Source organism: Kineobactrum sediminis (genome assembly GCF_002868715.1).
In the GTDB taxonomy this organism is placed as follows: domain Bacteria; phylum Pseudomonadota; class Gammaproteobacteria; order Pseudomonadales; family Halieaceae; genus Kineobactrum; species Kineobactrum sediminis.
Genome location: NZ_PKLZ01000008.1, coordinates 345,281 through 459,632, shown reverse-complemented (window position 1 = coordinate 459,632; position 114,352 = coordinate 345,281). Strand labels below are relative to the sequence as shown.

Below are 114,352 nucleotides of genomic sequence, written 5' to 3'. Positions count from 1 at the left end.
CGTGGAGATGCCTGTGGCCATCGACAAAACACTGGCCGAGCAATTCGAGCAGGGCGACGCGTATATTTACTGGCCCAACTAGTTATTGGAAAGTGGGGTTAGGAGGGCAGCGCCCTATTGCGCCCTGTTGAATGCCGGCTTTCTTTTTTCCAGGAAGGCTGTCATGCCCTCCTGGTGGTCGGGGGTGTTCAGGGTTTTCTGTACCGCTGCACGCTCTGCCTGCAGTAATTCCTCCAGCGTCCTGTCTTCCGAGCCAACAATGACCTCCAGCATGCCGGATGCTTATTCGTATATCGATAGTGAGTATGGCTATACTCCGCAACATCATACATAATGGCATAAATACTGTCGATACATGGTCTAACTAAGGCGGGGCACAATAAAATGAGGTCAACGATGAAAAAGCTCTTGTATGTTCTGCTAGCCCTGGTTGTCATTGCAGGGGTTTTGCTGACTGCGTTGCCTACCGTCTTGCACAAGGCGGGTTGGCATCCGAAATACGAGGGGCCTACCTGGGATTTGCCAGGCAAGCGCGCCCTGATAATAACCACCAGCCATTCGGTACTGGCTGCCCCGGGTGAAACCAAAGGGAAAGCGACCGGGGTTTTTGGGTCCGAATTTACCCACCCCTATTACACGTTTCAGGACGGGGGAATGGAGGTTGAAATCGCAAGCGTGCAGGGTGGCGAGATTCCCATCGATCCGGGTAGTTTCTTTTATGCCCTTAAATCCCCCGAGGATGAGCGTTACCTGAACGACCCGATAGCACAGGCCAAGGTGAAGAACTCCATTCCCATTGCCGATGTCGATATGAGCCAGTACGACATCGTCTTCATAGCAGGCGGCTGGGGCGCTGCCTATGATCTGGCCCAGTCGCCCGAACTGGCGGAAAAAGTATCCCAGGCCTACTATGCGGACCGAACACCTGTGCTCGGTGGCGTCTGCCATGGTTTATTGGGCCTGGTGAGCGCTCGTGATCGCGATGGCAAGCTGTTGGTGGCCGGCCGCAGGATGACTGGGGTTACTGATAAGCAGATCAGGGAATTTGGTATCGACCTGACACCCAGGCATCCCGAAACTGAACTACGCAAGGCTGGTGCGGTGTTCGAGAGCAGCACGGCTTTCCGCGATATGTTTGCGACTCACGTGGTGGTGGATGATCAGAAGCGTTTTGTCACTGGCCAGAACCAGAACTCCGGCCTTGAAACCTCGCATCGTATGATGCAGGTCATAGCAGAACGGGAGTGATGGCGATGCCTTTGGCGAACAGGATTCTGCAAATACTGGTGCTGTTGCCGGCGCTGTTGTTCCTGGTGACCGGCATGCGCTGGCTGGTAGCGCCCGCCGGTGTGGCGCCCGAATTTGGCCTTACTCTGGGCGAGGGGGTGGGACTCAGTTCCCAGGTGGGGGATATGGCGGGGTTCTTCCTGACCCTGGGCAGCTGCATGCTGATTGCGCTGATCAGTGCCCATCGCACCTGGTATTACCCGGCCATCATGCTGCTTGCGATTACCGCTGTCGGCCGTGTGGTGGCCTGGCTGGTTCACGATGCGACATTGGCACTGGATCTGATTGCGCCTGAAGTGATTGTTGCACTAATTTTACTGGCCGCCTCCCGGCGCCTGCCTGAAACGAGTTGAGTCTGTGAGTTTCGCTGTTGCCCGGAGTATGCTGCTGATGTGTTCCCTGCTCGTGGCAGGGTCTGGAGTTGCACAGGATGTAGAACCGATCGTGGAGATTCCGCCCGAGCCTGTAACACGTCCGAATATTGTCTTTATTCTCGCCGATGACCTGGGCTATACCGATATCGCCCCCTATGGCAGTGAGGTCAATACCCCGACGCTTTCGGCGCTGGCGGAGCAGGGGGTACGCTTCAGCAACTATCATACGGCCGCCAACTGTGCGCCCGCCCGGGCCATGCTGTTGACCGGCGTGGGTAATCACCTGGCCGGGGTGCCCAATATTCCAGAGATGCTTGCACCGGAGCAGCGCACTCATGCCCACTACCAGGGAGTGCTGGGCGATAATGTGGTTACGGTGGCCAACTTGTTGGAGGGCGCCGGTTATCACACCTACATGGCGGGCAAGTGGCACCTGGGTTCGACCCCGAACAAACTGCCCAGCAGGCGAGGTTTCCAGCGCACTGTGGCGATGATGGATTCCGGCGCCGACAACTGGGAGCAGCGTCCCTACCTGCCAATCTATGACCAGGCGAACTGGTTCGCCGATGGCGAACGCTTTACTCTGCCGGAGGACTTTTACTCTTCGCGGTTCCTGATCGACAAAACCATTGAGTTTATCGACAGCAATATCGGCAATGGCCAGCCCTTCTTTGCCTATGTGTCGTTTATGGCAGTGCATATACCGGTACAGGCCCCTCAGTCATTTATCGACCGCTATATGGGAGTTTATGACGCCGGCTGGGATGTGCTGCGGGAACAGCGCCTGCAGCGGGCGGTTGAGTCGGGACTGGTGCCGGCGGACACCGCCATGACCCGCGTGTCGACGACTGGCGACTGGGATGCCCTCGATGACGACCGCAAGCGCTACGAGGCCAAGCGTATGGCGGTTTATGGCGCCATGATAGAGGCGATGGATTTTCATATCGGCCGCCTGGTGGAGTATCTCAAGTCCAGCGGGCAGTATGACAACACGATTTTTGTGTTTACCTCGGACAATGGCAGCGAGGCCAGTGGCCCCGCCGACCCGGAGGCATTTCCCGCTCGCCTCGGCCCTGCCGGACAGGGGTATCACACTGACTACGAGCGGCTGGGCCTGCAGGGCAGTTACAATTCTATCAGCCCCGGTTTCGCCAGCGCCTCGGCGAGCCCACTGTCTTTTTACAAATTCTACACCGGGGAGGGCGGTATGCGAGTGCCGCTGATCATTGCCGGTGAAGGCCTGCCACGCAAGCAGGTGTCGACCCCGGCGTTTGCCTGGGCCACAGATATCACGCCGACGATTCTCGCGTTGGCTGGCGTCGAGGCACCTGGCGCCCGCTACGCCGGCAGGCCGGTGCTGCCGATGAGCGGACGCGACCTCAGTCCTTTGCTCAGTGGCAACGCCGATCGCGTGTATGGCGAGGAGGACGCAGTGGGCTACGAACTGACCGGCCACGCTGTCCTGTTCCAGGGGGATTACAAACTGGTAGTGAATCAACCGCCGCTCGGTGACGGGCAGTGGCGCCTCTACAATATCGCCAGGGATCCGGGGGAGGTGGTTGATCTGGCCTCTGGGCAGCCGGTAATTTTCCAGCGTATGCTCGCCCGCTACCAGCTGTATGCGCGTGACAATGGTGTGTTGCCGCTACCTGCAGGCTATACGCAGATGCGCCAGCTGGTGACCAATGCCCTGCACCAGCAGTACCGGGAGGTGATCCTGTTATTCCTGTTGACCCTGCTGGTACTCATGCCTTTCTATGTGGCCTACCGAATGAAAAGGAAGCGCTGACGATGACTGAGCTGCATAGACTCTATGCCATCACCCACTCACTGTATTCCGGCCGTGCCCGGTCCTACCTGATCAAGCACGGTATCCCCTTTCGAGAGCTTTCCAGCGGTCATGAGAGTTTCAAGGCCGAAGTATTGCCGAAGGGCAAGTTGCCTACTATTCCTACGCTGGTTACCCCGGATGGAGAGGTGATCCGCGATGGCGCGGCGATCATCGAACATTTCGAGGCTGCCAATGGCCGCCCCTGTCAGCCGCCCGGGCCCAGGCAGCAGATTGTCAGCGCCCTGTTCGATGTGATTGGCTCTGATGGCCTGCTGCGGCCGGCGATGCACTATCGCTGGAACTTCCCGCAGTGTAACCATGAATTCGTGCGCTACCACTTCTTGCACTCCCAGCGGGATGTACCCCAGCGCGAGGACAAAACCGAAGCGATGATGGATCGTATGCTTCACGCTGCGATGTTTTTCGGTGTTACTGACCAGACCCGCGATCTGGTGGAGCGCCTGTATCTGGAATATCTGGACGCCCTGGACGCACACTTTGAGCAGAACCCCTATTTGCTGGGCTGGCGACCCTGCATCGGTGACTTCGGCCTGTTGGCGCCAATGTATGCGCACCTGGGCCGCGATCCCTATCCTGCCCGATTGATGCAACAGCGCGCCACGCGCGTCTATCGCTGGGTGGAGCGGATGAATCGCGCCGACCAGGACGCCCCCGAGTATTTTAATGCGGGGACCGATTTCCTGGCGGATGATGAGGTACCGGAAACCCTGTTGGCGGTGTTGCGTTTGCTGGCAGAGGACTTCGTGCCGGAAACCCGTGCAGCGGCAGATGCGATCAACAGGTGGCTGGCTGGGAACCAGCCTGAAGTGGGAGCGCCAGCGGTGGGCCGCTCTGCTCATGCTATCGGGACCGCCGAATTCACAGTGCGTGGCGAGACGATCACGGCGCTGGCCCAGCCCTACAGGTTTTATCTGCTACAGCGGGTGCAGTCTGTGTACGCAGGCCTGGACAGCGCCGGTCGCGCCGCGGTGGATGAAATGCTCGAAGCCTGCGGCATGTCAGCTATCACGGGCATTGTCCTGGACAGGCGAATCAGCCGCTCGGGCAACCTCGAGATTTGGGCATAACAGAATACAGAGCCGGAGGCAGGCCACCCTTTCCATCTGTATGGAAACGGGGGTCTGTTCCCGGTTTAAATTTTGCAAAGGAGAGGCCGCATGGGATTTGAAGTAAGCGAAAAAGTCAGGCAGTTAAATGCCCGGCTCGAAGCGTTCATGGAGGAGCACATCTATCCTCGTGAGCACGACTGGAGTGCGTTCACCCTGAATCAGGACAATCTGTGGCAGGTTCCTGACTGGTTTGATGAGCTGCGTGAAAAGGCGAGGGCCGAAGGGCTATGGAACCTGTTCCTGCCCCACGAGTACCAGCCCTGGAGCCCGGGGCTGACCAATGCCGAAATTGCCCCGCTGTTTGAAACCATGAGCAAGGTTATGTGGGCCCAGGCGGTGTTCAACTGCAATGCGCCTGATCGCGGCAATATGGAGGTGCTGGCAAAGTACGGTACGGCTGAGCAGCAGGCGCAGTGGCTGGAGCCATTGCTTGCGGGTGAAATCCGCTCTGCCTACGCGATGACCGAACCTCAGGTGGCCTCTTCCGATGCCACTAATATGGAGCTTGAAATCAAGCGCGATGGTGATGAATACGTGCTCAATGGCCGCAAGTGGTGGACCACCAACGCGGTGCAGGAGCGCTGCAAGATTATGCTGGTGATGGGGCTATCGAACCCCGACGCCCCCCGTCATCGTCGGCACTCCACTATTCTGGTGCCTCGCGATACCCCGGGGATAACGTTGGTACGGCCGTTGCGTGTATTTGATAATTTCCATTCGCCCGGCGGTGAAGCGGAATTCCTGTTTGAAGACGTACGCGTCCCCGTGACCAATATGATCAAAGGCGAGGGCTGTGGTTTTGAAATTGCCCAGGGTCGCCTCGGCCCGGGCCGGTTCCAGTATGCGATGACCCTGGTGGGTGCGGCGCAGCGCTGCCTGGAACTGATGTGCGCACGCGCGGAGGAGCGTGTGGCCTTTGGCGAAAAACTCAGCAAAAAAACCAGTGTGCAGCATGAAATTGCACGCTGTCGCTGCGACATTGAACAAGCGCGCCTGTTGGTACTGCAAGCCGCAGAAGTAATGGATAGGGAGGGTATGCAAGCCGCCTTGCCCTATATCTCCATGGTGAAAATCGTCGCGCCACAGATGGCGCAGAACGTAGCCGATCGCGCCATGCAGGTATTTGGCGGCATGGGCGTCTGCCAGGACACCATGATTCCGGACGTGTTCACCCACGCGCGTTTCTGCCGAATCGCCGATGGCCCGGACGAGGTGCATATGTCACAGTTGGCCAAGCTGACTATTCGCGACCTCCTAAAATAAAGGCAGAAATTTTCCCCGGTGGGCTGGTCTTGCTGAATGCCGGATCGTTGGCATAGGGCATTTTCTGAATATGCCAAAGCTCTCCGGATTAAGCCCTATTTCTGTAGGATATTCTGGGCCTTATCGGTAAATTTTTCCTGTTCTTCTTTGTCGTCAAGTAAGTTACCCAGGCTAAAGGGCACTTCGGTGCCTTTTAGCAGGCCGGGCTGTGTTTGCATTACCCCCATCCAGCGGTCGAGGTTGTCCAGCCCCTCTATAGAAATACCTGACCAGCGGTGGGTACGCACCCAGCACCAGTTGGCAATGTCCGCTATGGAGTAATTATCAGCCAACCATTCGTTGTCACCCAGATGGGTATCCAGCACTTCGAACAGGCGGCGGCCTTCGCTCTGGTAACGGTCGATTGCCGGTTTAATTTTCTCCGGAAAGTAGCGGAAGAATACATTGGCCTGTCCCATCATGGGGCCAATCCCGCCCATCTGGAACATCAACCATTGAATCACTTTGGAGCGACCCCTGACATCGGTGGGCAATAAGCGGCCAGCCTTTTCCGCCAGGTAAATCATGATTGCACCCGATTCAAAAATGGCAAAGTTTTCTAACTCCCGATCAATAATGGCGGGGATTCGCCCATTGGGGCATATCGTCAGATACTCGGGAGTTTTTTGTTCGCCTTCAGATATGTTGACGAAATGGGTTTCGTATTCCAGGTTCAGCGCTTCCAGTGTGCATGAGGCCTTGTGCCCGTTGGGGGTGGGTGCTGTATAGAGATCAATCATCGGGCTCTCCTCTTAGCCGCGCGGGGGCAGGCCGCGCACCATGGTAATGAACTCGAGATTGGTGCCGGCGCGACGGTGCTCCGACAGTGCCTGGTAATCCGGATCGTTGTACCACTCGGTCGCCAACTGCTCTGAGGGGAAGCCGAAAATAACAACCCTGCCGGAAGGCGGTGCCTGGCCCTCGAAGGTAGTGGTGTTGTCATCGTAGGTATAAAAGACACCATTGTGGCGCTTGAGTATAGAGAAGAATCCTTTCTCGTATTCGCGGTACTTGTCCTTGTCATGAACCTGAAAATTTGCGAGTACGTAAACCGGTACATCTGACATTGTTTTCTCCTGGTTGATAAAATAGTGCATGGGTTGGGTCGCTCATGCAGCCCAGGGTTGCCCCCGCCCTGGATACTAGAAGTCGTAACGCAAGGTGGCGCCGTAAGTCCTGGGCGGCACCAGAAAATAGGCATCCATGCCGGTAAGGGGGAAGGTGACGAGGGTCTGCGCTGCGTATTCCTCATCGGTCAGGTTCTTGCCCCAGACGCTGATATTCCAGTTATCGTTGCGCCACCCCAGGGTCATGTTGAGGTTGCTGCGGTCCTGCTCATCCTTGTCTGCCAACTGTGCCGCACTGGCAACGTTGGTAGTGTGATTACCCATAAAGCTGTAATCGGCGCGCAGGTAGGCGCCGCCATCGGCGAGTGGAAGCACAAGAGTCGCGGCCAGGTTGCCACTCAGTTCCGCGGCAAACGCCAGGTCCAATCCCTTGTCCGGCCCAGCGGTGAACTCATACTTGTCCAGATACTGCAGACCCAGGGTCACGGTCAGGTTGGGTAAAGGCAGGGCGTCCAGTTGAAAGTCGAGTCCCGCGACTTCTGCCTCACCCTGATTGGAGGTGAACTGCCCCAGCCCACTGTCTGCCTGCTGGGTGGTCTGCATATTCTCAATTTTGGTAAAAAAGAGTGTGGAGTTGATTCTCAGTCGTGCGTCGAGCACAGTAGATTTAATGCCTAGCTCATAGCTCGCGGTGTCCTCATCGTCGAATTCCCGCTGTTCGGGTTCGCCGGCCACACCGTTGAAACCGCCGGACTTGGTGCCTGTGGAGACGCTGGCGAACACCATAGTATCTGTGTTGAGATCGTAACTTGCGCTTGCCAGCCAGTCGACGTTGTCGCTGCTGCGGTTAAAGCTTTGATCTATTTCCGGCCGACTCGCCGCCAGTAGCGAGAAGGGCGGGAAGATACCCTGTTGTGCCAGCACTGCGAGAAGGGGCGCGGGAATGTTCTCCGGCTCCCGGGCTGTAAACGCGGTGGACTCCACATCCACGAACAGGTCGGCGTCTTTATCCTCTTGACTCCAGCGTATGCCCCCGGTGAGATGCCAGTTATCGCCAACATGCCAGGTGGCGCGACCGAACACGGCCATGGTTTCTGTCTCAAACATATTGTCCTGGAAGGACTTGTCACCCGGTGCAGAAATCAGTGCCAGCTGTGGCCCCCAAATCTGTATTGCTATGGGACTGTCGGCGCCCGCGAGGGCGCTTAGTTCGCCCTCAAACTCGCGGGTTTCCTGCTCGAAGTAGTACAGGCCGGCCATGTAGTCCACATTGTCGGTACTGTTGCTGAAGCGTAATTCCTGGGAAAAACTGTTACCAGACTGGGGCTGGTTGAGGTAAATGATATCGAGCACCGAGCGGCTGGATTCCTGCTCGGACTCAAGTTCATAATCATCCCAGGCGGTAATCGACTCAATCGTGCCCCACCCGGCGTCATAACCAATGTGCAGTGAAGCCGCCGTTGACTCCTGTTCATAAGGGCTGGGGAAATCCTGCGAGGTCTTATGGTCGAAGGGGTCATCCCCAAGAGGCGGCTGCCCACGGTCGATGATCGCCTGTTCTGCGATAGGGTCGTGAACGGAATCCGGGGAACAGCAGTTCATGTCGCGTTCGACCCGGCTTGCCTTGAGTAATATGGACAGTTCGTCCGTCGGTTCCCACAGCAGCTTGCCTACGACGTTCCAGTCATCGGCATCGTTGAGATCAGGGCCGGCGAGATTCTCAAGATAGCCATCGCGTTTGTGGGAATTGCCTGCCACGCGGTAGGCGAGGGTGTCTGTAATGGGCCCGGATAGCGAGCCGGTGACGCGCTGCATGGAATAGTTACCCGTCGTGGCCTCGAGGTGACCCTCGGTCTCCAGCAAATTGGGCGACTTTGTGGTGATACTGATCGCACCGGCATTGGTGTTTTTGCCATACAGGGTACCCTGTGGGCCCTGCAGAACTTCTATACGCTCGATATCCACCAGGTCTGATACCGCAAGGCCTGTGCGGTTAAGGTAAACCCCGTCGACAAAGCTACCTACGGAGGGTTCGAGAAAAGTAGAGCCGGCGGTACCTATGCCGCGAATGGTGATTCGGGTGCTGAACGGGCTGATATTGCTGTTGATATTGAGGGAGGGTGTGAGTACTGCCACGTCGGCGGCATCGCGAATGTTGGCTTCCCTGATCGTGTTCTCACCGAAGGCCGTAACCGTCACGGCAATATCCTGCAGGCTTTCTGCCTGCCTGGTTGCGGTAACGATCACTTCCTCCAGTGCCGGGGCCTGGGCGAGAGCGACTGAGCCGTATAGAGCAAGTGCCAGAGTGGATGCTTGTTGTTTTATTTTTTTCATTACGATGATCCTCTCAAAGAAACGCCTTGTAGTGGCAGTTATTATGTCATAATCTTTCGACACATCGTATGCTCTAATGTTCAACGAATCAACCGATATCTATAACCATCTCGCTACTGAGACAAGGCCATAAACAAGGCAGGGCGGTAGATGATAAAGGCAAGACAAGGAGAGCCTGTGAATATCCAGTTCAAACGTACGCCTGACGACCGGTTCGACAGACTGCCCGATTATCCCTTCCAGCCCAACTACCTGCAGGTAGATGACACCGAGAGGGGAGAGCTTCGCATCCACTACCTGGACGAGGGGCCAGCCGATGCCGAGGTGGTGCTGTTACTGCACGGCCAGCCCGCCTGGAGCTATCTGTACCGCCATATGATCCAACCGTTGGTGGAGGCGGGCTTTCGGGTTATTGTCCCAGACCTGGTTGGCTTTGGCCGCTCCGATAAGCCCACACGGACCGAGGACTACACCTACGCCCGACACGTGGCCTGGATGAGTGACTGGTTCACGCAGCTGGATCTCAGCGGGGTTACGGTGTTTCTGCAGGACTGGGGGAGCCTGATCGGGCTGCGCCTGGTGGCGGCTTTTCCGGAGCGTTTTGCCGGGGTCGTGCTGGCCAATGGTGGGCTGCCTGCGGGCCCTATCCCTGAGGAACTCACGGGCCCCACCCGAGAGGTGTATAAGACCCTGCCGGTTGTGAAGGCGGCGGAATTGGAAGCGTGCTTTCGCGGTACTTATCAGGGTGGGGCCCCCGGCGTTCCGGGAATCCTCTATTGGCGCAAGTTCTGTGCCGAAAGCCGGGAAATATGCAGCCCAGGTGATGTAATCGGCCTCATCAGTAATGTAGTTCCCCTGACAGAGGGTGAAATAGCCGCCTTCAACGCACCTTACCCCGATGAGTCCTATGTGGCGGGTGCGCGGCGTTTCCCCTCGCTGATACCCCTGTTCCCGGACGAGCCGGAAGTCGCGGAAAACAGGGCCGCCTGGGAAGTGCTCAAGCAGTTCGACAAGCCCTTCATGTGCGCTTTTGCCGACCAGGACCCGGTGACCACCGGCGGAGACCGCGCCTTCCTGGATCGGGTGCCCGGCTGCAACGGCGTTGGTCACCGAACTATAAGCCCCGCCGGCCATTTCCTGCAGCAAGACCAGCCTGACCAGTGCGTACAGGCCATCCTGGATATCACCGGCCATTAATTAATTTGTCCCCTAAAAAGGAGATAGTTATGGACACACGATTTACCGATGAAGAACTCGCCTTCCAGACGGAGGTTCGCCAGTTTTTTGCCGATACGCTCGATGAGGAATTACGCGGCAGGCTAGAGGGCGTGGAGGCCTCTCCCAACCTCAAGGAAGCCATGCTTGACTATCAGCGCCGCCTCAATGCCAAAGGCTGGATGGCTCCCGGCTGGCCGGTCGAGTACGGCGGCCAGGACTGGAGCATGAGCCAGCACTTCATTTTTAATGCAGAGCGCGGCAAGGCGGGAGCGCCCGCGCCAATTCCCTTTGGTGTAACCATGGTGGCACCGGTTATTTACACCTACGGCACCAAAGAGCAAAAGGAACGCTTTTTGCCTCGAATCCTCAACAGTGATGACTGGTGGTGTCAGGGCTACTCTGAGTCCGGCGCTGGGTCTGATCTGGCGTCACTGCAGTGTAAGGCCCAAAGAGAGGGTGATGAATACGTAGTCAACGGCAGCAAGATCTGGACCTCATTCGCACAGGCTGCAGACTGGATTTTCTGCCTGGTGCGCACTGACAACAGTGGCCGCAAGCAAGATGGCATCAGTTTCCTGCTGATTGACATGACCACACCGGGCGTGACCGTAAGTCCCATCGAAACCATTGACGGTATCTACCACCTGAATGAGGTGCACTTCGACAACGCCCGCGTACCCGTGGATAACCGTATCGGTGAAGAGGGCAAGGGCTGGACGTATGCCAAGTCCCTGTTGGTCTATGAGCGCCTGTCAATTGCCGAAGTGGCGGAATCAAAACGCAACCTGGCGCAGCTGCGTGAGTTGGCTCGCGCTGAAGTGAACGGCGGGCACTCACTGCTGGATGACGCAGTGTTTGCACGGCGCCTCGCTGAGGTGGAAATCGACCTTATGGCACTGGAATTTACCGAGCTGCGTGTGCTTGCCTCCGCCGCTGAGGGTGGTGTGCCGGGGCCTGAGTCATCACTGTTGAAATTACAGGGCACAACTATCCAGCAGACGATACAGGAACTGCGCATGGACGTGGCTGGCTACTATAGCCAGACCCTGCAGGGGAACTTGAGTGCGTCGCAGCTGGGGCATGATTTTGCCGATATTGCGCAGAAGCTGTATTTCCGCGGACGTGCTTCATCAATCTACGGTGGTTCTGATGAAGTGCAGAAGAACGTAACCGCCAAGCACGTGTTGGGCCTGTAAGCATAACGTAGGGAGAGCAATGATGAATTTTAATCTTACAGAAGAACAGACCATGATCCAGGATAGCGTGGCACGCTTCGTCCAGGATAATTACGCTTTTGACCAACGCAATGCGACTGTGGCACTCGAGCACGGTTTCAGCCTTGACCACTGGCAGCAGTTTGCGGAACTGGGCTGGTTGTCTATCCCCTTCGCGGAAGCGCATGGCGGTTTTGATGGTGGCCCGGTGGATACCATGGTGATTATGCAGGAGTTCGGCCGCGGACTTGTATCGGAACCCTTCCTGCCGACCGTACTTCTATTCGGCGGCCTGCTCAAGGCCGGTGCCAGCGAAGATGTAAAGAATGCACTGATCCCGCAAATTGTCGCCGGTGAGTTGCAGGGCGCTTTCGCCTTCCTTGAGCGCCAGAGCCGTTACATCATCAGTGATGTTAGGACCCGCGCCCGCCGGGATGGTGTGAACTGGGTGATCAACGGCGAAAAGGTCGTGGTGCTAAACGGTGGGGCGGCGCAGAAACTGTTGGTTCTCGCGCGCAGTTCCGGTGAGCAGTCGGATGAAAATGGGCTCAGCCTGTTTCTGGTGGATGCCTTCGCAGAAGGTGTGGCCAGCACTGGCTACCGCTTGACCGATGGACGTGAGGCAGCAAATATTACCTTTAACAACGTCACCGCTGAAGCCGTGATAGGTGGTCTGGGAGAGGGCTATGGCCTGACCAGCACTGTTGTAGACCACGCACTGCTCGCCGTTGCGGCCGATGCCCTGGGGGCCATGGAATCGCTCAATGCCCGGACCCTGGAATACCTGAAAACCCGCAAGCAGTTTGGCACCCATATCGGTTCTTTCCAGGCACTGCAGCACCGTATGGTGGATATGTTCGCCGCCTGCGAAAACACCAAATCCCTGCTTTATCGTGCGGTATGCGCAATGGATGCCGGTGACGAGGACGCCCGGCGCAGCCTGCTGGCACTGAAATTCATGGTGGGCAAGGCGGGCCGCAAGATTGGCGGCGAGGGTATCCAGATGCACGGAGGCATGGGTATGACCGAAGAACTCCCGGTCGGCTCTTACGTTAAGCGCCTGATGATCGCCAACACTCTGTTTGGCGATGCTGACCACCAACAGCAGCGCTTCTCTGCCCTGGTTAGCGAGGCCGGGTGAGAGTGATGTTGAAGAAGGTATTGCTAGCGCTGGTACTGGTCCCCCTGGGCCTGTTTCTGTTCCTGTTCTGGCTGGCCTTTCTATCACCCCGGCCACCATTGGCCACCGACCCCGCCACCCTGGCGGGGGACGGTAGCGTGCTCAATTACTGCGATTTACCGGAGCTTGATGGGAGCGGCAAGATGGCCACGGATATTCCCAAGGGCAATACGCCCGGTTGCAGTTACTCGCACTTTCCCCTGCCGATCCTGGCTCAGTGCACCGAGCCATTGCCCGAGAGCGCCGATGATATCCGCGGACTGTGGATTGGTGTGGACGGCGGCCATGTGGGCCATGTGGAACGGGTAGAGCAGTGCGGCAACCGTACCGTAGTGACCACATCGGGGATCATTCATGACTACGGCCCCAACAGCACGGCGGGCTTCAATACTGACGACACCGAGGGATCGGTGCTGTTCACCGTTGGCGACAAAGAGTTCTGCGCGCGCACCTCCGCCGCCATGATCTGGGAGCAGGGCGTACTCAACTTCCATGCCTTTGGCTGGGGGCCGGTCGTTGTGAAGCGCTATCGGGACGGCGAACAACTGGTGTGGGAGTACGCAGATGGCAGTACAACCCATATGGACAGGATGTGTACCCTGCCCGAGGAGCATAAAGTGCCTGCCCCCCGTGGCGCGCGATTCTAGAGAGGTAGATCTTGGTAGCGCCGGAGAACAGGGCGACAGGCATCAACTGCGGCTTGGACAAGACGTGTCTCCTCGCACCTGTGTGGATGGCAGGTGAGGCCCCGCGTTCATGCTTTCCTGGATACGCGCCAGAGGTCTGCCAGTGCTGTTAGCGTCAGCAGGATAAGCCCGAGCAGCAATCTGGGGTCGCCGAGATACAGGTTGGTTTCTATCGGGTAGGCGATCGTTTTATCGAGCGCTGCGGTCTTGAAGTGGTGCTTTTCCCTGAACGCGGGATTGGTGACGATTTCAAGGAAGGCGCGACGACTGCGGTAGCGGAAAAGTGCGCCCTGATCCCAGTTCTCGGCCCCCTCAATGCCGACCAGATCCATCGCGGGGTAAACAGCAGTGCCTATGAGGACCGGGTGGCAGGCGCGCGTCAGGAGCGCGGGTATCATGTGCCTGGCGTAGCGGGCCATGAGGTCCGCAGCGCTTTCGCCGGGTAAGGCGCCTTCTACATCGGGCGGGTTCTCGTTCATGTCGATATTGTTCACCATCAGGAACTGGCGACCACTGTCCTGGCGGGCGAACGTTTCAATAAAAGCGACAACGTCGGGGTCGCTGCCGTTGGATTCCATGGTGGCGATGAATTGATCGACTTCGGTGTCGCTCAAGGGGCCACCAAAGTCGGTGTACCAGTAAACAAAAACAGCGTAGAGCAGGGCCGGTACGAGCCAGAGTCTGGTGCGTGTGGACATGGGTAATTACCCTCTTTAAATTCGGAGACCGCCGTTCATGCTGCACGTGCAACCTGGCCAGGTTCAGGCGTTTCTGGGTACGCGCCCGGGCAATGCCGAAACCATAGTCGACTTGCAAGGTATCCGGCACCTGGTCATTCGCGGGCCAGGGGACGGGTTCGCCCAGACTATGCTACTCGGCGAGCGCCCCTATTCCTGCCAAGGTTTACATAATGGCATTATATGTGTCAATATCTGGAGTTCAGGTACCGATGGCAGTCATAACCGCGATAAGGAGAATTACTGTGGCGTCACAAGAACCGATTCGCCTGGTTGGTGGTACGGGATCGCCGTATACCCAGAAGATGGTATCCCTGTTGCGCTACCGGCGGGTGCCCTATGCAATCAGTTGGGGGCAGCCGGACCAGGCATGCGACGCGCTGGGGGTAGAGAAGCCCAGGCCGATATTTATGCCCACGTTCTTTTTTGCAGAGGGAGATGAAATCCGGGCCGAATGTGACTCCACGCCCATCATTCGCAAGCTCGAGACACTGTACCCGGGCCGCTCTGTGTTGCCGTCGAATCCGGCACTGGCATTTATCGACTACCTGATCGAGGATTTCGCCGATGAGTGGTGTACCAAGTACATGTTTCACTATCGCTGGTATCCGAAGGAGGATGCTGACAATGCCGGCACCCTGTTGCCCCTTGGGATGGACGTGAGCCTGCCCAAAGATGCCCACGAGCAATTCAGGAATTTTATCGCAGAGCGCCAGATAAACCGTCTTTATGTGGTGGGCTCCAATGACACCACCGCCCCGGTTATCGATGCCAGCTATCGCCGTTTCCTGGCGGCGATGGAAAATCACCTGGCCAACCAGAAATTCATGCTCGGCGGACGCCCGGGTGCCGGCGACTTTGGCCTTTATGGCCAGCTCACCCAACTGGTCGGTTTCGATCCCACCCCCCGGGCGATTGCCCATGAAGTGTCGCCGCGAACGGTGGCCTGGGTGGATCATATGGACGACCAGAGCGGCCTGGAACCACAGGGATCCGACTGGCTCAGTCTCGAAAACCAGCCTCACAGTCTGCGCGGCCTGATGGACGAAATCGGGCGCGTCTACGCACCCGCCCAACTGGCCAATGCCCGGGCAGTACAGGCCGGCGAAAAAACCTGGGAGACCGAAATCGACGGTGCTCCCTGGGCCCAGCAGACGTTCCCCTACCAGGCCAAGTGCCTGAAGTGGACCAACGAGCGCTACCATGCGCTCAGCGAAGATGACCGCGCGCTCGTCGACGGCCTGTTGCAGGGAACCGGGGTAGAGATGATGCTGTCATCGTCCGCCACATGATCGATACCGGGCGGCTGCAGCCGATTGTTCTCCATGGGTCCAATATTTCCTACTTCACGGGAAAGATGGAGAACTATTTTCGGGTGCGGGACATACCCTATGAGCTGCGCAGCATGCAGTTTCCCGGGGACCGGAAAAAGCTGGAGAAGGCTCTCGGCCTGATGCAGATGCCGGCGCTGCAGTTGGGGGACGGGCGATGGATGACCGACACCACTAAAATCATCCAGTGGTTCGAAGCCAGCTACCCGCAGAACGGCCTGGTGCCGGATGATCCGGTGCAGCGCTTCGTCTGCCTGTTACTGGAAGACTGGGCCGACGAGTGGTGGTGGCGACCGGCCATGCATTACCGCTGGCACTACCCGGAAGGTGCCCATTTTGCTTCGCGTCATCTCGCCGCTGAACTGATGCCGCACGTACCCGTGCCCGGTGCGATCAAGCGCCTGATGCTGCGCATCCGGCAGCGCGGAGGCTATACCACCGGCGACGGCATCACGACGAAAAGTGTCGCAGGGGTGGAGGACCTGTTCCTGCGATTGCTCGGGCAACTGCAGGCGATATTCAGCGACAGGCCGTTTGTTTTTGGCGACCGCCCCTCACTCGCGGATATCGCCCTGTCCGGACCCTTTTTTCGGCACTTCGCGCTGGATCCAGTGCCCCTGGAGATCATCCGGCAACGGGCACCCGCGGTACTGGAGTGGGTGGCTAGACTGTGGAATAGCCGCATGGATCAATGCACCGGTGAATGGCTGCAGGGCATTCCCGATGACCTTGGCCCCTTACTCGATGATATCGGAAACGGCTACCTGCCTTACGTCTGTGCCAATGTGGATGCTGTGGCTGCAGGGAATTCCCGCTTTGATGTGGAGGTGGGCGGCGTAGCCTACCGGCATGCCCGCTACTCACGCTATCGTGTTTGGTGCCTGCAGGAGCTTCGTTCACACTATCTGGCGCTGCCCGCGCAGGCGCAGGCCGGTGTGAGAGAGTTGCTCGAAAAACATGCCTGCTGGGAACCACTGTGGCGGCATCAAAGCCTGCCGCTCCTGCCCGGGCAGGAACAAGGCCTGCCGTTTCGGGGTGACACCAAGATGATCGGCGTTAACGAATAAGTCTATGAACCAACACAAGGAGAGCTCCCATTGAATATTCACATTACTCGCTCTAATAATGGCACCTGTTGTCATAGCTACGACAAGCAGGAGAGTCTTTGGCGCGGCCAGGTCTATGGCGAGAAGCTGGGCGAGCACAAGGAATCCGGGATCAGCGTCCGGGTAAATGGCAATGCTTAAACCTAAAGAGGGTGAATACAGCATCATCGGACGTCCGGAGTCGGGCTATTCCATGAAGGTGTTGTCCGCCATGCACTACAAGGGCGTTGCCCACCAGTGGATGGATCGATTCAGTCATCACAAACTGTATAAACAGCACGCGAAGGTCCAGCTTATTCCCCTGGTGTTTTTGCCGGACGGTACCGCTGTGCAGGATTCGACGCCCGTGCTGGAATTGCTGGAGGCGAGGCATCCCCAGCCATCGATTTACCCGGATGATATCGCTCTGCGTTTCTTGTCTGACGTGCTTGAAGAGTACGGTGACGAATGGGTCAACAAGCTGATGTTTCACTATCGCTGGGGTTATCCGGCGGACCAGAAGCACCGCGCGAAAACCCTGGCCGAGGGCACCGTCGCGGGCCTGACGACTCCTTTGATCGGCAAAATTGGTGGCCCGCTCCTCGCGCCCTTGCTGATAAAGAGAATGGTGCCCCGAATGGCTTTTGCCGGCGCCAATGACAACAACAAACCGCTGCTTGTGGAGTCGTTCGAGAACCTGGTGGATATGCTGCAAAACCATCTCCTGTCGCGTTCTTACCTGTTCGGTGAACGTCCCTCGTTTGGCGACTTCGGTCTGTGGGGGCAGATGTACCAGGCGTATATCGACCCCAGTTGTGGCGCCATTCTGCGGCAGCGGGGGCCTGCGGTGGTGGCCTGGATTGAGCGGATGCTGGAACCGGAAAAATACGGCGAATACGAGACACTGGAATCACTTGAGCCCACCCTCGCGCCCCTGTTTTCACGCGAGGTGGGGCCGCGTTTCCTGGCCTGGGATGTGGCCAATGCCCGGGCCTGGGATGCAGGTGAGGCGCAAACAGAGCTGGAGATGGATGGCAGGCACTATTACCAGAAGACCTTCAAGTATCCCGCCCAGGCGCTGGGCATCTTGAAAGGGAAGTTTAACCAGGCCAGTTCGGACGGCGAACTGGTTCGCTTCCTGGAGAGCACTGGCTGCCTTCAATACCTGACGGGTACGGACCCCACCGGGGTGAGTGCAGGGTCGTTAAAAGAATAAACAAAGAGTACGCATTGATGTCGATAGCAGCGAAATCTCGCGAAGTATTCAGGGTACTGGGGGAGGCGATGAGTGTGGTTCCCGCGCTGGGCTACAAGTTGGCGCAGGATGATGATACCGCGTCTCTGGGCTCACTGTTCGAGGATACAGTCTCGAAGTACCCTCATAATACGATGCTGATTTGCGAGAACCGGCAATGGACCTACAGTGAATTTAATGCCGAGGTGAACCAGCTGGCCCGGGTCCTTGTCAGCAGGGGCGTATCGCGTGGCGATACGGTGGCGCTGTTTATGGAGAATCGGGCCGACTATGTGTTGTCCATGCTGGCCCTGGTAAAACTGGGCGCGAGCGCCAGCCTGGTGAACAACAGCCTGTCCGGCGACGCGCTGGTGCATTGCCTTAAGGCCACCCACGCCAGGGGCTGTGTCGTCGGCGCGGAGTGTTCAGATGTGTTCGCCGAGGTGATGGGCCAACTGGGCTGGGGCGAAGGCCAGCCGCTCTTGTGGTTCGCCGATGAGGAAGACGATCGGGTACCGGACTGGGCAATCGATGCCGGTGCGGAAATGTTTTCCACGGGGCAGCACAACCTGGATATTACCAGGCGCATTACCGCTGGTGAGACCGCGCTGTATATTTTTACGTCGGGCACCACCGGGCTGCCCAAGGCCGCGCTGGTCTCGCACCGCAAGATTCTCGCGGCCGGCCATGGTATTGGGCGCCTGGGCTTCAGGATCAAGCCCGGAGACAGGCTCTACCTGTGCCTGCCTATCTACCATATCACCGGCATGGGGCCGGGATTGTGTGGGTTCCTTTCCGCCGGCGGCTCGATTGTATTGCGCCGCAGCTTCTCGGCCTCGAACTTCTGGCCCGAGATTCGCAAGTACCAGGCCAACTGTTTTATCTATGTAGGGGAGTTGTGTCGCTACCTGACAATGCAGCCGCCCTGTGCGGAGGAAAAAGACAACCCGCTGGAAAAAATGCTGGGCAATGGCCTTCGGCCGGATGTCTGGGATGAATTCAAGACGCGTTTCGGTGTTTCCAGGATTTGCGAAATATACGGTTCCAGTGAAGGCAATGTGAGCTTTCTCAATATACTGAACAAGGACAAAACCATCGGTGCCGCGTTCTCGAAGGTGGCGCTGGTCAAGTATGACAACGAGAACGACGAGGTACTGCGCGACCAGAATGGGCGTTGTATCGAAGTGCCGATGGGAGAGCCGGGCCTGTTGCTGGGCGAGATTAACGACAAGACGAGATTCGAAGGCTACACGGATAATACAGCGACCGAGAAAAAGATTGTTCCCGATGTGCTGCAGGAAGGTGACCGGTGGTTTAACACCGGCGATCTCATCAAGCAGATTGATGTGGGCTTCGCCCTCGGTCTCAAGCACTTCCAGTTTGTCGATCGCACGGGTGATACCTTTCGTTGGCGGGCGGAGAACGTGTCCACCAACGAGGTAGCCGAGGTGCTGAACAAACACCCGCAAATCAACATGGCCAACGTATACGGCGTGGAGGTTCCCGGTGCGGAGGGCCGCGCAGGCATGGTGGCATTTGCACTCGCACCGGCTGCCCGGTTGGACCTGCAGGCTCTCGAACAGCTGGTGGATGCGGAATTACCTGGCTATGCCCGGCCGGTATTCCTGCGAATCCAGAGAGACATGGCCACTACCGTGACATTCAAGTTGCTCAAGGGCACACTGCGCGAACAGGCGTACCATCTTGAGCGGATGGGTGACGATGAAGTCTATGTGCGAAAACCGCGAAGTAGTCACTACGAACGACTGGATGTGGCGTATTACCCAACCATTCTGGATGGCAGCGCCGGCTACTAGAAAATAGCGATGGAATAGGGGGCAGGGAAATGGTGATCTGTCCCCAATAACATTGGAGTGTGTTTAATGAATGCCGTTGTCATCTGGGTTACTGCACTACTCATTTATGCCCTGTTCTGGAGCTGGTATGTGGGCTTTCGGCGCAAGGTTACTGCCGAGGAGGTTGAGGCACTCATGGCGCTAATCGCCACGCATGGCCGGTTGACCGAACAGCAGCGCGAGAATGTGCGCGGCTTCCTGCTCAATGACGATGGTAAGGACTTCGTGATGGTTAATCTGCTGCTGCTCAAGAATCCCCGGCGTGAATCCGCGAAGAAACTGGCGAGGTACCAGAAAATTTTCCTGGGCGCATTGCTGCGTAAGGCGGGGCATCCGGTAATGGTCGCCATGGCCGCCAGTGGCAGCGTAGAAAACGTCGCCTGCGACCAGGATGAGGGTTGGGGTGCGGCTGGTATGATCCGGTACCGCAGTCGCCGGGACCTGATGGAAATACTGCCGGCGACCATCGGCAGCGAGCACCATGACCTGAAGCTTGAGTCCCTTGAGCGCACGTTTGCTTTCCCCGCATCGCCCTGGTTCCTGTTTGGCGGGCCCAAGGTCATAGCACCGTTATGTATCGCCCTCCTGGCCGCCCTGGCCCATTTGGCCATGGTGACCATGGGGTCAGGTCTCGCATTGTAGTGACCATGGGGTCAGGTCTCGCATTGTAGTGACCATGGGGTCAGGTCTCGCATTGTAGCATCGGGGGAGATGGGGCCAGGCCTCGCTTGCTTACCCGGGTCGTCCTGACATTGTAGCTCCGTAAGCTGTTGGTGCTACAATACCGGCACATTCATCGACACGCCGAGGGTTGCATGAAACTGCGTCTATTACTGGATGACCTCAAGCAGATGGAGCATATTCCTACTGTGATTATTGAGTCATATGACCAGAGTCTCTACCAGTGCTTTGTCGTTATCGGTGAGCAGGAGGTACTGGTCTGGGCATCGCAGGAGCAGGCCCTTAAGTCGCGCAGCCTTATGGCGATGCGTGAGCAACTGGCCCCACTTTTGATTGGTGAATTGTTTTTAAGGCAATCGAGCGCCTATGACGAAATGGTGAACCAGCCGGTACGGGCAGGGCCAAATACGATGCTGATACCTCTTGGTCACCCTTAACACTGCGGGGCAATCTGCTGACATGAAACGGTATAAAACCGGATTTTGAGTTAACGCTCAATGCTACAATGCGAGACCTGACCCCCCGGAAGTTCGAGTCACTATGCAATTCCCAAATGTTACAATGCGAGACCTGACCCCAGGGGTATTGAAGGCGTCATGGTTGCACTTTCTGCTGCTTGGGGTTGTGTTGTTTACGTTACAGGGTTTTTTGTTCCCTGCGCCAAAGCCGGTGGTGGGGCCGCTGGATGATGCGCGTGTGGCGACGCTGGTGCAGACCTGGCAGGGGTTTAATACCCGGGCGCCCGATGCCAGTGAGCGCCAGAGGTTGCTGCGCTCGGAGCTGGAGCGGGATATGCTGTTCCAGCATGCCATTTCGCTTGAGCTGTATCTGCATGATCCGGTAGTACAGCAACGCCTGGTGCGTAACATGCGCTTCCTCGGCCTCGCCGCGGAGGCCGATACGGAGGCGCTGTTTGAGCGCGCACTGGAGCTGCGCCTGCACCTGGGTGACGAGGTGATCAAGCGTCGCATGCTGCAGGTGATGGAGCAGCTATTGCTGGCTTCATCGCCGCCGGCGGTAATCACCGAGGCGGAAATTGTTGCGGCCTTCCAGCAACGGTCAGGGGAATTGCGGCGTTCAGCCCGTTATTCAATAGTCCAGTTGTTTTTCGACCGCAACCGCGAGGCGGAGGTCCCAGGCCTGATTGCCCGCATTGAGCAGGAGGCGCTACCCCCCCAGGACGCCGTGATGCTCAGCTCTCCCTTCATGCAGGGTTATACCTTCACTGCTCAGACACCGGACCAATTGGCTCGCCGTTTCGGGGCGGTATTCGTTAGCAACTTTCTGGCGACGGTGTCCGAACCCCGTCGCTGGTATGGCCCTGTGCGGTCCACGTATGGCCTGCACTATGTGTGGGTTGATGACATCGAGCCAGCGCGTGATGCCACGCTGGCTGAAGTGCGTCCAATCCTGCAGCGAGACCTGGAGTCAGAGGCGCGCAGCATAGCTCTCGCGCAGGCTATTACGCGACTTTCAGAACGTTACGAGTTGCGCTTATGAAAAAATTATCATGCCTGTTGACCTTGCTGGCCTGTGTTCTGGCGTCGACCGCACATGCTCACCGCTTTGCACCCTCGCTACTGCAATTGGAGGAACTTGAGCAGGGTCTTTATAACGTGGTCTGGAAGACGCCTGCCCAGGCGAGCAGCGAGACCCCACTGGAACCGGTTTGGCCTGAGGCCTGTCAAGTCATGAGCGCCAGCCCGGGCCAGCCCGAGGGTACCGGTGTGGTATTCAACCTTCAGCTACGGTGTGAGGCAAACGGTGCGCAGGGGTTGGTGGGGCAAACGCTTGGTGTCAGGGGACTGGCGGCCAATCAGGGCACGGCCATGTTGTCGCTTTCAATGCGCGACGGACGCCAGTACCAGCAAATACTGAATTCCGGACAAACAGCATTTACAGTGCCGGCGGAGCCTCGTGCCGGGCGTATAATGTCCGATTATACCGTATTGGGTGTGGAGCATATCTGGGCGGGCATTGATCACCTCCTGTTTGTCTTTGGCCTGCTCCTGCTCGTGGGCGGTGGCCGTCGCCTACTATGGACCATCACCGCCTTCACACTGGGTCATAGCGTGACCCTGTCGCTGGTCACCCTGGGCTACTTTGACTACCCGGTGGCGCTCGTTGAATTCACCATTGCCGTCAGTATTTTCTGGCTTGCCGTCGCCCTGGCGAGTCGGGACCGCCACAATCTGTTTCGTCGCCATCCCTGGTGGTTAGCTGGAAGTTTTGGGTTGCTCCACGGGATGGGCTTTGCCGGTGCCCTGGCGGAAACCGGGCTACCCGCCGGCAATGTGCCCCTGGCTCTGCTGTTTTTCAACATCGGCATTGAGTTGGGCCAAATCACGTTTATCCTGCTGATTCTGCTGCTGTGGTTCAGTGTACGCCGGTTCCTCACTGGCTGGGAGTCGCGGTTGCAACCACTCCCAATCTACGTTTTGGGTGCACTGTCGGCGATGTGGTGTATTGAGCGAGGACTCGAGGTGGTGGCCTGAACAGGTCCGGCTTGTAAATTTTTGTGGCTTAACCTCGCTGGAACAGCTTGCGTAACTTTTTCAGGGGCAAGGTATTGATCACATCTTTGGCTTCCATCCAGCCGCGCCTGGCCTGATTAAGCCCAAAGCGCATGAAATCAAGGTCGGAAACACTGTGGGCGTCTGTTGAAATAGCCACCTTGAGGCCGTTGTCTTTTGCCAGCTTGCAGGCGTCATCGTTAAGGTCCAGTCGGCTAGCGTTGGCATTGACCTCGAGAAAACAGCCTCGCTCAACTGCTCCCTTTATAATTTTTTCAATATCGACCTGATAGGGCTCGCGCTCATTTATCTGACGCCCGGTAGGGTGGCCAAAAATAGTAAAACAAGGATTGTCCATGGCACGAAGGATGCGCTCAGTCTGTTTTTTAGATGACAGATGGAATTTGTAGTGCACCGAACAAACCGTAAAATCCAGTTTTTTCAGTACGCTGTCCGGCAAGTCCAGGCTTCCGTCTTCAAGAATATCCAGTTCAATTGATTTGAGCACCACAATGTCGTCAAGTTTGTCATTGAGCCTGTCGATGGCGTCAATCTGTTTCAGCAAGCGTTTTTTATCCAGACCCCTGGCGACCGTCACATGCTTGGAGTGATCGGTAAAGGCGATATATTCATAGCCGCGCTCCCTGGCCGCTTCGGTCATTTTCTTTAACGAGTTATGGCCATCGGTAGCGGTGGTATGACAGTGCAAGTCTCCGCGAATATCATTCAGGGTAACAAGGTCCGGAAGGGCATTATTCTTTGCGGCCTCAATCTCACCCCGGCCCTCGCGCAACTCGGGAGGCACATAACACAGGCCGACCTTTTCGTAGACCTCCTTTTCGGTCTTGCCGGCGATCCGTTTATCGTTCTTGAATACGCCATATTCGTTAATCTTGTAGCCTTTTTTCATTCCCAACTTGCGTACACCGATATTATGCGCCTTGGAGCCGGTGAAGTAATGAAGCGCCGAACCGTAGCTAACCTCGGGGACTACCCGGAGATCGACATGCATGCCCGACCGTAAACGGACGGTGGACCGTGTTTTCCCGTGCAGGATCACCTCGATTACTTCATCGTAATCGACAAATCGTTTCATGACGGAGGAATCTTTCTTTGCGGTAACCAGGATATCCAGGTCCCCCACTGTCTCCTTGCAGCGTCGGTAACTACCGGCGATGACAATATCCTTGAGACCCTTGCTCTGCTTAAGGTATTCGACTAACGATTCGGCAATATCCTCGGCAACGAGCAGGGTTGTACGTTTCTCCGCACCGGCAAAACGCTCCACTCGTTCTTTTATTATGTGCTCTGTTTTACGACCGAATCCTTCTAGCTCCTGTATTTTTTCATTCTCCGCGGCGTCCTTGAGGTCGTCGATAGTCTCGATGTCGAGATTATGATAAAGCGCTTTAACCCGTTTTGGGCCGAGGCCTTCAATGCGCATCAGGTCACTCAGGGCGTCTGGCACCCGTAATCTTACCTCTTCGAGCAAGGGTAGTTCGCCTGTCTCCACAATGGTCTTGATCTTCTCCGCGAGGTCTTCACCAATGCCCGCGATTTCAGACAGGTCCTCTCCATCCTCGATTCGGTCCGCCATGTTGCGGGTGTCGTTACGCACGGTGCGAGCGGCGTCACGATAAGCGCGAACGCGGAACTGGTTGGCGCCCTCAATCTCCAGAAGATCTGCAAGCCGGTCAAAATCATCAGCGATTTCATTGTTATGAATGGGCATGATCGGGCCCCCCCCTAAATTGCCGGCCAGCTGGAAAAATTCAATTACTCGAGCATCTGTCGCAGGCTTTTTGCATTCTTTGCTGCATATCCCGCTTCGTCGTTATCAAAGTAGCAATACACAGCTTTTCCTTGCTCAGACCAGGTGCGTATTTTCTCCGCCCATTCTGACAAGCTCTGCTGGTTATAATCACCCTGGTATGCCGCACCGGGACCGTGTAGCCGGATATACACAAAATCGGCGGTAATTTCAGCAGGCGTTACAAACCCCTCGAGGTCATAAAGACAGAAAGCGGCATTATGCTGCGATAACAGGTCACAGGATTCCTCGTTAATCCAGCTGTGGTCACGAAATTCAAATGCGTAACGAAAATCTCTGCTGAGTGCATTGAGAAATTCCTTCAGTCGGTCTGCATTGAATTTCCAGCGCGGAGGTAGCTGAAATAGAATCGCCCCGAGTTTTTCTTCCAATGCGACGATGTGATCAAAGAATTTGGCGATACTTTCTTCAGGATCCTTGAGCTTCTTCATGTGGGTGATATACCGGCTGGCTTTTGCAGTAAATATGAAATTCTCAGGTACTGTAGCGTGCCATTGTTGTAATGTTTTCTTTGCGGGTAAACGGTAGAAAGCGTTATTTATTTCAAGGCTGGAAAACTGGCTTGCATAATATTCCAGCCAATCTCCAGTGGCCAAATCCTTCGGATAGAAAGGACCCTGCCAGTGCTCGTAGTGCCAGCCTGATGTGCCTACATGAACAGGGGCGGCCTTCATTTTTTTTGTTCCTTGGCGCTGGTTATTGCCTCGAAACCGGCGACTACATCCAGCAGTTCGGAGGTGATAACATTTTGTCTGGCGCGGCGGTAGGTCATGGTGACCTCGTCGAGACGTTCATCCAGATTTTTCTCTGCGGACTGCATCGCTGCCAGACGGCTGGCATGTTCGCTGGCCTGGGATTCGGCGCACGCTCGAAAGACCGATACAAACAGGTACTGATATAACAGGCGACTGAGTAATGCTTCACCTTTCATACTGAAAACAGGCAGGCTACGCGAAGGCCATTTCTCTTCCTCAAGACGTTTGAAGTGACGGAGGTTAATGGGGAATAGTTCAATGCCTGTGGGATGGTAACCTTTTCCCCGGCTGTGTCGATTGTAGAATAAATACACATAATATACGCCCTGTTGCTCACGCCACTCGTCAATCTTGACCAGGACTTGCTGAACAGTCTCGGTAATTTGCCTGGCTGAACCGGGTACCGGGAACTCGTCATTGACAGTCTGGCCTGCATATTCAAGGCTGCCGGCTGCCCGCGCGCCGACTGCCAGCAATAGCCTGTTGTCCGGATCCGCCGTGCTTGAATCCATCCTTTCCAATGCATGCTGGCTTATTTCCTCATTGAAACGCCCGCACAATCCGTGATCTGATCCAAATACCACGGCCGCCAGCCGCGCACGTCCCTGCGGGCTTGGCTTTGAAACAGGCGCATGCATATCTTTCAGCACTACATGCAGGCCTCGCTCTACGGTTTGGTAGTAGTCAGTAAGTGCGCGAACCGAGAGTTCATACTGTTGAATGCTGGCAGCAGAAAGCGCCTTCATGGTGCGGACGATGGTCTGCAATTCTTCAAGGCTACCCAGTTGCCGATGCAGGTTTTCAAGCGACTCCATCGTGTTTAATCCTCTGTCGACTCGACCAGTTTCGAGAGTACATCCTGTACGCTATCCAGGATTTTCTCCCATTCGGAATCATCGAGGGATTCTCCTGCCTGAAGCTGCTCGCAGCATTGCGGAAAGTCAGCCTGAATCCGTTCCTGTAGTTTGGCCTCGGCAGAGCCGACAAGCTCCAGCGGCAATTTATCCAGCAGGCCGGCGTTCACTGCCTTTAATATTATTATTTGAGAACTGGCGGGCAACGGCTGTTGTTCGCTTTGTTTCAGTACTTCCCGCACGCGCCTGCCATGCTCGATAGTTGCCCGGGTATCTTCGTCCAGCCGCGTAGCGAAGCGTGCGAACGTTTCAAGCTCCTCGAATTGCGAATAAGCAAGGCGCAGATCCCCACTGACATCACGAAACGCCGGGTACTGGGTTTTTCCACCCACCCTCGATACCGATTTTCCGACGTCGATCGCCGGTAACAAACCTTTATGAAAGAGGGTAGGGGAGAGATAAATCTGCCCATCCGTAATGGAAATAAGATTGGTCGGGATATAGGCTGAGATGTCCTGGGCATGTGTTTCGATAATCGGCAGCGCGGTGAGTGAGCCGCCACCGCAATCCTCGTTCAGGTGTGTTGCTCGTTCCAGAAGGCGGGAATGGATATAGAAGATGTCACCGGGATACGCCTCCCGGCCCGGTGGTCGTCTCAGAAGGAGGGAGAGTTCGCGATAGGCCCTGGCGTGTCGCGTCAGGTCGTCATAAATGATCAGGGTGTCCCGGCCTTTTTCCCTGAAGTATTCCGCCATGGTGGTGGCGGCGTAAGGGGTGACGAAACGCAGGCCGGGGGGGTCTTCGTCCGAAGCCACAACAACAATCGAATATTCCAGTGCATCGTGCTCGCGCAAGGTTTCGATGACCCTTGCGACCGCCGTGCCGCGTTGGCCGATGGCACAGTAAATACATATCACGTCCGTAGTGCGCTGATTGATAATGGTGTCGACCACAACCGAGGTCTTACCAGTCTGGCGGTCGCCCACTACCAGTTCACGCTGACCCCGTCCTATCGGGATTAGTGCGTCAATAGCTTTTATCCCGGTCATTAGTGGCTCTGTTACTGGCGATCGGTCGATAATGGCGGGGGCCGCCTGTTCAATTGGGCGGCGCTCAACTGATTGCAATACTTTGCCGCCATCAAGAACGCGTCCGGTTGCATCGATGACGCGACCCAGCAGGGCTTCACCAACGGGCGTGTCTGCCTCGCGCCCTGTTGCGGTTACCCTGGTTCCGGCAGAGAGCTCATCGCTGTCGCCCAGCAACATCACGCCAATTTCATCCGGTTCAAGGTTAATGGCAACGCCGAGCACGCCACCGGGAAACTCTACCAGTTCATCAGAGGTGATGTTCGGGAGGCCAGCGATACGAGCGATACCGCCACCTACGTAGAGCACAGTGCCTGTTTCAACAGGATGCATTTCCAGGTGGCTACTGTCGATTGCAGCGCGCAGCGTCGTCATGGTGTCGTCGAGCAATTCCTGCAACACCGCTTTACGCCTCCTCTTTTTCAATTTCGACCGGGCTGAACGCATCGGCCATTGTGTTGTCAACGGCTTCCAGGTAGTTCGCAAGGTTCCAACCCAGGCTGGTCCCGCCACTGGATAATTCAACGCCACACAGCAGTTCAGGGGACTGTCGGTAGTCCACCTCCAGATGTTCCTCCAGGTGTTTATGTACCGCACGGGTCAATTTTCCGCGTACCGAGGAATCGAGTTCGAAAGCGCTGCTGATGGTGACCTTTTCGCCTTCTTTTACGATGGACTTGCGCGATTTCTCGTCCAGCGACTGCAAGCGTGCAATAAAACTCTGCACAATCTGCTCCTCAAGGGCGCTATCCGCAAGGTCGCCCAGTGCCTTGCGCGCGACGATGGCAACAGTATCCGTCGTCTGGTGCCGCAAATTGTTTAAGAAATCCTCTTTTTCGTCCCTGACCTGGGTTTGCCAGTTACTACGGGTTTTACTGACTTCTTCTCGGGCCTCATTGAGGAGTTCCTTTTTTTTGCGATCAGCCTCACGCTCGGCGCGCTGCTGAATCTGCTCGGTGTCCTGTTCCAGTCGCTCGCTTTTCTCCCGGTAGTCCTGAGCCCGCTGGTCAGCTTCCTGTTCTCGTTTTTCAGCCTCTTCCAGCCGCTCGGCAATATGCTCCTCCCGGCGTTGCATGGCATTAGTGATCGGTTGATAGAGAAAATGTTGCAGCAACCACACCAGGATCAGGAAATTGATGATCTGGGCGGTAACCGTTATCCAGTCTATCGTCATTGGTCAGCCCTCTACCGTACTCAGCACGTAATCCCAGAACGGATTGGCGAACAAAAGAATCATCGAGACAACGAAGCAGTAAATTGCCGTAGATTCAATCATTGCAAGACCGACGAAAAGGGTACGGGTAATCGTATCGGATTCATCGGGTTGCTGGGCAATAGCGGTCAGGGCCTGGGCTACGGCCCGGCCCTCGCCAAGAGCGGGGCCAATTGCGCCGATGCCGATGGTCAGGCCTGCAGTAATAACGGATGCCATCGCGATAAGTGAAATGCTGTCCATGCGCGTCTCCTGAAAGGTTTTATGAGGATTGGGTCGAGGTGCGTTTTTCCTGCTGTTGATGTGCAGAAGTCGCAGAGGCGATATACACCATGGCTAGCACGGCGAAAATATAGGCTTGTATCTGGCCGGTGAGCAGCCCCAGCAGCTGCATGACAACTGGGAAGAAATACGGCGTAAGGCTCAGCAAAATTCCGGCGATAACAGTACCGCTCATGATATTCCCATACAGACGTACCGCGAGAGCAATGGTGCGCGATATTTCGCCGAGTACATTAAAAGGCAGCATGAACCAGGTCGGCTGCAGGTACTGTCGAAAATAGGCTATCGGCCCTTCACTGGCGATGCCGTAAAGTGGGACCGCGATAAATACGCACAGTGCCAGCGCTGTGGTAGTGGACAGCGAGCCGGTGGGGGCCATGTAGCCGGGTACGACGTTGAGAAGATTAGCGACTGATATGTAAAGAAACAGGGTGCCCACAAAGGGCAAGAATTGGCCAGGCTGCTGGCGACTGACCTGCTCTATCTGGTCCCTGATTCCGGTAACCACGACTTCCAGCAGATTCTGCCAACGCGATATTTCGGTGGCAGTAGAAAGGCGCCGGGTTACCAGCCACGAGCTGACAGTCAGCAGACCGATAACCAGCCAGGTATAGGCTATTGTGGCATTGAGCGAGAATTTGCCATACTGCCAAAGAATAATTGAGTCCGGGGTTATGTCCATCAGTGGCGCTCCTGGTGTAATCCGCGGGTCTGGAACTCATGGATCACCAAAGCCCGCGCCAGGGTAAAGCCCACCATGGTGAACACCAGTGCCTGCCAGCCACTGTAGTAAGCAATAGCGGAAAACCCGGCCAGGCAGCAGCCAAATCGCAAGAGCAGGCTGGCCAATAAGTAAAACCCGGGGTTGGCAATAGACCGTAGCCGGGTCACCGTCAGCCATAATCCGCCAAAGTAGAGAAGTCCCATTAACATGCCTGCCGCTGCTGCCAAACCGAGAAATACCAGTTCATTCATGTCAGCTTAACTCCCCTTTGTCCGGTTCGCGCCTGTTCGGAATATCCCCGACACGAGTCAATGCCCAGCGGGTTGCCAGTGGGCCGATGAGCTCGAATATGACCGTCGAGCCGAGTACGATCGGTAGCAGAATGTCCTTGAGGTGCGGGAAACGTTGACTGGCAAGCAGCGCCATACCAATAGCCACTCCTGCCTGGGGCAACAACGCCACGCCTATCCAGTTGCGGATGACAGGAGCAGTGCCGCTTGCTCTTCCGCCCAGTCGCGTACCCATGATCCGACCCAGTACTCGTAATATAATATAGCCGCCAGTGAGCAGTCCTGCCTGTGACAATGCTTCTACTTCCAGGGTGGCGCCTGCAATAAGGAAAAACAGGATCAGGAAAGGCCACTCGATACCTTCAATGACCTGAAAGGATTTCTCATGGTGAGTGGCAATGTTGGCGACGACGGCTCCCAGAACGATCGCCGCAAGGATGTAGGAAACCCCCATCCATTCGGCGAACCCGGCGCATAGCAAAACCACGCCCAGTGCCTCCGCCTGCGATGGCTGGCCGGGTCGTATGCGACCGGTCAGGCAGGCCATGGGCAAGCCCAGCACTAGCCCCACCAGGACTGCACCACCGATTTCCCAGCTGGCTTTAGCGATGCTGCCGATAGCGTCGCCTTGTCCGGTTAATGCTTGTGCAATCGCCAATAGCAGGCTGAATACCAGCAACCCCCAGACATCGTCAATTGCAACGATTCCCAAAAGGGTATCCGTAAATTTTCCTTTTGCTTCATATTCCTGAATCACATCAACAGTTGCGGCCGGTGCCGTTGCCGGTGCGATACCCGCGAGAAGCAGTGCGATTTCAAAGGGTACGCCGAAAGAAAGAAGCACCAGGAATACCAGCAATGCGGTTGCGACAACTTCACCAATGGACATGGTGATGACCGCTCGTCCAAGTTCTTTGAATCGTGCGTGGGTCATATTATGACCCAGCAAAAAACCGATCATGGTCAGCGCGATGTCAGTCAGTATCGGGAACCAGCCGATTGCGAACTCCGGAAGCCAGTTGAGTAACGAGGGGCCTATTAAAAACCCTGATATCAGCAATAGCGTAACCCGGGGTAATGGTGTTTGACGACCCGCCAGGTCTGCCAGCAAACCAATAAGGAATAGCCCGCCGAAGGTAATCAGAACGACAGCATTTGTCGGCGTTTCACTCACGCCGACTTTCCTGCCTGATCCAGTACCAGGCGTTCAGGCAACCCAGTGCCACACCGATTATCAGGAAGGTCAATGTCCAGGAAACTTCACCCGGCCAGCGGCGGTCGAGCCATAGCCCGAGTGCGATTCCCATCAGGGTTGGAATGGCGACCGACCAGCCCACCAGTCCAAACATGCCCAATCCGAACCAGGCAGCATTTTTTCTGCGCGTGCGACCGCGCAATTTCTGCGCAGCACGCTTGCCTATTTTGTTACTGAGTTCCTGTTTTTTTTTACCGGAGTCTTGCGGTCGCTTTGGCTCAACCATTAAGTCTCTCCTGTAATTCGCGAAAACCGCGCAGCGTGCCTGCCTCAAGTCGCGCCAGCGCAGTTCGCGCCTTGCGTTCATGTTCATCAAGTTCAAGAAAATGTTTTTCTACCAGCGCCTGTAATTCACTGATGTTTTCGCCGCGTACGGCATTCAGGGTCGAGACGTACACATTCTGTTCACATTTGACCAGAACACCTTCGTCGATTGCTGCATAGGATTCTTTCCCGCTCGGGTCGCGGAAAGATAAAACACCTGGAGTCAACGCGGAGACGAAATCGATATGCCGTGGCAGCAGGCAGAAATCGCCGTCTTCTGCCTGGGCGATTATTTTGTTGACCGACGCGTCAACAAGGACCTGGGTGGGTAATAATATGCGCAGGCGCATTGCTGAACGGTCGTTTTTACGCTGCTCATTCATTGTCGTCTGCGGATTTACCTGATTCGTCAATGGCGCCGATCATGTAAAGCGCATTTTCACCAACCTCTGAGAACTCCCCAGCCAGAATTCGCTCGCAGCCTTCGATGGTCTGTTCCAGGGGTACGAGTTTCCCCTGCTTCCCCGTGAACTGCTCAGTTGTGAAAAACGGCTGGGTCAGGAACCGTTCGATACGGCGGGCCTTACTGACGGTTGCCCTGTCATCTTTGGAGAGCTCTTCCATTCCGAGCATGGAGATAATGTCTTTCAGATCTTCGTATTCGGCCAGTGCGCCACGCACCTGTTGCGCCACCCGGTAATGGCGTTGGCCGACTATCCTCGGGGTAAGCATTTTGGAGTCAGTCTGCAGTGGGTCGACCGCCGGATACAAACCCTGGCTGGCGCGTTTGCGCGACAACACAATAGAGGCCGAGAGGTGCGCGAATATGTGAGTTGCCGATGGATCCGTCAGGTCATCCGCGGGAACATACACAGCTTGTACCGAGGTGATGCTGCCACTCCGGGAACTGCAAATCCGTTCCTCCAGGGCCGCGAGCTCGGTCGCCAGGGTAGGCTGGTAGCCTACCCTCGATGGGATGCGGCCCATCAAGCCCGATACTTCTGTACCGGACTGAACGAAGCGAAAAATATTGTCGATGAGCAACAGAACATCACGCTTGACCACGTCCCGAAAATATTCGGCGACGGTGAGGGCAGCGTGGCCAACCCGAAAGCGGGCACCGGGTGGTTCATTCATCTGTCCGTAGATAAGTACCGCTTTTTCCAGGACACCTGAATCCTGCATTGCGCGATACATTTCTTCGGCTTCGCGCATGCGTTCACCGATACCACAAAACAGGCTGACCCCGGCGTACTGCTCCGCCATGTTATTGATCAGCTCATTGATTACTACGGTTTTGCCGACACCGGCACCACCGAACATGCCCGACTTGCCGCCACGTTCAAGTGGCGCCAGTAGGTCGATAGCCTTGATTCCGGTTTCAAAGACTTTGGTGCTGGTGGTGCGCTCCGCCAGGGGCAGGAGAGGCCTGTGGATGGGCCAGTGAACCTTCGCCTCTATGGCATCGCCACCATCAACCGGATCGCCGAATACATTGAGCATTCGTCCAAGCAGGCAGTCACCGACGGGCATTTTTAATGGCTCGCCGGTATTGTCGACAGTAACGCCCCGAGCCAGGCGGCGGGTGGAATTAAGTGCGATACAGCGAACGGTGCTGGCGTCTACATGAGTCTGCACTTCAAGGACGACGTTGCCCTCGGGGCCAGTTCGCAGCTGATGATTACGAGAGGGCAGAGGCGGGGTGAAGTGGACATCGACCACGTTACCGCGCACCGCAGTTATCTCACCCTGATGTGGACCTTCACTCATACCTTCTCATTCCTGCTTCGACGATATCAGTTCAAGGAAGGCATCATCATGCGAGAGGGATTACAGCGTCATTGATATTCTTCAATAGATGAAAACAAACAAAAAGCACTTGGGGTCAGGTCTCGCATTGTTGCATTTGCCCGTACTGGGTAGGTGGCTGGGGTCAGGTCTCGCATTGTTGCATGCGCACATTGGGGCGCATGCAACAATGCGAGACCTGACCCCAGCCGTTTAAGCCTCACGCCCAAATGCAACAATGCGAGACCTGACCCCGGGGGTTTGGTTAGTCCCCGCTTCCCGCCAGGCGGCGTAATACGTAATGGAGAATGCCGCCGTTCTGGTAGTAGGAATACTCGTTGGGGGTATCAATGCGGACCCGTACGTCGAAGGTCACCGGTTCGCCGCCGGGTGGGGTGGCGGTGACCTGTACGCTGCTCTGGTCTGGTTCAACGGCAGGGATAGTGAATGTCTCTTCGCCAGTCAGGCCAAGAGTTTCCGCGGTTGTCCCGGCTTCGAACTGCAGGGGCAAAATACCCATGCCGATCAGGTTGGAGCGGTGAATACGCTCAAAGCTTTCCGCAATGACAACGCTGACGCCGAGCAGTGAAGGTCCCTTGGCCGCCCAGTCTCGCGATGAGCCGGTGCCGTATTCCTTGCCGGCGAGTACTACCAAAGGAACACCGGCGGCATGGTAGCGCTCCGCGGCCTCGTAAATCGAGGTCACTTCACCATCCAGGAAGCAGGTCGTCCAGCTACCCTCCGTGGCGGGGGCGAGCTGGTTGCGCATGCGAACGTTGGCAAAGGTGCCCCTGACCATGACCTCATGGTTGCCGCGGCGCGAGCCATAGGAATTGAAATCTGCAATATCGACACCCTGTTCCTGCAGATAACGTCCGGCCGGGCTGTCTGGCGCAATGGCGCCGGCGGGAGATATGTGGTCCGTGGTAACACTGTCGCCTGCCTTGACCAGGCAGCGGCCACCCTCCAGCGCTTTGACGGTGGGCACTGTGGCGGATATGTCCTTGAAAAAAGTCGGCTTGCGCACATAGGTGGAGTCCGGCCACGGGTAAAGCTCACTATCGGCCACCGGCAATGTATTCCAGGTGTCGTTGCCGGTATAAACATCAGCATACTTACTGCGGAACATGTCTGCATTGACGGCGGAATCGACAATCGTGCGGATTTCCTGATTGGTCGGCCACAGGTCGCGCAGAGTGATGGGTGCTCCATCCTCCGTATGGCCCAGTGGATCCTTATAGAGGTCGACACCCATATTGCCGGCCAGCGCGTAGGCGACCACCAATGGGGGCGAGGCCAGGTAATTGCCTCGCACATCCTGGTGGATGCGGCCTTCGAAGTTGCGGTTACCGGACAGTACCGAAGTGGCAAACAGGTTGGCGGTGCGGATTGCGGCGTCGATATCATCCGGAAGCGGCCCCGAATTGCCAATGCAGGTGGTACAACCGTAACCCACAATATAGAAGCCGAGTGCTTCCAAATCGTCAAGCAGGCCGGTCTTTTCAAGATATTCGGTGACTACTTTGGAGCCGGGCGCGAGGCTGGTCTTTACCCAGGGCTTGGTTTTCAGTCCCAGCTGCCGGGCCTTGCGCGCGACCAGGCCCGCGGCTACCAGTACCGCGGGATTGGAGGTATTGGTGCAGCTGGTAATCGCCGCAATAACCACAGCGCCGTGCTCCAGCTGAAAACTGCCGTCTTTACGTTTGACGGTAATGCCGTTCAGCGCAATGGCTTCGTTGCTGGCAGGCTGGCCACCTTCCTCTGCCCAGTCGCCCTCTTCGGTCGAGACCACGGCGAGCTGTTGAAACTCCTGGAGCACTTTAACGAAAGCCGTTTTGCTGTCGGTGAGCGCGATCCTGTCCTGGGGCCGCTTGGGGCCCGCCAGGGACGGCACCACATCTTCCAGCTCCAGGGTCAGGGTCGCGCTGTAACGGGCCTCGGGGCTGTTTTCGTCATGCCACATGCCCATGGCCTTCATGTAGCCCTCAATGAGGGCCAGCTGCTCTTCGGTACGCCCGGTGAGGCGCAAATAGTTGATGGTTTCCGCATCCACCGGGAAAATGCCGCAGGTGGCGCCGTACTCGGGTGCCATATTGGCGATGGTCGCCCGATCAGCCAGGCTCAGGTGTTGCAGGCCGGGGCCGAAGAACTCGACAAATTTGCCGACGACACCGTGGCTGCGCAGTTGTTGGGTAACGGTAAGCACCAGGTCCGTGGCGGTAGTGCCCTCGGGCAATTGCCCGTTGAGCCTGAAACCAACCACTTCGGGAATGAGCATGGTCACCGGTTGCCCCAGCATGGCGGCCTCCGCCTCAATGCCGCCCACACCCCAGCCCAATACTCCCAGGGCGTTGATCATCGTCGTATGGGAATCAGTGCCTACCAGCGTGTCGGGATAGGCGACAGTTCGGTCACCTTGCGTCGCAGTGAAGACGCCACGCGCGAGAAATTCAAGGTTTACCTGGTGAACAATGCCTGTTCCAGGGGGTACGACACGAAAGTTGTCAAAGGCCTCCTGGCCCCAGCGCAGAAACTGGTAGCGCTCCAGATTGCGTTGAATCTCGATGTCGGTGTTGCGGGTCAGCGAATCATCGGCCCCGAAAAAGTCGACCATGACCGAATGGTCAATCACCAGTTCCACCGGGGACAAGGGGTTGATCCTGCCGGGTTCGCCACCGAGTTCAACCATGGCATCGCGCATTGCCGCGAGGTCTACAATCGCCGGTACACCGGTAAAATCCTGCAACAATACCCTTGCCGGTACAAAGGCAATCTCCTGCGCGGGTGTCGCCGTGGGGTCCCAGTTTGCCAGGGCTTCAATATCGCCGTCACTTACGAAGTCTTCATTGCCGTGGCGCAACAGGTTCTCCAGCAGCAGCTTGAGCGAATAGGGCAGTGTGCTTGTGTCCCCGCCGGCACTTGCCTGATCCAGAGGATAGATCGTGTAGCGACCATCATTGATTGAGAGTATCTGCTCCCGGCTGTATTGAGTGGCCATAAATGTCTCCTCGGTTGGTGCCGTCGTTATTTGCCTTGCGTGACTATAGCAGCAATGCAGGCCTGCTGTGCAGGTACACGTTGGCTCTGACAGGGGATGGCGCCGCGCCACTTTGTATGCGCAAATACTTCAGGCCTGAAATTATTGACAGGGCACAGCACGCTTTTGGTATAGTCAGCGGGGCAGCTTTACCTCCAGACAGAACCTGCGGAAAGGGAATGCTTTGAACCACGACCAGAAACTGGCGGTAATCAAGAGCCGGACTCGCCGCCGAATGCTGTTCTCCATGACAACCCTGGTGCTCTATTTCGCCTTTATCCTTAACTGGACCGAGTTCGGCAGCATTCTGGCCCAGCGGCTGGGCAAATCCCACATCACCGGGTCCCTGCTGATGTTCTGCGGCCTTATCGTCACATTTATCCTGTTGGAACTCCTCTTTCTGCTGCTGAACCAGGCGACGACACGCTCTGGAGAGGACGTTTAGGGTGGCCCTGTCTGGAAACGCGCCCCTGCAACCACTGGATCCCCTGGCCATTGGCATGTTCCTGGCGTTTGTGGTGGCCACCTTGCTGGTCAGTTACTGGGCATCGCGTCGCACCAGGAGTAGCGCCGACTTCTATACGGCAGGCGGGCAAATGTCAGGGTTGCAGAATGGAACCGCCATTGCAGGCGATTTCATGTCGGCAGCCTCGTTCCTGGGTATTACCGGACTGGTGTTCCTCGGCGGTTTTGATGGCCTGGTCCTGGCTCTCGGCGCTTTTGCCGCCTGGCCGTTACTGCTGTTTCTGCTTGCACGTCGGGTGCGCAACCTGGGTAGCTTCACTTTTGTTGATGTGGTGTCGCAGCGCCTCGACCGTACCAGGATACGTATAGTTGCCGCGAGCGCGACCATCGTGGTGGTTATCCTTTACCTTATTGCCCAGATGGTCGGTGCAGGTAAGCTCATTGAACTGCTTTTTGGCCTGCCCTATGAGGTGGCGGTTATTGTGATCAGTATTCTGGTACTGGCCTATGTCACGTTTGGCGGGATGCTGGCAACTACCTGGGTGCAGATTATAAAGGCTATACTGCTAATGACGGGTGTCACCATTACGGCGTTCCTCGTTATGGCCATGAGTGGTTTCAGTTTTGAATCGCTATTTGCGACGGCGGTGAGCAATCATCCACGGGGTGAGGAAATCCTGGCGCCGGGCGTGTTGTTCGACGACCCCGTACAGGTCACCACGATTCTCGTGTCCATGCTGTTCGGCACCCTGGGGTTACCCCACATCCTGATGCGCCTGTTTACCGTACCGGACATGCATGAAGCCAAGAAGTCAGCATTTTATGCCTCGTTATTCATGGGCTATTTTTATCTTGCACTGGTGATCATAGGCTTTGGCGCCGTAGCATTTCTGTACGGGGATCCTCAATTTTTTACAGAAGAGGGCGGGTTGATCGGCGGCAGTAATATGGCGGCTATTCACCTTTCGACCGCTGTGGGTGGTAATCTTTTAACCGGCTTCATGTCGGCGGTAACATTTGCCACCATCCTTGCTGTTGTGGCCGGCCTGACGGTTTCAGGGGCCGCGGCGATTTCCCATGATCTTTACGCACAGGTAATATGCAAGGGCGCACCCGAGCCGCGCAGGGAATTGATGCTCACCCGGCTAACGACCATTGTGATAGGGGTCATAGCAATTGTACTGGGAATCCTTTTCCAGAACGAAAATGTCGCATTCATTGCCACCATGCCCATGGTTGTTGCCGCCTCGGTCAACTTCCCAATCCTGTTCCTGTCGCTTTACTGGTCGCAGCTTACAACACGGGGCGCGATTGCGGGTGCGCTGGTCGGGTTGGTTTCTTCAATATCGCTGATCGTGGTGGGTCCGCAGGTGTGGGTATCGGTCCTGGGGTTCGAGCAGGCCCTGTTTCCCTATGATTACCCGGCATTGTTTACGCTACCACTGGCGGTCATCACAATGGCGGCCGTGTCGTATCTGGACGCTTCCCCTCGAGGGGTGGTGGATCGGCAGAATTTTCACGATCTGCTGATACGTTCAGAGTTTGGCGAGCGGAACCAGGACATACAAGGGGTACCACACTGATGACCACTCCTGACTATCACCCTGGCCAGGCGGGGCTTGCGCTACCAGCGTCTCTTGAGCAGTTTGACTGCCAGGTTACCGACACCTTTTTCCCGATGGATTGTGAAACTGCACGTGATTATGCAGGAGAATTCCGGGGGATACTGGATTCAAGACAACTCGGGCAGCTCGGGTTTGCTGCCGTCAAGAGCACTCCCCTGGATGTTTACCGGCGTCGGCGACATATTGGCCAGGTTTCGGACTCAACCTACCTGGTGAAGGTGCAGGTGGAAGGGCAGAGTCTTGTCATGCAGCGGGGCCGGGAGGCATTGCTGCAGCCGGGGGACTTTACCGTCTGTTTGAGTTCCGAGCCCTATGAACTGCACTTCGCCTGCGACTATTCCCAGGTTGTGCTGGCGGTGCCGTCGAGCCTGATGGAGGACTGCGTGCACCAGCCAGAGCGACACCTGGGCATGCGTATGGAGTCAAGCGAGGGCGCCAATGGCCTGTTTTCCCAGTTTGTCATATCAATCGCGCGGAAGCTGGATACTATAGACGGGGTGCTTGCCCAGCGCCTGGAAGCGAATGTTATTGATTTGCTGGCAACTACTCTGGGCTATACTCAGGAGACCCAGCGCAGGGATTTGCATAGCAATGGTGTCAAGATTGAGTATTTGCATCGAATCAAGCAGTTTATTCGCAAACATCTCGAAGATGAGCGTCTGGCGCCCGAGTGGATCGCTGCCGCGCACAATATTTCAACGCGTTATCTCCATATGTTATTTGAGAATGAGAGCGTTTCCGTTTCCCGTTATATCCAGAACATGCGCCTGCATGTCAGTCGTCTGGCGCTATCGGACCCTTCATTCGCTCATTTCACCGTCTGCGAAATCGCTTACCGTTCCGGATTCAAGGATTCATCGCACTTCAGTCGGGTATTCAAATCCGAATTTGGCGAAGCGCCTGCACGTTTTCGCAAATTATCCCTCGATGGCCGTGCGGCCGATACCTGAGCCGGTTTTCATCACTCTCCACCGAGTACGCTTCGCTCTCAGTCAAGTTACGAGTTCCCTGCCATCCAATATATGATTGGCGGGGTCTGGTTTAATGGGTTCTTAAAATAGCTGAAATAATCATCTGAAGGGGACATCTATGAAAACTGTCAAATTACCGCTCGCAAGCGCGGTCGCACGTGTGGCAAGTGGGGCGGCTATCTGTTTCATGGCAACAGGAATCCAGGCGCAGATCCTGGAGGAAGTGACGGTTACCGCTCAAAAGCGTGAGCAGAACCTTCAGGATGTGGGTATTTCCGTTACCGCGTTCGACGGTAACCAGCTTAATTCACTGGGGATGACCAATTCTGTGGACATCACACAGCAAGTCCCCGCCATGCAGCTGCAGACCTTTACACCGGCCTTCACGATCATAAACCTGCGCGGCATTTCCCAGAATAACTTCCAGGACAACCTTGAGGCACCGGTCGCCGTTTACGTGGATGGTGCGTATGTCCCCAGCATGAACGCCATCAACGGCCAGCTGTTCGACGTTGGTCGGGTGGAAGTATTGCGCGGCCCGCAGGGCACGCTGTTTGGTCGCAACACAACCGGTGGCCTGGTGCATTACCTGACCAACGGTGCGGTTGACACCGATTTGAACGGCTACCTGAAAGCCACCGTCGGTGAGTTTGACCAGCGCGCCTTTGAAGGTGCAATCGGTGGTGGTACGGAGACCGTGCGCGGTCGCCTGGCCGGGCGCTGGGAAGAGTACGATGGCTATACCGAATCGGTGGTCCCCGGCATCCGCGATGCCCATGGCGCCGATGGTTATACCATTCGTGGTTCCATGCAGGTTGATGTCACTGACGATTTCCTGGTCGATTTACGGGTAACGAAATCAAAAGATGATGACGTGCCGTCCGGCACCTACTCGATCAATTTTGCGGGTTTTGATCCTGAAACCGGCCTCGGAACCAATGTTCCGGGGCGGCTGACCGATGAACTGGAACACGCGTCATCAGTTGAAGGCAGCTATAGCCGCGATACCACCAACGTGACGGCGACACTGACCTGGAATGTCTCCCCTGACATGGAGCTGGTGTCTATCACCAACTACATGGACCTGGATAAGGACTACCTGGAGGACGCCGGTGGCGGCCTGTTCTTTTTCCCCTATGAAAACAATTCGGACTTTGAAACGTTTTCCCAGGAAATTCGCCTGTCCGGCGGCAGTGACCGCATGCGCTGGCAGACCGGGCTCTACTATCTCGACATGACGACGGACAATAGCCAGAATGTGCGGGGTGCAACGATCCTTGAAGGCTCTGGTGCCACCACTGATTCCGCGGTCCAGTTCACCAATACCAGCCTGGATTCCCGTAATGTTTCCGTGTTTGGCCAGGTCGAATATGACTTCGCCAGTTCATGGACGCTGATCGCCGGTCTGCGCTGGTCGGATGACCAGAAGGATTTGTCATTCCTGCAAAGCTATGCCGAACCCGAGGCGGGCATCCCCCTGATGCAGGTATTCGATATCGCCGCGGTGCCGATTGACGGCCTTGATGAAATCGAATACGACGATGTCGCAGCCCGCTTGCAGCTGAACTACGTGACTGAGAACGACACCCTGGTGTACGGCTCCATCAGCCGGGGTATCAAGGGCGGCAACTGGTCGATAGATCCTTTGGGCACCGTCGCTGCCATTGATCCGGGCAACCTGAAACACGGCGAGGAGACGCTGTTGTCCTATGAATTCGGGGTCAAGGCGGAGTTTGGCACCGTGGCACGAATCAATGCTGCGGTGTACTACTACGATTACGAGGACTATCAGGCGTTCTCGATCCTGGGCCTGACCCCCCAGGTCACCAACTCTGATGCGAGCTCCCAGGGCGGCGAGCTGGAGCTGACCCTTTACCCGATGGATGGCCTGGATATCCTCCTCGGTGCGGCCTACATAGATTCTACCGTTGACGCGGTACCGGACGTATTTGGTGGCACGGTAGAAACCGAATTTCCGAACGCCCCCGCACTCAGCCTGAATGCCCTGATACGTTACGAGTGGGACGTGATGGGCGGCAGGATGGCGGCCCAGGTAGACGGCGTCTGGAATGACGACCAGTATATCGAGGCAACCAACTCGCAGATTTCCTTCGAAGATGAATACATGGTCTGGAATGCGCGGCTGTCCTATACCAGCGCCAATGATAACTGGGAAGTTGCCGGTTGGGTGAAGAATGCCGGCGACGAAGTCTATCGCCTTTACAACCTTGACCTTGGCTTGCTGGGCATCAGCGAAGAAGTGTATGCGCCGCCACGCTGGTACGGGGCAACGGTTACCTATAGTTTCTAGGGCATTCACGTAGTTTAATGGAGTTCCAATGACTGAATATCACATGATTATTAATGGGCAGAAGGTAGTGTCCGATTCAACGTTTCCGGTCATCAATCCGGCGAACGAAAAGGTGCTGGCCGAATGTCCCCGGGCAACGACAGCGCATCTTGACCAGGCCGTTGCCGCCGCCAGGGCAGCGTTCCCGGCCTGGAGCGCACGCCCCGAAAATGAACGCGCCGAACTGGTGCACGCAATTGGTGCGGCTATCGAAGCGCACAGCGCCGAGTTGTCCAACCTGTTGACGCTTGAACAGGGAAAGCCGCCGAATGGTTTTGCCGGTTTTGGGGCGGGTTTTGAGATTGGTGGCGCTCTGGCCTGGTGTCATGCTTCTGCGGATCTCGACCTGCCTGTAGACGTCATTCAGGACAACGACGAAGCGAGGATTGAAGTCCATCGCAAGCCCCTGGGCGTGGTGGGGTCCATTACGCCCTGGAACTATCCCCTGATGATCGCGATCTGGCACGTGATGCCCGCTTTACGCAGTGGCAATACGGTAGTGTTGAAACCGTCGGAATATACGCCGCTGACAACCTTGCGCTTTGCCGAGATTGTGAATGACCTGTTGCCTCCCGGTGTTTTCAATGTTGTTACCGGAGATGGCAGTCTGGGAGCCGCAATGACGACGCATCCGGATATCAACAAGATCGTTTTTACCGGTTCGACGGCGACCGGCAAGAAGATCATGCAGAATGCATCGGTGAACCTGAAGCGACTCACCCTGGAGCTGGGCGGCAACGACGCCGCCATCGTGCTGCCGGACGTGGACGTTGCCGCAATTGCGCCCAAGATATTCGCTACTGCGATGTTTAATAATGGCCAGACTTGTGCTGCACTTAAGCGCCTGTATGTTCACGAGGATATTTACGACGAAATGTGTGAAGCGCTTGCCAATATTGCCAGAAGTGTAAAAACCGGAGATGGCAGCGAAGATCCCGATTTCGGCCCGGTGCAGAACAAGCAGCAGTTTGACAAAGTCTGTGCCATCGCCGAAGACGCCAGGGCCAGTGGCGCCCGATTCCTGACCGGAGGCGAGCCCATGCCCGGCCCGGGATACTTCTTTCCGGTGACCATCGTTGCTGATATTGACGACAGCACGCGCCTGGTCGCCGAGGAGCCTTTCGGCCCGATTTTGCCGGTTCTCAAGTTCACTGACGTAGAGGATGCACTGCGCCGTGCCAACGATAGTGCCAGTGGCCTGGGTGGTTCGGTGTGGTCCTCGGACCTCAAGCGCGCGGCCGAGATTGCCAGCCGCCTTGAGTGCGGCACGGCCTGGATTAACAGCCATGCCGTGATTCAGCCCGATACGCCCTTTGGCGGGGTCAAGGAGTCCGGGGTCGGGGTTGAGTTCGGTCGTTATGGCCTCGAGGAGTACACCAGTATTCAGACGCTTTACATGAGTAAAGGCTGATCCTGCAGTACTTTCAAGCCCAGGCAGTGGGTAATACAAACAGGACGAGACGTATGTGTAATTCATTTAACCTGCGGCTACTGGCAGGTGTGCTGGGCGCCATTGTGGCCGTCGGTCATGCTTTTGCAGAGGACCGGGAAGTTCCTCCCCCCTTGCCGGTGGAGCCGATTGGTATTATCGAGACCCTGCCGTCTGTGTATCCCGCTTCCTGGTTTCTGGTGCATGACGTTGCATTCTTCCACATGTCCGATGGCAAGGTGTGGGTGATTGATACGGCGAAGGATACGGTTGCACAACAGGTTCAGGGTACCTTCAACGTATCGATGATAGGTAATATTCGCCAATCCGCGAAGCGCAGTGAAATTTATGCCACCGAAACCTTCCATACCCGGGGCACCCGGGGGGATCGTTTCGATGTGCTGACCATATGGGACCAGGAAAACCTGAGCCCGGTTGCCGAAGTGTTGTTGCCCGGGGCAAAGCGCTTCATGGGCCTGCCCGAGCGCTACGCACTATTGCTGATAAACGATGATCGCTGGCTGGCGGTCGCAAATTTCAGCCCGGCGGCCTCGGTGACCCTGATCGACCTGGACGAGCGCCAGATAATCGATGAAATCCCCACACCGGGTTGTGCTTTGGTTTATCCGACGGGCACACGGGGTTTCAGCTCCCTGTGCGCGGACGGGCGCTTTCTCAGCACGGAGTTAGCCGAAGACGGTAGTATCCTCAGGCAGGTGCGCACCGAATCCTTTTTCAGTTCAGACGATAACCCCATTTTCGAGCGCCCTGCCGTGATGGATGGCACCGCTTATTTTCCGTCCTTTGATGCGATGGTCTATCCGGTGGACGTGAGCGGCACTGTGGCGAAAGTGGGTGAACCGTGGCCCATGGTCCCCGAGGAAGATGCGGCAGAACAGTGGGCGCCGGGCGGTATCGCTATTATCGACAAGGACGACCTCGGCCGTTTTTATGTACTGATGCACCCGAATGCCACGGATGGTTCCCATAATGGCGGGGGTCCTGAGATATGGGTCTACGACCCCGAGGCCCAGGCCCGGGTTATGCGGATCCCGCTCAGGGAGTGGGGCCTGTCCCTCGCTGTGAGCCGGGGCGATAGCCCGCAGATTCTGGTAACCAATCCAGTGGACATGAGCCTGGAACTGTACGATGCAATGAGCGGCGAATTTATCAGGACAATTGATGGCCTGGGCCAGAATACACCGCTGATGTTGCACGGGGCCCAGTAACATGGCGGTTCCGGAACTGATAGGCGCGGGTATTGCCGGCTTCCTGGCGTGGCTGTTTGCGGTAGCCGGCTGGTATAAACTGCGTAACCCCGGCCAGTATCGCGATCTGATGTCCCGTTACCTGCGCGGCGTATCCCTGAGTGAGTGGCTGGTGTATCCGCTTGGAGCCATGGAGCTGGCAGTGGCGTTTGCCCTGTTGCTTCCGGCTACGCGCCCGCCGGGTGCCTTGATGGCGGCAGTGCTGCTGGGTTTTTATGCCTGCCTGATGGCCTGGCAATTGGCGCAGGGTCACCGTGATCTGCGCTGCGGTTGTGCCGGACCGGCCTCCGAAGTGCTGGTCAGCCCTGCCCTGGTGGCGCGCAACCTGTTATGTATGGCTGCCGCGGGTGTCGTGTTGCTGCCATCGGCGTCCGCTAGTGCAGGTTCGGCCGGCATGGGGCTGGTGCTGTTTATCGCGGTTTTTCTCACTGTGCTGTATCTCTGCAGCGAACAACTGATTGCCAACAGGCAGAAAATGGCCGGGAGTAAGTAACTATGGAGCTACTGATAGTATCGAATATCGTGCTCTGGATTGGTTTTGTCGCGATGGTACTGGTCAATCTGGCACTGGCGCGGCAGATAGGCGTGCTTTACGAGCGGGTCGCACCTGCGGGTGCCCTGATGCTGAACCAGAAACTGCGGGTGGGTGCCCCGGCACCTGAACTCGCCGTGGCTACCATTGACGGTAAAGTGGCCACCCTGGGTGGTAAGGGTGATAAAAAGTCCAGGCTGTTGTTTTTCCTGTCACCGGATTGCCCAATCTGTAACGAATTGACGCCGGCCCTGAAATCCGCGGCCCGCGCGGAGGCAAACTGGGTTGATGTGACACTGGTCAGCGATGGCGATGAGCAGGATCATGTCGGTTATATAAAGCGCAAGGAGCTGGACGGGTTTCCCTATGTGGTCTCCGAACTGGTCGGCAAGACCTACGGCGTGTCCAAGTTACCCTATGGCGTACTGATCGACGAGCACGGCGTGATTGCCTCCATGGGAATCATTAATTCCCGCGAACATCTTGATAGCCTGTTTGAAGCAAAAGAACACAAGGTGGCGTCGATCCAGGAGTACATGAGTAAGCGCGAAGCAGTGCAATATGTCGAGGCGAACCAGGTAGAGGCAGACAAGGCATGAAATTTCTTGATCAATTATTTGAACAGCGCAGCCGGCAACTCGCCCAGCACAGTTCCCGACGCGGGATGCTCAAGGGACTGGGCGCCCTGTTAGTTGGTGGAGCCAGTATCCCCCTGTTACCGGTCGCGCGCGCGGCTGCCCAGAGCCCTGGCCGGCCTGTTGAAGAAGGCGACCCCAGCAGTTGTGACTACTGGCGTTACTGCGCTATCGACGGCTTTCTGTGTGATTGCTGCGGTGGTACTGCCAATACCTGCCCGCCGGGGACCGAAATGTCACCGGTCACCTGGATAGGTACCTGTCACAATCCCGCAGATGGCCGTAATTATGTCATCTCCTATAACGATTGTTGCGGCAAATCTTCCTGTGGCGCCTGCCTTTGTATGCGCGACGAGGGTGACCGGCCCATCTATCGTCCCGATAAAACCAATGATATCAACTGGTGCCTTGGCACCAGCAGTGCGGCCTATCATTGCTCCACTGCAATCGTCGTTGGTTTGGCATTCGAAGAATGAAACCGGGTTTACTACTGGCACTGCTTCTCTGCTGGTCGCTGCCTTCCCTGGCGACGACCGGCAATAGCGGCCGGGTGGTTTTTGATTACCAGATGAATTGCCAGGGTTGCCACACACCCGATGGCTCGGGTGCGGGCAGCGTACCGCGCATGAAGGGCCACGTTGGCATTTTTCTGCAAAGCCAGGAAGGGCGCGAGTATCTGGTACGAGTGCCCGGGTCGGCGACGTCAGCGCTGAACGATGAGCGTCTGGCGGCGGTACTGAACTGGATTCTTACCGAGTTTTCCGGCGACAGCATGAACTCTCCTTTCAAAGCCTTTAGTGCAGAGGAAGTGGGTCGTCTCCGGCAGAGTCCCCTTAAGGAAGTGGAGCAATACCGGCTAAAAGTCTTGCGGGACCTGTCCAGTATGTCCATGAATGAGTGATTTGATATGAAAAAGCGCATAGTTGTTCTGGGTATAGCGTTGGTCGCTGCTCTCGCAAGTGGTATTTCGGTTGCGGAGACTCCGGACCAGGCGCAGGTGTGTGTGGCGTGTCATGGTGAGGGGGGGAAGTCGACCAACCCCCTGTGGCCCAATCTGGCGGGACAGAACGCGGGCTATCTGGCCCGGCAGATTACTGCTTTCCGTGAAGGTGAGCGCAAGAATCCGGCAATGGCGCCATTTGTTGCACCACTGACTGATGCCGACATAGCCATACTGGCGAGCTATTTTTCATCCCAGCCCCTGGCGATTTCGGCAACCGGTGATGCCAGCGAGATCGAGACCGGCAAGTATCTCGCGGGATATTGCTCAGCGTGTCATGGTTATGCCGGCAAGCCCGCTACCAACGAGTGGCCGATTCTGGCAGGCCAACACGCGGCCTATCTGCGGCAGCAACTGCTGGCCTACAAGAGCGGGGAGCGCATCCACCCCCTGATGCAGGCCGCTATCAGCAAACTGGGTGAAAAGGAGTTTTCCGCCCTCGCAGCCTATTACAGCCAGTTGCAGCCCTGAATGCACGCAGCGGGCCGCGATGAGTCGGATGGGCGCTGAAAACGCCGCTGCTGAAGCGCTGCACCGGGTGGTTCAGCGTGAGCTGGAACCATCGCTTTCCCCTCGCTTTGTTGCCTATGTCCGCGATTACCTGCTGGATCACGGCATCACTCCCGAACCGGTGTTCCGCCAGTGCGGCATTGTCTCCAGCCGCTGTGAAGAACTGGATGTCGGGGTGCCCGCACGGCAGATCGCCAGCCTGCTTGAACTGGCAGCGCAGGAAAGTGGCAACCCCTGCATGGGCCTGCACATGGCCCAGCGTTACCATTATGAATCAGCCAGCCTGCTGATCCTGGCAATGCTTGCGGCGCCTTCGGTGGCCGATGGGATTCGCTGCCTCTGTCACTATGACCGCTACGTCGATACCGCGATCGAAATCAATTTCGATTTCAGCAAGTCGCTGGCTGAGTTCAGTTACCGGGTGATAATTCCCGAGGGTGTGCAGGTCAACCAGTTGAATGAGTATCTGCAGGGATTTCTGGTCCAGGCTCTCAACACTGCCACGCGGATACCGGTACCCATCAAGCAGGTCTGTTTCAGCCACGACGACGACCAGAATGCGATTGCACTGGAAGCGTTCTTCAAGGCCCCGGTGAAGTTTTCCTGCACGGAAAACAGGCTGTTCTTTGATCGCAGCTATCTGCAGGAGCGCTTTCATACCAGCCACAGCCTGCTGCACGAAATTCTCGTCAACGCGATGAAGACCTATTTTGTCTCCGCGCAATCCGGTAATGGTTTTGTCGACATCCTCTGTCGCGAGATTATCCGCTGTGGCGCTGATGAATCCGCTACCCTGGAAAAGATTGCGGAACGGCTTGCCATTTCCCCGCGCACCCTGCGCCGCAGGCTCTCAAGCGAGGGCCGCAGTTTTCAGGAGGTCAAGAACCTGGCTCGTGCCAAGCGCGCCAAGTACTACTTGCGGCGTACCACCATGCCACTCGCCGAAATCGCCTACGAACTTGGGTTTTCCGAGCTCAGCGCCTTCAGTCGTGCCTTTCGCTCCTGGGTCGGACAGGCGCCCCAGGCCTACCGCGCACAGGGCGCGTCACCGGCCGGCGAATAAAACACGGCTGCGCGCATGGGGATGGCCTTTGGTCAACCCTTTGTCCTGTTCTGTCAACGGGTGCCGGAGCTCGCGGCACTAAGATCAGTGGTTCCGACACCGTTCCCGGAGCCCGAAATGAAACGACTGATAAAAAACCGGGCGAGCGCGATTGCAGGAAGCCTTCTGGCCATGACTGCACAGCTCTCCGCCGCCGATGCTACGATCACCGCCGCTGATACAATCTATCTTAATGCGCACATCTACACCGTAAATCCGGACCGGGTCTGGGCCGATGCCGTTGCCATCCGCGACGGGCGCTTTGTTCACGTGGGCGATAGTGCAGGCGCGGATGCCTACCGCGGCCCCACCACGACGGTGATTGACTTACAGGGCGCCATGGTCATGCCCGGTATCAATGATGCCCATGTGCATGCACAGCGCGGTGGGGTGAAAAGCCTCTATGAATGCAATTTTCCGTTTTCCTCTACACCGGAACAGATCGCCCGGCGAGTGGCTGACTGTGTGGCCAGCAATCCCGATGCTGTGTGGATACGTGGTGGACAATGGGACAGCGGCTTCTTCGATACTCACCAGATCGATTCACCGCGGGAGCTTCTGGATGCGGTCTCGGGTGACAAGGCCGTACTGCTCAACGACGACAGTAACCACAACGGCTGGGTCAACAGTCGCGCACTGGTATTGGCCGGTGTCGACCGGGATACGCCGAATCCTGCCGATGGAACCATCGTCCGCGACCCCGTGACAGGAGAGCCCAATGGTTTGTTGCTGGAAGGCGCGGAGCAGCGTGTCTCCGATCTGTTACCGGAATGGCGAGACGAGGAGATGCTGGCCGGCGCTCGGGAAGCCTTGCGTATCGCCAACGGCTTTGGCATCACTGGCCTTAAGGAGGCCTATTCAGAGCCTCGCGCGATGGCCGCCTTTCAGGCGCTGGAAAGTGCAGGGGATCTCAGCGTGCATCTGGCGCTGGGAATCCAGACACCCTACGGTCACCGTAGCGAGCCTCTGGACTACGCGGCAATCGACGAGCAGCGCGATCATTATGCCAGTGCGGGTTTGCACACCGCTTTTGTGAAAGTGTTTATGGATGGTGTACCCACTGCGTCGCGAACCGCCGCCATGCTGCAACCCTACACGCCGGAACATGCACATGCCACGCCTCACAGGGGACTCCTGCATCTCGACCCGGCACTGTTGACCCGGGACCTGGTTGAACTGGACAAACGTGGCTATACGGTCAAGATCCATACCGCCGGTGACCGGGCCGTGCGCGTGGCTCTCGATGCCATCGCCGCTGCGCGGACCGCCAATGGTGACTCCGGTTTGCGCCACGAGCTGGCGCACGCGGGTTATATCGACCCGGAGGATCTGCCGCGTTTTGCCGAACTGGGCGCCGTTGCCGACCTTTCTCCCTACCTCTGGCATCCCTCGCCGATTATCGACTCCGTAGTGGGGGCCGTAGGTTCGCCAAGAGGTGGCGAATATTTCCCGGTCAGGAGCCTGCTCGAGGCCGGCGCCCCGGTATTGGCCGGTTCCGACTGGCCGGCTGCGGTTGAGACCATTGACCCCTGGCTCGGTATTGAGGCCCTGGTCACCCGGCAGGACCCGCGCGGGCTGTTTCCGGGCAGCTTCTGGCCCGAGCAGGCCATCAGCCTCGCAGATGCGCTGCGGATCATGACTCTCGACGGGGCCAAAGCCATGCGCCTGGATCACATGACCGGCTCGATTGAAGTCGGCAAGTCGGCAGACATGGTTGTGCTCGACCGAAATCTGTTTGCCATGGAGTCGCAGAACATCAGTGATATCCGGGTACTGAGCACCCTGTTTGCGGGCAAGATCGTCTACACCACAACCGGCACGGAGCAGTAGTTCCGCGCTGCAATTGACACATTCAATAATCATTTTTTCAGGGGAACCATTATGAAAGATACACATCGGCTTATGCGATTCCAGCGTCGCCAGCTTAGTGCTGCGGTGATGCTGGCAACACTGACGATTGTCGCTCCAGTTGCCAATGCCCAACTTGAAGAAGTGATTGTTACTGCGCAAAAGCGCTCCCAGAGCGCGAATGATGTGGGCATTACCATCAATGCCTTTACCGGTGAGCAACTCCGGGACTTCGGTGTGCTGACGACGGAGGATATAGCCTTGCTCACACCCGGTCTGACGGTGAATGAAACCGCAGCCACCGGCGTGCCTTTGTATACCATTCGCGGCGTCGGCTTTCAGGATTACTCCACGGCGGCGTCCTCCACAGTTGGCATCTATTTTGATGAAGTTGCCATGCCCTATACGGTAATGACCCGGGGTCTCGTCTTCGACACCGAGCGAGTTGAAGTTCTGAAGGGCCCACAGGGCGACCTCTACGGTCGCAATACAACCGCCGGGCAGATAAATTTCATTAGTAACAAGCCCACCGAGGAGTTTGGCGCGGGTGTCACCGCAAGTTACGGCAGCTACTCCACCTGGGACCTGGAGGGCTTCGTTACCGGCGGCAACGACCGCGTCCAGGGCCGGCTGGCCTTCAAAACCCTCCAGTCCAGTGAAGGTTGGCAGAAGAGCGCAACCCGCGACGATGAGCTCGGGGAAAAAGATGCGACTGCGCTGCGTGGTATCGTCAATTTCGATCTCAGCGACACCGTGCGCCTGATGTTGAGTGCGCACTACGTCAAGGACGAATCCGACAATAAGGCGAACACGGCCTACAGCGGTGCTCCATTTGGACTTGGCGAGTTCAGTAGCCCCTATGCACCACTGAATGAGTACCTCCTGCCCACCGGTAGCAATTTCGGAGAGACTCCACCCTGGTATTCCAGCGGTGACAGTGAAGTTGCCGACTGGACCAACAGTTACACCAGTCCCATTACTGGCAAGACCTTTGATATTCGGCCTCAACGGGACAACGAACTGACCGGGTTTGCAGCTCACCTGGAGTGGGATATTGGTGCTGTGACCCTGACCTCGGTCACTGGCTACAATGAATTCGAACGCGAGGAAGCCAACGACTGGGACGGTGGCTTTTACAATGATTCCAGCAACATCAACACCACCGACCTGGAAGTGTTTTCACAGGAACTGCGTATTTCGGGTGACACTGGAAAACTGAGCTGGATTGCGGGGCTGTATTATTCCAGGGATGAAATGGACGAGTACTATCATTACTTCATGTCCGACTCGGTATTCGGGCTTGGTTCCATTCCCTGGGGCGTGGATCTCTTCGCCGCAACCCCGATTCTGGAGCTGGATACCAAATATTCCCAGGAAACAGAGTCCGTCGCCGCGTTTGGTCACGTCGAGTGGCAGTTCACCGAAGCCTGGCGGCTGACACTTGGGGCGCGCTACACCGAAGAGGACAGGGATTGGGCCGGTTGTACCTTCGTCGCCGAAGACGGCAGCCTGGGGAACTTTCTCAACGCCAGCTTCGGCTCCAGCCTTAGCCCGGGTGACTGCGGCACCATCAATGATGACCCGGCTTCGCCAGACTATATCTTCGCGGTCATCGGCACGCCGCGGGTTAACGATGCTTTCCAGGTGTATGAGGATACGATCAGCACGGATCGCTGGATGGGTAAGTTGGGACTCGATTACGCGCTTACTGAGGACGTTCTGCTGTATGGCATGATGTCGGTGGGTTTCAAGTCTGGCGGCTTCAACGGGGCCAACTCCAATACCACCCAACAGCTCACGCCCTACGACGAGGAAAAGCTGACCTCCTATGAAGTGGGTGTAAAGGCGACACTGCTGGAGGGCCGGATGCAACTCAACGCCGCGACCTTCTTCTACGACTACGAGGACAAGCAGGAACAGGATATTGCAGTAACTTTTGTTGGCAACATCGCCGGCCTGACGAATGTGCCCGAGTCCGAGATTACCGGTGCCGAGATCGACCTCAAGTGGCAACCACTGACCGGTCTCAACGTTAATCTGGGCGTGGCCTGGCTGGATACGGAAGTGACCAGATGGAATGCAGTTGACCCCCAGCAGAGTAGCTGGCCGGTGACAGTGCGGCGCGATGTTTCGGGTATCGAGCTGGCCCAGGCGCCACAGTGGTCCTACGTGGGCCTTGTCAGCTATGAATGGCCATTGGCCAACGGCCTGGTAATGGAAGTGGGGGCTGATGTCAGTTTCACCGATGAAACCACGGGCGGTGTTGCCCCCGAAGATGCGACCGAGGATTACACCCTGTTCAATGCCCGTCTGGGAGTCGGTTCCTCCGATGGGCAGTGGCGGACCCTGTTGTGGGCGCGCAACCTCACGGATGAGGACTACTACCCGGCAGCTTACACGGGTGGTAATGGTCCGTATGTGCGCAGCTACGGCATGCCCCGAACCTACGGAGTCACGCTTAACTATAACTTCGGGCAATAGGGCGCGGGAAAATGGATGTAGCGGAATACCTGCAGTATGACGGGTTGGGGCTGGCGGAACTGGTGCGTAAGCGCGAGGTCAGCGCGGCGGAACTTGCCGAGTGCGCGCTGATCCTGGCTGCAGACTGGAATCCCAGGATCAATGCCCTGGTAGAGGTTTTCGATGACGTCGATGCCATTGTGGCGGAAGTGCCGCCGGCTGCGCCCTTGGCCGGGGTGCCGTTCCTGATCAAGGACCTGGTGCTGCAGGCTGCAGGCCGGCGCTCTGAAATGGGCTCCCGACTCGGCGAAGGCCTGGAGGCACCAGCTGACTCTGATCTCATGGCCCGCTTCCGGCAGGCGGGGTTGATGACTCTGGGGCGGACTGCGGTACCAGAGATGGGATACAACTGCGCCACCGAAACCGTGGCCTGTGGTGCGACCCGCAATCCCTGGAATGTATCGCGCAGTCCCGGTGGTTCCAGTGGCGGCAGTGCCGCCGCGGTGGCCGCGGGGATTGTGCCGGTTGCCCATGCCAATGACGGTGGCGGCTCGATTCGGATACCAGCATCCTGTTGCGGGCTGGTGGGCCTGAAGCCCGGTCGCGGCCGGGTTCCCATAGGTCCGGGTGCCGCCGATGGCCTCGGCGGTCTGGGTATCGAATTCGTGCTCACCCGCACGGTGCGCGACTGCGCGGCCATGCTGGACACGGTGCAGGGTCCAGGCATCGGTGATCCCTATGTTATCGCGCCACCGGATCGGCCCTATGCGGAATCGCTGCTGCTGCCTGCCGGTTTGCGTATTGCATTTACCGCAAACTCTTGGTCGGGAGTCCCGGTTGATCCCGCGATTCGCGCTGCCCTGGAGGCTACCGCAAGTTTGCTGGCAGGCATGGGGCACCAGGTGGAGGAAGGCGCGCCGGCACTGGATGGGGACCGTTTTGCCCAGGCCAACACGGATCTCTGGTCCGCCCACATCGCCCACTGGGTGGTGGATATCTGCGCCGCCACTGGGCGCAAGGCCGACGCTGATAGCCTGGAGCAGGCAACGCTGGCAATTTACGAGCACGGCTTGCGCCTGTCGGCAGTGGACTTGTTACACGCGGAGGACTATTTCAACCTGGTCAGTCGCGACTTTGGTGATTTTTTTACCCATCAGGATATTCTGGTGACACCAACGGTGGCACAGTTGCCCTGGCGTATCGGTGAGCACGCATCTGCCGGAGGCAATTACACGGCGCGCAGCTGGACCGATCACGTCTTCCGCGACGCCCCTTTTACCGCAGTATTCAATGTCACCGGGCAGCCGGCTATTTCCCTGCCCCTGGGGCGCAGCGACAGCGGCCTCCCATTCGGTATTCAGTTCGCCGCCCGTCAGGGTCGCGAAGACCTTTTGCTGGCGCTGGCCGCAAGCCTGGAACAGTCCCACCCCTGGCCGCAGTTCGCGGACCAGCCCCAATCCCACTTCCAAACACGGAGGTAACGGCATGCAAGCCGCTACTCGCAAGACGGGCTTCGTCGCCCACGAGCTCTACATGTGGCACAACACTGGCAACTACGCCGGGCCGATGCCCTATGGCAATCCGGTACAGCCGGACACACACGCGGAAAATCCGGAAACCAAACGCCGCTTCCGCAATCTGCTGGAGGTGGCGGGATTGACCCAGCAGCTCCACACTATTGCACCGAGAAAGGCTACTGAGGAGGAGATACTGCGCTTTCACACCCGTGAGCACCTGGAAAAGGTCAGGGCGCTGAGTGCAGATGTGGGTGGCGACGCCGGCCCTTTTACGCCCCTGGGCCGAGGCAGCTATGAAATTGCCATTCTGTCGGCGGGTGGTGTGCTGGCAGCGCTGGAGGCCCTCATGGCGGAGGAAATCGACAATGCCTACGCCCTGGTGCGACCCCCGGGCCACCATGCTCTAGCGGATATGGGCATGGGCTTCTGCCTGTTCGGTAATGCGGCGATTGCCGGCTTTCACGCCTTCGAGCGCTTTGGGCTGGAACGCGTAGCCTTTGTCGATTGGGATGTACACCACGGCAACGGTACCCAGAGTGCCTTTTACGAGGACCCGCGGGCGCTAACCATTTCCGTGCATCAGGACAATTGCTTTCCGCCGGACTCCGGTTACCGACACGAGAATGGCTCCGGCGCCGGAACCGGCTTCAACATCAATGTACCGCTGCCTCCTGGTAGCGGTGTCGGTGCCTATGAGGAAGCCTGGGACCGGGTGGTCATTCCCGCGCTTGACCGTTTCAAGCCGCAGCTGATCATCGTGCCCTCGGGTTTCGATGCCGGCGCCTACGATCCCCTGGGACGAATGCAAATGCACAGTGACGGCTACCGCAGCCTGACCCGCAAGTTGCGTCATGCCGCTGAGCGTCATTGCGACGGTCGCTTGTTGATGTGTCACGAGGGCGGTTACAACACCTGGACCGTGCCCTTTTTCGGACTTGCGGTGATGGAAGAGCTCAGTGGCGCCGTGACGGGTACAGTCGATCCCTTCATGGAAATGCATGCGGCTCTGGGTGGCCAGGACTTGCAGCCCCACCAGGCAGAGGCTATTGCGTTGGCGGAAGCGCTGCTGGAGAAGCTGCCGTGCCAATCCTGACGTCTGGTCTGACTTCGCCGGAGGAACCAGGCCGATGCCACGGGTAGAGTCCTTGTCTGCAGTGCAAGCCGTCATTCAGTCCTATATCGATGCCTGTGCCCGCGGCGATGTGCTCGCACTGCGGGCCTTGTTCCACCACTCGGCGATACTGAGCGGGTATCTGGCGGGTGAACTCGTGACCGGCAGCCCGGAGCCTTTTTTCACTGCGGTAGGCGCCAATCCCGCACCGCTTGACTCGGGTTTGCGTTACATTGCCCGCATTGATACTGTTCACATCGATGGTCGCATCGCCACCGCTGTATTACGGGAAACCGGGTATATGGGTATGGATTTCGTGAACCATTTTCAGTTGCTGGAAGTCGATGGCCAATGGCATATTGTGGCCAAGCTGTTCGAGTCACTATAACGGGAAGCATCCAAAGTTATGAGACCTGCCGGCCGGCGTGAGCTGGACTCCCTGTATTTCGATTATCCCACCTATCCCTTCAGGACGCCGCCAGAGCTTGCGGGCGAGTCACCCTTGCATCCGGTTCTGATTGTCGGTGCCGGCCCTATAGGGCTCGTGGCAGCCCTGACCCTGGCGCGCCTGGGTATTGCCTCGGTCGTGCTCGAGCAAAAAGATACGCTCAACGACGGCAGTCGGGCGATCTGCGTTTCCCGATACAGTTTTGAAACACTGCAGCAGCTGGGTGTTGTCGATCGCTTTCTCGCCAAGGGCCTGGGCTGGACAAGCGGCCGCTGCTATTTCAGGGACCAGCTGATCTACCGGTTCGCGATGCCGAATCCGGAGGATGAGCGTTTTTACCCGATGTACAATATTCAGCAACAGTATATCGAGCAGTTTCTCGTTGACGAGGCGGCAAAATATCCGGAGCTGATCGATATTCGCTGGCAGTCGGAAGTCAGTGGTGTTGTACAAACAGAGCATGCCGTAGAACTGCAGGTAGAAACACCAGAGGGTAGTTACAGCGCAAAAGGTCGCTACCTGTTGGCCGCGGACGGTGCCCGCAGCGCGGTCCGCAACCTGATGGACTTGCGCCTCAATGGCAAAAACCTGCCGGGGAACTACGTGATTGCGGACCTGCGCATGGAGCATGATTTCCCCACCGAGCGCAGGTCATTTTTTGAATCTTCCGCTAACCCGCAGGCTACCATCCTGATTCACAAGCAACCGGACAATATCTGGCGGGTCGACTGGCAGGTGCCTGCAGGCGCGGATCTGGAAGAGGCTGTTAGCGAGGCTACTGTGCGTGCACGGGTCGCTGATATTCTCACCATGATCGATCATACCGGCAGCTGGGAACTGGAGTGGTGGAGCATCTACACCGCCAATACGTTATGTCTCGACGACTATCGCCACAGGCGGGTTCTTTTTATCGGGGATGCTGCGCACATTGTTCCCATTTTTGGTGTGCGGGGGCTGAATAACGGTATTGCCGATGCGGTCAACGCGGGCTGGAAACTGGCGTACCAGTTGCGCGACGGCGCCGGTCACCAGTTACTCGATAGCTATACGCCGGAGCGGCGGGGCGCAACGCTGGATGTATTCCGCAACGCGGGCAAGAGTTCACGCTTCATGACACCGCCCACCCGCGGCTATGTCCTGATGCGCAAGGCGGTGCTGGAGCTGTCATTAACACAGGATTTTGTGCGCCCGTTCGCCGACCCGCGGCAGGTCCAGCCGTGGATTTATGACCAGAGCCCATTGACCTCACCGGATCAGGATTCCAGCGACTTTAGCGCCGGTCCGCCGCCGGGCGCGCCGTTACAGAATATTCGGCTGGGTAATGATGACTTTTTACTGGACTATCCTGGCCGTGGATTTAATGTGCTCTACTTTGCAGGAAAAGAGCCTGTGGATGCCGCCATTCCATCACTGGCTGAACATTTGCGAAAACTGGACCCATTACTGCGCACACTGGTGATTGGGACAGGCACCGCAGTTGATTTTGCGGGGGAATGGACTTTGCCGGATCCGGCTGGTCACCTTGCACGGACCTACGGTGCAATCCCCGGCTCGCTGTATCTGGTGCGTCCGGACCGCCACGTGGCAGGACGTTGGCGAGAAGCGAATGCCGTTGCCACTATAGCCGCCATGAACCGGGCATTGGGAGTGCCATGCGATGAATGAAACCCTCGAGTTTGCCGATCTTGAGCAGGTCTACGACCTGCTCGCAGAGGCTATTGACCAGGTTGGCCCGGAGCGGGAAACGTTATTGCTGGCCAAGCTTTCGCTGCTGCTGGCACACCACATCCCGGACATCAGCCTCGTCAGTGAAGCCATTGCCACGGCCCTGGCCAACTGCGACACCGCTGAGTCTATCGGGCGCCCTGGTCCCGACCTGTAAATTTTTTCTCCAGACCGTTCCAGCAGTTAATATAATCCTTTTGACGCAGCTCCGTAGCCAGTGCCCACGGTGTCGGCTGCATCACATAGCGTGATTCCAGCATGAAGGCGAGAGTATTCTGGTAGCGGTCCGGTACCAGCTCCGCGTTGCTTGCCTTATCGAATACGGCGGCCTCGGGACCATGGGGCGACATACTGTTATGCAGGCTGCTGCCCCCCGGGAGAAAGCCTTCTTCCTTGGCATCGTAGATGCCCTCGATCAAGCCCATATATTCACTCATGACATTGCGGTGATACCAGGGCGGGCGGAAGGTATTTTCAGCGACCATCCAGCGCGGTGGAAAGATCACGAAATCCACATTGGCAACGCCGGCGGTGTCAGAAGGGGAGGTGAGTACCGTATAAATACTCGGGTCCGGATGGTCGTAGCTCACCGAGCCCATGACATTGAAGCGCGCCAGTTCATATTTGTAGGGTGCAGAGTTTCCGGTCCAGGCGACTACATCGAGCGGGGAGTGCCCGATCGGCGCGCGATACAGGTTGCCGGCAAACTTACACAACAACTCAAAGTCACCCTCAACATCTTCATAGGCGGCCACGGGATACTGGAAGTCGCGATCATTGGCAAAGCCGTTGGCGCCGACCGGGCCGCGTTCCGGCAGAATCAGCGGCGCGCCATAATTCTCGCAGACATAGCCCCGTACCGGTCCGGCGGGTAGGTCTATGGCAAATTTCATCCCTCGGGGGATGACGCCGATATCGCCCGGCTGCAGCAGCAGGCGACCGCATTCGGTCCGCAACAGCAAAGCGCCCTGCTGGGGTATGAGCAACCACTCGCCATCAGCGCAATAGAAAAACCGGTTGCCCATGGATTGGTTGGCGGCGTAAAGATGGATTCCCATCCCGCCCTGGGCCATGGCGTCGCCGCAGGTCACGATAGTGGTCAGGCCGTCTACAAAGTCAACATCAGTCGCCGGTATCGGGAGTGGATCCCAGCGCAGCATGTTGGGTGCAACAGGTCCGGCCAAGGGCCCTGTGCATAGCTGGCCGTGATTGCCGACGTAGGGTTCATAATCCCCTTGCATGACCGAGGGGCGTATCCGGTATAACCAGCTTCGCCGGTTGCTCGCACGGGGTGCGGTAAAAGCAGTGCTGCTGAATTGTTCAGCGTATAAACCGTAGTTGACCCGCTGCGGGCTGAACCGGCCTATGGGCAGCGCACCGGCAAGGGCCTCGGTTTCGTGTTCGTTGCCAAAACCGTTGAGATACATCAGATCCGGAAGTGAGGCGTTAGCTGACATGGTGTTGGGTATCCTGAGTAGTGGCCTGGCCGGCAATGGAGAGTGCTTCCTGCAGTATCCGCTGGTCGCCAACCTGGTTTGCCAGCAGCAGAATCAGGCGGGCATTAACAACCTCGTTTTCGGTTTCACTGCGGTCACGATACAGGTTGGCCAGTGCCGCGTAAAAAGCGTCCGGGTCGGTGAAATTATTGTCAGTAATGAGTCTGCTCATGCGGGCTGCTCCTGAGTCATTGATGCGCCCAGCGCTTTATGTACTGCCTTTATGACGAGTTCGGCATCCATTTTACGCCAGCGTGCCGCGACGTGCTGGTCCGGGCGAATCAGGTACACGGTGCCGGGCTGCATATCGTAACGTTGCGCCAGTATGCCGTCCGGGTCGCCGATCTCGCCCGGTTCCGCGGCAGGGCTGGTATTCCGCGTGACACGCAATACGTCCGCCCGAATGCCGCTTGTATGCAGTTCTCTAACGGCGGTCGCCAGCGCCTGTTGCTGTTCGGTATCCCCGTCACCATAGACCAGGAGCACAAAGCGGTCGCCGAGTTTGTTCAGCAGCCACGCAGGACCTTCCGCAGTGGTAACCGGGGCATCTATACAGGCACTACCCGGGCGCATTGCGGTACTGAATACGTCAGAGTCAGCTGTATTGAGTTGGCTATCCTCATAGGTGCAGGGCGTAGACAGGCGGCCACTGTTTACCAGGCTACGGGCAAATGGGAACTCCCGCGCCAGATCGAGCACAGTATCGCGCAGAATGCGCGTGGTCCGATTTTTGGGCGTCATGAAGTCCGTTGCGCGAGTCGAGTGCAGAATGTTTTCACTTGCGCCATGCTGGCGCTCAGTGTCATAGGTAGTCAGCAGGGAGGGCGCTGCGTGTCCCTTCAATACCGCTGCCAGTTTCCAGCACAGGTTTTCCACACCCTGGAGCGCACCATTGGCGCCGCGGGCACCGAAGGGAGATACCTGGTGCGCGGCATCGCCCATGAATAATACGCGCTGGTGGATAAACGAGTCCATCTTGCGACAGCGAAACGTGTAGACGCTGGCCCATTCAAGATCCCACTCGGTCTCTTTGCCCAGCATCGCTTCAATTCGGGGCCTTATCTTTTCTATTTTCTTTTCCTCTTCCGGGTCCGCATCCCAGCCCAGCTGGAAGTCGATTCTCCAGACGTTGTCCGCCTGCTTGTGCAGCAGGGTAGACTGGCCCGGATGGAAGGGGGCATCGAACCAGAAGCGGCGTTCCGCCGGGAAATCGGCTTTCATGACGATGTCTGCAATCAGGAAACGATCTTCAAAGACCTGACCCTTGCTCTCCAGGCCAAGGGAGTCGCGGATGGGACTGTTGGCGCCATCCGCCACCAGAAGGTAATCACACGTCATGGTATAAGGGCCATCCTCTGTATCCACGACGACAGTGGCCTGTTCTGTGGAGCTGTCTACCGCGGCTACCTTGTGCAGCCAGCGCAGGTCGATAAGTGGCATCTCCATGCAGCGTTCCACCATGTACTCTTCAAAATAATACTGCTGCAAATTAATGAACGCGGGTACTTTGTGGTGCGATTCCGGTAGCAGGTTGAATTCGTAAATCTGGTCTTCATGAAAATAGACCCGGCCGAGATTCCAGGTGACACCCTTGTTTATCATGGGCTCTGCACACCCGTACCGGTCACAGATTTCCAGAGTGCGTTTTGCGATGCAAATGGCCCTGGAGCCCACGCTGACAGTGTTGTTGTCATCGAGCACGACACTGGCAACGCCGTGCAGTGCCAGGTCCATGGCTGCCGCCAGCCCCGCGGGACCACCGCCGATAATAATGACCGGATGGTGCACCGGTGATGCGGCGCTTTGATCCGGGCTTTTACGGTATGGATATTCCGGGTTGGTGTAGGTGCTCACCATTGGGCCTTTCTCCAGCATACGGGTCCGGGCGCAATGCCCAACATGACAATAGTTGCAAACGAAACAAAATATAACGCACGGTTTTCCCTCTTACAATGAATTTCCGCGTTTTAAAACGTAGTTTGGTGACCCATTCGGCCTGGATATCAGCCAGAGATAGTTCATTATGCAACTAATTTGTGCTATGTTGGTCTCTGAAACCCATTAGCTAAGGCAAATTTCTCCCATGGCCAAAAAACCATTTGCATCCTCCGCCGACCTCGGCGACAAAGTTGAAACGCTGGAAGTTCTCGCCGATGGCGTCTATGCCCTGACCGCAGAGGGCGACCCGAATATCGGTGCGATTGAAGCCGAGGATTTCCTGATTGCGTTTGAGGCGCGCGCCACACCCAAGGCGGCCAGGGACTGGCTGGTAAAATTGCGGGAGCATACCGACAAGCCGATCCGCTACCTGGTGTTATCCCATTATCACGCCGTGCGTGTGCTGGGTGCCTCCGAGTTTGGAGCGGACTCCATTATCGCCCACGAACAAACCCGGTTCCTCATCAACGAACGGGGTAAGCAGGACTGGGATAGCGAGTTTGGGCGTATGCCGCGGCTGTTCCGTGAACCGGAAGGTATTCCGGGCCTGACCCATCCGGACATCACCTTTAATGATCGTCTGGAGATTCCTCTCGGCGGTGATCGCGGGGATCTGGTGCTGGAGTATTGCGGGCGTGGCCATACCGCCGGCGATATCTGTGCCTGGTTGCCCAAACACAAGATCCTGTTTGCGGGCGACCTCGTTGAAGCCGAAGCGGCGCTGTATACCGGCGACGCGTTCCATTTTGACTGGGCCACCAGCACGCTGGACAAGGTCAAGCAATACGGTGCCGAGACCCTGATTGGCGGTCGCGGTGCTACCGCGCGCGGCAATGAGGCAGTGAATGCCGCGATAGAACAGACCCGCGGTTTCCTGCAGGGCATGATCACCAAGGTTGGCGAAGTGCATAAAGCGGGCGGCACCCTGAAACAGGCTTTTGAAGCGACGCATGCTCACCTCGAACCCAAATTCGGCCGCTGGCCGATCTTTGAGCACTGCCTGCCATTTGATGTGCAGCGCCTGTGGGATGAGTTCGAGGGTATTGACTGGCCTCGTATCTGGACCGCGGAGCGGGACCAGCAGGTCTGGGATCAACTGCAGGACTGACAGATGCCGGACACCGCGAACAGCACGGATCAATTCGTCCGTCGGGAATTGCAACTGGAAAGGTTTCTTCCCTACCTGGTTAATAATCTCGCCGATCGGATCAGCACCGGGCTGTCGCGGATTTACGCGGACGAATATGGCCTGTCGATTCCCGAGTGGCGGGTGATAGCCAATCTCGCAGAACACGGCGTACTCAATGCCAAGCGTATTGTTATCACCACCGGAATGGAAAAAAGCAAGGTTTCGCGGGCGGTGAAAAGCCTGACGGACCGTAGCCTGATATTCCAGCGGCGCACGGAAAACGACAACAGGGCCCGGGATCTCGCTCTTACCGGCACTGGTGAAGCGTTGTATGGTGAGCTGGTGCCGCGAGCGCTGGCCTGGGAATTGCAGCTGCTGGAGTGTCTCTCCACCGGCGAATACCGTGATTTGATGCACCTGCTCGGCAAGCTGCGCGAGCAGGCCGGCCGTATTTAAAGGGGTAGGGCAGCTATGGCACATAACGGCACAGATCTACGTTTTGTTTACGATCCCCTGCAATACGAGCAGGAGGTACCCTTCGCTAAAATTGCGCAATTGCGCGCGCAATCCCCAGTGGTCTGGGTGGATGAGCAGGTACTGCCGCAGTGGCCCGGTGGCAAGGGTTTCTGGTTTGTTACCCGGCATAAGGAATGTCTTGAGGCCCTGAAAAATGCCCGCGTGTTTTCCTCGCATTTGGGCGGTACCCAGCTCCGCGATCCCGCGACACCCGAAGACCTCGCCTATGTACAGCAGATGATGCTGAATATGGATCCGCCCGATCACACGCGTTTGCGGCGGATGCTGATCAATGCGTTTACCTCCAAAGCCATAAAACAACTCGAGAGCCGGATCTGCGATCATGCTCGCGGTATCGTTGATCGGGTAATGGATGGCCGGCAATCCGGTGAATGTGATTTCGTCAAGGATATTGCAGCGGATATGCCGCTGTTGTGTCTCGCTGATATTTTTGGCCTGCCCTCGGAAGATCGCTACCTCATGTTCGACTGGGCCAACCGGGTAATTGGTTACCAGGACCCCGAGTATTCGGTATCGTCGCGGCACGACGAGGCCGGCGGAACCGCCATGGCACGAGAGGCCCTGAAGTTGCGGCCGGTGCCGGATGCCGACGGTAATATACCGGATCCCCGGTCCCGTCGTGGCATGGATGATCTGTACCGCTATGCTCACCTGCTGGCTGAACACAAGCGCGCCCATCCCGGAAGCGATGTCATGTCGATTCTGCTGGCGCAGATTGATGAAGAGGGCGGCGCCCTGACAGTCGCCGAATTTGAAAACATGTTCTGGCTGTTTGCCGTGGCCGGCAATGAAACACTGCGCAATGCAATACCGGGGGGCATGGTCGCGCTGTTGCAGCACCCTCAGAGCTGGCGTGCGCTGCAGAACAATCCCGACGCCATGCCCGGGGCGGTGGACGAAATGCTGCGCTGGTGGACGCCGGTGATGAATTTCCGGCGCACGGCATCCGAGGATACCGTGCTGGGCGGTGTTACCATTCCCGCGGGGGACAAGGTGTTGTTGTCATTCCTGTCGGCAAATCATGATGAAAGGACATTCGCCGAACCGTCTTCATTTGATATTGAACGCAACCCCAATCCGCATGTCAGTTTCGGGCGCGGTCCTCACTTCTGCATTGGCGGCCAGCTTGCCATGGCCCAGATGCGGGCATTGTTTACCGAGCTGACCTCACGGTTCGAGTCGTTCGAACTGGTGGGTGAGCCAAAATTCCTGCGGTCGAATTTCCAGCGCGGGGTGAAGTCATTGCCGGTGCGGTGGCAGGCCCGAAAATAAGGTAATGCCGTGGGGTTTTTCCGGCACTGTGATAGTGCCTCGCCGGCGGCAGGAGTACCCTATCCGGCCTGCCGGCAACTGACCACACCAAGCTGTCTACAGATAAATAATCAGCGATTTGTGCGCGGCATCGGGATTGATCAGGTTAACCCGCTTGTGACGGATCAGGAATCCTGATGGTGCCGTTACCAGATGATGTTCACAGGTGCCCGCATAGCAGCGCTGTTCTTCCCGATACCACAGGATTACATGGAAGTTTGACGTCACTATCAGGTCGCCGTCCGCCGTGTTCCCCTGGGCCTGGATATTCCCGAGCAGGTGAGAGCAGCGTATGGCCGGTTCTTTTGAGGCCGCGCGCGGATGCACAAAATTGCGGCGGCGGATTTCCATCATTACACGATCATCGTAAATATGTGAGATATGATTCAGCGGGTCGGGCTGGTTTTCCATGGCCGGCATCCAGTAGGTGCCGTCCTCGGTAAACAGCTGCATCCACGCGTCCAGGTCCGGCTGATCCAGCAGCGAGGCTTCCCGGTACAAAAACTGTTCGATGGCCTTGATATCCAGGTCAGTCATTGCGCTATCTCCCCGGTCATGTATTCGCGCCACGCCTTGTACTGGGTGCGCATATCGAGATCGCTGGTACCGCCGCCGATCACCCGGTCCGGCAGTTGCTGGTCGCGGCCGTACTGGCGATGGAATTCCACCCAATCGCTGGCGCTGGACTGCAGCCCCTCCTGTGCTCGTCGATAGACCTCGAGGTCATCGGGGCCAACCATGCCCGCAGAGGAGTTGATCAAGCGGGAGTAGAGCAGGGTACGCTGCAGCATTTCCTCGGGTGCGCCCTTGAGCCGGAAGGACCAGGTTTCCACCACAAAGCGATCGACCGCGATGGGCCGGACGACGCGGATGTTCTGCACCGCGGTCTTGATCGTCAGTGACGGGTAATACAGCGTGTTGTGGGTGTTGAACGAATAAATTTCCCGCGTGCGCTCTTCGCCATAGGCCTTCACCATGGCCTCGTGATAGGCGGGCAGTACCGTGTAGTCGGCGTGAATGCTGGTCTTGCCGCCGTCGTAGTGATGGCCATAGGGAAATCCGGTAATACCCGAATCCTCGAACTTCTCGTAGGAGGACCCAAACGGCGGAATGATTTCCGCTTCGCTGCGCTGCTTTGCGGCTGATGCCGGCAGTGAGGCGATATAGTCTTCCGCCGCCTGCACCACGGACTGGTGCACCACCATCGGGTGCATGGTGTCGTTGAGGTTTTCCAGGATGAACTTCCAGTTACACTCGTGCTCGTAACGCAATACGCCGCCTGCGACTTCCACCTCGCCCTCGGGCGCGCGATCACATAGATTATCGAGGCAATCGACGGCACCACCAAGCCAGGTCTTCAGGTCCGGGGCAGTACTGGACAGGGTGGCAAAGACAAAGCCGCGATAGCTCTCTACCTGGGCCACTGGTTGCATGTTATTGCAGCTGTCCGAGGGATCAAAGCCGGTGCCTTCGTAGCCCTTCTCATTCGGTATTTTGAGCAAAGTGCCATCGTGACGGAAAGACCAGCCGTGATACGGGCAGCGAAACGCGCCGCGCACATTCCCGTCGCGGCTTTCTACCAGCTTGGCGCCCTTATGGCCGCAGCGATTATGCAGGACATGCACCTGGCCCTCTTTATCGCGGATCATCACCACCGGAATCTTGTGGGTAATATTGGTGCTGAAAAAATCACCGGTAGCGGGCACCTGGGATTCATGACCGATAAAGATCCACGCCTGGCCCCAGATGCGCTCCATTTCAAGCTCAAAAATATCCGGGTCCAGGTACAGTCTTTTGTGTAACCGGGCCGGCTCTACGAGTCCCGCGAGTTCTTCATTGCTGATTGTGTTTTTCATAAGTAATTCCTCCGCTTACAGGGCCAGTGAGCCCAGGCTTGAGCCACCGCAGACCATCAGCGTTTGTCCGGTAATAAAGCCGTTATCGGAATGGTTGAAAAAGCTCACGGCCCGTGCGACATCATCGGGTACGCCGAGCCGTCTTACCGGAATGCTCTGTGCCATGGCGTCGACTTTGGGACTGTCCTCGGGGACCACATCGTGAAACATTTCGGTGGCGCTGATGGGGCCCGGGGCCACACTGTTAACGGTGATGCCAGACTCTCCCAGTTCCAGTGCCCAGGTCCGGGTCATGCCGATCATTCCCGATTTGGTGGCGGAATAGCTGGTGCGGGTCTGCAGGCCGAGAGCGGCGCGAGAGGTGATCAGGATGATGCGACCAAAGTGGCGTTCTTTCATGCCGGGCAGAAAGGCCTGGGCCAGGCTGATCGCAGCTCCTATGTGGACCTGGGACAGATAGTCGAAATCGTCCAGCTGGACATCGGGTAACAGGTTGGGGCGGATCAGGCCGGCATTATGTACCAGCCCCGTGACCTGGAAATCCCGTGCGACCCGGGCCGCTATGGTGGCTGTAGCAGCGCGGTCGCTCAGGTCCAGTTCAATATTGTGCAGACGCGGATGTTGCTCTTCCAGGGGGCGTCGCGCCAGATTGACCACCTCGTGGCCCTCCGCCAGGAATTGTCGGCAAATGGCGGCACCAATACCGGTACTGCCTCCGGTAACCACAATGGTTTGATGGCTGCTGCTCATATCAGATTCCCCCTGTTTTGTGGGCCGGTTCAAGCAGGCCCAGGCCGTCGGCAATAGCCCGGCGCTGGGCCCGGGTGGCAATGGCCGTTTGCCCGTCAACGGCGATCAGTACCGCGTTGAGTGAGCAGTCAGTATGGCTGAATACCTGCACCCGGGTTGCGGCGGGTATCTCAGTGGTGATACCGGCGCCAAAGGTGGCAGGCGCCAGATGGGCGAGAACAATGACGCCGCAATCCAGGCGGACACTGGCGATCGGCCAGGGTGCGGTGGCGATGCGGCGCCTGAAGTACTCCCAGAGGCTATTGTGCAATTCGAGACGACTTACCAGCGCGCCGCCGGTATCCGTACTGCGCCATAGCAGCGTGTCCTGCAGGCAGTGTCGGCACAGTTCCCGCGGCGGGTACTGTACGGTGGCACAGTTGCTGCAGTGCTGCAGCGCGAGGGCAACCGGTAAATTGGCCGCTGTAAAAGCGTTACCGAGATGGGTCCGCTGTTTTGGCGGGCGCGCATTTTGGCGCAGCGAGGGCCGATTGTGCTTGAGCCGCTGTTTCATGGTATGGCTGGTGCTCATCGGTCGCTCCTTGCCAGAATAGTGGCCGCCGAACAGAGGCCGCGGTCATAGTTGATCATACCGAAGCCACTGACCATGGCGTGTCTCGCACCCGGCACCTGATTGCCTTCGGTATCCCCGGTGAGCTGTCGTATCGTCTCCACCACGGACATATAGCCGGCGGCAGCGCCAGCCTGCCCTACCGAGAGCTGTCCCCCGGACGTGTTGTGAGCCAGCTTGTGCTGCTGTGGGCCACTGCCGTCAAAGCGCAGGTCAGTGGTTTTAAGCCATTGTGGCGCCTCGCCCTTGCCACAGAAGCCCAGGTCTTCCATCTGCATCATGCTGATGACCGGGTAATCATCATAGGTCTGCAGAATATCGACGTCCTCCGGTCCCAGCCCGGCCATCGCCCACAGTTGGTTCGCATACTCTGTCCAGCCACCGCGCAACTGGATATCGTCCTCGCGGTGGGCATTGTGCAATTCGCCCGCTGCGAGAATAGTGCAGTAGGGCAGGCCAAGGGCCCGGGCACGGTCCTCGCTCATCATCAAAAAGCCTTCGCCACCGGCGCAGGGCATGACACAGTCAAACAGGTGTAGTGGTCCGGCAATGGGGCGCGCGGAAAGATATTGCTCAAGCGATAGGGTTTTGTGTCCCAGCAGGGCAGGGGGGTAGTGGTTGGCGTTATAGCGCTGGGCAACCGCGATCGCACCAAAGTCTTCCCTGCGTGCATCAAACTCATCCATGTAACGCTGGGTGATCAGGCCGAAAGCCGCATTGGGTCCACCACCACCGTAGGGAAATGAGGCGTCTATGGTAAAGCTGCTGAAGTTGGCTGCGGTGGCCTCAAAGGAGCGGTGGGCGGCACCATCGCCACCAATGCAGGCAACGATACTGGCGTCGCCCGCCTGGATAGCGCGCGCCGCGCGTCGCAGGGCCAGAATGCCCGAGGCGCCGCCATAGGGTAGCTGTTCTATCCAGCGTGGACTGAACTCGAAATTCTGGGTGAGGGTGATCGCCGAATCAGTGCCCAGGGAAAAACTGGAAACGGCGAAACCATCCACATCATCCTTGCCCAGTCCCGCCCGGGCCAGCATCAACTGCAGGGTGCGGCCGATAAACCAGGCCGCTCCCTTCGGGCTTTGTTTGGCGTAGCCAAAGCTGATGGGTGCGGTGAGGGCGATTCCGGAGTAGTCCTTCATTGCGAGGGCTGCCTTTTCTTGAGAGAGCGGGTGTCGAGGGCCTCGCCCGCGGATACTCGCTCTCGCGCCAGGGCCTTGATATCGGCGCGGCGCGGCTTGTTGGAAGCTGTCACCGGCAGGGTGTCGCAGAACAGGATGTAGCCCGGGGCTTTATAGTATGCAAGTTGTTGCAGGCAGTGTCGGGTGATATCGTCTGCAAGGGCCTGCCGGTCGTTTTCGCCGGTGTCCGTGCCGCTGGCAATAATGACCGCTGCCACCTCATCGCCCCTGATTTCATCCGGTACCGCGGTCACCACCACCTGTTGAATCCGGGGGTGCGATATCAGTGCCGCCTCAACCTCAAGTGCCGAGATGTTCTCGCCGGAGCGGCGGATGACGTTTTTGCGGCGATCGACGAAATGCAGGCTGCCATCGGGCCCCTCCCTCACCACATCCCCGGTATTGAGCCAGCCGTCCAGCCAGGCCTCTGTAGTCGCCTCGGGATTTTTCAGGTAGCCGGAAAAAAATCCCCGGCGAGGATCAGCGCCAGCCGCGCGCACCCGCAATTCACCTTCCTGGCCGGGCGCTACCGGCTGTTTGTGTTCATCCACCAGCTGGTATTCAAGGGTCTCGGGGGGCTTGCCAAAACAACAGGTGCCGATGTGGCGCGGTTCGCGATTGGCGATGATACTGCCGCCAACTCCGGACTCCGTCATCGCCCAGGCTTCGAGTAACGGAAAGCCAAAGCGTTGCTCGAAGAGGGCATGGTGTTTCGGGTTAACGCCGGCCCCGAACCCAAAGCGGACGCGACCGCTGAAGTCGTCATCGGCTGCTTCCGGAAGTTCCAGTAGAATCGCCGGTAATACGCCCAGATAATGCACGATGGTGGCGTCACTTTCGCGCACGGTTTGCCACCATTCCCGCGGATGAAAGCGGTCGAGCTGGACAATACAGCCCGCGCTCATGACCATGGCCATGGTCGATACCGCCATCGCGTTCATGTGCGTGAGCGGCAACGGTGTCAGCAGGCGCTCGCGGCCGTAGCGAAGCGCAGCAAGCCCGCCGAGGGCGTTGTACCACTCGCCGGCGAAAATGAAATAGCTGTTGTCCAGTATGCAGGCCTTGGGCTTGCCGGTGCTGCCGGAGGTATACAGTAGTGCGCACTCGGTGTTGCCGCCGGGGGTGCAGTCGTCGCCTCTGGTCACGGCCGCTGGCAGTGTGGCGAGATCGTCGCAGCTGACTACCGGTAACGGGTTATCCAGTGCCGCGCATAGCTGCGCCAGGTGTTGCCGTGCTTCGGCAAGGGCGACCACCAGGCAAGCTTCCCCATGTTCGAGAAAGTAGGCGATTTCATCGTCCTGCATGTCGCGGCTGATGGGGATAACGCTGCATCCCAGGCTGTTCAGTGCCAGCCAGTGCAAGAAGAAATCGGCGCGGTTTTCCAGTACCAGGGCAACCCGCATGGGATGTGCATAGCCTTGTCGCTGGTAGTGGACTGCCAGTTCATCAATTCCCGACAGCGCTTCCGCGTAGGTGAGATCGACAGCACCTTCCGCATAGGCGCGCGTGGCCGCTGCGGGAATGTGCAGGAAGGCACTGTTTCCGGCCTGCGCGGCGGTGGCGGCAAAAATCTGATAGACAGTGGACACGTAGATTCCCTTTCGGCGATTTATTTTACGGCGGTGGCTTCAATTTCAACCAAAGCCTCATCCTCGATCAGTGCGGCGACAACAACCACGCTCATCGCCGGAAAGTGCTTCCCCAGAACCTCTCGATAGACCGCCCCAAGTTCACTCAGGCGGCTGGTGTAGGCCTCTTTGTCGGTGATATACCAGGTCATTCGGGTGATATGTTCGGGCGCTGCCCCAGCGGCCCTGAGAATGTCCGTGATGTTGAGCAGAGCCTGCCGAACCTGGGCAATAAAGTCGGTGGTTTCGAAAATGCACTGGGAGTTCCAGCCGATCTGGCCGCCAACGTAAATGCTTTCGGTGCCTGTCGCGGATACGCCATTCGCATAGCCTTTTGGTCTTGGCCAGCCATCGGGGAGTAAGGTAGTGTGCATTGTGTGCTCCATATATTTTTGGTCAATTTGAGGTAGATTATATTTTAAGCTTAAAATATAATCTACCTATAAACACAACATGTTGCCTGCGGAAAACAGGCATCCGGCATAGCCATCAGGGAGAAAACGTATGACAGATGAAGTACTCAAGGAACTGGCGTCCGCGCTGGTCACCGGCGGAATCAGGATCGTTGACCTCACCGCAACATTGTCACCCGAAACACCTACGCTACCCCTGCCCACGGAGTTCGGCTGGGGCCAGTCCTGGCCATTCAGCATGGAAACCATCTCCCGCTATGATGAAAAGGGCCCCGCCTGGTACTGGAACAACCTCAAGTGCGGGGAGCACACCGGCACCCATTTTGATGCGCCCATACACTGGGTAACCGGCAAGGATTACGACAATCACGCTACCGATACCCTCCCGCCAGAACGTTTTGTTGCGCCCGCGGTAGTGATTGATGCGGTGGCCGAATCCGAGGCAAACCCGGATTTTCTGATGACCGTTGATTTCATCAAGTCCTGGGAAGCCCGGCACGGGGAAATCCCGGCCGGTTCATGGGTACTGTTTCGTACCGACTGGTCGAAAAAAGCAGGTTCCCCCGAATACCTGAATATGCATGATGACGGCTGCCACTCCCCGGGCTGGGATCCGGCTACGGTGGCGTTTCTGGCGGAAGAGCGCGACGTTATCGGTGTTGGCGTGGAGACCGTCGGTACCGACTGTGGCCAGGCCTCTGCCCAGGAGCCGATGTTTCCGTGCCATAACCTGATGCACGGTGCCAATAAATGCGGCCTGGCCAGTTTGTGCAATCTTGACCAGCTGCCACCAACCGGGGTCATTCTTATTGCCGCGCCGCTGAAGATCAAGGAAGGCTCGGGCAGCCCCGCACGGGTCCTGGCACTGGTTCCCGGGAGCGCATAGTTGTATGGCTGAGCGTTCTTTTGCAGAGGAAGTCCTGAAGCTGCGGGCAGGTGACGGCGACACTTTCAAGGGTGAGGGTATCCTGGCCATTACCAAGGCGTTGCTGCAGTCCGGTGTGTCCTATGTGGGCGGCTACCAGGGCTCGCCGATCTCGCATCTCATGGACGTACTCAATGATGCCCGGGAAATCCTGGGTGAGCTGGGTGTGCACTTTGAGGCCAGTGGCAGCGAAGCCACGGCAGCTGCGATGCTCAGCGCATCGGTGAACTACCCCCTGCGTGGCGCTGTCACCTGGAAATCCACTGTCGGCACCAATGTCGCTTCGGACGCACTCTCCAATCTCGCCTCTTCCGGCGTTACCGGGGGCGCCATGGTGATCGTAGGGGAGGATTACGGCGAGGGTTCGAGCATCATGCAGGAGCGCACGTATGCGTTTGCGATGAAAGCGCAAATGTGGCTGCTTGATCCGCGCCCGAACCTGCCGAGTATCGTCGACATGGTGGAGAAGGGCTTCGGCCTGTCGGAGGCAAGCAATACACCCATTTTTTACATGATGCGGATTCGTGGTTGCCACGTGACCGGCGAGTTCACAGCCCGGGATAATATTGCCCCGCAATACAGTGACCGTAATCCGGTGCAGCCACGGCGCGAGCCTGAAAAAATCATTCTGCCACCCCATGTCTATGCCCAGGAGCGGCAAAAGATCAGCGAGCGCCTGCCCGCGGCCCTGGACTATATTCGCCAGCAGAAACTGAACGAGTTTTTCCCCGGTAAGCATGAGCAGCTGGGCATTATTGTTCAGGGCGGCTCTTACAACACGGTCATCCGCGCGTTGCAGCGGCAGGGTCTGGCAACCGCCTTTGGCGTTACCGATATCCCCATTTACGTGATGAACGTTGCCTATCCGCTGGTTCCCGACGAGCTGATAGAGTTTTGCAGCAGCAAGCGCCAGGTTCTGGTGCTGGAAGAAGGCCAGCCCGAATATATTGAGCAGGGTATCCAGACCGTGCTGCGGCGTGCGGACCTCAATACGCGCATTTATGGCAAGGACATCATGCCGATGGCGGGCGAATATACCGGCCAGGTAACCCTGGAGGGGCTTACTCGCTTTCTGGAAACGGTAGCGCTGCCCGGTATCGAACTGCGTTTGTCGTCAGGTGAAGTGGAAGCGCTGCGCACCCCACTGGATGAAGCGGACCAGCAGGCGCTGCTGGAAAACGTACCGCCAAGGCCTTCCGGGTTGTGCACGGGTTGCCCTGAGCGCCCGCTATTTTCCGCCATCAAGCAGGTGCAGCAGGATATCGGCCCTTTTCATATCAGTTCGGATATCGGTTGCCACTCCTTTGCCACCCTGGCGCCCTTTAACCTGGGTAATACGATCATGGGTTACGGGCTGTCCCTGGCGAGTTCGTCGGCGATCCGGCACAGCCTGCCGCACAAATCGATCAGCATAATGGGGGACGGTGGCTTCTGGCATAACGGCCTGACCAGTGGCGTTACCAGCGCGGTATTCAACAAACACGACGGCATCCTGATTATTGTGGATAACGGTTATTCCGCGGCGACTGGCGGCCAGGACATTCCTTCGCTGGTAGAGCCGAACCAGATTATTGCGACTACCATGGATACCGAAAAATCCGAGAGGGATGATGCCCAGTCCATTGAGGACGCCTGTCGCGGCGCCGGCGTTAAATGGCTGCGCACGGTAAGCACCTACAGTATCGACACCATGAAGGACACCCTGAATGAGGCGCTGACTACCACCGCGCCGGGGCTCAAGGTGATTATTGCCGAGGGCGAGTGCATGCTCAACCGGCAGCGGCGGATCAAGCCGTTAATGAAACAGGCGATCAATAATGGCAAGCGTACCGTGCGCGCCCGGTTCATGGTTGATAGTGATACCTGTACCGGCGACCATGCCTGTATTCGTCTCTCCGGTTGCCCCTCACTGACGATCAAGCCCAACCCGGACCCACTGCGTAAAGACCCGGTAAGTTACGTGGATAACAGTTGTGTCGGCTGCGGCGTTTGTGGCACCAATGCTCACGCGGCGATCCTCTGCCCGTCATTTTCCCGGGTGGATTTGCTGTATAACCCCAGTTGGGCCGACCGCATGGCCGGCAGGGTTCGCGGTGCCGTTATCGGCTGGTTGCAGGCTCGTACCGAGCGCAAGCAATTGGTGGTGGGGCTGTGAGTACTCCACGTGGTGAGACCATTAATATTATCCTGGCCGCGCTCGGCGGCGAGGGCGGTGGGGTACTGACCAACTGGCTGATTGACGTCGCCGATAGTGAAGGCTGGATCAGCCAGTCAACGTCCCTGGCCGGCGTGGCACAGCGCACGGGTGCCACGATCTATTATCTGGAGATATTTCCCCGCAGTGCCCTGCAGGGAGATACGCCTCCGGTGATGTCGCTGTTTCCTGCCCAGGGCGATATTGATATTGCCATCGCCTCGGAAATTGCCGAAGCCGGGCGGATGATACAACGCGGGTTTGTCACTCCTGAAAGAACAGCGCTGATCGCCTCGGATCACCGCGTATACGGCATTACCGAGAAGGAGCACCTGGCTGACGGTATTGTCGATGCGCAGGTACTGCAGACGATTGCCGCGCGCTACGCCAAAGACTATATCCACTACGACATGCTGGCACTGGCCACTGAATACGGCACCGTGGTGTCGTCGGTTTTACTGGGGGCCGTTGCCGGTGCCGGCGTGCTGCCTTTCAGCAAGGACAGTTATCGTTCTGTGATTACGGCTACCGGCAAGGCGGTAGCGGCGAACCTGGCGGCCTTCGATGCGAGTTACGAGCGTGCCAGGGCCCGGGGGGTTGAGCATTTCGAGCCCATTGGCGCGGCGGCGGTAGAGCCGGACGTGTCTACCCTGCCTGCGGCAACGACCGCGCAAGGCGCACAATTGCTTGAGCGCCTGCAAGTCTTTCCCGAGAGCTGCCATCCCGTGCTGTATGCCGGCCTGCAGAAACTGGTGGACTACCAGGATTATGCCTATGCCCATCAGTATCTGGATACACTGGCGCCGATACTGGCTCTGGATACTGGCCTTGAAGACCATCAACTGACCCGCGAGACCGGGCGTTATCTCGCGCTGTGGATGTGCTTTGAGGATATCCCGCGGGTTGCACAGCTGAAAACCCGCCCTGAACGCATGGGCAAGGTGCGCAGCGAGGTCCTCGCTGATGACGACCAGTTGTTGCATGTAACCGAGTTTTTCAGGCCGCGGGTTGAGGAAATGGCGTCACTATTGCCGCCGGCGCTGGGCCGGCGGGTGTTGGCGTCGCCAGGCTGTCGTCGCTTTCTGGGGCTCTTTACCGGCGGCAAGCGCCTGCGTACCAATACCATTACCGTATTTGTTATGTTGCGGACACTGGCCGGCATGCGCCGGTGGCGTCGTTCCATGCTCGGGTTCCAGCATGAGCATGCGCTGATCGCTCGCTGGCTGCGGGCAGTAAGCTCGGCAGGCGACACAGGTGACGCCCAGCTCGCTCTGGAAGTGGCTGAGTGCGGTCGGCTGGTAAAAGGCTATGGCGATACCCGGGCGCGAACCACCAGCCAGCTGGGCGCCATTCTCGAGCGTCTGGAGGCAGACTCCGGACAGGTGTCGCATGCGACGCTCAGGCGCTGGCGTGAAGCGGCCCTGGATGACGACGAGGGCAAGGCGTTCGTCAGCGAGCTTGCGACATGACCCGTTAGCCCGCGCCTGCCGGGTTGCGTTCTGCGAGAATATCAATGGTAAAACTCATCACCCGGTCGCCATACTGGTTAAAGGCTTCATTGCGGCTCCTGATAATGCCCCACCGGTTGCGCACGACACGCTCGGGCTTTTCGGTCACCTCGTAGGTAAAGGTGATGGTATGGCCCGGGCGTACCGGCAGGTACCACTCCAGGTCCTCTACACCCATCCCGGCGCCATTACGGCGTCCGTCCTGGACGCCGCTGGCAAAGTTCTCCATGTACCCGACCATTAATTTCATCCAGGTGGCGGTCAGGTGCCAGCCGCAGATGACCAGTCCGCGGTAGGGGGTGTCCCAGGCGCCTGTCGGGTCGGTATGGTAGATTTCCGGGCTATAACGACGCCCGAACTCAATGGCTTCAAGTTCGCTGAAGGTGTGGGAACCGAAGACGTGGAATTCGCCGATCGGAATATCCTCGAACCAGCGACTGCGTATATACGGTTTAAGCGACATTGGCGTTTGCTCCCAGTGCAATCATCAGCCGCGTCGCCAGTTCTATTACCGGCTCCTGCGCCTGGTTGAACACCCGTACATCCAGGTCGAGGCTGCCGGCGCCAGGCTGTCGGGCCGTGGCTTCGCGTCCCTTCACGGTGATTTCGGCGGACAAGGTATCGCCGGCGAAAACCGGCTTTTTCCAACGCATTTTAGGTACCGACGACATGCCGATCACCGGTATCTCCTGTTGATGGAGAGCGTCTGTGAGCAGGCGCATCATGATCGCGGAAACCTGCCAGCCGCTGGCACACAGGCCACCGAAAATGGAGGCCTCGGCAGCCTCGCTGTCCAGGTGATAGGGTTGCGGATCAAATTCAGCGGCAAACTCGAGAATATCCTGTTTGCTCAGGCTGGCCAGAGCGGTAGTAAACTGCTCGCCCGGCTGAATATCCTGCCAGTATCGGGGCATGTCGACGGCTTCCTGTGATGTTAACGGATTGCACCATAAACCAATCCGGTAGGAGCCGTCTATTGCCTCGTTTTTTCAGTCGTTGTTTGCGAACGCGGCCAGTGCCTGTCGGGCGATTATCGTTTGCTGAACCTCGGAGGCGCCCTCATAGATTCGCAGGGCACGGATGTCCCGATACAGCGACTCCACTATATTGCCCCGGGTTACACCCTTGCCCCCGTGTAGCTGAACCGCCGCATCAATCACCAGCTGCGCGGACTCGGTTGCGTGCAGCTTGGCCATGGCCGCTTCACGGGTTACACGGTCTGCAACGCAATCCTTGGTCCAGGCGGATCGGTATACCAGCAGGGCACTGCTGTCGATCGCCAGCGCCATGTCGGACAATTTGCCCTGCACCAGCTGCAGGTCGCTGAGGGTGCCGCCAAAGAGCTTGCGGTTGAGGACATGTGCGAGGGTCTCATCCATGGCCCGGCGCGCCATGCCCAGTGCTGCGCCGGCGACGGTTGAGCGAAACACATCGAGGGTCGCCATGGCGATACCAAAGCCCCGGCCCGCTTCGCCAACCAGGTTGGCGGCGGGTATCCGACAGTCGTTGAAACGTAATGTCGCCAGTGGGTGCGGGGCGATCAGGTCAATGCGTTCGGTGACTTCAAAACCGGGAGTGTCGGCCTCCACGATAAAACAGCTGATACCTTTGGCACCCGGGGCTTCCCCGGTGCGGGCAAATACGGTGTAGAAGTCGGCGATGCCACCGTTGGAGATCCAGGTCTTTTCGCCACTGATGATATAATTGTCGCCGTCTTTTCGGGCACTGCAGGCCATGGCGGCAACATCCGAACCCGCGTCAGCTTCCGATAAGGCAAATGCTGCCAGTGCCTGTCCTGCCGCAACCGGTTGCAGGAAACGCTGCTGTTGTTCGGCAGTACCAAACAGTGAGATCGGGCCGCTACCCAGGCCTTGCATTGCGAAGGCAAAATCCGCCAGCGCGTGATGGCGCCCCAGGGTTTCCCGAATCAGGCACAGGCTGCGCACGCTGAGTTTTTCCAGCTTGCCACCGCCACTGGCGGGTACGGCATAGCCGGTAAACCCGGCCTCGCCCAGGGCGCGTACCAGCTTGATACAGGTACCGTCGAGGTCATCGTGCTCATCGGCCACCAGCCCGGGAATATGTTCAGTGGCCCATGCGTCAATGGACGCGGCCAGTTCCCTGTGCGCGCTTTCAAAAAATGGCCACTGCAGATAGCTGCTGTCACTCATGGTCGTGTTCCTCAATTACCCTCGAATACCGGGGTCTGCTTGTTTACGAAGGCATTGTAAGCGCGCACAAAATCGTCGGTCTGCATGCATAATGCCTGGGCCTGGGCTTCGCTTTCAATTGCCTGGTCCACAGACATGTTCCATTCCTGTTGCAGCTGGGTTTTGGTAATGCCATTGGCAAAGACAGGACCGCCGGCAATCGCCCGTGCCATGGTCATGGCGGCGGCATAGGGATCTGCACTGACGCTATTGAAAAAGCCCCAGCGCTCGCCTTCTTCCGCCTTCAGTGAGCGCCCGGAGTAGAGCAGTTCACTGGCGCGACCCTGGCCAATAATACGTGGCAGGATGGCGCAGGCGCCCATGTCACAACCCGCCAGGCCGACCCGGTTGAACAGGAACGCGACCTTGGCGTCAGGGCCCGCATAGCGCAGGTCGCTACTCATGGCGATAATGGCGCCGGCGCCGGCACAGATGCCCTCAACCGCGCTGATAACCGGTTGCGGACACGCGCGCATGGCCTTCACCAGATCGCCTGTCATGCGGGTAAACGCAAGCAGTTCTTTCATCGACATTTTGGTCAGCGGGCCGATGATCTCGTGAACATCACCGCCGGAGCAGAAATTACCGCCCGCACCGCGAATAACCACGGCATGAATATCCGTGGCATAGACCAGGTCCCGGAACAGGTCCCGCAGCTCGGCATAGGATTCAAAGGTCAGTGGGTTCTTGCGTTCGGGGCGGTTGAGCGTAATGGTGGCAACGCCGTCCTCCGCCTGCCAGAGAAAATGTTGGGGTTGATAATTGCCTAGCTCGGTCGTATTCATGTGCTCTTCCATTAGTTTATTAGCTGGTTTCGCCGCCACTGATTGCGATCGCCTGACCGGTGACTGAGCGTGTCGACTCCGAGCATAACCACACTACAGTGTCGGCAACTTCTTCCGGCTGAATCAGGCGTCCCTGGGGGTTGGTAGCGGTAAATTGCTTGAGGGCTTCGGCTTCGCTGCGCCCGGTTTGATCCACGATGTTGGCCACCGCCTCGCCAATGATAGCGGTATCGGTGTAGCCGGGACATACCGCATTGACGGTAACGCCTTTCCGGGCCAGCTCCATGGCCAGTGCCCGGGTAAGCCCGAGTACGGCATGCTTGGCCGCGCAATAGGCGCTGACATAGGCGTAGCCCTTTAGCGACGCGGTGCTGGCGATATTGATGATGCGTCCCCAGCCTCGACTGCGCATGCTGTCAACGACCTGCTGGCAGCAGTGGAATACGCCATCAAGATTTACCGCCATGACCGCTTGCCACTGCGCCGTAGTGAGCTTGTGAAATGGGCTGGTAGGTGCTGCGCCGGCGCAGTTGACCAGAATATCCACCGCCCCGAAGGTCTCCGCAGCCTGGCGAAAAGCGCCGACAACCTCGTCTTCACTGGTGACATCGCAGCCAATGCACTGCTGCTGGCCATCAGCACACCCGGTGGCGGCGGCAGTGGCTTCAAGCGCGCCCAGGCGCCGGCCCAACAGGCTTACGCGGTAGCCTTGCCTGGCCAGCGCAATGGCGATGGCAGCGCCAATACCGCTACCCGCGCCGGTCACCAGAGCATGCTTCATAACGGGGCCGCCGCTTCCCGGGCGCGCTGCAGGTTGGTATGCAGTTGGCGAAAGCCCATGAAGTTCTGCCGTGGCTCGACGACGCCGGGGCCGCGATAACCCAGTTCCGCGGCGGCGCGCAGGGTCCAGTTCGGGTCCGCCAGATGTGGGCGCGCGAGACACACCAGGTCGGCGCGGCCCGCAGCGATGATACTGTTGACGTGGTCGACCTCGTAGATATTGCCCACCGCCATGGTCGCCATGTCGCCCTCGTTGCGGATGCGGTCAGCCAGTGGTGTCTGGAACATTCGCCCGGGCAGCGGCTTGGCCGCGTGGGATACCTGGCCACTGGAGACATCAATGATATCCGCTCCCGCTTCGCTGAAGGCCCGGGCGATGGCAACGGCATCTTCTTCCGTATTGCCTTGCTCGTCCATCCAGTCATGGGCTGAAATGCGCACTGACATCGGCTTGTCCTGTGGCCAGGCGGCGCGCATGGCGCGAAACACTTCCAAGGGATAGCGAAGGCGGTTTTCCAGGCTGCCACCATATTCGTCCTGGCGATTGTTCAGAACCGGGGTAATGAACGCCGAAATGAGATAGCCGTGTGCCGCGTGTAGCTCCAGCATATCGAAACCCGCCCGTGCGGCACGTTCTGTTGCGTCGACAAATTGCTGTTTTACCGTATCCATTTGTTCGCGATTGATCTCTGCGGGGACCGGGCTGTAGCTGTCGTAAGGAATCGCGCTGGCCGATACCAGTGGCCACTGTTCCTCTTCCGGCAGTGGCTCATCAAGAATGGCGGGATCCCAGTTCCATGGCTCCTTGGTGGCGCCCTTGGGGCCGGCGTGGCCGAGTTGCAGGGCAAACTTTGCCTGGGTGTGCCGATGCACAAAATTCACGATCCGTGTCCAGCTGGCTTCCTGTTCATCATTCCAGATCCCGGCGCAACCGGGGGTGATACGCGCCTCGGGCGATATATCGGTCATTTCGGTATACACCAGGCCGGCACCACCCTCGGCGAGCGCTCCGTAGTGTACCAGGTGCCAGTCATCGGGCAGGCCGTCAATGGCGCTATACATGGACATGGGGGAGACCACGACCCGGTTGATCAATTCCATATCGCGCAGTTTGAAAGGCAGGAACATGGGCGGGATGATGGTATCAACCTTATCGCCCAGGACGCGCTGGGTCAGGTGCTTCTCCATGCTCTCCAACCACTCTTTGTCCCGTAACCGCAGGTTTTCGTGGCTGACCCGCTGGCTGCGCGTCAGCATGGAGTAGGTGAATTGCTTGAGATCCAGGGCGCGGGCATAGCGAGGCACATTCTCAAACCAGATCATGGCGTTGCGGGCACTGTTTTGCAGGCGCAGGGCATCAATTTCGCGCTCTGCCTGGTAGGCCCGCAAGGCCTCCGGGATATTGGCATCACTGGTGAGATGATTGGCCAGGGCAATCGCATCTTCAAGTCCCAGCTTGGTTCCGGAGCCAATGGAAAAGTGAGCGGTATGGGCTGCGTCGCCGATCAATACGATACGATCATCCTTGACCCAGTTACGGCACAGTACGTGGGGGAAGTTGATCCAGGCCGACCCGCGGACGTGGGCGGAATTGGTGAGCAGGGGGTGGCCGTCGAGATAGTTTGCGAAGATCCGGCGGCAGGTTTCGGCACTTTCCTCGTGGCTCATGTGTTCGAAGCCAAACGCTTCGTATACGTCGGGATTGCATTCGACGATAAAGGTTGATGTGTCCTGGTCAAATTGATACGCATGCGCCCAGATCCAGCCGTGTTCGGTTTCCTCGAAGATGAACGTGAACGCATCCCGGAAGGTCTGCTTGGTACCGAGCCAGACGAACTTGTTGCTGCGCACATCAATACTGCAGTCAAAGCTTTCCAGATCGCTGTTGCGTACCTTGGAATTGAGGCCATCCGCGGCCACGATGACATCGGCATCGGCAAAAGTAGTGTTTACATCCTCGGGTGAAAACTCCTGCTCAAAATGCAATTCGACACCGAGCTCGCGGCAGCGCTCATGCAGCATTTGCAGCATGCGCTTGCGTCCGAGACCGATAAAGCCGTGGCCGTCGGAACGCTCAACCTCGCCGTTGACATAACAGTCAATCATGTCCCAGTGGATAAACTCTTTGACAATACGCTCGGCACTGACGGGATCGTTGTGCTTCAGGTTGTCGACGGTCTGGTCGGAAAATACCACGCCCCAGCCAAAGGTGTCGTCGGGACGATTCCGTTCATACACTGCGACTTCATGGGATGGATCCCTGAGCTTCATGGATATCGCCAGGTATAGACCAGCAGGGCCAGCGCCCAGGCATACTATCTTCATACTCTTCTCCGACTTGACCTGCCGGCGGGGTAGACAATACCTCGCCAAGTTAACAACAATAGTTTAAGCTTAAAGCGTGAGATCAGTATAACGCAAACATTTTACGTTTAAAATATGAAGCTGCCCTGTCATGACTGAAGCTGTCACTACCACGCTTAACCACGAAACCCGGTTGCATGAGGATGATCACCACTCGATAAAGCTGTGGCTGCGCCTCCTTACCTGTTCCAGCCTTGTGGAAACCCGGTTGCGTGGAGCGCTGCGCGAAGAATTTGACACGACATTGCCCAGGTTTGATTTCCTCGCCCAGCTGGAACGCGTACCGGACGGCCTCACCATGGGCGAGCTTTCGCGTCGATTGATGGTGTCCGGGGGCAACATTTCAGGTATTTCCGCGCAGTTGGTGCGCGAGGGTCTGGTCGACCGTAGCCCGGTACCGGAAAACCGGCGGATGTTCATGGTCAAGCTTACGCCGAAAGGTCGTCGTGCATTTGCCAAAATGGCGCAGCAACACGAAGAGTGGGTTATTGGCTTGCTCGGTCACCTGAGCCGCGATGAGGCGGACCAGCTGATGCACCTGCTGGAACGGGTCAAGCAGGGACTCTAGGAGCCTGCTCAAAAGTGCTTTTTCGGGAACCTGTCCACAGGCTCCCGGCGGCAGCAACTCGCGCAGCGCTTGCCCGAAAAATACTTTAAGTTTAAAATATCCTCTCGCTGTCAGGAGTCTGTGTCATGTGGAAACCCCCCGAGAGGATCAAATACAAGGCTGTGGAAGATGATTGGCCAAGCCAGTCCGAAGCTGCCGACAGTTTGTTGTTCAGTCCGTTTCAAATAGGCCCGATGAGCCTGTCGCAGCGCACATGGGTGCCCGCCATGGTGCCCTGGCGCTCTAACGAGGCGGGCGAAGTAACCGAAGACGTGTTGCAGTGGTATCGTCGTTTCGCCCTGGGCAAGCCCGGTGTGATCGTGGTTGAAGCGACCGGCATTCGTGATATACCCAGTGGCCCCCTGTTGCGCATCAGTGATGATCGCTATATTGCCGGGCTGAAAAAGCTGGTTGATACGGTGCGTGAGGCCAGTGAGGGGCAGACCCGGTTGCTGATCCAGGTTATAGATTTCCTGTCCATCCGGCGGCGTCCTGACCCGGACAAATACCTGCAACGATTCCTCTCCATCTCCACCCATCATCGTAGTGTCCTGGGCATGGAGGATGCGCCCGAAGAGGCTGTTCGCGAGCAGTTGGCGCGTTTGCCAGGCGATGAGCTGGAACAGGTTCTGGCACCCAGGGAATGGGAGGATATGCAGTTCGGTTATCGCGAGCGTGTTACCGATGTGCATACGCCCGCGGTGGCAGAATTGCCTGCCACCTTGCCCGGACTGTTTGCCGACGCTGCGGCTAGGGCCGAACAGGCCGGCTTTGACGGCGTTGAATTGCATTATGCCCATGCCTATACGATGGCATCCTTTCTATCCCCAACCAACACTCGCAGTGACGGTTATGGGGGCGAGCGGGAAAATCGGGCACGGTTGCCGCTGGAGGTCTACCAGGCGGTGCGTGCAGCAACCGGTCCGGACTTTGTGGTCGGTTGCCGCTTTCTCAGCGACGAGATCATCGAGGGCGGTAATGGTGTCGACGATGCCTGTTACTTCGCACGCCGCTTTGCCGAGGCCGGGATGGATTTCCTGTCCCTCTCGCGCGGTGGCAAGTTCGATGATGCCAAGCAACCCAAGGTGGGCTGGGCGGCTTATCCCTATACCGGCAAAAGCGGCTATGAATGCATGCCGGGTTATATCTCCGATCAACAGGGCCCGTTCGGGCGCAACATCGCTCCGGTCGATGCCATCCGTTACAGCCTGCACGAGGAAGGGCTGGCTGTACCCGTGGTGGTAGCCGGAGGTATTTTCGGGTTCAAGGCCGCCGAAAACATATTGCAGCAGGGGCAGGCCGATATCATAGGGTTTGCCCGCCAGGCACTGGCGGATCCGGACTGGTTTGAGAAAGTCCGCAACGGCTATGGCCCCGAGGTTATTGTTTGTCGTTACAGCAACTACTGCGAAGGGCTGGACCAAAAGCACAAACAGGTCACCTGTGAACTCTGGGACCGGGTTGACCTTGACGAACCCGGCATTGCCAAAAGTCGCGATGGCAGGCGTCGGCTGCTGGCGCCTCTATGGGTACCCGGTACGGTTCCCTGATACCGTGGCTTTTCAGCGCTGTGGCTTGATCCCGGGAAAGCGCGCAGCAAAGCCCGCACCGGGCGGAGGCAGGGCGCCATTGCCACCCTCAAGGGTGGCAATGTGGTGCGTCGATGCCCGCGCCAGCGCTTTATAGACCCCGCCGGTCAGGGTCAATGCCTCTGCACCGGGCCAGGCGGGTGGCAGTAATTCATCGGGTAGCGGTGTGTCGTGCAGTAAAACGCGACGATAGTCGTGGATAAGAAGAGTGCGAACGATAAAGGCGGTTTCGGGCTGCACCTGGCCCTCTTGTGCGAGCCACTTCTGTATCGGCCTGAAATTATCGAGAAAGGTGCGGTAGGCTGCGGCAGTCTCATCAAGCTGCCAACATTCGTGCACCATTTTGCGCAAGCGCTGCGGTGAGGCCAGTTCGGAGCTGGTGGCATCGAACAGCATGACTTTTTCGGTGGCGCTGAATTCTTCAAGGGTTTCCCGCAAAGCGCGCCCTGCACTGCCGGGTTTGGCATACGTTCCACTTGCAATGGCGCGAAACCCCTGCCAGAGCAGGCTGCGCCTGAAATCCTCCCGATCCCGGTCGGGGATTGCCAGGGGTAACAGCAGCTGCCAGTGCCCTTCCCACGAGGTATCCTCTGTGGCGTAAATGCGCCGGGCTGCACGCTCGTACTCGGCATTGCCGTGGGATGTGAAACGGTAATAACTACGGCGACCTACGCGTTCAGCTTCGAGCCAGCCCTCCTTGACCAGACGAAATACCGAAGTGCGCACAAGGCGTTCGTTGACACCCAGCGGTGCCAGCGCATTAACCAGGCTCCCCAGCCAGATGGTGTGGCCGTGCTGGGACACTGTGTCACCGAACAGGGTGATAATCAGGGATGTGGTGCGCATGGGCTTGCGAGCTTCAAAACCCGCCAGCAAGCGCCTGACAGCAGTGGGGTGGGGCACCTGTTTACCTCCTGGCGTGTAGAGTGCCGGTTCCAGTCAAACTGCATCCGGAGTATTGTTTCAGGGCGGGCATTACCAGCGCTGGCGATTGTGCGATGTCATTCTGCCGTTGTTTTAAATGATACATAAATGTTGATACCAAATAATATAGTGTATTATATTTGGGCGCATTAAAATAACGGGTGCCAATTGACGGAGCCGCCATGAGTAACAGTCCCTGTTTTGAACCTCTGCACGCTATAGAATCCGCAAGCCTGGATGAGTTGCAGAACCTGCAGCTGGAGCGGCTGCGTAAAACACTTCACCATGCCTATGACAATTCCCCAGTATACCGTGCCAAGTTTAATGATAAAGGTGTGCACCCCGATGATTTGACCTGTCTTGCGGATCTCTCCCACTTTCCTTTCACCACCAAAAGCGATTTACGGGACAACTACCCCTTTGGCATGCTTGCGGTACCCATGGAGCAGGTAGTGCGTATTCACGCCTCCAGTGGTACTACCGGCAAGCCCACGGTAGTGGGTTATTCAAAACATGATATAGCGGTCTGGTCAGAAGTGGTGGCGCGCTCCATCCGTGCCGCTGGTGGTCATGCCGCTGACAAAATCCACGTGTCCTATGGATACGGTTTGTTTACGGGAGGCCTGGGTGCCCACTATGGTGCCGAGCACCTGGGCTGTGCGGTTATTCCCATGTCTGGCGGCCAGACCGAGAAGCAAGTACAGCTGATCTGTGATTTTGACCCGGATATCATTATGGTGACGCCAAGTTACATGATGAATATAGCGGATGAGATGGAGCGCCAGGGAGTGGATACCCGCAAACTGTCGTTGCGGGTTGGTATCTTTGGTGCAGAACCCTGGACCGATGCCATGCGCCGGGAGATAGAGCACCGACTTGACCTCGACGCCGTGGATATCTATGGCCTGTCCGAGGTGATGGGCCCGGGGGTGGCTCAGGAGTGTCTTGAAAGCAAGGACGGCCCGACAATCTGGGAGGATCATTTCTATCCTGAGATCATTGATCCTGAAACCGGGGAAGTGTTACCGGAGGGCGAAGAAGGCGAACTGGTGTTTACCAGCCTGACCAAGGAAGCGATGCCGGTTATACGCTATCGTACCCGGGACCTCACTCGTCTGTTACCCGGCACGGCGCGCACCATGCGGAGGATGGCAAAAATTACCGGACGCAGTGACGACATGTTGATTATCCGCGGAGTCAATGTGTTCCCTTCCCAAATAGAAGAGCAACTGTTGGCCGTTGGTGGGCTTGCACCCCATTATTTTATTGAAGTCAGCAAGGTGGGACACCTGGATGCCATGGAGGTTCATGTGGAAATGGCCGTCGAGACACCTGCCGGTGCGATGCAACTATCGGCCCAGGCGCTGCAAACACGCATCAAGTCGATAATCGGTATTTCCACCGCGGTCAAGACACACGCGCCCGGCGTTATTCCTCGCTCGGAGGGGAAGGCCAGGCGCGTGTTCGACAAGCGACGCTAATGTGTCAGCCGGTCTGGTTCAGCGAGCCGATGGTAAGCCCCTGATCGTGTAGCCGGCGCAGCAGTGGTGCGGGGGTCCAGAAGCTGTCGCCGGTGCTTTGCTGCAATGTCTGCAGGCGTTCAAGCAGTGCCGCCAGGCCCAGAGTGTCAGCGTAGAACATCGGGCCGCCGCGCCAGGCCGGAAAGCCATAACCGTTCAGGTACACCACATCGACATCGCTCGGACGGGCAGCAATACCCTCTTCAACAATTGCCGCGCCTTCGTTGACCAGCGCCAGCACCAGGCGATCGACGATTTCGTCATCGTCTATCGCTCGCTGCGATACCTGCCACTGTTTTGCAATGGTTTTCAACAGACTCTCCACGTCAGGATCTGCCGCTCGAGCCCTGGTCACAGGGTCGTAACGGTAATAGCCGGCACCGGACTTCTGGCCCAGGCGTTCCATCTCCACAAGTGCATCAGCCAGCGCAAACTCTGCCACTGAACCCGAGGTAATGCCCTGGTCGCGACGTGAGCGGTAGCCGATGTCCAGGCCTGCCAGGTCGCCGACCGCAAGCGGGCCCATTGCCATACCCCATTGCTCCATGGCGTTGTCAATCTGTGTTGGTGTGGCGCCTTCGAGCAACAACAGCTGGGCCTGGCGGCCATAGGCCTTGAGCATGCGGTTGCCGACAAAACCATGACACACGCCTACCGCTACAGGAATTTTGCCGATTGTTTTGGCCAGTTTCATGAACGTTTTTATTACATCCGGGGCCGTCTTTTCCGCGCGCACGACTTCCAGCAGTTTCATGATATTGGCGGGGCTGAAAAAATGCGCGCCGATCACATCCTGCGGGCGTCGGGTAGTCCCGGCAATAACATTGACATCAAGATAGGACGTGTTGGTCGCGAGAATGCAGCCGGGTTTGCAGACGTTGTCGAGCTTGCGAAAAACCTCCTGCTTTACTTCCATGTTTTCGAAGACGGCCTCAACGACCAGGTCGACACCGGCGATATCATTGTAATCAAGGGTGCCGCTGATATTCCCGAGCCAGCTGTCGACCTGCGCTGCACTGAAACGACCACGGGCGACAGAGTTGGCATAGTTCTGGCTGATTTTTTCCAAACCATTATCCAGGTAGTCCTGCCGGGTTTCCACCAGGGTGACTGGAATGCCGGCGTTGGCAAAGCACATTGCGATACCGCCGCCCATGGTGCCGGCGCCGATAATGGCGACACTGTCGATGGCGCGTACCGGTGTTTCAGGGGCGATGTCGGGTAGTTTTGTTGTGGCCCGCTCGGCAAAAAACACATAGCGCAACGCCGCGGATTGCGGCGAGTCCCGACAGGCAAGGAAGTATTCGCGCTCCCGTTTCAGGCCCTCTTCCAGCGGGGTGTCCAGTGACAGTTCTACCAGGTCGGTGATATAGCCCGGGGCAATCTGTCCGCGGGTTTTACGTGCAGTCTGTTGGTGGTGTTTACTGAAGAAGTCCGGCTGCGAGGGCGGCGCAACCGGAAGTGCGCCGGTAATCCTCGTCGGCGCCTTCTCCGCTATCAGCTGCCGGGCCCATTCAATGGCGCCAGGCGCCAGCTCTCCCTCCAGGATGTGATCAATAAGCCCATATTCCAGCGCGCTATTGGCCTCTATGGGGGCGCCACTACTGATCATCTTCAGTGCCCGTTCCGCACCCACCAGCCGCGGTAAGCGCTGCGTGCCGCCGGCACCGGGTAACAGGCCCAGCTTGACTTCAGGCAAGCCCAGGCGAGTGCCGGCGAGGGCCGCACGGTAGTGCGCGGCCATTGCGAGCTCGAGCCCACCACCGAGTGCATTACCGTGCAGCGCCGCCGCCACGGGTTTGGGGAATGTCTCCAGGGCGGTAATAACATCGGGCAGGCTGGGGGCCTGCGGAGGCTTGCCAAATTCGGATATATCGGCGCCCGCGATAAAGGTTTTGCCTGCGCAAAGCAGCAGCAGCAGCTGGCTGCTATCTGATCGAGCCTGTGCCAGGGCATCCATAATACCTGCCCGCACTGAATGCGAGAGTGCGTTGACGGGCGGGTTATCGATGTGAATGATCCCCAGGCCGTTGTCCAGTTCATAGCGTACGGTGTGTTCTTGCATGCTTTTTCCTTATAAAAATGATGACTGTAAAACGCTCGACAATAATCCAAAGTATTACATAATGCTTTACAGAAGGTAATCATTGTGTATCATATTCTTGTTCCCGGGCAGGTCTCCAGGGCGCGCGCCGGTTTGATGCAGGGCAAATAATACAGGAGAGATGTCCCATGAAGTTACCCAGTTATGTTATCGGCCAGTGGCATGAAGGGTCCAGTGACGGAGTTGAAGTGCTCAATGCCGTTACCGGCGACCCGATATGCGAGGTAAACAGTGACGGTATCGATTTTGCCGCTGTCTTGCGCCACGGCCGCGAAGTGGGGGGCACAGCCCTGCGGGGGATGACATTTCACGAGCGCGCCGCCGCTCTCAAGAATATGGCCAAACACCTGATGGCCAAGAAGGAAGACTTCTATGCGCTCTCCGCCAAGACCGGCGCCACCCGTGCAGACGGCTGGGTGGATATCGAGGGCGGTATCGGGACGGTATTCACGTACGCCAGCCTGGTCACCCGGGAAATGCCCAACGATGTGGTGATGGTCGAGGGTGATGTGGAGCGCCTGTCCAAGAATGGCAGTTTCCTGGGGCGCCATATCCTGACGTCCAAACCCGGTGTGTCGGTCCATATCAATGCTTTCAATTTTCCCTGCTGGGGTATGCTGGAAAAGATTGCGCCCAGCCTGGCGGCGGGTGTGCCCGTCATTGTAAAACCGGCGACGCCCACGGCTTATGTGACCGAGGCCATGGTTCGGGAAATGATCGCTGGTGACTTTTTCCCGGAGGGTGCGATTCAGCTGATCTGTGGTTCCGTGGGTGATCTGCTGGATCACGTGGTTGAGCAGGACGTGGTGACCTTTACCGGCTCTGCCAGTACCGGGCGAAAATTGCGCTCGCACCCGAATGTTATTGCGAATTCCGTTCCCTTTACCATGGAAGCCGATTCACTGAACTGCGCGCTGTTGGGGAACTCGGTTGAAGCCGGTGACCCGGAGTTTGACCTCTTCATCAAGGAAGTGGCCCGGGAGATGACTGTCAAGGCGGGACAGAAGTGCACTGCCATCCGTCGTATTATTGTCCCTGCGGGGCAACTCTCAGCAGTAAGCGAGGCCCTGCAGGCTCGCCTTGAAAAGATTGTGGTAGGCGATCCGGAAGCGGAAGGCGTACGCATGGGGCCGCTGGTCGGTCGCGACCAGGCTCGGGATGTGCGCGCCAACGTGGAGCGGCTTGCCGGTGAATGCTCTATTGTTTATGGCGGTGGGGAGGTCTCCCTGACAGGCGCCGATGGCAACAGTGGCGCTTTCTTTCCGCCTACCCTGTTGCACTGCGATGCGCCGTTCAGCAAAACGCTGGTACACGAAGTGGAAGCGTTCGGGCCGGTCAGTACCCTCATTCCCTATGACAGCCTGGACGATGCGATTGCCATTGCGCGTCTGGGCAAGGGTAGCCTGGTGGGTTCCCTGTTCACTTATGATGACCAGGAAGCGAGGCAGGTGATACTGGGTACGGCGCCGTGGCACGGACGAATGCTGATTATCAACCGCGACTGTGCAGCGGAATCCACCGGCCACGGTTCCCCGTTGGCGCAGCTTGTACATGGTGGGCCGGGGCGGGCCGGTGGCGGCGAAGAACTCGGCGGCATGCGCGCAGTCAAACACTATATGCAACGCACAGCGCTACAGGGTTCTCCTACCACGTTGATGGCAATTACCTCTGAATACCATCCCGGTGCGGTTGAGTACTCAGACCCGATACATCCCTTCAAGAAGCATTTTGAGGACTTGCGGGTTGGTGAAACCCTGCTGACCCACCGACGCACGGTCACCGAGGCGGATATCGTTAATTTCGGTTGTATCAGTGGGGACCATTTCTACGCCCATTTTGATGAAATTGCGGCAAAGGACTCGTTTTTTGGTAAGCGGGTGGCACATGGTTACTTTGTCATTTCAGCGGCTGCGGGCATGTTTGTCGACCCGTCACCCGGCCCCGTTATTGCAAATTATGGGCTGGAGAACCTGCGCTTTATCGAGCCCGTAGCACCTGGTGATACGATCCGCAGCAAGCTTACTGTGAAAAAGAAGATCAAGAAGGCACCCAGGGGCGAAGAAAAGCCGAATGGTGTTGTAGTGTGGGCCATTGAAGTCACCAACCAGGCAAATGAGCCCGTTGCTGTTTACGACATCCTGACGCTGGTCGAGCGTCGCGACGCCTGAAAGGCTGTATACGGAAATGGGGAGTAACAGGCATGACGTATAGTGATATTGAATTCAGCGTGAACAATGGTGTGGCGGTACTGGCACTTAACCGCCCTGAATCCCTGAACAGTTTCACGGCGGCAATGCACGGGGAAGTGCAGGAAGCCCTGGCCCACGCAGCCCAGGACACGTCCATACGCGCATTGTTGTTGACCGGCAATGGCCGTGGCTTTTGTGCCGGCCAGGATCTCAATGATCGCGCCGTCGCACCGGGAGAGGATCTCCCGGACCTGGGGGACTCGGTTGAAAAATACTACAACCCGTTGATCCGGCGCCTGACGACCCTGGAAAAGCCGGTTATTTGTGCGGTGAATGGTGTGGCGGCAGGTGCGGGAGCCAATATCGCCCTGGCTTGCGACATTGTCATTGCCGCGCGTTCGGCGAGTTTCATCGAATCTTTTTCCCGCCTGGGACTGATCCCCGACTCCGGGGGTACCTGGATATTGCCGCGCCTCGTGGGCATGGCCCGTGCCAAAGGGCTGGCCATGCTCGGCCCGAAAGTGCCGGCCGAGCAGGCACTGGCCTGGGGCATGATCTGGCAGGTGGTGGATGACGACGCACTGATGTCCGTGGCGACAACCCTCGCCGAACAGATGGCGACCCAGCCAACCCGTGGTTTCGCGCTGACCAAGCAGGCGTTTGCTGCGTCTGCGGCGAACACCCTGGACGAGCAGTTGGAGCTTGAGAAAGAGTTGATGCGCGCCGCCGGAAAAACCAGTGATTACCGTGAAGGCGTCGCCGCCTTTCTGGAAAAACGCACACCACGCTACATTGGAGAATAACTGATGCAAGATGCCTTTATCTGTGATGCGGTGCGCACACCGATCGGTCGCTACGGTGGCGCGCTGTCATCGGTGCGTCCCGATGACCTTGCCGCGGTGACCCTGCAGGCCCTGCAGGCTCGTAATCCCGCAGTGGACTGGTCACAGGTTGACGATGTCTGGTTTGGCTGTGCCAACCAGGCCGGTGAGGATAATCGCAATGTGGCGCGAATGAGCGTGCTGCTCGCGGGCCTGCCGGTAACGGTGCCCGCGGTGACCGTTAACCGCCTGTGCGGCTCAGGCATGGATGCGGTAGGCTCTGCTGCCCGCGCCATCAAGTGCGGCGAAGCGGCCCTGGCGATTGCCGGTGGTGTTGAATCCATGTCGCGGGCTCCGTTTGTGGTGGCCAAGGCCGGCAGCGCTTTCAGCCGCGATGCGCAGATGTTTGACACCACCATGGGCTGGCGTTTCGTGAACAAACTGATGCAGCAGCAGTACGGTATTGATTCAATGCCGGAGACGGCAGAAAACGTTGCACAACAGTTTTCCATAGAGCGCGAAGCCCAGGATGCTTTTGCCCTTCGTAGCCAACAGCGCGCGGCCGCGGCGCAGGAAGCCGGGCATTTCAATAGCGAACTGGTGCCGGTGACTATTCCCCGGCGCAAGGGCGAGCCGGTAGTGGTGAGTGTCGACGAACATCCACGAGCCACATCACTGGAGGCGCTGGCCGGATTGCCAACACCGTTTCGCGAGAACGGTACCGTTACCGCCGGTAATGCGTCGGGCGTGAATGACGGTGCCTGTGCGCTGGTGCTTGCATCGGCAGGGGCAGCACAGGCGAATGGCCTGACCCCCAGGGCCCGGATACTGGCCATGGCCAGCAGCGGACTCGAGCCACGCATCATGGGCTATGGTCCGGTTGATGCGTCACGTAAAGCATTGTCGCTGGCGGGGCTATCGCTGGCAGACATGGATGTCATCGAACTGAATGAGGCGTTTGCGGCGCAGGGCCTGGCGGTTTTGCGCGGCCTGGGTTTGCCCGATGATGCGCCACAGGTTAACCCCAATGGGGGTGCGATAGCCCTGGGGCACCCTCTGGGTATGAGCGGTGCGCGGTTGGTGACAACCGCCATGTACGAATTACATCGCCAGGGCGGTCGTTACGCCCTGTGTACGATGTGCGTGGGTGTGGGACAGGGCATAGCCCTGATTATTGAACGCGTATAAACGACGACTAAACCGGAGTTTGGCCATGACAAAAATCCGACCAGAAACAGACGTATCGCCACAGGAAGCGGTTTTCCAGACACGTATTGATGCCGAGGAAAAAATAGAGCCGAAAGACTGGATGCCGGACAAGTACCGGAAGAACCTCATCCGGCAGATTTCACAGCATGCCCACTCGGAAGTGATCGGTATGCAACCGGAGGGCAATTGGATAACGCGCGCCCCGACCTTGCACCGCAAGTGCGTCCTGTTAGCCAAGGTGCAGGATGAAGGCGGCCACGGGCTGTATCTGTACAGTGCTGCCGAAACCCTGGGTGCGAGCCGCGAAGAAATGGTAGAGGCCCTGCATGCCGGTCGCGCCAAGTACGCATCGATTTTCAATTACCCCTCTCTCACCTGGGCGGATATGGGGGCGATTGGCTGGCTCGTGGATGGCGCCGCGATTGTCAACCAGGTGTCCTTGCAGCGCACCTCTTACGGTCCCTATGCCCGCGGTATGGTGCGGATCTGCAAGGAGGAAAGTTTTCACCAACGGCAGGGCTATCACATCATGATGACCCTGGCCCAGGGTAGCGCAGAGCAAAAGGCCATGGCGCAGGATTCCCTGAATCGGTTCTGGTGGCCGTCGCTGATGATGTTTGGCCCCCATGACAGCGAGTCCGCGCATTCGGCACAGTCGATGAAATGGAAAATCAAACGCCAGAGTAATGATGAGTTACGGCAGAAATTTGTCGACCAGACGGTGAAACAGGCCGAGGTCATCGGCCTGACTATCCCCGATGCCGACCTGAGCTGGAATGAAGAGCGTGGACACTATGATTTTGGCGAGATTGACTGGGAGGAATTCCACCGGGTAATCAATGGCGACGGGCTCTGTAATCGCCAGCGGCTGGCACACCATGTCAAGGCGCACGAGGAAGGGGCGTGGGTGCGCGATGCCATCACCGCTTACGAGGCCAAGAAACGTCAACGGGACGCGCAGGCGGCCGCATAAAGGAGATACAAATGTCAGCGCATATGAAGCTCTTTGAGGTATTTATCCGCTCCCGTCGCGGCCTGGATCACAAGCATGTCGGCAGTTTGCACGCCGAGGATCCGGCCCAGGCGCTGGAGTACGCGCGGGACGTTTATACCCGGCGCAGTGAAGGCGTCAGTATCTGGGTGGTCAATTCATCCGCTATCGTGTCTTCACAGGAAACGGATTGCGAAAGCTTTTACGATCCGCTCGACGACAAACCCTATCGTCACGCGACGCATTACCAGTTGCCTGATGAAGTTAACAACATGTGAGGTGGGTTCAATGTCTGCTATGACGACACAGGAAGCAACCCGGCAGTACGCGATACGCCTGGGTGATGATGCCCTGATTCTGGGCCATCGCCTCTCTGAATGGTGCAGTAACGCACCGTTTCTTGAGGAGGACCTGGCGCTGACCAATGTGGCACTGGACTTTATAGGCCGTGCACGCATGTTTTACAGCTACGCGGCGGAGCTCAGCGGCGATGGTCGCAGCGAGGACAGTTTCGCCTACCAGCGCGATTGTCGTGAATTCACCAACCTGCTGATGCACGAACTGCCACGCGGGGATTTTGCCTTCACCATGGCTCGCCAGTATCTTATTGATGAGTATTCCCTGGCGTTTATGGAGCAGATGCTCTCGTCCACAGACCCAACCCTGGCGGCTATTGCTGCCAAGGCGGTCAAGGAATCACGCTACCATCTTCGTCGCAGTCGCGACTGGGTACTGCGCCTGGGCGACGGCACAGAGGAAAGTCACCAGCGCATGCAGACTGCCATCAATGAGCTCTGGGGTTACAACGCGGAATTATTTGAAATGGATACCCTGGAAGCGGATCTCGCAGGGCAGGGCATCGCGGTTGATACCACTGCATTGCGCCAGCCGTGGTCTGCCGCAGTGCAGGCGACTCTCGCCGAGGCCACCCTTGCGGTGCCGGAAACGGACTGGTCCGTGCGCGGTGGCCGCCAGGGACTGCATACGGAATCGCTTGGTCATCTGCTAAGCGAACTACAGTTTATCCAGCGCGCCTACCCGGGCCTGGAATGGTGAGGCCGGCGCAATGAAAGCGCCCAATCACATCCCGCTGCTGCCGGCTGAGGAGTACGAGCGCCGGCAGCGACGTGAAACCTCTTCTGTGCCGGCTCTCTGGGATCTGCTTGACGAGGTCAAGGATCCGGAAATCCCGGTTATCAGCCTGTGGGAGCTGGGTGTCCTGCAGGATATTGCAGTGGAAGGTGATACCGTGGTGGTGACCATTACACCGACCTATTCCGGCTGTCCCGCCATGACCGTCATGGCCGAGGATGTCGTGACTGCGTTGGCCGCAGCGGGCTATCACTCCACTGAAATTGTCACGCGGCTGGCACCCGCCTGGAGCAGCCTGTGGATGTCTCCAGAGGCAAAAGAAAAGCTTCGGCACTACGGTATTGCGCCCCCGGGCTGCGGTTCCACCAGCGCACCGGAGCCCATCGCCTGCCCGCACTGTGGCTCTGATGATGTGCGCAAGATCAGCGAGTTCGGTTCCACCGCCTGTAAATCCCTGTACCAGTGTGGCGACTGCCGTGAACCTTTCGATTATTTCAAGCCTATTTAGGATACCGTTATGGCCGAGGCACAATTTTATCCCCTTACTGTCGCCGGTGTGCAGCCTGAGACCGATAATGCGATCAGGGTCAGTTTCACGGTTCCGGAAAAACTGCGCGACCACTTCCGCTATAAGCCGGGCCAATACCTGACGTTGCAGTCAGAGCTGGACGGTGAGCCGGTACGCCGTTCCTATTCAATCTGTTCCGGGGTTCATGATCCGGCAATTGAGATTGCGATCAAGCGCGTGGAAGGTGGTTTGTTTTCCAATTTTGCCAACGACAGCCTGCGCGAGGGGGATACCCTCGAGGTTATGCCGCCCCAGGGTAACTTCCATGTTGAGCTGGATGCGCAGCGGTCCAGAAACTATCTGTTCATTGCGTCGGGTAGCGGAATTACTCCGGTGATCTCCAATATCCGATCCATACTTGCTGAAGAGCCCGGGAGTTGCGTCACACTGCTTTACGGCAACCAGCGCAGCAATACCATCATGTTCCGCGAAGCCCTGGGCTTTCTCAAGAATCGATACCTGACCCGTTTGCAATGGGTCAATATATTGAGCAAGGAAGACCAGGGCGCGGATATCCTTAACGGGCGTTTAAATAATCGCAAGGGCGCGGAACTGAACCGGCGATTGATAGACCTGAAGAATTATGACGAATATTTTATCTGTGGGCCAGAGTCGATGATTTCAGAGGTCTCGCGAGGATTGCGCGGCGTCGGTGTTACCGAGGAGCACATACACTATGAACTGTTTGCCGCATCTGCGGCGGACGCGAGCGCTGTAATTGCCAAGCATCACGCCCGCGCACTTGCCTATGCAGGCAAGGCGAGTGAGGTGACCATCGTCATGGATGGTCGCGGCAGCCACTTCAGCCTCGCTGCAGATGGCGAAAATGTGCTTGATGCCGGTCTCAATCATGGGCTGGATCTGCCGTTTTCCTGTAAAGGTGGCGTATGCTCAACCTGTAAGGCGCGTTTGCTGGAGGGTTCGGTGGACATGGATATTACCCATGGTCTTGAGCCGGGTGAGATCGAGCAGGGGTTCATCCTTACCTGCCAGGCGCATCCGGTCAGCGAGAAAATAGTGGTCGACTTTGATCAGAAATAAATGACAGGAGCATCACAATGTATTGCATGACTGTCGAATACCCGAAAACGGATAACAGCACGTTTGATTACGATTACTTCCGGGACCATCATGTGCCCCTGTGCGTGCATCTCTTTGCCGATCATGGTTACGTAGGTGCGGTGATGCGCAGTCATGGCGGTAAAAAACCCGGTGCCGGAGACCTTAACTGGGTGGCCATAGACCTGCTGTTTGAGTCAAAGGACAAGTTACAGGAAGCCCTGGCCGGGGGTGGCGCTGAAGTTAGTGCCGATGTGCCTAACTATACCAATGTAAAGCCGCATATGAGTTTTTCCGAGGTTACCCTCTACCTCGTTTAAAGGGTGTCGGCCCAAAGCGGTTTTTCATGTTGGGCTTGTTCCCGGGAAAACAATACGCAGATTTTCGCCGGCAAAGGTGATGGTGTCGCCGGCGACAATTTTTTTACGTTTTTGTGTCTCAATGACGCCGTTGACGCTGACTTGTCCGTCAGCTATGGCGTTTTTGGCTTCCGCGCCGCTGGCGGCGAGGCCTTCGAATTTCAGAATCTTGTAGAGTTCGACGGGTACTCGTGTCACTTCGACGTTTCTCATGGCGGCAGGCTCCTGTCAGGGGGTATGGGGCAGTATTGCCTAGCGGGTGAGCCAGGCCAGCAGCTCAATATGTGGTGTATGCGGGAATTGGTCGAGCGGTTGTATTTCGACAACCTTGAAGCCATTTTTAAGGAATATATCGAGATCCCGGGCGAATGTTGCAAGGTCGCAGGAAATATAGAATACATCCCGGAACAGATGTTTTCTGGTGAGCAAGTGGGCCGCGTTTTTCAGCCCGTCCCGCGGAGGGTCCAGCACCAGGATACTGGCCCCTTTGTTTTTCTGGCGCACGCGCTCGTAGGCGTCCTCGGCAAACAGGTTGCATAACCAGGCTTCCACTCCGGGCAGCCTGCGCGCAGCCAGCGCCTTTACGCCATCTTCGGCACTGTCTATGGCGAGAATCTGGGTAAAACCTGCCGCCGCCAGAACTTCGGTGAAATTACCGGAGCCGGCAAACAGTTCCAGCACCGGGCGGGTGGGATCCAGAGTGGCGATCCGGGAGGCCAGCCACTCTTTCATTTTTTCATTCTGGGCAGTATTACCCTGGCGGAACGGTCGCCGCCGATCAGGGACTATCGCGTCAGCGGTTACATCCTCATCAATATCCAGGGTCGTCCACTGCTGTTTTCGTGCTGGCTTGAAGCGCGGGTTGGGCAAGGTGGCCAGTAATGCCTGCATTGTTGCGCGGTTTTTCCCGGTCAGGATCGGGCACTCATTCACCGGCGCCAGGGTGTTGGAGCCCGCGGCGACATAGCCGATCTGTTTGCCGTCGGTCTTCAGTTGGGCTCTGTTGCGATAGTGCCAGATGTCTTCTGCAGCCAGGATGGGAGCGACCTGTTCCACCACCCCGAGCCGGGTCATCGCTGTATGTACGCGCTGTTCCTTGGCTGTCAGTTGTGCCGGGTAAGCCATGAACTGCCAGGGGCAACCACCGCAGTCCGTGGCACCAATTCCATGGTGCGGGCAGCCCGGAACGACCCGGTCGGCAGATGGTTCAAGTAATTCCAGCAGGCGGGCAAAGCCGAAACGCTGCCTGAAGCCGGTAATGACAAATAGCCCGGTTTCCCCCGGCCATACTCCCGCTGCGAAGAATACCTGCCCCTGTGGATGTTCAATGATACCGCGACCATCGGTACTGACATCCCTGACCGTTGCCGTGAAGCGTTCATTGACTGAGGGCATTATGTACCATGTTCATAGTGACTCCTGATCCGACATGATCGCCGGGGTGTGCGTATAATAAGGCCGCAAGTGGCGGAGTCAACGCGCGGCCCGCTTTCAGCCCACACCATTTCTCTGTCAAGGTTTTTGCTCACGATGGTTACACTCCAGATTAAAGTCAAACCGAACACACGCGAACGCAGGTTGTGCCCTCCGACGCGGTCCAGGCACTTTTCGGCTGATCTGGAGCCGGCTGGCCATGAGTAAGCGCTATGTGGTGCCATCACTGACTTTCGCGGGGGTGCGTCAGGGCTTCTGGCGCCTGCTGCCACTGTCCCTGTTTGTCGCCGCCTTTGGCCTTGCCTTCGGTCTGGCGGCAGTGCAGACAGGGCTCAGCACCACTGAAATCGTGTTAATGAGTGCGACGGTATTTGCGGGTACCGCCCAGTTTGCGGCGCTGGAAATGTGGGGCGCCCAGGTGCCGGTGTTGCCATTGCTGGCCACTACCTTTGCGATTAATGCCCGTATGCTGCTGATGGGCGCAACGCTTTATCCCTGGCTTGGCCAGATGCCGGTTGGCAAACGCTACGGCAGCTTGATATTACTGTCGGACGCGAACTGGGCAATGACGTTGAACGACTTCAATCAGGGTCGCGTCAATGCCGGGGTGCTGGTTGGGGGAGGTTTTGCGCTCTGGTTGACCTGGCTGGTGGGTACCCTGGTCGGGATGGCCTTCGGCAGTGGAATTACCAACCCCGCGGCTTTCGGCCTTGATATGGTGCTCGGCTGTTTCATGCTGAGTATGGCGCTGGCCGGGCGCAAGAATTTGCGCACCATCGCTGCCTGGGTCGTGGGTGGCCTTGCCGCCTATGCGGCGTACCGCTGGTTGCCCGAAAACAGTCATGTAATTGTCGGCGCTGCAGCCGGTGGCCTGGTGGGTGCATTCTGGGTGGAGCGACAGTCATGATCGCAATTGCAGATCACGGCGCGCTGTTGTTGATTGCGCTAATGGCGCTGGTGACCCTCGTGACCCGCTTTGGCGGCGTGCTGATGATGACATTCATTCCCCTGGGTCCGCGAGTGGAAGGGTTCATTAATGCCATGGCGGGCTCGGTGTTGATCGCGGTACTGGTGCCGATTGCCGTTGAAGGCGACCCGGGTGCACGTCTGGCATTACTGGCTACCGGAGCAATGATGCTGGGGTTCAAGCGTCCGATGCCGGCGATCGCCAGCGGGATCCTGGTCGCGGCTCTGGTGCGGCTGGTCTGAACGCCGGTGATCAGGCCGACCAGAACTCCTTGAGCTGGTCGCGAACCTCGTCGTCGGATACCTGCGAAAAATCCCGGTACCATCGACCGATGGCACCAAATTGCGGCGGTGTTTGCAGGCAAATCACCTCATCCGCAGCGTCCTGCAGGGCCGTGACCTCCTCAGCCGGCGCCACCGGAACTGCCACGACAACCTCCCGGGCCCCCTCCTGTTTCACAGCCCCCAGCGCAGCGCGCATGGTAGCGCCGGTAGCAATGCCATCATCCACCAGAATAACCGTGGCGCCCTGTAGGTCGGGCCAGGGTCGCTCCCCTCGGTAGGCGCGCTGGCGGCGCTCCAGTTCCCTGCTTTCCCGCTCGGTAACCGTTTCCAGGCTGGCTTCGTTCACCCTCGCTGAATCAATGACACTTTTGTTCAGAATCCGTGTGCCGCCAATGGCAATGGCACCCATGGCCAGTTCTTCCTGGCCGGGCAGGCCGAGTTTGCGAACAATCATCAGATCCAGTTCGGCGTTGAGGCTTCGTGCCACTTCCGCGGCCACCGAAACCCCGCCACGTGGCAGCGCCAATACAACAATGCGTTCGCGTTCCCGATACTTTTCCAGCGCCTGGGCGAGCTGGCGACCTGCACTGATGCGATCGCGGAAGGGCGTGGTCATGTTTGAATCTCCTGTTAGCCTTCCTGTATTCACAGTTAATAGCGTAGCAGAGGATCGGCAGGTTGATGCCGGGCTGTTCAGACATTCATACCATACCTGTATTTGACCATACCCGGGTTCCAGCTTGGCCGTGATCCGCTCTATGCTGAAGCCTCCGTTTTTAGACCAATAACAGATGGGAGTACGCTTGCAGACAGAATATGAAGTCGACTGGCTGGTCGCCGGCAGTGGTGCCGCGGGTATGACAGGCGCCGTGGTCGCGCACCAATTGGGGGGAGCAGTACTGGTGGTGGAGAAGGAACCACGCTATGGCGGTACCACCTGCAAGTCTGGTGGCGTTATCTGGATTCCGGGAAATCATCGACAGGCGGAATTCGGTATCGGCGACAGTGCGGAAGAAGGGTGGCAATACCTGAAGGGCCTGATCGGCGAGTCGGTCAGTGAACCGCGATTGCGCGCCTATGCGCAGCGTGCGTCGGAAATGCTGGCTTTCATGATGGCCCACAGCCACGTCGACTACAGCCCCCTGCCCACTTATATGGACTACTACGAGGAGGTCGACGGCTATAAGTCCGGTGGCCGCTCGATGGACCCCGGCTTTTTCTCCCTGCGCCGGCTTGGTGACGAAGCAGACTTCATTCGTGACGATTTTCACGGACTGTTGAAATTCAATGTCACAGTACCTGAAGGACGTTGTCTGGGTGACATGAACGCGGCTGCTTACTGGTTGGGATTCCGGTTATTGCTACGCTACTGGCTGGATTTGCCATCGCGGTTGCGGGGAAAAACGGACCAGCGTGCAACGCTCGGCCCGGCGCTGGTCGCCCGACTGCGGCGCTCCCTGCTGGATCGCGATATTCCCCTGTGGCTGAATACGCCCATCCGTGAGTTGCTGGTGGAGGGGGACCGTGTGACGGGCGCCATTGTTGAGCGCGACGGCATCCCTTGCCGGATTACGGCGCGCAAGGGTGTATTGTTGGCCACGGGTGGTTTTTCGAAAAACACGGCGATGCGCCAGCAGTACCAACAGGCACCTATCGGCGCCGAATGGACTGCGGCCGCTACCGGTGCCACGGGCGATGGCATTACCCTGGGCCTTTCTCTCGGCGCGGACCTCGATTTTATGGGCAGCGCCTGGTGGTCTCCTACATATCGGATGCCTGACGGCCGCGTGCTTGCCCTGATCGCCGGCAAGGCGTATCCCGGTTCAGTGCTGATCAACCGGCAGGGGCTGCGTTTTACCAACGAAGCCCAGCCTTATGAGGATGTGGTCAAGGACCAGTACGCGAGTGAGCTGCGAGGGGAGGGCGCAATACCCTGTTATCTGCTGTTTGATGCCACCTACCGACAGAACTATCCGGTGGGCCATATCAAGCCCGGCAAGTTTACGTCAGATGCGAGCCTGCCCGAGGAGTTGTTCAGCTCCGGCCTGTTGACCCGCGCTGACACCCTGCCCGCGCTGGCGGAAGCACTGGGTATTGATGCGGTCGCGCTGGAGGCCACCATCAACCGCTTTAACGCCAATGCCCGTGTGGGTAAAGATCCCGATTTCGGTCGCGGTGACAGTGAGCACGACCGCTACTACGCGGATCCCAAAATCCAGCCCAATCCATGCCTGGGGCCTCTGGAAACCGGCCCCTACTACGCCATGCGCTGTGAGGCGGGTGATCTCGACACCAAGGGCGGATTGTTGTGTGATGAATTCGGTCGCGTATTGCACGAGTCGGGAAAAGAAATTACCGGACTGTATGCGGCGGGCAATACCAGTGCTGCGGTCATGGGCGATACCTATCCCGGTGCCGGCGCCACGATTGGTTCGGCAATGACCTTTGCCTATATCGCCGCACGCCATGCCTTCGGCCACGATGGAGTATCCAATGAGTGATTACCGTTACGCGTTTCTCGAGCCCGGGCATTTCGCCCGGGGCTGGCATATTGTGCGCTTTTCCCGGGAGCTTGCCGTAGGCGAGGTCCAGCGCTTACATTATTTCAACCGGGATCTGGTGCTCTTTCGGGGCGAGTCCGGTGCGGCGGCGGTTGTCGATGCCCATTGCCCTCACCTGGGTGCTCACCTTGCCAGTGATGGTGGTCGCCTGATTGGCGATACCATCGCCTGTCCATTCCATGGCTGGACTTTCGCCGGAGATGGCGAATGCGTGTCAATCCCCTACGCCGGCAAGATACCGGATAAAGCCAGGCGGGCACTGCGGGGCTGGCCATTGCTGGAAAAAAACGGTTTTATCTCACTGTGGTATGACCCGGACGATAACCCTCCGGAGGACTACTTGCCCGACATCAGCGCATGGGGGCCCGATAGTTGGGGTGACTGGCACTTTCACCGCTCCCGGATTCGCGCTCAACCCTGTGACGTTATTGAAAACATAGTCGATATTGCCCATTTCCCCCACGTCCATGGTGGCGAGGTCCGGGCCTTTGAAAATCGTTTTGGCGAACGCACCGTGACCCAGCTTTCCACCGTTGATCGCTCGGCGAATGCGCAAATGGTGATTCCGCCAGACCTGCCCTTTGATTTGCAAGCCATGAGCCAGCAGGCAGTTGAGCAGCGCTCGGATGCCTGGGGTGATGCGACCTATCACGGCCCGGCGATCATGTATTACTACACCGAGGTACGCAGCGAACTCATGAGCTTCAGCAGTTGGTGGGTGAATTATCATACGCCGGTGAACGACGAGGAAGTGGACCTGTGCAGCGCGGTGATTTTAAACAGTCTTACCGATGAGCCCCTGCCTGCCGAGTTTGTTGAACTCTATGCGCAGACCGCCCATGCCGCGTTTGGCCAGGATGTGGAAATCTGGAAAGACAAGGTCTTCCGGGCTGACCCCATTCTCTGCGACGGGGACGGGCCGATCAATAAATTGAGGCGCTGGTATGAGCAGTTCTATCTGCCCCTTGCAGGGTGAAAGCTGAATTCACCAGTACTGGCAGCACAGACTTTAGCTGTTCGCGATCACTGGCTGCCAATCCCTCCCAGTGCAGGCATAACTCCCGCCACACTATCACCTGGAATGTTTTCACCACTGCCCGAAAAGGCCGATCCATCAAGGTGCCATCATACAGTGCTTCTCCACGGTCAAATGCCGCTTCATTGAACAGCGTTTGCCCGTGCGTTAAAGCGCTGCAATAAGCAGCTTCGTTCTGTTGCATCAGCGGTATGAATGTCCCGGCGATAATGTCCAGTAGCGCTTCTAAATGCGGGCTCAGGTAGAGATTGCCGGTACTATTGACGTGCTCCCCGTTGCGGATCATGCCTAGCCAGGCAAAGGTACGCGGTGCCAGTTGCTCCAGCAGTTCAGCCGCGCGGCCATCACTCAGGTTCATGCCCAGCTGGCCATAGGCGCTGGCGTCAGCCAGGGTGAAGCGGTCACCCAACAGAAAAGGTTGTTCACGCAGCACCTGTTCCATAGCCGCAAGATAGCGTCGCCAGGCATTGTCGAGCAGTTCATGGGTGGCGGGGAATCCGGGCCTGGCCTGTACGGTCAGGTTTTTGTCGACACCAGCAGAAAACCCCTCCGGCGCCGCGCTGAACAGATAGCAACAGCGCCTGACCTGGCGTTCCGCCAACTTGCGGCCAAATCGCCGGCGACTTCCCGGTGGCAGTAGTTTGCGCATTTCCCTGCTGGTGGTTTCCCCCATGATGTTGGTGGCGGCGGACGTTACCCAGCGATTGTGATGGACCATGTAAAGCCCGAATTCATCGTAGGCCTCATCAATCAGGCGACAAACGAAACGCAGTGCCGGGTGCTCAGGTAGCAGGGGTTGCGGGCAGGCTTTCAGGTGGTCAAGGTGCAGGGCGAGACCGGTGGAATCGTAATGAAACGTCTCTCCATCCAGGGAATAATAGGGTACTGCCGGGTATTCATCGAGGCCGGGTATCCGCTGGGGAAAGCGGCCGATAGTTTGCGTACGGCGCGACCTCGCCAGTCGCACAGGTGTTTTCAGGGCATTAAGAAAACCCGCCTGATCAGGCCAGCGCTGCCATGGAACTCCTCCAGAGTCGGCCAGCGCCTGCATCTTCAGTTGGTAGGGGGAGGCAACAACCCCCCAGAAGACAAGCCCGTTTTCCGGTGAGCGGTTGCTTGTCCTGGCGGCGTAAGGCGCATTGGTGTTGGCTGCAGAGTTCATGGGGGTAATAGCCTGTGTGTCAGGGTTGCTTCATGGCGCAGTATAGGGCCGGTTTTACTGTGTGTCCCTTAAACCTGACTAGCCAGGCGGCCCGGAACAGCCCTTGGCGGCCTGTGGCCCAGGGCAGATGGTTGATCGAGGTATCTGCGAGGCTGGAAGTACAACTGTGTGAACCGCCGGAGACTGCGCCGATCGCAGGCATGGCGTTGGGCGGCGGGTCGTTGATAATAGAGAGCTTGAAGTCAGGGGGTTTTATACTGGCGATAATAAGGAGCCCGTCATGAGTTTTACTATTGATCCACTCTGCGAACAGTTCGGTGTCGCAGTCAGCGGCCTGGATTTTAATGTGGCGATCAGCGATGCCGAGAAACACCAGCTGCAGTCGTTATGGCTTGAGCACGGCATCATGCTGATCCGAGGCAGCAACGTGTCACCGCAGGCGCAGATCGAGTTCAGCAAGTTATTTGGCGACATTGAGGCGCACCCGCTGGAGAGTATTCGCTCGAAGGAGTATCCGGAGCTGATGGAACTCAACAGCGAAGACGAGCGCATGAACCCGGTGTCCTGGTGGCACGGCGAGCCAGTAATCGGCCGGCTGCCCTGGCACAAGGACCTTATCTATACCGCCAAACCCAATCGAGGGGCCATTCTGCGTGCGGTCGTGCTGCCGGAACACGACGGCGAGACCGGTTTTGGCGACCAGAGCAAAGCCTATGATGCCCTGTCAGAGGATATGAAAGCCCGTATCGACGGACTGGAAGTGGTTTATCGCTTTGAGGTAAATCTGCTGAGCATGCCATTCCTTGATACCCGCGATTACCGCCCCGGGGCCGGTGCACCGAAAACGCCGGCAGAGGCGGGGTTTCCGGATTTCCCGGACTCCCTGTACCCGCTGGTATTTGTGCACCCTGAAACCGGTCGCAAATCCCTGAATGTCTGCCCCATGTTCATGGACCATCTCCATAATGTGGACAAGGACGAGAGCGACGCGCTATTGCAGGAGCTGGTCGAACATGTGGTAAGGCCTGAATTCACTTACCTGCACAAATGGCAAACCGGCGATATGGTGCTCTGGGACAACTGGCGTTTCATGCATTCGGCACCCGGTATACGCCCCGGTGACAAGCGTTTGATCCATCGTACGACCATTACTGGTGACAGGGTCCTGGGCAAGACACTTGCTGCCTGAGCGGCGGCCATTTCCGGAAACAGGGAGAAACTGTGAACGAAGAATTGATGAAACAGATGGCACCGGTACCGCGGCAAAAGCCATTATTGCCGGAGTTGACGCCCCAGGCAGAACTGGCGCTGCTGTGCCGGTTATTGTATGCGGAGGGTTATGATGACCATATCGCCGGCCATATCAGCAGTAAACAGGCGGACGGGAGCCTGCTGGTTAATCCCTGGGAACTGGCCTGGGATGAGCTGGGCGCCAGCGATATCGTGCGGGTTGACCAGCAGGGTAAGGTGATCGAAGGTCACTGGAACGTAACCCCCGCGATCAACCTGCATCTGGAGATCCACGCTCTGCGACCCGATGTGGGAGTCATTATCCACAATCACTCACGCTTCGGCACTGTGTGGGCTAACGCCCAGCGCGTACCGCCGGTTTACGACCAGACTTCGGCCCAGGTCAACGGCGAGTTGCTGTTGTTTGACGAATACAACAGTGCTGTCAATGCCGCCAGCGAAGGTGAAAAATGTGCCCGTGGTCTGGGCCAGGCGAAGTGGGCGCTGCTCGCCAATCATGGCGTGCTGGTAGTGGCGAATGATATTCGCCAGGCACACCTGCGCGCCCTGACCCTGGAGTGGCGCTGTCGCCAGGCCTGGCATGTCGAGGCCCTCGGTGGCGGTCGGGCAATTCGTGACGAGGTGGTCGAGCAGTTTGGCGGGATGGTTGATGGTAACGGTTTCCCGTTCCTGTGGGAGGCTATGGCCCGCAAGGAAATTCGCCGCGACCCGGCGGTGCTGGAATAGACTGGTCGCGCGAGTTTAATTCCCTGCGGGGTGATTGCAATCTGCCCTGCCCGCAGTCTTGCGACGCGGGCCCTTGCGATGCATTAGAGCCGATGCCGATGCACGCGGATGGTGCCGGAGTTGGCGGGTAATGAGATTACGGTGCCATCGCGCCCCAGGGTATGCTCACTGAAGATGTCATCGACACCCTTTAGCCAGGCGGTCTCTATGCCCGGAAGGGGCGGCAGGGCCGGCACAATGTGGTAATACAGCAGATGGCCCACGTTCGCATCACGGGCGATTTCCGCCGCCTGCACCGGGCTTGCGTGGTAGTCGAGGATGTCCAGGGTAATTTTTGCCAGGCCCGTGTTGCCGGTTTCCGTTGCCGCCTTGTTCATGATCATGACCAGGTGCGGTGCCAGCGCCTCGTGTACCAGCAGGTCAACGTCCCGGGCGTGCTGTTGCACAAGGGTCGATTTGTTGGTGTCGCCGGAAACAAGTGCGCTGCGACCACCATAGCTGACCAGGTAGCCAACCGCCGGGTCCACAGGGTCATGGTCAACCACCAGGGCGCTGATGGTCACACCGTGTTTCTGGTAGATCGTGATTAAATCACCATCGGCGGCCGTAGCAAACGCTTTTGCGAGCATGCCGGCGCCACTGGGAGGCACCACCTGCTCGCCATGGTGAGCGGTGCGGTACCTGGCATCCAGCGCATAGGCTCGGTTGAAGCCGTCGACGATCTCATCCACGCCTTCGGGGCCATAGACCGGCAACTGTTCAGTGTGATTGCCCTGGACCCAGCGCAGCGTAGCCATTTCACCCAGGCCGTCAATGTGATCGGAATGGAAGTGGGTGAGAAACACCGCTTCAATATCGCCGATTGGATAGCGCATGCGGCCGAGGTTGCGCACACCGTTGGTGCCGGCGTCGATGATAAACAGTTTATCCCCGGCGGTGACCGCCAGGCACGGCCCGGATCGTATGGCGTCCGGCAGGGGACCCCCTGCGCCGCACAGGGCAACATGCAGGCCATCCTCCAGGGTTTCAACGGTATTTGCGCTCATCATGCCCGCCGCCGCGCGGCTCATTACCCGTTCGGCGATCGCGCCGCGCAGGCTGTAAACGGCCGAGGCAGTCAGTATTACAACCAGGATGACTGCCAGGAGTTTTTTCACGGGTCTGACCTCGTATTATTTGCGGCAGGCGATCCTGCGGCAGGCGATCCTGCGGCAGGCGATCCTGCGGCAGGCGATCCTGCGGCAGGCGACCCGGTGCTGCGGCGTCGACTGCGATTGCGTATAAAACCGTATAGCAGCAACAGTATCACGAGTGCCACCGCTGTAAACGCCAGCGCGTTACGTGAAACTATTGCCAGCGTACTGTTGATGTAAATTTGCTGCCACGGGTTAAAATCATCGCCAACTGGCAGTACTCCCTGGGTTAGCGCGTAGTGGTCATAGTCAGCTGACAGCTCTGCGGCCACTGCAGGTAGCTCCGTGTAAAGGTTGCGAGTCTCGCCCGGGTCTTGCGCCAGATCGAACAGGCGCCAGCTGCCATCACCCAGCGGCCGCAGGGTTCTTATCAGTTTGTAGTCACCCTTTAGCACCGCGATATTACCGGTTATCTCCATGATAATGGGCTCATCGGTACGGTATACGCTGTCCACCTGCCCGCGTAGCAGGGGCACCAGACTGTGGCCGGTAATGGCATCGGCGGGCGGGCGCAGTGCCCCCGTCCCCGTCAGTTCAAGGATAGTTGGGGTAATGTCCGTAAGCATGGTGCGCTGTTCAAAGCGTGCATTTTCCGGGATCCCGGGACCGCTGATGACAAGCGGCACCCGGATTCCGCCTTCGGTGGTATAGAACTTGAACAGGCTGAATGGCGAGGCGGCGGCACTGGCCCACTCCGGCCCGATAAAGCCGTAACTGCTGCGTTCCCCCGGGGTATCCTGGTCGTCCAGGTCGTAGCCTGTCAGGGCGGCCCAGGCCCTGAATGAAAGCTGATCAGTGGGGTCCGAACCCTCGGGCCCATTATCCGATGTCAGAATTATAATCGTCTGGTCGAGCACGCCCTCGCTCTGAAGATGTTGTAGCAAGCGGCCGATGTGGTGGTCCATGGCATCAAGCATGGCGGCGTTAACTTCCATACGGGTGCTGGCGGTGCGCTGCTCATTCGCCGACAGTGTTTCCCAGCGCCGTAGTGAGGGGTGCATATTGCCCAGTGGCGCCCCCTCTGGTATCAGGCCCAGCGTCTGTGCCTTGCGCCACCGCTCAAGTCGCAACGCATCCCAGCCGCGGTCGTAGACCCCCTTGTAGCGGGCAACAAATTCAGCGGGTGCCTGCACCGGGATATGAATGGCCTGAAAGGCAACCAGTGCGAAAAATGGCGTCTGCTCTTGTGGTGAGTTACCAATGTAATCGATCATTTTGTCGACAATGAAGCGCGACGAGTAAAAATCCTCGGGCAAAGAGGCTGGTTGCCCGTTTTCGAACCACGGCGCATCGGCGTAGTAGGGCATGTAAGTGCGTTGCTCCCAGTTGTCGGCGCCAGATGCGGCCAGCGCAAAACTCTGGTCAAAGCCATGGGCGTTGGGTAGCGTGGTGAACTCGTCGCCCAGATGCCATTTCCCCGACATCAGTGTACGGTAGCCACGCTCACCCAGCCGGTCGGCAACCGTCTCAACGCCGGGCGCAAGCTGCATCAGGTAGCCGGGTTGTTCTTATGTTCCTGTGGCAGGATTTCGGGTATTGAGGCGACACCGGTCTGGTGATTATTCAGCCCGGTCAGTAGCATCGCCCTGGAAGGGGCGCACAATGGCGAGGTACGATAGTGGGTGAACAGTGCCCCGCGTTCTGCCAGCGCATCGATATGAGGTGTTCGTGCTTCGCCACCATAGGCGCCCAGGTCCATCAGTGCAGCATCGTCAACCACGATCAGTACGATGTTCGGTTGGGGTTGGGCGATGCCTGCTGCAGCGCTCAGCAAGCCCCATGCACTGAGTGAAAGCAACAGGATCAGCCTGGTCCATGGGCAATGAGAACGTAGATCAATCATGGTTGCTGTCCTGTTCAGTGTCTGGGTTGGCCTCGCAAGCACACTTGCCAGGGCAAGCTGTGTGCCCGGGTATAGAGCGTTGCCATCCCCGTAACAGAGTATAATATGTCATAATTTATGACAATAAAAGACGCTCGTATAGCCAGTATCGTTGTGGCACGATATGGCCGGCCTTTTTGGTATATTATCTCACCCGGGCAAGGTAACTTTCGGAGAGTATTATGAAGTTCGTATTTATTGTATTCCCTCTGGCTGTCTGGGTCCTGTTTGCCTCCCAGGCCAGCGCCGATGACCGCCCCGGTCATTTCAGGGGCGAGCCTTCCGCGACTTTGGAAGAAGCGTTTGCCAACCTGGAGAGCTACAATGCCCGATTGCGCGATACTCTCGACAGCGGAGAAGTTCAGGGCGATGATTTCAACCAAATTCACCTTTTGACTTATACGCTGGAGAATGCGCTGGAACGCATCGAAAGTGAACTGGAGATGCTGGAAGAGAGCCTGGAAGAAATTCACATAGGCTCCGAGCGCGGGGAACCCGGCCGGATTGATGAAAACGCAGCTGACTATTTTTCCCGCGCCGATAGCCTGTTAAAGGCCGCTGGTGGCGCCCGCTAGTTTGCGGGCTGTTCAGGCAATGTAAAGGCCAGGTACTGGTCCCCGGTTGCGGTACCGAGCTTGCCGCCACTGGCGGTGATGACAATATATTGTCGACCCTTGATCGCATACGTTGCGGGGGTGGCATAACCTGCCGCCGGTAGCGCGTATTCCCACAACAGGGTGCCATTTGCCTTGTCAAAGATGCGTAGTTTCTCATCAGAGGTGGCAGCGATAATCAGCAGGCCGCCTGCGGTGACTACAGGGCCGCCAAAATTGCGGGTCCCGGTGGGTGCGATGCCTTCTTTGCTCAGTTCCTCGTATTCCCCCAGCGGAATCTGCCACTGGTGCTTGCCAGTGGCCAGATTAATGGCGGTCAGCGTGCCCCAGGGCGGCTTTATGGCGGGGTAGTACCTTTCGTCTACAAAATCCTTGTAGCCTGCGAACACATACACCGTTTCCTGCTCAGCGGCGTCCTGCTCCGTCTCCGGAATTTCGGCCAGGGTGTTGGCGCTATAGGCGAACAGGTAGTCCACCGCCGCATCGCGTTCGTGTTGGGAGAGGTGGGCAAAGGGCATCATGCGGCCTTTTCCAGAGGTGACAATGGCCATTGCCTCGCGCTTGGTCAGGCGCTGTTCGACGCCGGTCAGGGCGGGGGCATAGGGATAAAAGCCCTCGAGGTTGACACCATGGCAACCACTGCACTGCTCCCGAAAGACGAATTCCCCCACATCCATGGTCGAGCCACGATTCACCTGTACCGGCTCCATGCTGATGATGTTGGGTGCATTGGTCGCATTGATATAGTAAAGATTTGTAGCGGGATCAAAGGCGCCACCGCCCCAGTTCGCGCCACCGTAGAATCCTGGCAGCAGAATGCTTTTCCGCAACCCGGGTGGGCGCAGATACACCAGATCGTGCGCCTGCTGCCAGACCTTCTTCGCCGCAGCGTTAGCCTCGGGAGTAATGTTGGTGAGGTCATCAATGGTCATGGTCTGGCGGGCAAAGGGTTCGGGCAGCGTGACCCGCGGTTGGGTGGGATAACTCCACGTGCCGGGAATATCGGATGCCGGTACGGGTACCTCCTCAATGGGGAATACGGGTTCGCCCGTGTCGCGATCCAGCAGGTAAACAACGCCTTCCTTGGAAGCCTGTGCCACCAGGTCCCTGGTCTCGCCGGCCTCCATCACCGTTACCAGTGCAGGCGCCGAACTGAGGTCGCGGTCCCAGAGATCGTGATGCACGGTCTGGTAGTGCCACAGGCGTTTACCGGTGCGGGCATCCAGGGCCAGAAGGGTGTTGCCAAACAGGTTGGCGCCCTTGCGCCGGGAACCATCAAAGTCCGGGGTAGGGGAGCCGGTGGGGACATATACGACGCCGCGCTCTACATCCACGCTCATTCCCGCCCAGGCGTTGGCGCCACCGGCATATTCCCAGGCTGCTTCGGGCCAGGTGTCGTGGCCAAACTCGCCCGGTTGTGGAATCGTATGAAATGTCCACACAGGCTCTCCGCTGATAACGTTATAGGCGCGGATGTGTCCCGGTGCGGCACCGGCACTCTCGGTGACGGCCGAGCCCATTATAATCAGGTCGCCGAATAACACGCCGGGAGAGGGTGAATTGATACTCAGCAGCTCGGGATCCCTGCCAAGGCCGGTACGCAGATCGACACGGCCGCCATTGCCGAAACTGTCGATCAGTGCGCCCGTATGTGCATTCAGGGCCATGAGAAAATGACCGCTGGTAAACAGAATTCGGGCGTTATTTCGGTGTTCGCCCTGCCAGTAGGTAACGCCACGCATGTTGGACAGGCCCACGTGCTCTGCCGGTGGCGAAAAAGTCCAGCGCTCGGCACCGGTGGCGGCGTCCAGGGCGAAGACATTATGCAACGGATTCCTGCCGTATAAAGTATCCCCGATCACAATGGGATTGACCTGCAGCTCTGAGCTGGCGGGCAGGGTTGCGCTCGGCGCACTATGGTATTGCCAGGCGAGCCTGAGTTCGCCAACATTGTCGCGGTTAACCTGGTCCAGGGCCGAGTAATGGCTACTGGCCGGGTCGCCGCCCGTGGTGCGCCAGCCAATGTGATCCTGGCTCTGTACCGGTTGAACTGCGAGAATAAGTAAGCTGGCGAGCAATCGGTGGCGAACAGAAAAGAGTTGCATGTGCGTTTTCCCGGGCTTTGCGCCTGTTGGTACCGGAAAGCAGCGCAGTCTCACTGCTGCTTGCGTTTGACCAGTTTTGCGGTAGACGTTGAGGTTGCCGAAATCTTGCCATCGCTGTTAATCAACGTGCCCTCGAGAAACACAATGCTGTTACCTGCTTTCACGACCCGGCCCCTGGCGGTGGCGGGCCCGGCCAGCGTGGGCTCCAGGAAGCTGACTTTCAGCTCTAGTGTCGGCAGCGCAATTACTTCGGGGTTCTGCATAAATGCCGCATGGGACATGGCGGCGTCAAGCATTGCGGTAACGTTGCCACCCTGGACCACATTAACGGAATGGCAAAACTGTTCGCTGACTTCAAACTGTAGCTCCGCGTTCCCCGCGTCGCTGTCAAAATCGACGAGTCGAGCGTTAAGGATTTGCAGGCAGGGCGGTAAATGGGTATTCGCGTTGGCAATCTGTTGTTGTTTGTTCACGTTGTTCCTTAATGGGCCGTATCAGTAGTCTTGTCGGTAAAATCACCGTTGGCCCCATTGTAACAGGTCAAATATCTTATAGGATGGATCTTCCCGACCGGGTTTACCGATATGGGCACCGCGAACAATTGGGTTGTCCAGATTGACAATGGAGGGCTGGTGCAGGTTGGCCCAGTCGGCGTCAACCGCCCGGTAACTGAACTTCCACACCCCGTTTCTTTTTTCATACTTGTCGAAATAGCGCCCGCCGATCAGGAGATCAATGGGGCCATCATCGGTACGGATCTTGTGAAAGGCAATGATATAGACTTCACCCTCGGCCTTGTCACCATCGAGCTTGATGTTCACGGTAGTCACATTGTGATGGAGGATTTCCATTGTGGCCTGGATGTCGGGCAATGTATCGATAAAATCCATCGCCAGGCCCTTGAAGAACGAGCCATGATCGTCGATAGCATCATCGTGATAGAGGGAGCGAAATTTTTCGTTATCGTGCCGGTCTGCCGCGTTGCAGTAGGCGTTGATCAACTCCATGATTGCCTGCTTGTCCAGCAGAGCCTGTAACTGGTGTTCGAGGTGTGGATCCATGTCTGTCCTCCCTTGCATCGTCGCAGCTGCACTCTTTGCCCTAACGAAAATAACCGGTTACGCCCCTGGATGCAGGACGTAACCGGACAGTGGCTCAGAACTCGTAGCTGGCTTCGATACCATAGGTCCGCGGGTCGCCATAAAAACTCGCGGTCCACAGGCCGAACGGGATGGTATTGATCCGATACTCTTTATCCAGCAGGTTTTCACCCCAGAGAGCCACCTTCAGGGACTGGCCATCAGCGACAGGGATGTTGGCCAGCGTCAGGCGACCGTTCAGCAGCTGGTAAGGATCGACAGATGATGTGGCATTTTGCGTGGGCTCCACATAGGGCACGTAACGATCCACGTACTCATAATCAAGGCGGCCGGTCAGCTCGCCCCAGGCGCCGCTATAGACGGTATATTCCGCCGCAAGCGCAGCACTGTGGTTGGGAGTGTAGGGGAAATCCTTCTGGTCCTTGACATCCACGCCACCTTCAATGAACTCACCGTATTCGGCATCCAGATAGCCATAGCTGGCAGACAGTTCGAGATCCGGCATCGGCAGGGCGATCATTTCTAACTCAAAGCCGCGTATGGTGGCTTCACCGGCGTTTTGTACCACGGATGCGGCGCTGTTACCGGCAATAAAGATGGACATCTGCATGTCCTCGGACTCGTTCTGGAAGACCGCGCCATTTAACTGCAGGCGATTGTCCAGCCAGCGCGACTTCACGCCCAGTTCATAGGACGTGATTTCCTCCGCGTCGTAGGGGGTGAAAAAGGCTTGCGCAAAAGGTGCCTCGCCATTAAAGCCGCCCGCTTTCCAGCCCTGGGCAATTTTGCCGTAAACATTAACATCGTCACTGACTTCCCAGGCCGCCACAAAGGTTGGCGAGGTATTGCTGAAGCTCTTCTCGGCGGTGCCGGCGAAAGGAATCGGTGTGCCGGTAACGGGATCTATATCATCGGGGTGCGAGATGTAGGTATCTTTTGTCTCCTCCGTCCAGCGTACACCCAGAGCCAGAGAAAGGCGATCCTGGAACATGGCAGCACCGGGACGCCACTCGACCTGGCCAAACGCGGCCACAGAATCGTTATCAAAACCGTATTCATTGTTTTGAGTAGGGCTGCCGAAACCGCGGAAAAAGCTGATCGGGTTAAAAACGTCGGCCTGTTCCTCAAAGTAGTACAGCCCAAGTACGTAATTGGTGCGCTCGGTGGTGCCTACCATCTGTATTTCGTGAGAGGCCTGGTCGTAGTCAATGAAACGACTGGACGCGAACAGGTCGACTGGAGAGCCGTCGATATCAATGGAATCATCCCAGCTCAGGGTACGGTCATTGCCAATATACTTGAAGGTGACGTCACCCAATACGCCGATTTCTCCGATATTGTATTCCGCGAACAGGGACCGGGAGATGGACTTGGATCGTTCAAAGGCGGCTTTATCCAGGCTCACTGTGTCCCGGTTTTCGTTATCAGCTGTCACATAGGGTGCCAGCAGGGGATTAATACCGAAAGGGTCGGCGGGGTCGAGATAGGTGAGCTGATTCTTGGCGGGTTTAAGATCCAGATCGCTGTAGTCCCAGGTATACCGCAGTTGCAGACGATCGGAGGCGTCCCACAGAATGTCATAGCGCCCAGTGCGGTTATCGATATCGTTTAGCTCATTAACCAGCGGCTCATTGGCAAGAGGGTTGCCAAAGGGATCGGCAACATTATCGTATAGCCCATCGCGATTGCGGTAAGAAGCTGTGAATTTGGCCATGACCTGACCGGCGCCACCAAGATCCAGTGAGGGCGTGTCGATAGTGGCGTATACGGTCCGTAGATCATAGTTACCGGCACCAACCCGCACCTTGCCGCCCAATTCGCCCGATGGTTTGGTGGTAATCAGGTTGACGGCGCCGCCAACAGTATTTTTACCGTATAGAGTGCCCTGTGGTCCGCGGAGCATTTCGACTCGTTCCAGCTCCGCGACGTCAAAAATAGCGCCCACATTCTTGC

General features: G+C 57.6%; 110 protein-coding genes and 1 pseudogene (2 of these 111 cut by a window edge). 64 read left to right on the top strand and 47 right to left on the bottom strand.

The features are described 5' to 3' along the window. Window positions 1-82, top strand: partial view of a sulfatase gene (locus CWI75_RS11900; RefSeq protein WP_241521192.1) — the 3' end only. It extends 1,595 nt beyond the left edge of the window; only the last 82 of its 1,677 coding nucleotides appear in the window; its start codon lies off the left edge, out of view; it ends in the stop codon at window positions 80-82. 32 nt (window positions 83-114) lie between these two features. Here CWI75_RS11900 and CWI75_RS18345 read toward each other — a convergent pair whose 3' ends face one another. After that, window positions 115-273, bottom strand: a complete 159-nt coding sequence (locus CWI75_RS18345) for a hypothetical protein (RefSeq protein WP_155523013.1) — start codon at window positions 271-273, stop codon at window positions 115-117. A 123-nt stretch (window positions 274-396) separates the two neighbouring features. Here CWI75_RS18345 and CWI75_RS11895 point away from each other — a divergent pair, with 123 nt between their 5' ends. The 5 genes from CWI75_RS11895 to CWI75_RS11875 all read left to right on the top strand — a co-directional run bounded on the left by CWI75_RS11895 (window position 397) and on the right by CWI75_RS11875 (window position 5,885). Beyond that, the gene (locus tag CWI75_RS11895) at window positions 397-1,248 is read left to right on the top strand and encodes a type 1 glutamine amidotransferase domain-containing protein (RefSeq protein ID WP_241521191.1); all 852 of its coding nucleotides are present in this window, start codon (window positions 397-399) and stop codon (window positions 1,246-1,248) included. 5 nt (window positions 1,249-1,253) lie between these two features. Next, window positions 1,254-1,640, top strand: a complete 387-nt coding sequence (locus CWI75_RS11890) for a hypothetical protein (protein WP_241521190.1) — start codon at window positions 1,254-1,256, stop codon at window positions 1,638-1,640. Window positions 1,641-1,677: 37 nt separating this feature from the next. Then, window positions 1,678-3,450: an arylsulfatase gene (locus tag CWI75_RS11885; RefSeq protein ID WP_101521814.1), complete on the top strand. Its 1,773-nt coding sequence runs from the start codon at window positions 1,678-1,680 to the stop codon at window positions 3,448-3,450. A gap of 2 nt (window positions 3,451-3,452) precedes the next feature. Further along, window positions 3,453-4,580 (top strand): glutathione S-transferase N-terminal domain-containing protein, encoded by a 1,128-nt coding sequence (locus tag CWI75_RS11880; RefSeq protein ID WP_101521703.1) that lies wholly within the window; start codon window positions 3,453-3,455, stop codon window positions 4,578-4,580. 90 nt (window positions 4,581-4,670) lie between these two features. Continuing rightward, window positions 4,671-5,885 (top strand): acyl-CoA dehydrogenase family protein, encoded by a 1,215-nt coding sequence (locus tag CWI75_RS11875; RefSeq protein ID WP_101521702.1) that lies wholly within the window; start codon window positions 4,671-4,673, stop codon window positions 5,883-5,885. 95 nt (window positions 5,886-5,980) lie between these two features. Here the strand turns inward: CWI75_RS11875 and CWI75_RS11870 are convergent, their stop codons facing one another. From CWI75_RS11870 to CWI75_RS11860, 3 genes are all read right to left on the bottom strand, one after another. Continuing rightward, window positions 5,981-6,664, bottom strand: a complete 684-nt coding sequence (locus CWI75_RS11870; RefSeq protein ID WP_101521701.1) for a glutathione S-transferase family protein — start codon at window positions 6,662-6,664, stop codon at window positions 5,981-5,983. Window positions 6,665-6,676: 12 nt separating this feature from the next. Further along, window positions 6,677-6,991: a DUF1330 domain-containing protein gene (locus tag CWI75_RS11865; protein ID WP_101521813.1), complete on the bottom strand. Its 315-nt coding sequence runs from the start codon at window positions 6,989-6,991 to the stop codon at window positions 6,677-6,679. A 75-nt stretch (window positions 6,992-7,066) separates the two neighbouring features. Then, window positions 7,067-9,325, bottom strand: a complete 2,259-nt coding sequence (locus CWI75_RS11860; protein WP_101521700.1) for a TonB-dependent receptor — start codon at window positions 9,323-9,325, stop codon at window positions 7,067-7,069. Between the two features lie 177 nt (window positions 9,326-9,502). Here CWI75_RS11860 and CWI75_RS11855 point away from each other — a divergent pair, with 177 nt between their 5' ends. From CWI75_RS11855 to CWI75_RS11840, 4 genes are read left to right on the top strand one after another with little or no spacing between them, the layout of a single operon-like run. Continuing rightward, window positions 9,503-10,522, top strand: a complete 1,020-nt coding sequence (locus tag CWI75_RS11855; RefSeq protein ID WP_241521189.1) for a haloalkane dehalogenase — start codon at window positions 9,503-9,505, stop codon at window positions 10,520-10,522. Between the two features lie 29 nt (window positions 10,523-10,551). Next, a complete protein-coding gene (locus CWI75_RS11850) occupies window positions 10,552-11,739 on the top strand; it encodes an acyl-CoA dehydrogenase family protein (RefSeq protein WP_101521699.1) in 1,188 nt (395 codons plus the stop codon). 22 nt (window positions 11,740-11,761) lie between these two features. After that, window positions 11,762-12,898, top strand: coding sequence for an acyl-CoA dehydrogenase family protein (locus CWI75_RS11845; protein WP_101521698.1), 1,137 nt, complete (start codon window positions 11,762-11,764; stop codon window positions 12,896-12,898). Window positions 12,899-12,903: 5 nt separating this feature from the next. Continuing rightward, complete coding sequence (locus CWI75_RS11840; protein ID WP_101521697.1) at window positions 12,904-13,584, top strand: hypothetical protein; 681 nt, start codon at window positions 12,904-12,906, stop codon at window positions 13,582-13,584. A gap of 107 nt (window positions 13,585-13,691) precedes the next feature. On the opposite strand, the gene CWI75_RS11835 is transcribed toward CWI75_RS11840, so the two are convergent. Continuing rightward, the gene (locus CWI75_RS11835) at window positions 13,692-14,321 is read right to left on the bottom strand and encodes a hypothetical protein (protein ID WP_101521696.1); all 630 of its coding nucleotides are present in this window, start codon (window positions 14,319-14,321) and stop codon (window positions 13,692-13,694) included. 284 nt (window positions 14,322-14,605) lie between these two features. On the opposite strand from CWI75_RS11835, the gene CWI75_RS11825 reads away from it, so the two are divergent. The 9 genes from CWI75_RS11825 to CWI75_RS11790 all read left to right on the top strand — a co-directional run bounded on the left by CWI75_RS11825 (window position 14,606) and on the right by CWI75_RS11790 (window position 23,042). Further along, on the top strand, window positions 14,606-15,652 hold the full coding sequence (locus CWI75_RS11825; protein ID WP_241521188.1) for a glutathione S-transferase family protein: 1,047 nt from the start codon (window positions 14,606-14,608) through the stop codon (window positions 15,650-15,652). Then, window positions 15,649-16,758, top strand: a complete 1,110-nt coding sequence (locus CWI75_RS11820; protein ID WP_101521694.1) for a glutathione S-transferase family protein — start codon at window positions 15,649-15,651, stop codon at window positions 16,756-16,758. Before CWI75_RS11825 ends, CWI75_RS11820 begins: the two co-directional genes overlap by 4 nt. 30 nt (window positions 16,759-16,788) lie before the next feature. After that, the gene (locus CWI75_RS18340; RefSeq protein ID WP_155523012.1) at window positions 16,789-16,938 is read left to right on the top strand and encodes a hypothetical protein; all 150 of its coding nucleotides are present in this window, start codon (window positions 16,789-16,791) and stop codon (window positions 16,936-16,938) included. Continuing rightward, window positions 16,931-17,992, top strand: coding sequence for a glutathione S-transferase family protein (locus CWI75_RS11815; protein ID WP_162300059.1), 1,062 nt, complete (start codon window positions 16,931-16,933; stop codon window positions 17,990-17,992). The genes CWI75_RS18340 and CWI75_RS11815 overlap by 8 nt, the downstream gene beginning before the upstream one ends. A 17-nt stretch (window positions 17,993-18,009) precedes the next feature. After that, complete coding sequence (locus CWI75_RS11810; protein WP_175580215.1) at window positions 18,010-19,827, top strand: long-chain-acyl-CoA synthetase; 1,818 nt, start codon at window positions 18,010-18,012, stop codon at window positions 19,825-19,827. 66 nt (window positions 19,828-19,893) lie between these two features. Then, complete coding sequence (locus CWI75_RS11805) at window positions 19,894-20,508, top strand: hypothetical protein (protein ID WP_101521692.1); 615 nt, start codon at window positions 19,894-19,896, stop codon at window positions 20,506-20,508. Window positions 20,509-20,681: 173 nt separating this feature from the next. Beyond that, a complete protein-coding gene (locus CWI75_RS11800) occupies window positions 20,682-20,984 on the top strand; it encodes a DUF6482 family protein (RefSeq protein ID WP_101521691.1) in 303 nt (100 codons plus the stop codon). Window positions 20,985-21,147: 163 nt separating this feature from the next. Then, on the top strand, window positions 21,148-22,047 hold the full coding sequence (locus CWI75_RS11795; protein WP_241521186.1) for a peptidylprolyl isomerase: 900 nt from the start codon (window positions 21,148-21,150) through the stop codon (window positions 22,045-22,047). After that, complete coding sequence (locus tag CWI75_RS11790) at window positions 22,044-23,042, top strand: HupE/UreJ family protein (protein WP_101521689.1); 999 nt, start codon at window positions 22,044-22,046, stop codon at window positions 23,040-23,042. The genes CWI75_RS11795 and CWI75_RS11790 overlap by 4 nt, the downstream gene beginning before the upstream one ends. A gap of 28 nt (window positions 23,043-23,070) precedes the next feature. On the opposite strand, the gene polX is transcribed toward CWI75_RS11790, so the two are convergent. The 13 genes from polX to acnA all read right to left on the bottom strand — a co-directional run bounded on the left by polX (window position 23,071) and on the right by acnA (window position 36,402). After that, window positions 23,071-24,792, bottom strand: coding sequence for a DNA polymerase/3'-5' exonuclease PolX (gene polX / locus CWI75_RS11785; RefSeq protein WP_101521688.1), 1,722 nt, complete (start codon window positions 24,790-24,792; stop codon window positions 23,071-23,073). Between the two features lie 44 nt (window positions 24,793-24,836). After that, window positions 24,837-25,565 (bottom strand): DUF72 domain-containing protein, encoded by a 729-nt coding sequence (locus CWI75_RS11780; RefSeq protein WP_101521687.1) that lies wholly within the window; start codon window positions 25,563-25,565, stop codon window positions 24,837-24,839. Continuing rightward, on the bottom strand, window positions 25,562-26,461 hold the full coding sequence (locus CWI75_RS11775) for a F0F1 ATP synthase subunit gamma (RefSeq protein ID WP_101521686.1): 900 nt from the start codon (window positions 26,459-26,461) through the stop codon (window positions 25,562-25,564). Before CWI75_RS11775 ends, CWI75_RS11780 begins: the two co-directional genes overlap by 4 nt. Before the next feature lie 5 nt (window positions 26,462-26,466). Next, window positions 26,467-27,990, bottom strand: coding sequence for an alternate F1F0 ATPase, F1 subunit alpha (locus CWI75_RS11770; RefSeq protein ID WP_206604709.1), 1,524 nt, complete (start codon window positions 27,988-27,990; stop codon window positions 26,467-26,469). A 4-nt stretch (window positions 27,991-27,994) separates the two neighbouring features. Continuing rightward, window positions 27,995-28,762: a F0F1 ATP synthase subunit B gene (gene atpF / locus CWI75_RS11765; RefSeq protein WP_101521684.1), complete on the bottom strand. Its 768-nt coding sequence runs from the start codon at window positions 28,760-28,762 to the stop codon at window positions 27,995-27,997. A gap of 3 nt (window positions 28,763-28,765) precedes the next feature. Continuing rightward, a complete protein-coding gene (locus tag CWI75_RS11760) occupies window positions 28,766-29,044 on the bottom strand; it encodes a F0F1 ATP synthase subunit C (RefSeq protein ID WP_101521683.1) in 279 nt (92 codons plus the stop codon). A 19-nt stretch (window positions 29,045-29,063) separates the two neighbouring features. Further along, window positions 29,064-29,765 (bottom strand): F0F1 ATP synthase subunit A, encoded by a 702-nt coding sequence (locus tag CWI75_RS11755; protein WP_101521682.1) that lies wholly within the window; start codon window positions 29,763-29,765, stop codon window positions 29,064-29,066. After that, on the bottom strand, window positions 29,765-30,058 hold the full coding sequence (locus tag CWI75_RS11750) for an ATP synthase subunit I (RefSeq protein ID WP_101521681.1): 294 nt from the start codon (window positions 30,056-30,058) through the stop codon (window positions 29,765-29,767). Before CWI75_RS11750 ends, CWI75_RS11755 begins: the two co-directional genes overlap by 1 nt. 1 nt (window position 30,059) lies before the next feature. After that, window positions 30,060-31,271: a cation:proton antiporter gene (locus CWI75_RS11745; protein WP_101521680.1), complete on the bottom strand. Its 1,212-nt coding sequence runs from the start codon at window positions 31,269-31,271 to the stop codon at window positions 30,060-30,062. Continuing rightward, window positions 31,264-31,578 (bottom strand): AtpZ/AtpI family protein, encoded by a 315-nt coding sequence (locus tag CWI75_RS11740; protein WP_101521679.1) that lies wholly within the window; start codon window positions 31,576-31,578, stop codon window positions 31,264-31,266. The genes CWI75_RS11745 and CWI75_RS11740 overlap by 8 nt, the downstream gene beginning before the upstream one ends. After that, the gene (locus CWI75_RS11735; protein WP_206604708.1) at window positions 31,571-31,999 is read right to left on the bottom strand and encodes a F0F1 ATP synthase subunit epsilon; all 429 of its coding nucleotides are present in this window, start codon (window positions 31,997-31,999) and stop codon (window positions 31,571-31,573) included. The genes CWI75_RS11740 and CWI75_RS11735 overlap by 8 nt, the downstream gene beginning before the upstream one ends. Next, on the bottom strand, window positions 31,992-33,386 hold the full coding sequence (gene atpD / locus CWI75_RS11730; protein WP_101521678.1) for a F0F1 ATP synthase subunit beta: 1,395 nt from the start codon (window positions 33,384-33,386) through the stop codon (window positions 31,992-31,994). Before atpD ends, CWI75_RS11735 begins: the two co-directional genes overlap by 8 nt. A gap of 283 nt (window positions 33,387-33,669) precedes the next feature. Beyond that, the gene (gene acnA / locus CWI75_RS11725) at window positions 33,670-36,402 is read right to left on the bottom strand and encodes an aconitate hydratase AcnA (RefSeq protein ID WP_101521677.1); all 2,733 of its coding nucleotides are present in this window, start codon (window positions 36,400-36,402) and stop codon (window positions 33,670-33,672) included. Between the two features lie 223 nt (window positions 36,403-36,625). On the opposite strand from acnA, the gene CWI75_RS11720 reads away from it, so the two are divergent. The 19 genes from CWI75_RS11720 to CWI75_RS11630 all read left to right on the top strand — a co-directional run bounded on the left by CWI75_RS11720 (window position 36,626) and on the right by CWI75_RS11630 (window position 57,594). Then, on the top strand, window positions 36,626-36,886 hold the full coding sequence (locus CWI75_RS11720) for a DUF485 domain-containing protein (protein ID WP_101521676.1): 261 nt from the start codon (window positions 36,626-36,628) through the stop codon (window positions 36,884-36,886). Window position 36,887: 1 nt separating this feature from the next. Further along, entirely contained in the window at window positions 36,888-38,489 is a 1,602-nt protein-coding gene (locus CWI75_RS11715) for a sodium:solute symporter family transporter (protein ID WP_241521185.1), read from the top strand. Further along, a complete protein-coding gene (locus CWI75_RS11710; RefSeq protein WP_101521674.1) occupies window positions 38,489-39,481 on the top strand; it encodes an AraC-like ligand-binding domain-containing protein in 993 nt (330 codons plus the stop codon). Before CWI75_RS11715 ends, CWI75_RS11710 begins: the two co-directional genes overlap by 1 nt. A 139-nt stretch (window positions 39,482-39,620) precedes the next feature. Then, window positions 39,621-41,813 carry a TonB-dependent receptor gene (locus CWI75_RS11705; protein WP_101521673.1) on the top strand — a complete coding sequence of 731 codons (2,193 nt, stop codon included), beginning with the start codon at window positions 39,621-39,623 and terminating at the stop codon, window positions 41,811-41,813. Window positions 41,814-41,841: 28 nt separating this feature from the next. Next, window positions 41,842-43,263, top strand: coding sequence for an aldehyde dehydrogenase family protein (locus CWI75_RS11700; RefSeq protein ID WP_101521672.1), 1,422 nt, complete (start codon window positions 41,842-41,844; stop codon window positions 43,261-43,263). A 53-nt stretch (window positions 43,264-43,316) separates the two neighbouring features. Next, window positions 43,317-44,510 carry an amine dehydrogenase large subunit gene (locus CWI75_RS11695; RefSeq protein ID WP_101521671.1) on the top strand — a complete coding sequence of 398 codons (1,194 nt, stop codon included), beginning with the start codon at window positions 43,317-43,319 and terminating at the stop codon, window positions 44,508-44,510. Window position 44,511: 1 nt separating this feature from the next. Next, the gene (locus tag CWI75_RS11690; RefSeq protein ID WP_101521670.1) at window positions 44,512-45,042 is read left to right on the top strand and encodes a MauE/DoxX family redox-associated membrane protein; all 531 of its coding nucleotides are present in this window, start codon (window positions 44,512-44,514) and stop codon (window positions 45,040-45,042) included. A gap of 2 nt (window positions 45,043-45,044) precedes the next feature. Beyond that, a complete protein-coding gene (locus tag CWI75_RS11685; protein WP_101521669.1) occupies window positions 45,045-45,680 on the top strand; it encodes a redoxin family protein in 636 nt (211 codons plus the stop codon). Then, the gene (locus CWI75_RS11680; protein WP_101521668.1) at window positions 45,677-46,192 is read left to right on the top strand and encodes a methylamine dehydrogenase light chain; all 516 of its coding nucleotides are present in this window, start codon (window positions 45,677-45,679) and stop codon (window positions 46,190-46,192) included. Before CWI75_RS11685 ends, CWI75_RS11680 begins: the two co-directional genes overlap by 4 nt. Next, window positions 46,189-46,617 carry a c-type cytochrome gene (locus CWI75_RS11675; RefSeq protein ID WP_206604707.1) on the top strand — a complete coding sequence of 143 codons (429 nt, stop codon included), beginning with the start codon at window positions 46,189-46,191 and terminating at the stop codon, window positions 46,615-46,617. The genes CWI75_RS11680 and CWI75_RS11675 overlap by 4 nt, the downstream gene beginning before the upstream one ends. 6 nt (window positions 46,618-46,623) lie before the next feature. Then, window positions 46,624-47,187: a c-type cytochrome gene (locus CWI75_RS11670; RefSeq protein ID WP_101521667.1), complete on the top strand. Its 564-nt coding sequence runs from the start codon at window positions 46,624-46,626 to the stop codon at window positions 47,185-47,187. Between the two features lie 19 nt (window positions 47,188-47,206). Beyond that, complete coding sequence (locus CWI75_RS11665; protein WP_101521666.1) at window positions 47,207-48,289, top strand: AraC family transcriptional regulator; 1,083 nt, start codon at window positions 47,207-47,209, stop codon at window positions 48,287-48,289. Between the two features lie 117 nt (window positions 48,290-48,406). Beyond that, window positions 48,407-50,158 carry an amidohydrolase gene (locus tag CWI75_RS11660; protein ID WP_162300058.1) on the top strand — a complete coding sequence of 584 codons (1,752 nt, stop codon included), beginning with the start codon at window positions 48,407-48,409 and terminating at the stop codon, window positions 50,156-50,158. Between the two features lie 51 nt (window positions 50,159-50,209). Beyond that, window positions 50,210-52,657, top strand: a complete 2,448-nt coding sequence (locus CWI75_RS11655) for a TonB-dependent receptor (RefSeq protein WP_101521664.1) — start codon at window positions 50,210-50,212, stop codon at window positions 52,655-52,657. Between the two features lie 11 nt (window positions 52,658-52,668). Next, window positions 52,669-54,117, top strand: coding sequence for an amidase (locus tag CWI75_RS11650; protein WP_101521663.1), 1,449 nt, complete (start codon window positions 52,669-52,671; stop codon window positions 54,115-54,117). Window positions 54,118-54,121: 4 nt separating this feature from the next. Further along, entirely contained in the window at window positions 54,122-55,246 is a 1,125-nt protein-coding gene (locus CWI75_RS11645) for a class II histone deacetylase (protein ID WP_101521662.1), read from the top strand. A gap of 34 nt (window positions 55,247-55,280) precedes the next feature. Further along, on the top strand, window positions 55,281-55,652 hold the full coding sequence (locus CWI75_RS11640) for a nuclear transport factor 2 family protein (RefSeq protein WP_162300057.1): 372 nt from the start codon (window positions 55,281-55,283) through the stop codon (window positions 55,650-55,652). A gap of 18 nt (window positions 55,653-55,670) precedes the next feature. After that, entirely contained in the window at window positions 55,671-57,377 is a 1,707-nt protein-coding gene (locus CWI75_RS11635) for an FAD-dependent monooxygenase (protein WP_101521660.1), read from the top strand. Next, a complete protein-coding gene (locus CWI75_RS11630) occupies window positions 57,370-57,594 on the top strand; it encodes a DUF2783 domain-containing protein (protein WP_101521659.1) in 225 nt (74 codons plus the stop codon). The genes CWI75_RS11635 and CWI75_RS11630 overlap by 8 nt, the downstream gene beginning before the upstream one ends. Here CWI75_RS11630 and hmgA read toward each other — a convergent pair. From hmgA to CWI75_RS11615, 3 genes are read right to left on the bottom strand one after another with little or no spacing between them, the layout of a single operon-like run. Continuing rightward, window positions 57,566-58,894 (bottom strand): homogentisate 1,2-dioxygenase, encoded by a 1,329-nt coding sequence (hmgA, locus tag CWI75_RS11625; protein WP_101521658.1) that lies wholly within the window; start codon window positions 58,892-58,894, stop codon window positions 57,566-57,568. The genes CWI75_RS11630 and hmgA overlap by 29 nt on opposite strands. Next, on the bottom strand, window positions 58,884-59,105 hold the full coding sequence (locus CWI75_RS11620; RefSeq protein WP_101521657.1) for a DUF2783 domain-containing protein: 222 nt from the start codon (window positions 59,103-59,105) through the stop codon (window positions 58,884-58,886). Before CWI75_RS11620 ends, hmgA begins: the two co-directional genes overlap by 11 nt. Then, on the bottom strand, window positions 59,102-60,790 hold the full coding sequence (locus CWI75_RS11615; RefSeq protein ID WP_101521656.1) for an FAD-dependent oxidoreductase: 1,689 nt from the start codon (window positions 60,788-60,790) through the stop codon (window positions 59,102-59,104). Before CWI75_RS11615 ends, CWI75_RS11620 begins: the two co-directional genes overlap by 4 nt. Window positions 60,791-61,016: 226 nt before the next feature. Between CWI75_RS11615 and CWI75_RS11610 the strand changes: the two genes are divergently transcribed. From CWI75_RS11610 to CWI75_RS11600, 3 genes are read left to right on the top strand one after another with little or no spacing between them, the layout of a single operon-like run. Continuing rightward, window positions 61,017-61,979: an MBL fold metallo-hydrolase gene (locus tag CWI75_RS11610; protein WP_101521655.1), complete on the top strand. Its 963-nt coding sequence runs from the start codon at window positions 61,017-61,019 to the stop codon at window positions 61,977-61,979. Between the two features lie 3 nt (window positions 61,980-61,982). Next, window positions 61,983-62,456, top strand: a complete 474-nt coding sequence (locus CWI75_RS11605) for a MarR family winged helix-turn-helix transcriptional regulator (protein ID WP_101521654.1) — start codon at window positions 61,983-61,985, stop codon at window positions 62,454-62,456. A gap of 15 nt (window positions 62,457-62,471) precedes the next feature. Next, the gene (locus CWI75_RS11600; RefSeq protein ID WP_101521653.1) at window positions 62,472-63,809 is read left to right on the top strand and encodes a cytochrome P450; all 1,338 of its coding nucleotides are present in this window, start codon (window positions 62,472-62,474) and stop codon (window positions 63,807-63,809) included. A 96-nt stretch (window positions 63,810-63,905) separates the two neighbouring features. Here CWI75_RS11600 and CWI75_RS11595 read toward each other — a convergent pair whose 3' ends face one another. Genes CWI75_RS11595 through CWI75_RS11565 form a run of 7 tightly spaced genes read right to left on the bottom strand, consistent with a single transcriptional unit; the run spans window position 63,906 to window position 70,247 of the window. Further along, the gene (locus tag CWI75_RS11595) at window positions 63,906-64,385 is read right to left on the bottom strand and encodes an aromatic-ring-hydroxylating dioxygenase subunit beta (protein WP_101521652.1); all 480 of its coding nucleotides are present in this window, start codon (window positions 64,383-64,385) and stop codon (window positions 63,906-63,908) included. After that, complete coding sequence (locus tag CWI75_RS11590; RefSeq protein WP_101521651.1) at window positions 64,382-65,704, bottom strand: aromatic ring-hydroxylating dioxygenase subunit alpha; 1,323 nt, start codon at window positions 65,702-65,704, stop codon at window positions 64,382-64,384. Before CWI75_RS11590 ends, CWI75_RS11595 begins: the two co-directional genes overlap by 4 nt. Window positions 65,705-65,719: 15 nt before the next feature. Continuing rightward, window positions 65,720-66,454 carry an SDR family NAD(P)-dependent oxidoreductase gene (locus CWI75_RS11585; RefSeq protein ID WP_101521650.1) on the bottom strand — a complete coding sequence of 245 codons (735 nt, stop codon included), beginning with the start codon at window positions 66,452-66,454 and terminating at the stop codon, window positions 65,720-65,722. Between the two features lies 1 nt (window position 66,455). Then, window positions 66,456-67,025 carry a Zn-ribbon domain-containing OB-fold protein gene (locus tag CWI75_RS11580; protein ID WP_101521649.1) on the bottom strand — a complete coding sequence of 190 codons (570 nt, stop codon included), beginning with the start codon at window positions 67,023-67,025 and terminating at the stop codon, window positions 66,456-66,458. Beyond that, complete coding sequence (locus tag CWI75_RS11575; RefSeq protein ID WP_101521648.1) at window positions 67,022-68,206, bottom strand: thiolase family protein; 1,185 nt, start codon at window positions 68,204-68,206, stop codon at window positions 67,022-67,024. Before CWI75_RS11575 ends, CWI75_RS11580 begins: the two co-directional genes overlap by 4 nt. Next, window positions 68,203-69,834 (bottom strand): AMP-binding protein, encoded by a 1,632-nt coding sequence (locus tag CWI75_RS11570; RefSeq protein ID WP_101521647.1) that lies wholly within the window; start codon window positions 69,832-69,834, stop codon window positions 68,203-68,205. The genes CWI75_RS11575 and CWI75_RS11570 overlap by 4 nt, the downstream gene beginning before the upstream one ends. 20 nt (window positions 69,835-69,854) lie before the next feature. After that, window positions 69,855-70,247, bottom strand: coding sequence for a RidA family protein (locus CWI75_RS11565; protein ID WP_101521646.1), 393 nt, complete (start codon window positions 70,245-70,247; stop codon window positions 69,855-69,857). A gap of 130 nt (window positions 70,248-70,377) precedes the next feature. Between CWI75_RS11565 and CWI75_RS11560 the strand changes: the two genes are divergently transcribed. The 3 genes from CWI75_RS11560 to CWI75_RS11550 are packed head-to-tail and all read left to right on the top strand — an operon-like array spanning window position 70,378 to window position 74,874. Further along, a complete protein-coding gene (locus CWI75_RS11560; RefSeq protein ID WP_101521645.1) occupies window positions 70,378-71,172 on the top strand; it encodes a cyclase family protein in 795 nt (264 codons plus the stop codon). A 4-nt stretch (window positions 71,173-71,176) separates the two neighbouring features. Continuing rightward, window positions 71,177-73,366: an indolepyruvate ferredoxin oxidoreductase subunit alpha gene (locus tag CWI75_RS11555; protein WP_101521644.1), complete on the top strand. Its 2,190-nt coding sequence runs from the start codon at window positions 71,177-71,179 to the stop codon at window positions 73,364-73,366. After that, the gene (locus CWI75_RS11550; RefSeq protein ID WP_101521643.1) at window positions 73,363-74,874 is read left to right on the top strand and encodes an indolepyruvate oxidoreductase subunit beta family protein; all 1,512 of its coding nucleotides are present in this window, start codon (window positions 73,363-73,365) and stop codon (window positions 74,872-74,874) included. Before CWI75_RS11555 ends, CWI75_RS11550 begins: the two co-directional genes overlap by 4 nt. 4 nt (window positions 74,875-74,878) lie before the next feature. Here CWI75_RS11550 and CWI75_RS11545 read toward each other — a convergent pair whose 3' ends face one another. The 6 genes from CWI75_RS11545 to CWI75_RS11520 all read right to left on the bottom strand — a co-directional run bounded on the left by CWI75_RS11545 (window position 74,879) and on the right by CWI75_RS11520 (window position 81,013). Beyond that, window positions 74,879-75,376, bottom strand: coding sequence for a hotdog family protein (locus CWI75_RS11545; protein ID WP_101521642.1), 498 nt, complete (start codon window positions 75,374-75,376; stop codon window positions 74,879-74,881). Further along, window positions 75,366-75,827: a MaoC/PaaZ C-terminal domain-containing protein gene (locus CWI75_RS11540; protein WP_101521641.1), complete on the bottom strand. Its 462-nt coding sequence runs from the start codon at window positions 75,825-75,827 to the stop codon at window positions 75,366-75,368. The genes CWI75_RS11545 and CWI75_RS11540 overlap by 11 nt, the downstream gene beginning before the upstream one ends. 75 nt (window positions 75,828-75,902) lie before the next feature. Next, window positions 75,903-77,084 (bottom strand): acyl-CoA dehydrogenase family protein, encoded by a 1,182-nt coding sequence (locus CWI75_RS11535; RefSeq protein ID WP_101521640.1) that lies wholly within the window; start codon window positions 77,082-77,084, stop codon window positions 75,903-75,905. A gap of 11 nt (window positions 77,085-77,095) precedes the next feature. Further along, window positions 77,096-77,908, bottom strand: coding sequence for an enoyl-CoA hydratase family protein (locus CWI75_RS11530; RefSeq protein WP_241521184.1), 813 nt, complete (start codon window positions 77,906-77,908; stop codon window positions 77,096-77,098). 19 nt (window positions 77,909-77,927) lie between these two features. Beyond that, window positions 77,928-78,689 carry an SDR family NAD(P)-dependent oxidoreductase gene (locus tag CWI75_RS11525; protein WP_101521638.1) on the bottom strand — a complete coding sequence of 254 codons (762 nt, stop codon included), beginning with the start codon at window positions 78,687-78,689 and terminating at the stop codon, window positions 77,928-77,930. Then, complete coding sequence (locus tag CWI75_RS11520) at window positions 78,686-81,013, bottom strand: bifunctional salicylyl-CoA 5-hydroxylase/oxidoreductase (protein ID WP_101521637.1); 2,328 nt, start codon at window positions 81,011-81,013, stop codon at window positions 78,686-78,688. The genes CWI75_RS11525 and CWI75_RS11520 overlap by 4 nt, the downstream gene beginning before the upstream one ends. A 130-nt stretch (window positions 81,014-81,143) precedes the next feature. Between CWI75_RS11520 and CWI75_RS11515 the strand changes: the two genes are divergently transcribed. Next, entirely contained in the window at window positions 81,144-81,620 is a 477-nt protein-coding gene (locus CWI75_RS11515; protein ID WP_101521636.1) for a MarR family winged helix-turn-helix transcriptional regulator, read from the top strand. Between the two features lie 125 nt (window positions 81,621-81,745). Continuing rightward, window positions 81,746-83,209, top strand: coding sequence for an NADH:flavin oxidoreductase (locus CWI75_RS11510; protein ID WP_101521635.1), 1,464 nt, complete (start codon window positions 81,746-81,748; stop codon window positions 83,207-83,209). Window positions 83,210-83,221: 12 nt separating this feature from the next. Here the strand turns inward: CWI75_RS11510 and paaX are convergent, their stop codons facing one another. Next, window positions 83,222-84,151, bottom strand: coding sequence for a phenylacetic acid degradation operon negative regulatory protein PaaX (gene paaX, locus CWI75_RS11505; protein ID WP_101521634.1), 930 nt, complete (start codon window positions 84,149-84,151; stop codon window positions 83,222-83,224). 203 nt (window positions 84,152-84,354) lie between these two features. On the opposite strand from paaX, the gene paaK reads away from it, so the two are divergent. Then, window positions 84,355-85,653: a phenylacetate--CoA ligase PaaK gene (paaK, locus tag CWI75_RS11500; protein ID WP_101521633.1), complete on the top strand. Its 1,299-nt coding sequence runs from the start codon at window positions 84,355-84,357 to the stop codon at window positions 85,651-85,653. 4 nt (window positions 85,654-85,657) lie between these two features. Here paaK and CWI75_RS11495 read toward each other — a convergent pair whose 3' ends face one another. Continuing rightward, on the bottom strand, window positions 85,658-87,757 hold the full coding sequence (locus CWI75_RS11495) for a 3-hydroxyacyl-CoA dehydrogenase NAD-binding domain-containing protein (RefSeq protein ID WP_101521632.1): 2,100 nt from the start codon (window positions 87,755-87,757) through the stop codon (window positions 85,658-85,660). Between the two features lie 167 nt (window positions 87,758-87,924). On the opposite strand from CWI75_RS11495, the gene paaZ reads away from it, so the two are divergent. The 9 genes from paaZ to CWI75_RS11450 are packed head-to-tail and all read left to right on the top strand — an operon-like array spanning window position 87,925 to window position 96,045. Beyond that, window positions 87,925-89,964 (top strand): phenylacetic acid degradation bifunctional protein PaaZ, encoded by a 2,040-nt coding sequence (gene paaZ, locus CWI75_RS11490; protein ID WP_101521631.1) that lies wholly within the window; start codon window positions 87,925-87,927, stop codon window positions 89,962-89,964. Between the two features lie 32 nt (window positions 89,965-89,996). Then, window positions 89,997-90,788: a 2-(1,2-epoxy-1,2-dihydrophenyl)acetyl-CoA isomerase PaaG gene (gene paaG, locus CWI75_RS11485; RefSeq protein WP_101521630.1), complete on the top strand. Its 792-nt coding sequence runs from the start codon at window positions 89,997-89,999 to the stop codon at window positions 90,786-90,788. A 3-nt stretch (window positions 90,789-90,791) separates the two neighbouring features. Further along, on the top strand, window positions 90,792-91,994 hold the full coding sequence (pcaF, locus tag CWI75_RS11480; RefSeq protein WP_101521629.1) for a 3-oxoadipyl-CoA thiolase: 1,203 nt from the start codon (window positions 90,792-90,794) through the stop codon (window positions 91,992-91,994). Between the two features lie 25 nt (window positions 91,995-92,019). Then, entirely contained in the window at window positions 92,020-92,988 is a 969-nt protein-coding gene (gene paaA / locus CWI75_RS11475) for a 1,2-phenylacetyl-CoA epoxidase subunit PaaA (protein ID WP_101521628.1), read from the top strand. Between the two features lie 11 nt (window positions 92,989-92,999). Continuing rightward, on the top strand, window positions 93,000-93,284 hold the full coding sequence (paaB, locus tag CWI75_RS11470; RefSeq protein ID WP_101521627.1) for a 1,2-phenylacetyl-CoA epoxidase subunit PaaB: 285 nt from the start codon (window positions 93,000-93,002) through the stop codon (window positions 93,282-93,284). A 10-nt stretch (window positions 93,285-93,294) separates the two neighbouring features. Next, a complete protein-coding gene (gene paaC, locus CWI75_RS11465; RefSeq protein ID WP_101521626.1) occupies window positions 93,295-94,062 on the top strand; it encodes a 1,2-phenylacetyl-CoA epoxidase subunit PaaC in 768 nt (255 codons plus the stop codon). A gap of 10 nt (window positions 94,063-94,072) precedes the next feature. After that, window positions 94,073-94,606: a 1,2-phenylacetyl-CoA epoxidase subunit PaaD gene (gene paaD / locus CWI75_RS11460; RefSeq protein WP_101521625.1), complete on the top strand. Its 534-nt coding sequence runs from the start codon at window positions 94,073-94,075 to the stop codon at window positions 94,604-94,606. A 9-nt stretch (window positions 94,607-94,615) separates the two neighbouring features. Continuing rightward, entirely contained in the window at window positions 94,616-95,707 is a 1,092-nt protein-coding gene (gene paaE / locus CWI75_RS11455; protein WP_101521624.1) for a 1,2-phenylacetyl-CoA epoxidase subunit PaaE, read from the top strand. Window positions 95,708-95,724: 17 nt separating this feature from the next. Next, window positions 95,725-96,045 (top strand): EthD family reductase, encoded by a 321-nt coding sequence (locus CWI75_RS11450; protein WP_101521623.1) that lies wholly within the window; start codon window positions 95,725-95,727, stop codon window positions 96,043-96,045. A gap of 24 nt (window positions 96,046-96,069) precedes the next feature. On the opposite strand, the gene CWI75_RS11445 is transcribed toward CWI75_RS11450, so the two are convergent. Together CWI75_RS11445 and CWI75_RS11440 are read right to left on the bottom strand one after the other, a co-directional pair. Continuing rightward, entirely contained in the window at window positions 96,070-96,297 is a 228-nt protein-coding gene (locus CWI75_RS11445; RefSeq protein ID WP_101521622.1) for an RNA-binding S4 domain-containing protein, read from the bottom strand. Between the two features lie 39 nt (window positions 96,298-96,336). Further along, window positions 96,337-97,479, bottom strand: coding sequence for a class I SAM-dependent RNA methyltransferase (locus CWI75_RS11440; RefSeq protein WP_101521621.1), 1,143 nt, complete (start codon window positions 97,477-97,479; stop codon window positions 96,337-96,339). Window positions 97,480-97,717: 238 nt separating this feature from the next. On the opposite strand from CWI75_RS11440, the gene CWI75_RS11435 reads away from it, so the two are divergent. Both CWI75_RS11435 and CWI75_RS11430 read left to right on the top strand, forming a co-directional pair. Further along, complete coding sequence (locus CWI75_RS11435) at window positions 97,718-98,425, top strand: AzlC family ABC transporter permease (protein ID WP_101521620.1); 708 nt, start codon at window positions 97,718-97,720, stop codon at window positions 98,423-98,425. Then, a complete protein-coding gene (locus CWI75_RS11430) occupies window positions 98,422-98,727 on the top strand; it encodes an AzlD family protein (RefSeq protein WP_101521619.1) in 306 nt (101 codons plus the stop codon). Before CWI75_RS11435 ends, CWI75_RS11430 begins: the two co-directional genes overlap by 4 nt. Window positions 98,728-98,737: 10 nt before the next feature. On the opposite strand, the gene CWI75_RS11425 is transcribed toward CWI75_RS11430, so the two are convergent. Further along, window positions 98,738-99,385, bottom strand: a complete 648-nt coding sequence (locus CWI75_RS11425; protein ID WP_101521618.1) for a phosphoribosyltransferase — start codon at window positions 99,383-99,385, stop codon at window positions 98,738-98,740. A 187-nt stretch (window positions 99,386-99,572) separates the two neighbouring features. Here CWI75_RS11425 and CWI75_RS11420 point away from each other — a divergent pair, with 187 nt between their 5' ends. Next, on the top strand, window positions 99,573-101,270 hold the full coding sequence (locus CWI75_RS11420) for an FAD-binding protein (protein ID WP_162300056.1): 1,698 nt from the start codon (window positions 99,573-99,575) through the stop codon (window positions 101,268-101,270). Then, window positions 101,263-102,306 carry a 3-ketosteroid-9-alpha-monooxygenase, oxygenase component gene (locus CWI75_RS11415; RefSeq protein ID WP_162300055.1) on the top strand — a complete coding sequence of 348 codons (1,044 nt, stop codon included), beginning with the start codon at window positions 101,263-101,265 and terminating at the stop codon, window positions 102,304-102,306. Before CWI75_RS11420 ends, CWI75_RS11415 begins: the two co-directional genes overlap by 8 nt. On the opposite strand, the gene CWI75_RS11410 is transcribed toward CWI75_RS11415, so the two are convergent. Beyond that, on the bottom strand, window positions 102,254-103,528 hold the full coding sequence (locus CWI75_RS11410; RefSeq protein ID WP_101521615.1) for a glutathione S-transferase C-terminal domain-containing protein: 1,275 nt from the start codon (window positions 103,526-103,528) through the stop codon (window positions 102,254-102,256). The two genes, CWI75_RS11415 and CWI75_RS11410, sit on opposite strands and share 53 nt — an antisense overlap. Before the next feature lie 280 nt (window positions 103,529-103,808). On the opposite strand from CWI75_RS11410, the gene CWI75_RS11400 reads away from it, so the two are divergent. Further along, complete coding sequence (locus CWI75_RS11400) at window positions 103,809-104,717, top strand: TauD/TfdA dioxygenase family protein (RefSeq protein WP_101521613.1); 909 nt, start codon at window positions 103,809-103,811, stop codon at window positions 104,715-104,717. Between the two features lie 32 nt (window positions 104,718-104,749). Next, complete coding sequence (locus CWI75_RS11395) at window positions 104,750-105,505, top strand: class II aldolase/adducin family protein (RefSeq protein WP_241521183.1); 756 nt, start codon at window positions 104,750-104,752, stop codon at window positions 105,503-105,505. A gap of 83 nt (window positions 105,506-105,588) precedes the next feature. Here CWI75_RS11395 and CWI75_RS11390 read toward each other — a convergent pair whose 3' ends face one another. Continuing rightward, the gene (locus tag CWI75_RS11390; RefSeq protein WP_241521182.1) at window positions 105,589-106,662 is read right to left on the bottom strand and encodes an MBL fold metallo-hydrolase; all 1,074 of its coding nucleotides are present in this window, start codon (window positions 106,660-106,662) and stop codon (window positions 105,589-105,591) included. Here CWI75_RS11390 and CWI75_RS18915 point away from each other — a divergent pair. Beyond that, a complete protein-coding gene (locus CWI75_RS18915; RefSeq protein WP_206604705.1) occupies window positions 106,640-106,789 on the top strand; it encodes a pentapeptide repeat-containing protein in 150 nt (49 codons plus the stop codon). The two genes, CWI75_RS11390 and CWI75_RS18915, sit on opposite strands and share 23 nt — an antisense overlap. Before the next feature lie 250 nt (window positions 106,790-107,039). Here CWI75_RS18915 and CWI75_RS18690 read toward each other — a convergent pair. Both CWI75_RS18690 and CWI75_RS18825 read right to left on the bottom strand, forming a co-directional pair. Continuing rightward, window positions 107,040-108,188 (bottom strand): annotated as a pseudogene (locus CWI75_RS18690) (sulfatase-like hydrolase/transferase); the annotation flags it as partial. Beyond that, a complete protein-coding gene (locus CWI75_RS18825; RefSeq protein ID WP_206604704.1) occupies window positions 108,188-108,541 on the bottom strand; it encodes a sulfatase-like hydrolase/transferase in 354 nt (117 codons plus the stop codon). The gene CWI75_RS18825 and the pseudogene CWI75_RS18690, both read right to left, overlap by 1 nt. A gap of 221 nt (window positions 108,542-108,762) precedes the next feature. Between CWI75_RS18825 and CWI75_RS11380 the strand changes: the two genes are divergently transcribed. Further along, window positions 108,763-109,155, top strand: a complete 393-nt coding sequence (locus CWI75_RS11380) for a DUF6746 family protein (RefSeq protein ID WP_101521612.1) — start codon at window positions 108,763-108,765, stop codon at window positions 109,153-109,155. Here CWI75_RS11380 and CWI75_RS11375 read toward each other — a convergent pair. The 4 genes from CWI75_RS11375 to CWI75_RS11360 form a co-directional block, all read right to left on the bottom strand. Beyond that, window positions 109,152-111,299 carry an outer membrane protein assembly factor BamB family protein gene (locus CWI75_RS11375; protein WP_101521611.1) on the bottom strand — a complete coding sequence of 716 codons (2,148 nt, stop codon included), beginning with the start codon at window positions 111,297-111,299 and terminating at the stop codon, window positions 109,152-109,154. The genes CWI75_RS11380 and CWI75_RS11375 overlap by 4 nt on opposite strands. A gap of 50 nt (window positions 111,300-111,349) precedes the next feature. Then, on the bottom strand, window positions 111,350-111,772 hold the full coding sequence (locus tag CWI75_RS11370) for a PaaI family thioesterase (protein ID WP_101521610.1): 423 nt from the start codon (window positions 111,770-111,772) through the stop codon (window positions 111,350-111,352). Window positions 111,773-111,814: 42 nt separating this feature from the next. Continuing rightward, on the bottom strand, window positions 111,815-112,360 hold the full coding sequence (locus tag CWI75_RS11365; RefSeq protein ID WP_101521609.1) for a nuclear transport factor 2 family protein: 546 nt from the start codon (window positions 112,358-112,360) through the stop codon (window positions 111,815-111,817). A 94-nt stretch (window positions 112,361-112,454) separates the two neighbouring features. Beyond that, on the bottom strand, window positions 112,455-114,352 hold the 3' portion of the coding sequence (locus CWI75_RS11360) for a TonB-dependent receptor (RefSeq protein WP_101521608.1). It continues 346 nt past the right edge of the window; only the last 1,898 of its 2,244 coding nucleotides appear in the window; its start codon lies beyond the right edge, outside the window; the stop codon is at window positions 112,455-112,457.

Bases quoted from the DNA above. Each gene is read 5' to 3' on its own strand.
- CWI75_RS18345 (WP_155523013.1), bottom strand. From the start codon at position 273: ATGCTGGAGGTCATTGTTGGCTCGGAAGACAGGACGCTGGAGGAATTA.
- CWI75_RS11895 (WP_241521191.1), top strand. From the start codon at position 397: ATGAAAAAGCTCTTGTATGTTCTGCTAGCCCTGGTTGTCATTGCAGGG.
- CWI75_RS11890 (WP_241521190.1), top strand. From the start codon at position 1,254: ATGCCTTTGGCGAACAGGATTCTGCAAATACTGGTGCTGTTGCCGGCG.
- CWI75_RS11885 (WP_101521814.1), top strand. From the start codon at position 1,678: ATGTGTTCCCTGCTCGTGGCAGGGTCTGGAGTTGCACAGGATGTAGAA.
- CWI75_RS11880 (WP_101521703.1), top strand. From the start codon at position 3,453: ATGACTGAGCTGCATAGACTCTATGCCATCACCCACTCACTGTATTCC.
- CWI75_RS11875 (WP_101521702.1), top strand. From the start codon at position 4,671: ATGGGATTTGAAGTAAGCGAAAAAGTCAGGCAGTTAAATGCCCGGCTC.
- CWI75_RS11870 (WP_101521701.1), bottom strand. From the start codon at position 6,664: ATGATTGATCTCTATACAGCACCCACCCCCAACGGGCACAAGGCCTCA.
- CWI75_RS11865 (WP_101521813.1), bottom strand. From the start codon at position 6,991: ATGTCAGATGTACCGGTTTACGTACTCGCAAATTTTCAGGTTCATGAC.
- CWI75_RS11860 (WP_101521700.1), bottom strand. From the start codon at position 9,325: ATGAAAAAAATAAAACAACAAGCATCCACTCTGGCACTTGCTCTATAC.
- CWI75_RS11850 (WP_101521699.1), top strand. From the start codon at position 10,552: ATGGACACACGATTTACCGATGAAGAACTCGCCTTCCAGACGGAGGTT.
- CWI75_RS11845 (WP_101521698.1), top strand. From the start codon at position 11,762: ATGAATTTTAATCTTACAGAAGAACAGACCATGATCCAGGATAGCGTG.
- CWI75_RS11840 (WP_101521697.1), top strand. From the start codon at position 12,904: ATGTTGAAGAAGGTATTGCTAGCGCTGGTACTGGTCCCCCTGGGCCTG.
- CWI75_RS11835 (WP_101521696.1), bottom strand. From the start codon at position 14,321: ATGTCCACACGCACCAGACTCTGGCTCGTACCGGCCCTGCTCTACGCT.
- CWI75_RS11820 (WP_101521694.1), top strand. From the start codon at position 15,649: ATGATCGATACCGGGCGGCTGCAGCCGATTGTTCTCCATGGGTCCAAT.
- CWI75_RS11815 (WP_162300059.1), top strand. From the start codon at position 16,931: ATGCTTAAACCTAAAGAGGGTGAATACAGCATCATCGGACGTCCGGAG.
- CWI75_RS11810 (WP_175580215.1), top strand. From the start codon at position 18,010: ATGTCGATAGCAGCGAAATCTCGCGAAGTATTCAGGGTACTGGGGGAG.
- CWI75_RS11805 (WP_101521692.1), top strand. From the start codon at position 19,894: ATGAATGCCGTTGTCATCTGGGTTACTGCACTACTCATTTATGCCCTG.
- CWI75_RS11800 (WP_101521691.1), top strand. From the start codon at position 20,682: ATGAAACTGCGTCTATTACTGGATGACCTCAAGCAGATGGAGCATATT.
- CWI75_RS11790 (WP_101521689.1), top strand. From the start codon at position 22,044: ATGAAAAAATTATCATGCCTGTTGACCTTGCTGGCCTGTGTTCTGGCG.
- polX (WP_101521688.1), bottom strand. From the start codon at position 24,792: ATGCCCATTCATAACAATGAAATCGCTGATGATTTTGACCGGCTTGCA.
- CWI75_RS11780 (WP_101521687.1), bottom strand. From the start codon at position 25,565: ATGAAGGCCGCCCCTGTTCATGTAGGCACATCAGGCTGGCACTACGAG.
- CWI75_RS11775 (WP_101521686.1), bottom strand. From the start codon at position 26,461: ATGGAGTCGCTTGAAAACCTGCATCGGCAACTGGGTAGCCTTGAAGAA.
- atpF (WP_101521684.1), bottom strand. From the start codon at position 28,762: ATGACGATAGACTGGATAACGGTTACCGCCCAGATCATCAATTTCCTG.
- CWI75_RS11760 (WP_101521683.1), bottom strand. From the start codon at position 29,044: ATGGACAGCATTTCACTTATCGCGATGGCATCCGTTATTACTGCAGGC.
- CWI75_RS11755 (WP_101521682.1), bottom strand. From the start codon at position 29,765: ATGGACATAACCCCGGACTCAATTATTCTTTGGCAGTATGGCAAATTC.
- CWI75_RS11750 (WP_101521681.1), bottom strand. From the start codon at position 30,058: ATGAATGAACTGGTATTTCTCGGTTTGGCAGCAGCGGCAGGCATGTTA.
- CWI75_RS11740 (WP_101521679.1), bottom strand. From the start codon at position 31,578: ATGGTTGAGCCAAAGCGACCGCAAGACTCCGGTAAAAAAAAACAGGAA.
- CWI75_RS11735 (WP_206604708.1), bottom strand. From the start codon at position 31,999: ATGAATGAGCAGCGTAAAAACGACCGTTCAGCAATGCGCCTGCGCATA.
- atpD (WP_101521678.1), bottom strand. From the start codon at position 33,386: ATGAGTGAAGGTCCACATCAGGGTGAGATAACTGCGGTGCGCGGTAAC.
- acnA (WP_101521677.1), bottom strand. From the start codon at position 36,402: ATGGCCACTCAATACAGCCGGGAGCAGATACTCTCAATCAATGATGGT.
- CWI75_RS11710 (WP_101521674.1), top strand. From the start codon at position 38,489: ATGACCACTCCTGACTATCACCCTGGCCAGGCGGGGCTTGCGCTACCA.
- CWI75_RS11705 (WP_101521673.1), top strand. From the start codon at position 39,621: ATGAAAACTGTCAAATTACCGCTCGCAAGCGCGGTCGCACGTGTGGCA.
- CWI75_RS11700 (WP_101521672.1), top strand. From the start codon at position 41,842: ATGACTGAATATCACATGATTATTAATGGGCAGAAGGTAGTGTCCGAT.
- CWI75_RS11695 (WP_101521671.1), top strand. From the start codon at position 43,317: ATGTGTAATTCATTTAACCTGCGGCTACTGGCAGGTGTGCTGGGCGCC.
- CWI75_RS11690 (WP_101521670.1), top strand. From the start codon at position 44,512: ATGGCGGTTCCGGAACTGATAGGCGCGGGTATTGCCGGCTTCCTGGCG.
- CWI75_RS11685 (WP_101521669.1), top strand. From the start codon at position 45,045: ATGGAGCTACTGATAGTATCGAATATCGTGCTCTGGATTGGTTTTGTC.
- CWI75_RS11680 (WP_101521668.1), top strand. From the start codon at position 45,677: ATGAAATTTCTTGATCAATTATTTGAACAGCGCAGCCGGCAACTCGCC.
- CWI75_RS11675 (WP_206604707.1), top strand. From the start codon at position 46,189: ATGAAACCGGGTTTACTACTGGCACTGCTTCTCTGCTGGTCGCTGCCT.
- CWI75_RS11670 (WP_101521667.1), top strand. From the start codon at position 46,624: ATGAAAAAGCGCATAGTTGTTCTGGGTATAGCGTTGGTCGCTGCTCTC.
- CWI75_RS11665 (WP_101521666.1), top strand. From the start codon at position 47,207: ATGAGTCGGATGGGCGCTGAAAACGCCGCTGCTGAAGCGCTGCACCGG.
- CWI75_RS11660 (WP_162300058.1), top strand. From the start codon at position 48,407: ATGAAACGACTGATAAAAAACCGGGCGAGCGCGATTGCAGGAAGCCTT.
- CWI75_RS11655 (WP_101521664.1), top strand. From the start codon at position 50,210: ATGAAAGATACACATCGGCTTATGCGATTCCAGCGTCGCCAGCTTAGT.
- CWI75_RS11650 (WP_101521663.1), top strand. From the start codon at position 52,669: ATGGATGTAGCGGAATACCTGCAGTATGACGGGTTGGGGCTGGCGGAA.
- CWI75_RS11645 (WP_101521662.1), top strand. From the start codon at position 54,122: ATGCAAGCCGCTACTCGCAAGACGGGCTTCGTCGCCCACGAGCTCTAC.
- CWI75_RS11640 (WP_162300057.1), top strand. From the start codon at position 55,281: ATGCCACGGGTAGAGTCCTTGTCTGCAGTGCAAGCCGTCATTCAGTCC.
- CWI75_RS11635 (WP_101521660.1), top strand. From the start codon at position 55,671: ATGAGACCTGCCGGCCGGCGTGAGCTGGACTCCCTGTATTTCGATTAT.
- CWI75_RS11630 (WP_101521659.1), top strand. From the start codon at position 57,370: ATGAATGAAACCCTCGAGTTTGCCGATCTTGAGCAGGTCTACGACCTG.
- hmgA (WP_101521658.1), bottom strand. From the start codon at position 58,894: ATGTCAGCTAACGCCTCACTTCCGGATCTGATGTATCTCAACGGTTTT.
- CWI75_RS11620 (WP_101521657.1), bottom strand. From the start codon at position 59,105: ATGAGCAGACTCATTACTGACAATAATTTCACCGACCCGGACGCTTTT.
- CWI75_RS11615 (WP_101521656.1), bottom strand. From the start codon at position 60,790: ATGGTGAGCACCTACACCAACCCGGAATATCCATACCGTAAAAGCCCG.
- CWI75_RS11610 (WP_101521655.1), top strand. From the start codon at position 61,017: ATGGCCAAAAAACCATTTGCATCCTCCGCCGACCTCGGCGACAAAGTT.
- CWI75_RS11605 (WP_101521654.1), top strand. From the start codon at position 61,983: ATGCCGGACACCGCGAACAGCACGGATCAATTCGTCCGTCGGGAATTG.
- CWI75_RS11600 (WP_101521653.1), top strand. From the start codon at position 62,472: ATGGCACATAACGGCACAGATCTACGTTTTGTTTACGATCCCCTGCAA.
- CWI75_RS11595 (WP_101521652.1), bottom strand. From the start codon at position 64,385: ATGACTGACCTGGATATCAAGGCCATCGAACAGTTTTTGTACCGGGAA.
- CWI75_RS11590 (WP_101521651.1), bottom strand. From the start codon at position 65,704: ATGAAAAACACAATCAGCAATGAAGAACTCGCGGGACTCGTAGAGCCG.
- CWI75_RS11585 (WP_101521650.1), bottom strand. From the start codon at position 66,454: ATGAGCAGCAGCCATCAAACCATTGTGGTTACCGGAGGCAGTACCGGT.
- CWI75_RS11580 (WP_101521649.1), bottom strand. From the start codon at position 67,025: ATGAGCACCAGCCATACCATGAAACAGCGGCTCAAGCACAATCGGCCC.
- CWI75_RS11575 (WP_101521648.1), bottom strand. From the start codon at position 68,206: ATGAAGGACTACTCCGGAATCGCCCTCACCGCACCCATCAGCTTTGGC.
- CWI75_RS11565 (WP_101521646.1), bottom strand. From the start codon at position 70,247: ATGCACACTACCTTACTCCCCGATGGCTGGCCAAGACCAAAAGGCTAT.
- CWI75_RS11560 (WP_101521645.1), top strand. From the start codon at position 70,378: ATGACAGATGAAGTACTCAAGGAACTGGCGTCCGCGCTGGTCACCGGC.
- CWI75_RS11555 (WP_101521644.1), top strand. From the start codon at position 71,177: ATGGCTGAGCGTTCTTTTGCAGAGGAAGTCCTGAAGCTGCGGGCAGGT.
- CWI75_RS11545 (WP_101521642.1), bottom strand. From the start codon at position 75,376: ATGTCGCTTAAACCGTATATACGCAGTCGCTGGTTCGAGGATATTCCG.
- CWI75_RS11540 (WP_101521641.1), bottom strand. From the start codon at position 75,827: ATGCCCCGATACTGGCAGGATATTCAGCCGGGCGAGCAGTTTACTACC.
- CWI75_RS11535 (WP_101521640.1), bottom strand. From the start codon at position 77,084: ATGAGTGACAGCAGCTATCTGCAGTGGCCATTTTTTGAAAGCGCGCAC.
- CWI75_RS11530 (WP_241521184.1), bottom strand. From the start codon at position 77,908: ATGAATACGACCGAGCTAGGCAATTATCAACCCCAACATTTTCTCTGG.
- CWI75_RS11525 (WP_101521638.1), bottom strand. From the start codon at position 78,689: ATGAAGCATGCTCTGGTGACCGGCGCGGGTAGCGGTATTGGCGCTGCC.
- CWI75_RS11520 (WP_101521637.1), bottom strand. From the start codon at position 81,013: ATGAAGATAGTATGCCTGGGCGCTGGCCCTGCTGGTCTATACCTGGCG.
- CWI75_RS11515 (WP_101521636.1), top strand. From the start codon at position 81,144: ATGACTGAAGCTGTCACTACCACGCTTAACCACGAAACCCGGTTGCAT.
- CWI75_RS11510 (WP_101521635.1), top strand. From the start codon at position 81,746: ATGTGGAAACCCCCCGAGAGGATCAAATACAAGGCTGTGGAAGATGAT.
- paaK (WP_101521633.1), top strand. From the start codon at position 84,355: ATGAGTAACAGTCCCTGTTTTGAACCTCTGCACGCTATAGAATCCGCA.
- CWI75_RS11495 (WP_101521632.1), bottom strand. From the start codon at position 87,757: ATGCAAGAACACACCGTACGCTATGAACTGGACAACGGCCTGGGGATC.
- paaZ (WP_101521631.1), top strand. From the start codon at position 87,925: ATGAAGTTACCCAGTTATGTTATCGGCCAGTGGCATGAAGGGTCCAGT.
- paaG (WP_101521630.1), top strand. From the start codon at position 89,997: ATGACGTATAGTGATATTGAATTCAGCGTGAACAATGGTGTGGCGGTA.
- pcaF (WP_101521629.1), top strand. From the start codon at position 90,792: ATGCAAGATGCCTTTATCTGTGATGCGGTGCGCACACCGATCGGTCGC.
- paaA (WP_101521628.1), top strand. From the start codon at position 92,020: ATGACAAAAATCCGACCAGAAACAGACGTATCGCCACAGGAAGCGGTT.
- paaB (WP_101521627.1), top strand. From the start codon at position 93,000: ATGTCAGCGCATATGAAGCTCTTTGAGGTATTTATCCGCTCCCGTCGC.
- paaC (WP_101521626.1), top strand. From the start codon at position 93,295: ATGTCTGCTATGACGACACAGGAAGCAACCCGGCAGTACGCGATACGC.
- paaD (WP_101521625.1), top strand. From the start codon at position 94,073: ATGAAAGCGCCCAATCACATCCCGCTGCTGCCGGCTGAGGAGTACGAG.
- paaE (WP_101521624.1), top strand. From the start codon at position 94,616: ATGGCCGAGGCACAATTTTATCCCCTTACTGTCGCCGGTGTGCAGCCT.
- CWI75_RS11450 (WP_101521623.1), top strand. From the start codon at position 95,725: ATGTATTGCATGACTGTCGAATACCCGAAAACGGATAACAGCACGTTT.
- CWI75_RS11445 (WP_101521622.1), bottom strand. From the start codon at position 96,297: ATGAGAAACGTCGAAGTGACACGAGTACCCGTCGAACTCTACAAGATT.
- CWI75_RS11440 (WP_101521621.1), bottom strand. From the start codon at position 97,479: ATGCCCTCAGTCAATGAACGCTTCACGGCAACGGTCAGGGATGTCAGT.
- CWI75_RS11435 (WP_101521620.1), top strand. From the start codon at position 97,718: ATGAGTAAGCGCTATGTGGTGCCATCACTGACTTTCGCGGGGGTGCGT.
- CWI75_RS11430 (WP_101521619.1), top strand. From the start codon at position 98,422: ATGATCGCAATTGCAGATCACGGCGCGCTGTTGTTGATTGCGCTAATG.
- CWI75_RS11425 (WP_101521618.1), bottom strand. From the start codon at position 99,385: ATGACCACGCCCTTCCGCGATCGCATCAGTGCAGGTCGCCAGCTCGCC.
- CWI75_RS11415 (WP_162300055.1), top strand. From the start codon at position 101,263: ATGAGTGATTACCGTTACGCGTTTCTCGAGCCCGGGCATTTCGCCCGG.
- CWI75_RS11410 (WP_101521615.1), bottom strand. From the start codon at position 103,528: ATGAACTCTGCAGCCAACACCAATGCGCCTTACGCCGCCAGGACAAGC.
- CWI75_RS11400 (WP_101521613.1), top strand. From the start codon at position 103,809: ATGAGTTTTACTATTGATCCACTCTGCGAACAGTTCGGTGTCGCAGTC.
- CWI75_RS18915 (WP_206604705.1), top strand. From the start codon at position 106,640: ATGACTGCCAGGAGTTTTTTCACGGGTCTGACCTCGTATTATTTGCGG.
- CWI75_RS18825 (WP_206604704.1), bottom strand. From the start codon at position 108,541: ATGATTGATCTACGTTCTCATTGCCCATGGACCAGGCTGATCCTGTTG.
- CWI75_RS11380 (WP_101521612.1), top strand. From the start codon at position 108,763: ATGAAGTTCGTATTTATTGTATTCCCTCTGGCTGTCTGGGTCCTGTTT.
- CWI75_RS11375 (WP_101521611.1), bottom strand. From the start codon at position 111,299: ATGCAACTCTTTTCTGTTCGCCACCGATTGCTCGCCAGCTTACTTATT.
- CWI75_RS11365 (WP_101521609.1), bottom strand. From the start codon at position 112,360: ATGGATCCACACCTCGAACACCAGTTACAGGCTCTGCTGGACAAGCAG.